Annotated in this window: 89 protein-coding genes; 54 read left to right on the plus strand and 35 right to left on the minus strand. The window is 70.4% G+C overall.

Annotation, left to right across the window (positions count from 1 at the left end):
• Positions 1-6: 6 nt before the first annotated feature.
• The 3 genes from ACZ4SA_RS00145 to ACZ4SA_RS00155 form a co-directional block, all read right to left on the minus strand.
• Positions 7-1,968: a SpoIIE family protein phosphatase gene (locus ACZ4SA_RS00145; RefSeq protein ID WP_468267678.1), complete on the minus strand. Its 1,962-nt coding sequence runs from the start codon at positions 1,966-1,968 to the stop codon at positions 7-9.
• 334 nt (positions 1,969-2,302) lie between these two features.
• Entirely contained in the window at positions 2,303-2,980 is a 678-nt protein-coding gene (gene fomD, locus ACZ4SA_RS00150) for a cytidylyl-2-hydroxypropylphosphonate hydrolase (protein ID WP_468267681.1), read from the minus strand.
• Between the two features lie 74 nt (positions 2,981-3,054).
• A complete protein-coding gene (locus ACZ4SA_RS00155) occupies positions 3,055-4,449 on the minus strand; it encodes a class II fumarate hydratase (RefSeq protein WP_468267684.1) in 1,395 nt (464 codons plus the stop codon).
• A gap of 105 nt (positions 4,450-4,554) precedes the next feature.
• Here ACZ4SA_RS00155 and ACZ4SA_RS00160 point away from each other — a divergent pair, with 105 nt between their 5' ends.
• From ACZ4SA_RS00160 to ACZ4SA_RS00175, 4 genes are all read left to right on the plus strand, one after another.
• Positions 4,555-6,153: a ricin-type beta-trefoil lectin domain protein gene (locus ACZ4SA_RS00160; RefSeq protein ID WP_468267687.1), complete on the plus strand. Its 1,599-nt coding sequence runs from the start codon at positions 4,555-4,557 to the stop codon at positions 6,151-6,153.
• A 178-nt stretch (positions 6,154-6,331) separates the two neighbouring features.
• Positions 6,332-6,811 (plus strand): hypothetical protein, encoded by a 480-nt coding sequence (locus tag ACZ4SA_RS00165; RefSeq protein ID WP_468267690.1) that lies wholly within the window; start codon positions 6,332-6,334, stop codon positions 6,809-6,811.
• Between the two features lie 20 nt (positions 6,812-6,831).
• Positions 6,832-7,143, plus strand: a complete 312-nt coding sequence (locus tag ACZ4SA_RS00170; RefSeq protein ID WP_468267693.1) for a transcriptional regulator — start codon at positions 6,832-6,834, stop codon at positions 7,141-7,143.
• Between the two features lie 206 nt (positions 7,144-7,349).
• Positions 7,350-8,018: a DedA family protein gene (locus tag ACZ4SA_RS00175; protein WP_468267696.1), complete on the plus strand. Its 669-nt coding sequence runs from the start codon at positions 7,350-7,352 to the stop codon at positions 8,016-8,018.
• Positions 8,019-8,111: 93 nt separating this feature from the next.
• Here ACZ4SA_RS00175 and ACZ4SA_RS00180 read toward each other — a convergent pair whose 3' ends face one another.
• Entirely contained in the window at positions 8,112-8,369 is a 258-nt protein-coding gene (locus tag ACZ4SA_RS00180) for an insulinase family protein (protein ID WP_468267699.1), read from the minus strand.
• Here ACZ4SA_RS00180 and ACZ4SA_RS00185 point away from each other — a divergent pair.
• Positions 8,343-9,485 (plus strand): hypothetical protein, encoded by a 1,143-nt coding sequence (locus ACZ4SA_RS00185; protein WP_468267702.1) that lies wholly within the window; start codon positions 8,343-8,345, stop codon positions 9,483-9,485. The two genes, ACZ4SA_RS00180 and ACZ4SA_RS00185, sit on opposite strands and share 27 nt — an antisense overlap.
• Positions 9,457-10,023: a hypothetical protein gene (locus ACZ4SA_RS00190; protein ID WP_468267705.1), complete on the plus strand. Its 567-nt coding sequence runs from the start codon at positions 9,457-9,459 to the stop codon at positions 10,021-10,023. Before ACZ4SA_RS00185 ends, ACZ4SA_RS00190 begins: the two co-directional genes overlap by 29 nt.
• 408 nt (positions 10,024-10,431) lie before the next feature.
• On the opposite strand, the gene ACZ4SA_RS00195 is transcribed toward ACZ4SA_RS00190, so the two are convergent.
• Positions 10,432-12,099: a fumarate hydratase gene (locus ACZ4SA_RS00195; RefSeq protein WP_468267708.1), complete on the minus strand. Its 1,668-nt coding sequence runs from the start codon at positions 12,097-12,099 to the stop codon at positions 10,432-10,434.
• Between the two features lie 216 nt (positions 12,100-12,315).
• Between ACZ4SA_RS00195 and ACZ4SA_RS00200 the strand changes: the two genes are divergently transcribed.
• Both ACZ4SA_RS00200 and ACZ4SA_RS00205 read left to right on the plus strand, forming a co-directional pair.
• Positions 12,316-12,978 (plus strand): DUF1707 SHOCT-like domain-containing protein, encoded by a 663-nt coding sequence (locus ACZ4SA_RS00200; RefSeq protein ID WP_468267711.1) that lies wholly within the window; start codon positions 12,316-12,318, stop codon positions 12,976-12,978.
• Between the two features lie 152 nt (positions 12,979-13,130).
• Positions 13,131-13,484 (plus strand): WhiB family transcriptional regulator, encoded by a 354-nt coding sequence (locus tag ACZ4SA_RS00205; protein WP_468267714.1) that lies wholly within the window; start codon positions 13,131-13,133, stop codon positions 13,482-13,484.
• 78 nt (positions 13,485-13,562) lie between these two features.
• On the opposite strand, the gene glpX is transcribed toward ACZ4SA_RS00205, so the two are convergent.
• Positions 13,563-14,594 (minus strand): class II fructose-bisphosphatase, encoded by a 1,032-nt coding sequence (gene glpX / locus ACZ4SA_RS00210; RefSeq protein WP_468267717.1) that lies wholly within the window; start codon positions 14,592-14,594, stop codon positions 13,563-13,565.
• Positions 14,595-14,728: 134 nt separating this feature from the next.
• Between glpX and ACZ4SA_RS00215 the strand changes: the two genes are divergently transcribed.
• Positions 14,729-15,289 carry a DUF4245 domain-containing protein gene (locus ACZ4SA_RS00215; RefSeq protein WP_468268425.1) on the plus strand — a complete coding sequence of 187 codons (561 nt, stop codon included), beginning with the start codon at positions 14,729-14,731 and terminating at the stop codon, positions 15,287-15,289.
• Between the two features lie 132 nt (positions 15,290-15,421).
• Here the strand turns inward: ACZ4SA_RS00215 and ACZ4SA_RS00220 are convergent, their stop codons facing one another.
• The 4 genes from ACZ4SA_RS00220 to ACZ4SA_RS00235 form a co-directional block, all read right to left on the minus strand.
• Entirely contained in the window at positions 15,422-16,012 is a 591-nt protein-coding gene (locus tag ACZ4SA_RS00220; RefSeq protein ID WP_468267720.1) for a malonic semialdehyde reductase, read from the minus strand.
• 208 nt (positions 16,013-16,220) lie between these two features.
• Complete coding sequence (locus ACZ4SA_RS00225; protein ID WP_468267723.1) at positions 16,221-16,478, minus strand: exodeoxyribonuclease VII small subunit; 258 nt, start codon at positions 16,476-16,478, stop codon at positions 16,221-16,223.
• Positions 16,479-16,532: 54 nt separating this feature from the next.
• A complete protein-coding gene (xseA, locus tag ACZ4SA_RS00230; RefSeq protein ID WP_468267726.1) occupies positions 16,533-17,741 on the minus strand; it encodes an exodeoxyribonuclease VII large subunit in 1,209 nt (402 codons plus the stop codon).
• Between the two features lie 182 nt (positions 17,742-17,923).
• Complete coding sequence (locus ACZ4SA_RS00235; RefSeq protein WP_468267729.1) at positions 17,924-18,091, minus strand: hypothetical protein; 168 nt, start codon at positions 18,089-18,091, stop codon at positions 17,924-17,926.
• An 86-nt stretch (positions 18,092-18,177) separates the two neighbouring features.
• On the opposite strand from ACZ4SA_RS00235, the gene ACZ4SA_RS00240 reads away from it, so the two are divergent.
• The gene (locus tag ACZ4SA_RS00240) at positions 18,178-19,182 is read left to right on the plus strand and encodes a 4-hydroxy-3-methylbut-2-enyl diphosphate reductase (protein WP_468267732.1); all 1,005 of its coding nucleotides are present in this window, start codon (positions 18,178-18,180) and stop codon (positions 19,180-19,182) included.
• 114 nt (positions 19,183-19,296) lie between these two features.
• Positions 19,297-20,037, plus strand: coding sequence for a polyphosphate--glucose phosphotransferase (ppgK, locus tag ACZ4SA_RS00245; protein ID WP_468267735.1), 741 nt, complete (start codon positions 19,297-19,299; stop codon positions 20,035-20,037).
• Positions 20,038-20,070: 33 nt separating this feature from the next.
• Here ppgK and ACZ4SA_RS00250 read toward each other — a convergent pair whose 3' ends face one another.
• On the minus strand, positions 20,071-20,640 hold the full coding sequence (locus ACZ4SA_RS00250) for a DUF6542 domain-containing protein (RefSeq protein ID WP_468267738.1): 570 nt from the start codon (positions 20,638-20,640) through the stop codon (positions 20,071-20,073).
• A gap of 224 nt (positions 20,641-20,864) precedes the next feature.
• On the opposite strand from ACZ4SA_RS00250, the gene ychF reads away from it, so the two are divergent.
• Complete coding sequence (gene ychF / locus ACZ4SA_RS00255) at positions 20,865-21,953, plus strand: redox-regulated ATPase YchF (protein WP_468267741.1); 1,089 nt, start codon at positions 20,865-20,867, stop codon at positions 21,951-21,953.
• Positions 21,954-22,065: 112 nt separating this feature from the next.
• On the opposite strand, the gene ACZ4SA_RS00260 is transcribed toward ychF, so the two are convergent.
• On the minus strand, positions 22,066-22,647 hold the full coding sequence (locus ACZ4SA_RS00260) for a Uma2 family endonuclease (protein WP_468267744.1): 582 nt from the start codon (positions 22,645-22,647) through the stop codon (positions 22,066-22,068).
• A gap of 64 nt (positions 22,648-22,711) precedes the next feature.
• Here ACZ4SA_RS00260 and ACZ4SA_RS00265 point away from each other — a divergent pair, with 64 nt between their 5' ends.
• Positions 22,712-22,999, plus strand: a complete 288-nt coding sequence (locus ACZ4SA_RS00265; protein WP_468267747.1) for a hypothetical protein — start codon at positions 22,712-22,714, stop codon at positions 22,997-22,999.
• Between the two features lie 82 nt (positions 23,000-23,081).
• Here the strand turns inward: ACZ4SA_RS00265 and ACZ4SA_RS00270 are convergent, their stop codons facing one another.
• The gene (locus tag ACZ4SA_RS00270) at positions 23,082-24,182 is read right to left on the minus strand and encodes a pyridoxal-phosphate dependent enzyme (RefSeq protein ID WP_468267750.1); all 1,101 of its coding nucleotides are present in this window, start codon (positions 24,180-24,182) and stop codon (positions 23,082-23,084) included.
• Between the two features lie 192 nt (positions 24,183-24,374).
• Between ACZ4SA_RS00270 and ACZ4SA_RS00275 the strand changes: the two genes are divergently transcribed.
• Complete coding sequence (locus ACZ4SA_RS00275) at positions 24,375-25,952, plus strand: S8 family peptidase (RefSeq protein WP_468267753.1); 1,578 nt, start codon at positions 24,375-24,377, stop codon at positions 25,950-25,952.
• 26 nt (positions 25,953-25,978) lie between these two features.
• Here the strand turns inward: ACZ4SA_RS00275 and ACZ4SA_RS00280 are convergent, their stop codons facing one another.
• The gene (locus ACZ4SA_RS00280) at positions 25,979-26,326 is read right to left on the minus strand and encodes a hypothetical protein (protein WP_468268486.1); all 348 of its coding nucleotides are present in this window, start codon (positions 26,324-26,326) and stop codon (positions 25,979-25,981) included.
• Between the two features lie 239 nt (positions 26,327-26,565).
• Here ACZ4SA_RS00280 and ACZ4SA_RS00285 point away from each other — a divergent pair, with 239 nt between their 5' ends.
• The 5 genes from ACZ4SA_RS00285 (at position 26,566) to ACZ4SA_RS00305 (ending at position 31,577) form a co-directional block, all read left to right on the plus strand.
• Positions 26,566-27,318: a GntR family transcriptional regulator gene (locus ACZ4SA_RS00285; protein ID WP_468267755.1), complete on the plus strand. Its 753-nt coding sequence runs from the start codon at positions 26,566-26,568 to the stop codon at positions 27,316-27,318.
• Between the two features lie 307 nt (positions 27,319-27,625).
• Complete coding sequence (locus ACZ4SA_RS00290) at positions 27,626-27,805, plus strand: SPOR domain-containing protein (protein ID WP_468267758.1); 180 nt, start codon at positions 27,626-27,628, stop codon at positions 27,803-27,805.
• Between the two features lie 81 nt (positions 27,806-27,886).
• Positions 27,887-28,306, plus strand: a complete 420-nt coding sequence (locus tag ACZ4SA_RS00295; protein ID WP_468267761.1) for a (deoxy)nucleoside triphosphate pyrophosphohydrolase — start codon at positions 27,887-27,889, stop codon at positions 28,304-28,306.
• A 124-nt stretch (positions 28,307-28,430) separates the two neighbouring features.
• Entirely contained in the window at positions 28,431-28,847 is a 417-nt protein-coding gene (locus ACZ4SA_RS00300; RefSeq protein WP_468267764.1) for an ATP-binding protein, read from the plus strand.
• Between the two features lie 144 nt (positions 28,848-28,991).
• Positions 28,992-31,577: a SpoIIE family protein phosphatase gene (locus ACZ4SA_RS00305; protein WP_468267767.1), complete on the plus strand. Its 2,586-nt coding sequence runs from the start codon at positions 28,992-28,994 to the stop codon at positions 31,575-31,577.
• A gap of 57 nt (positions 31,578-31,634) precedes the next feature.
• Here the strand turns inward: ACZ4SA_RS00305 and ACZ4SA_RS00310 are convergent, their stop codons facing one another.
• The gene (locus tag ACZ4SA_RS00310) at positions 31,635-32,345 is read right to left on the minus strand and encodes a PspA/IM30 family protein (protein ID WP_468267770.1); all 711 of its coding nucleotides are present in this window, start codon (positions 32,343-32,345) and stop codon (positions 31,635-31,637) included.
• Between the two features lie 41 nt (positions 32,346-32,386).
• Positions 32,387-34,462 carry a TPM domain-containing protein gene (locus ACZ4SA_RS00315; RefSeq protein ID WP_468268428.1) on the minus strand — a complete coding sequence of 692 codons (2,076 nt, stop codon included), beginning with the start codon at positions 34,460-34,462 and terminating at the stop codon, positions 32,387-32,389.
• 86 nt (positions 34,463-34,548) lie between these two features.
• Between ACZ4SA_RS00315 and ACZ4SA_RS00320 the strand changes: the two genes are divergently transcribed.
• Entirely contained in the window at positions 34,549-35,643 is a 1,095-nt protein-coding gene (locus ACZ4SA_RS00320) for a glycoside hydrolase family 18 protein (RefSeq protein WP_468267773.1), read from the plus strand.
• Between the two features lie 140 nt (positions 35,644-35,783).
• Here ACZ4SA_RS00320 and ACZ4SA_RS00325 read toward each other — a convergent pair whose 3' ends face one another.
• From ACZ4SA_RS00325 to ACZ4SA_RS00340, 4 genes are all read right to left on the minus strand, one after another.
• A complete protein-coding gene (locus ACZ4SA_RS00325) occupies positions 35,784-36,554 on the minus strand; it encodes a succinate dehydrogenase/fumarate reductase iron-sulfur subunit (RefSeq protein WP_468267776.1) in 771 nt (256 codons plus the stop codon).
• Positions 36,551-38,476 carry a fumarate reductase/succinate dehydrogenase flavoprotein subunit gene (locus tag ACZ4SA_RS00330; protein ID WP_468267779.1) on the minus strand — a complete coding sequence of 642 codons (1,926 nt, stop codon included), beginning with the start codon at positions 38,474-38,476 and terminating at the stop codon, positions 36,551-36,553. Before ACZ4SA_RS00330 ends, ACZ4SA_RS00325 begins: the two co-directional genes overlap by 4 nt.
• Before the next feature lie 13 nt (positions 38,477-38,489).
• Positions 38,490-39,311, minus strand: coding sequence for a hypothetical protein (locus ACZ4SA_RS00335; protein WP_468267782.1), 822 nt, complete (start codon positions 39,309-39,311; stop codon positions 38,490-38,492).
• 85 nt (positions 39,312-39,396) lie between these two features.
• Positions 39,397-39,636: a hypothetical protein gene (locus ACZ4SA_RS00340; protein ID WP_468267785.1), complete on the minus strand. Its 240-nt coding sequence runs from the start codon at positions 39,634-39,636 to the stop codon at positions 39,397-39,399.
• 318 nt (positions 39,637-39,954) lie between these two features.
• Here ACZ4SA_RS00340 and ACZ4SA_RS00345 point away from each other — a divergent pair, with 318 nt between their 5' ends.
• The 12 genes from ACZ4SA_RS00345 (at position 39,955) to ACZ4SA_RS00400 (ending at position 57,931) form a co-directional block, all read left to right on the plus strand.
• Positions 39,955-42,369, plus strand: a complete 2,415-nt coding sequence (locus ACZ4SA_RS00345; RefSeq protein WP_468267788.1) for an ABC transporter family substrate-binding protein — start codon at positions 39,955-39,957, stop codon at positions 42,367-42,369.
• A 530-nt stretch (positions 42,370-42,899) separates the two neighbouring features.
• Positions 42,900-44,807 carry a translational GTPase TypA gene (typA, locus tag ACZ4SA_RS00350; protein WP_468267791.1) on the plus strand — a complete coding sequence of 636 codons (1,908 nt, stop codon included), beginning with the start codon at positions 42,900-42,902 and terminating at the stop codon, positions 44,805-44,807.
• 968 nt (positions 44,808-45,775) lie between these two features.
• Positions 45,776-46,813 carry an ABC transporter permease gene (locus ACZ4SA_RS00355; RefSeq protein WP_468267794.1) on the plus strand — a complete coding sequence of 346 codons (1,038 nt, stop codon included), beginning with the start codon at positions 45,776-45,778 and terminating at the stop codon, positions 46,811-46,813.
• 98 nt (positions 46,814-46,911) lie between these two features.
• The gene (locus tag ACZ4SA_RS00360) at positions 46,912-48,711 is read left to right on the plus strand and encodes an ABC transporter substrate-binding protein (RefSeq protein ID WP_468267797.1); all 1,800 of its coding nucleotides are present in this window, start codon (positions 46,912-46,914) and stop codon (positions 48,709-48,711) included.
• Between the two features lie 103 nt (positions 48,712-48,814).
• A complete protein-coding gene (locus ACZ4SA_RS00365; protein ID WP_468267800.1) occupies positions 48,815-49,792 on the plus strand; it encodes an ABC transporter permease in 978 nt (325 codons plus the stop codon).
• Between the two features lie 10 nt (positions 49,793-49,802).
• Entirely contained in the window at positions 49,803-50,864 is a 1,062-nt protein-coding gene (locus ACZ4SA_RS00370; RefSeq protein WP_468267803.1) for an ABC transporter ATP-binding protein, read from the plus strand.
• 14 nt (positions 50,865-50,878) lie between these two features.
• Positions 50,879-51,994 (plus strand): ABC transporter ATP-binding protein, encoded by a 1,116-nt coding sequence (locus ACZ4SA_RS00375; RefSeq protein ID WP_468267806.1) that lies wholly within the window; start codon positions 50,879-50,881, stop codon positions 51,992-51,994.
• 195 nt (positions 51,995-52,189) lie between these two features.
• Positions 52,190-53,818, plus strand: coding sequence for a peptide ABC transporter substrate-binding protein (locus tag ACZ4SA_RS00380; RefSeq protein WP_468267809.1), 1,629 nt, complete (start codon positions 52,190-52,192; stop codon positions 53,816-53,818).
• Between the two features lie 72 nt (positions 53,819-53,890).
• Positions 53,891-54,814, plus strand: coding sequence for an ABC transporter permease (locus tag ACZ4SA_RS00385; RefSeq protein WP_468267812.1), 924 nt, complete (start codon positions 53,891-53,893; stop codon positions 54,812-54,814).
• The gene (locus tag ACZ4SA_RS00390) at positions 54,807-55,808 is read left to right on the plus strand and encodes an ABC transporter permease (RefSeq protein ID WP_468267815.1); all 1,002 of its coding nucleotides are present in this window, start codon (positions 54,807-54,809) and stop codon (positions 55,806-55,808) included. The genes ACZ4SA_RS00385 and ACZ4SA_RS00390 overlap by 8 nt, the downstream gene beginning before the upstream one ends.
• Positions 55,809-55,854: 46 nt before the next feature.
• Positions 55,855-56,856, plus strand: a complete 1,002-nt coding sequence (locus tag ACZ4SA_RS00395; RefSeq protein WP_468268431.1) for an ABC transporter ATP-binding protein — start codon at positions 55,855-55,857, stop codon at positions 56,854-56,856.
• A complete protein-coding gene (locus ACZ4SA_RS00400) occupies positions 56,849-57,931 on the plus strand; it encodes an ABC transporter ATP-binding protein (RefSeq protein WP_468267818.1) in 1,083 nt (360 codons plus the stop codon). The genes ACZ4SA_RS00395 and ACZ4SA_RS00400 overlap by 8 nt, the downstream gene beginning before the upstream one ends.
• A 539-nt stretch (positions 57,932-58,470) precedes the next feature.
• Here the strand turns inward: ACZ4SA_RS00400 and ACZ4SA_RS00405 are convergent.
• Positions 58,471-60,633, minus strand: a complete 2,163-nt coding sequence (locus tag ACZ4SA_RS00405; protein ID WP_468267820.1) for a S9 family peptidase — start codon at positions 60,631-60,633, stop codon at positions 58,471-58,473.
• 167 nt (positions 60,634-60,800) lie between these two features.
• Between ACZ4SA_RS00405 and ACZ4SA_RS00410 the strand changes: the two genes are divergently transcribed.
• From ACZ4SA_RS00410 to ACZ4SA_RS00425, 4 genes are all read left to right on the plus strand, one after another.
• Complete coding sequence (locus tag ACZ4SA_RS00410) at positions 60,801-60,995, plus strand: hypothetical protein (RefSeq protein ID WP_005312422.1); 195 nt, start codon at positions 60,801-60,803, stop codon at positions 60,993-60,995.
• An 88-nt stretch (positions 60,996-61,083) separates the two neighbouring features.
• The gene (gene mshB, locus ACZ4SA_RS00415) at positions 61,084-61,971 is read left to right on the plus strand and encodes an N-acetyl-1-D-myo-inositol-2-amino-2-deoxy-alpha-D-glucopyranoside deacetylase (protein ID WP_468267825.1); all 888 of its coding nucleotides are present in this window, start codon (positions 61,084-61,086) and stop codon (positions 61,969-61,971) included.
• Positions 61,972-62,114: 143 nt separating this feature from the next.
• On the plus strand, positions 62,115-62,519 hold the full coding sequence (locus ACZ4SA_RS00420) for a DUF6113 family protein (protein ID WP_468268434.1): 405 nt from the start codon (positions 62,115-62,117) through the stop codon (positions 62,517-62,519).
• Between the two features lie 234 nt (positions 62,520-62,753).
• Positions 62,754-64,892, plus strand: coding sequence for a hypothetical protein (locus tag ACZ4SA_RS00425; RefSeq protein WP_468267828.1), 2,139 nt, complete (start codon positions 62,754-62,756; stop codon positions 64,890-64,892).
• A 247-nt stretch (positions 64,893-65,139) separates the two neighbouring features.
• On the opposite strand, the gene ACZ4SA_RS00430 is transcribed toward ACZ4SA_RS00425, so the two are convergent.
• Together ACZ4SA_RS00430 and ACZ4SA_RS00435 are read right to left on the minus strand one after the other, a co-directional pair.
• Complete coding sequence (locus ACZ4SA_RS00430; RefSeq protein WP_468267831.1) at positions 65,140-65,964, minus strand: transglutaminase family protein; 825 nt, start codon at positions 65,962-65,964, stop codon at positions 65,140-65,142.
• Between the two features lie 12 nt (positions 65,965-65,976).
• Complete coding sequence (locus tag ACZ4SA_RS00435; RefSeq protein ID WP_468267834.1) at positions 65,977-66,972, minus strand: GNAT family N-acetyltransferase; 996 nt, start codon at positions 66,970-66,972, stop codon at positions 65,977-65,979.
• A 113-nt stretch (positions 66,973-67,085) separates the two neighbouring features.
• Here ACZ4SA_RS00435 and fdxA point away from each other — a divergent pair, with 113 nt between their 5' ends.
• Both fdxA and dapC read left to right on the plus strand, forming a co-directional pair.
• Entirely contained in the window at positions 67,086-67,406 is a 321-nt protein-coding gene (gene fdxA, locus ACZ4SA_RS00440; RefSeq protein ID WP_003985062.1) for a ferredoxin, read from the plus strand.
• A gap of 102 nt (positions 67,407-67,508) precedes the next feature.
• Complete coding sequence (gene dapC, locus ACZ4SA_RS00445; RefSeq protein ID WP_468267837.1) at positions 67,509-68,603, plus strand: succinyldiaminopimelate transaminase; 1,095 nt, start codon at positions 67,509-67,511, stop codon at positions 68,601-68,603.
• Between the two features lie 183 nt (positions 68,604-68,786).
• On the opposite strand, the gene ACZ4SA_RS00450 is transcribed toward dapC, so the two are convergent.
• Positions 68,787-69,257: an ATP-binding protein gene (locus ACZ4SA_RS00450; protein ID WP_468267840.1), complete on the minus strand. Its 471-nt coding sequence runs from the start codon at positions 69,255-69,257 to the stop codon at positions 68,787-68,789.
• Positions 69,258-69,552: 295 nt separating this feature from the next.
• Entirely contained in the window at positions 69,553-70,515 is a 963-nt protein-coding gene (locus tag ACZ4SA_RS00455) for a VldE C-terminal domain-containing protein (RefSeq protein ID WP_468268437.1), read from the minus strand.
• A gap of 58 nt (positions 70,516-70,573) precedes the next feature.
• Here ACZ4SA_RS00455 and dapE point away from each other — a divergent pair, with 58 nt between their 5' ends.
• Together dapE and ACZ4SA_RS00465 are read left to right on the plus strand one after the other, a co-directional pair.
• The gene (dapE, locus tag ACZ4SA_RS00460; RefSeq protein ID WP_468267843.1) at positions 70,574-71,653 is read left to right on the plus strand and encodes a succinyl-diaminopimelate desuccinylase; all 1,080 of its coding nucleotides are present in this window, start codon (positions 70,574-70,576) and stop codon (positions 71,651-71,653) included.
• 90 nt (positions 71,654-71,743) lie between these two features.
• Positions 71,744-72,493, plus strand: coding sequence for an LOG family protein (locus ACZ4SA_RS00465; RefSeq protein WP_468267846.1), 750 nt, complete (start codon positions 71,744-71,746; stop codon positions 72,491-72,493).
• 119 nt (positions 72,494-72,612) lie between these two features.
• Here the strand turns inward: ACZ4SA_RS00465 and folP are convergent, their stop codons facing one another.
• Positions 72,613-73,473 carry a dihydropteroate synthase gene (gene folP / locus ACZ4SA_RS00470; RefSeq protein ID WP_468267849.1) on the minus strand — a complete coding sequence of 287 codons (861 nt, stop codon included), beginning with the start codon at positions 73,471-73,473 and terminating at the stop codon, positions 72,613-72,615.
• A 132-nt stretch (positions 73,474-73,605) separates the two neighbouring features.
• On the opposite strand from folP, the gene ACZ4SA_RS00475 reads away from it, so the two are divergent.
• Both ACZ4SA_RS00475 and ACZ4SA_RS00480 read left to right on the plus strand, forming a co-directional pair.
• Positions 73,606-73,959 carry a DivIVA domain-containing protein gene (locus ACZ4SA_RS00475; protein WP_468267852.1) on the plus strand — a complete coding sequence of 118 codons (354 nt, stop codon included), beginning with the start codon at positions 73,606-73,608 and terminating at the stop codon, positions 73,957-73,959.
• 5 nt (positions 73,960-73,964) lie between these two features.
• Positions 73,965-74,552, plus strand: coding sequence for a DNA-3-methyladenine glycosylase I (locus ACZ4SA_RS00480; protein WP_468268440.1), 588 nt, complete (start codon positions 73,965-73,967; stop codon positions 74,550-74,552).
• A 169-nt stretch (positions 74,553-74,721) separates the two neighbouring features.
• On the opposite strand, the gene chcB is transcribed toward ACZ4SA_RS00480, so the two are convergent.
• Positions 74,722-75,522, minus strand: coding sequence for a 2-cyclohexenylcarbonyl CoA isomerase (gene chcB / locus ACZ4SA_RS00485; RefSeq protein ID WP_468267855.1), 801 nt, complete (start codon positions 75,520-75,522; stop codon positions 74,722-74,724).
• 312 nt (positions 75,523-75,834) lie between these two features.
• Here chcB and ACZ4SA_RS00490 point away from each other — a divergent pair, with 312 nt between their 5' ends.
• Positions 75,835-76,002 carry a DUF3117 domain-containing protein gene (locus ACZ4SA_RS00490; protein WP_003966491.1) on the plus strand — a complete coding sequence of 56 codons (168 nt, stop codon included), beginning with the start codon at positions 75,835-75,837 and terminating at the stop codon, positions 76,000-76,002.
• Between the two features lie 526 nt (positions 76,003-76,528).
• On the opposite strand, the gene ACZ4SA_RS00495 is transcribed toward ACZ4SA_RS00490, so the two are convergent.
• On the minus strand, positions 76,529-77,206 hold the full coding sequence (locus ACZ4SA_RS00495; protein ID WP_468268443.1) for an O-methyltransferase: 678 nt from the start codon (positions 77,204-77,206) through the stop codon (positions 76,529-76,531).
• Positions 77,207-77,338: 132 nt separating this feature from the next.
• Here ACZ4SA_RS00495 and sigE point away from each other — a divergent pair, with 132 nt between their 5' ends.
• The 5 genes from sigE to ACZ4SA_RS00520 all read left to right on the plus strand — a co-directional run bounded on the left by sigE (position 77,339) and on the right by ACZ4SA_RS00520 (position 82,430).
• On the plus strand, positions 77,339-78,109 hold the full coding sequence (sigE, locus tag ACZ4SA_RS00500) for an RNA polymerase sigma factor SigE (protein WP_468268446.1): 771 nt from the start codon (positions 77,339-77,341) through the stop codon (positions 78,107-78,109).
• Positions 78,106-79,068: an anti-sigma factor family protein gene (locus ACZ4SA_RS00505; RefSeq protein ID WP_468267858.1), complete on the plus strand. Its 963-nt coding sequence runs from the start codon at positions 78,106-78,108 to the stop codon at positions 79,066-79,068. Before sigE ends, ACZ4SA_RS00505 begins: the two co-directional genes overlap by 4 nt.
• 114 nt (positions 79,069-79,182) lie before the next feature.
• A complete protein-coding gene (locus ACZ4SA_RS00510) occupies positions 79,183-81,027 on the plus strand; it encodes a S1C family serine protease (RefSeq protein ID WP_468267861.1) in 1,845 nt (614 codons plus the stop codon).
• A gap of 138 nt (positions 81,028-81,165) precedes the next feature.
• On the plus strand, positions 81,166-81,627 hold the full coding sequence (locus ACZ4SA_RS00515; RefSeq protein ID WP_468267864.1) for a sec-independent translocase: 462 nt from the start codon (positions 81,166-81,168) through the stop codon (positions 81,625-81,627).
• 122 nt (positions 81,628-81,749) lie between these two features.
• Complete coding sequence (locus ACZ4SA_RS00520) at positions 81,750-82,430, plus strand: hypothetical protein (protein ID WP_468267867.1); 681 nt, start codon at positions 81,750-81,752, stop codon at positions 82,428-82,430.
• 145 nt (positions 82,431-82,575) lie between these two features.
• Here the strand turns inward: ACZ4SA_RS00520 and ACZ4SA_RS00525 are convergent, their stop codons facing one another.
• Genes ACZ4SA_RS00525 through ACZ4SA_RS00535 form a run of 3 tightly spaced genes read right to left on the minus strand, consistent with a single transcriptional unit; the run spans position 82,576 to position 85,600 of the window.
• Positions 82,576-83,709: an Mrp/NBP35 family ATP-binding protein gene (locus tag ACZ4SA_RS00525; RefSeq protein ID WP_468267870.1), complete on the minus strand. Its 1,134-nt coding sequence runs from the start codon at positions 83,707-83,709 to the stop codon at positions 82,576-82,578.
• A 42-nt stretch (positions 83,710-83,751) separates the two neighbouring features.
• On the minus strand, positions 83,752-84,345 hold the full coding sequence (locus ACZ4SA_RS00530; RefSeq protein WP_468267873.1) for a DUF1003 domain-containing protein: 594 nt from the start codon (positions 84,343-84,345) through the stop codon (positions 83,752-83,754).
• On the minus strand, positions 84,338-85,600 hold the full coding sequence (locus tag ACZ4SA_RS00535; protein ID WP_468267876.1) for a magnesium transporter MgtE N-terminal domain-containing protein: 1,263 nt from the start codon (positions 85,598-85,600) through the stop codon (positions 84,338-84,340). Before ACZ4SA_RS00535 ends, ACZ4SA_RS00530 begins: the two co-directional genes overlap by 8 nt.
• Positions 85,601-85,770: 170 nt before the next feature.
• Here ACZ4SA_RS00535 and ACZ4SA_RS00540 point away from each other — a divergent pair, with 170 nt between their 5' ends.
• Positions 85,771-86,550, plus strand: a complete 780-nt coding sequence (locus tag ACZ4SA_RS00540; RefSeq protein ID WP_468267879.1) for a hypothetical protein — start codon at positions 85,771-85,773, stop codon at positions 86,548-86,550.
• Between the two features lie 120 nt (positions 86,551-86,670).
• Here the strand turns inward: ACZ4SA_RS00540 and ACZ4SA_RS00545 are convergent, their stop codons facing one another.
• Both ACZ4SA_RS00545 and ACZ4SA_RS00550 read right to left on the minus strand, forming a co-directional pair.
• Complete coding sequence (locus ACZ4SA_RS00545) at positions 86,671-87,183, minus strand: hypothetical protein (RefSeq protein WP_468267882.1); 513 nt, start codon at positions 87,181-87,183, stop codon at positions 86,671-86,673.
• A gap of 35 nt (positions 87,184-87,218) precedes the next feature.
• Positions 87,219-88,334, minus strand: coding sequence for a magnesium and cobalt transport protein CorA (locus tag ACZ4SA_RS00550; RefSeq protein ID WP_468267885.1), 1,116 nt, complete (start codon positions 88,332-88,334; stop codon positions 87,219-87,221).
• A gap of 447 nt (positions 88,335-88,781) precedes the next feature.
• Here ACZ4SA_RS00550 and ACZ4SA_RS00555 point away from each other — a divergent pair, with 447 nt between their 5' ends.
• The 4 genes from ACZ4SA_RS00555 to ACZ4SA_RS00570 all read left to right on the plus strand — a co-directional run bounded on the left by ACZ4SA_RS00555 (position 88,782) and on the right by ACZ4SA_RS00570 (position 92,048).
• Complete coding sequence (locus ACZ4SA_RS00555; protein WP_468267887.1) at positions 88,782-89,378, plus strand: suppressor of fused domain protein; 597 nt, start codon at positions 88,782-88,784, stop codon at positions 89,376-89,378.
• 341 nt (positions 89,379-89,719) lie between these two features.
• Entirely contained in the window at positions 89,720-90,358 is a 639-nt protein-coding gene (locus tag ACZ4SA_RS00560; protein ID WP_468267890.1) for a DUF6758 family protein, read from the plus strand.
• A 175-nt stretch (positions 90,359-90,533) separates the two neighbouring features.
• Positions 90,534-91,397 (plus strand): PHP domain-containing protein, encoded by an 864-nt coding sequence (locus ACZ4SA_RS00565; RefSeq protein ID WP_468267893.1) that lies wholly within the window; start codon positions 90,534-90,536, stop codon positions 91,395-91,397.
• 45 nt (positions 91,398-91,442) lie between these two features.
• Complete coding sequence (locus ACZ4SA_RS00570) at positions 91,443-92,048, plus strand: MarC family protein (RefSeq protein ID WP_468267896.1); 606 nt, start codon at positions 91,443-91,445, stop codon at positions 92,046-92,048.
• Positions 92,049-92,151: 103 nt separating this feature from the next.
• On the opposite strand, the gene ACZ4SA_RS00575 is transcribed toward ACZ4SA_RS00570, so the two are convergent.
• Complete coding sequence (locus tag ACZ4SA_RS00575; protein WP_468267899.1) at positions 92,152-92,307, minus strand: hypothetical protein; 156 nt, start codon at positions 92,305-92,307, stop codon at positions 92,152-92,154.
• 174 nt (positions 92,308-92,481) lie between these two features.
• On the opposite strand from ACZ4SA_RS00575, the gene ACZ4SA_RS00580 reads away from it, so the two are divergent.
• Positions 92,482-93,381, plus strand: a complete 900-nt coding sequence (locus ACZ4SA_RS00580; protein ID WP_468267902.1) for an NYN domain-containing protein — start codon at positions 92,482-92,484, stop codon at positions 93,379-93,381.
• Here the strand turns inward: ACZ4SA_RS00580 and ACZ4SA_RS00585 are convergent.
• A complete protein-coding gene (locus ACZ4SA_RS00585) occupies positions 93,372-94,223 on the minus strand; it encodes an alpha/beta fold hydrolase (protein ID WP_468267905.1) in 852 nt (283 codons plus the stop codon). The two genes, ACZ4SA_RS00580 and ACZ4SA_RS00585, sit on opposite strands and share 10 nt — an antisense overlap.
• Positions 94,224-94,390 lie beyond the last annotated feature (167 nt).

The following is a 94,390-nucleotide window of genomic DNA, read 5'->3' on the forward strand; positions in this document are numbered from 1 at the left end:
CCGCCCTCACCCCCCCCCCCCCCCCCCCCCCCCCCTCCCCCCCCCCCCCCCCCCCCTCCCCCCCCCCCCCCCCCAGGGCGTGGGCAGCTCGAACCAGACCACCTTGCCCGTCGACAGCCGCGTCGCGCCCCAGCGTCGGGCCAGCCGGTTCACCAGGAACAGCCCCCGGCCACCCTCGTCGGTGTCCCGGGCCCGCCGCTGCCTGGGCAGCTGCGGGGAGTCGTCGCCGACCTCGCAGCGCAGCACGTCGGTGCGGAGCAGGCGCAGCGTCACCGGCCGCTCCGCGTACCGCACGGCGTTGGTGACCACCTCGCTGACCAGCAGCTCCACCGAGTCGGAGAGGTCCTCCAGGCCCCAGCGGGCCAGCGCGCGCCGCGCGAGGCGCCGGGCGCGGCCGGGGGCGGCGTCCTCCGGCTCCAGGAACCAGTAGGCGACGTCGCTCGGGGCGATGCCGTCGAAGCGGGCCGCGAGGAGCGCGATGTCGTCGTCGCGGTCGCCGGGGCCCAGCATGTCCAGCACGTCGTCGCAGAGCGCCTCCAGCGGCGGCGAGTGGTCGGGGCCGGTCAGCTGGGCGGTCGCGGCGAGGCGCTCCCGCAGCTGCTCGATGCCCGTCCACACGTCGCGCAGGCGCGACTCGACCAGCCCGTCGGTGTAGAGCAGCAGGGTCGCGCCGGCCGGGGCGTCGAGCTCCACGGCCTCGAAGTCGACGCCGCCGACGCCGATGGGCGCGCCGGGCGGCACGCGCAGCACCTCGGCCCGCCCGCCCAGGTGCAGCAGGATGGGCGGCGGATGTCCCGCATTGGCGATGGTGATGCGGTGCGAGACCGGGTCGTACACCGCGTACAGGCAGGTCGCCATGCGGTCGGTGCCGAGGCGCTGGGCCTGCTCGTCCAGATGGTGCAGGACCTCCTGGGGCGGCAGGTCGAGGCCGGCCAGGGTCTGCGCGGTGGTGCGCAGCTGGCCCATGATCGCGGCGGACGTCATCGAGTGGCCCATGACGTCGCCCACGACCAGCGCCACCCGGCTGCCGGGCAGCGGGATCGCGTCGTACCAGTCGCCGCCGACGCGGGCCGTCTCCGCCGCCGGCAGGTAGCGGGAGGCGAGCCGGACACCGGTCGGCTGGGGCAGGGAGTCGGGCAGCATCGTGCGCTGCAGCTCGTCGGCGATGTACGCCTCGCGGCCGTAGAGCACGGCCTTGTCGATGCCGAGGGCCGTGTGGGTCGCCAGCTGGGCCGCGACCAGCAGGTCGTTCGGCTCGAAGGCGGGCCGGTCGGGGCGGCGCAGGAAGACGGCGGCACCGATCACCCGGCGGCGACCGCGCAGCGGGGCGAGTATCGCGCGATGGCCGCTCGGCACGGAACGTCCGTCGCCGAGCAGTTCGGGCAGTGCGGCGCGGGCCGCGGCGGAGTCGCCGAAGACCGGCCGGACCCCGCGCAGCACCTCGGACAGCGCACCTCCGGAGCGGACCTCGCACAGCTCGGCGGCCGGGGTGGGCTCGCTTCCCGCGTCCAGCAGGGGCATGGCGTTGACCAGCCCCTGGTCCGCGTCGTCTGCGCTTAAACGCAGCCTGTCGGTCCGGCGCAGCCGCAGCACGAACGGCGAGACGGGCCGCTCGTCGCCCACCGGCAGCGGGTCGCGCAGATAGACCAGAATCGCGTCGGAGAAGGTGGGGACGGTGGCCCGGCACAGCCCGAGAACGATCTCGTCCAGGTCGATGCCGCGTGCGATACGGCGCGTGGCGGCCCCCACGAAGCGCAGCCGATCGCCCTCGCGTCTCGCGGTCCCCGCGATGTCCTGGGTCTGCAGCTGCGCGGCGTGGACCTGTGGCTGCGTCTGGGGCTGCGGCTTCGGCGGCGGCCCGGCGGGCGCGGGCGAGGCCCCGGCCGCCTGCGCCCGCGGCCGGGTGCGTTCGTGCGACCGGGCAGCCAGGGGCTGCCGGCCTTCGTGGGAGGTGGGATGCTCCGTCACGCGTGGGATTCCGTCCATCCGGGCCGGTGGTGCGATGCAATCGCCTCGTGGGGCGGTATACCCGCTCTGGGGGTGACGTCGACAGGGTGGCGGGCTTCCGGCACAGCTCAACCCCCTGTTGTGACTGACTCGTGATGTCTCTCGCGAGACGCTCGACGACTGGACACTGTGACTGACGGACGACTCGCTGTCGTGCCCTGCGCTCCTGCTCCCTCGTGCGGCGCAGCCTTGCGGACGACGATCCTACGTTTCACCCCAGGGGGCGCATCAAGAGTCTCACGAGGTCGTATACGCCGGAGCGTGTTCCCGGCGGGATTCGGCCAGACCGTCCGGATCAGGCCGCACGCCGCGCCGGAAACCGGTCCCAGTCGGCCGGAAGGGCAGGCACCTGCCACGTCGGGTCGGGGCGCCAGAGCTCCCAGCGGTCACAGAACGGCGCACCCCAGGAGCGGATCGTCTCGACCGCGGCCCGCCCCGCCTCCCGCACTCTCCGGGCCGTTTCCGCGTCCATCAGGCCGACGCGCTGCGCCTGGTCGAACTCGTCCTCGTCCCGCCACAGCCAACTGCGGTCCGGGTAGACGGAGATGTCGAGATAGTGATCCTCCGAGTCGACACCGCCGGCCCAGCGGGTGAGCGGTTCCTCGAGGTTGACGTACCAGCTGCGGAACTGCCAGGCGGGCTCCCAGAAGAGCCAGACCGACCATGGCACGCCCGGCTGCGCCAGCTTGAGCACGCCGTTGCCGCTCCAGCGGGTACGGGCGGTGGTGCGCGGCGCGGTGTAGCGGGTGGCCAGCGGCTCCTCGTGCAGCGGCGTGCCGTCGGCGAGCAACGGCTTCACGCACTCGGTGCCGGGCGCCATCCACACGGCGAGCAGTTCGTCGGTGTCCTGCACGACGGTCACCGGCCGGCAGATGTGGAAGGCGCCGCCGTCCGGAGCCGCGGCATGGCCGCGATAGCGCCAGAGGATGTGATCCCCCGGCGCCCAGCGCCGAAAACCCGTCGATCCTGTCATGCGGAGATCCTAAGCGCGTGCCCCGACCCCGGCTGCGGCGCAGCTCACGTCCGACTGCGCACGCCGCGCGCCGGCTACGGGTGGGTCATACGCAGCACGTCCAGGCCCTCGTCCAGCTGCTCCAGCGTCAACTCGCCCCGCTCCACATACCCCGACTCGAGCACCACCTCGCGGATCGTCTTCCGTTCGGCGAGTGACTTCTTGGCGACCTTGGCCGACTCCTCGTATCCGATGTACTTGTTGAGCGGGGTGACGACCGACGGGGACGACTCGGCGTACTCGCGGGCTCGTTCGACATCGGCGGTGATGCCGTCGACGGTGCGGTCCGCCAGCAGGCGCGAGGCATTGGCCAGCAGCCTGACCGATTCCAGCAGGTTCTTCGCCATCACCGGCAGCATGACGTTCAGCTCGAAGTTCCCGGCGGCGCCGGCCGCCGCGACGGTGGCGTCGTTGCCGGTCACCTGTGCGGCCACCATCAGAACCGCCTCGGGGATCACCGGGTTCACCTTGCCCGGCATGATGGAGGAGCCGGGCTGGAGGTCCGGGAGGGCGATCTCGGCGAGCCCGGTGCGCGGCCCCGACGCCATCCAGCGCAGGTCGTTGCAGATCTTGGTGAGCGAGACGCCGATCGTGCGGAGCTGGCCCGAGGTCTCCACCAGGCCGTCGCGCGCGCCCTGCGCCTCGAAGTGGTCGCGGGCCTCGGTCAGCGGCAGGCCCGTCGCACGCGCCACCTCGGCGATGACGGCGGCGGAGAAGCCGGGCGGGGTGTTGATGCCGGTTCCCACGGCCGTGCCGCCCAAGGGCAGTTCGGCGAGGCGCGGCAGCGAGGCCTTGAGCCGCTCGATCCCGTGACGCACCTGCGCCGCGTAGCCACCGAACTCCTGGCCGAGGGTGACGGGCGTGGCGTCCATCAGATGCGTACGACCGGACTTGACGACAGCGGCGAACTCGGTCGCCTTGCGTTCCAGCGAGGAGGCCAGGTGATCCAGTGCCGGGATCAGGTCGTGGAGGACGGCAGCGGTCGCCGCGATGTGGATGGACGAGGGGAACACGTCGTTGGACGACTGGGACGCGTTCACATGGTCGTTGGGGTGGACGTCGCGGCCGAGCCGTTCGGTCGCGAGCGTGGCCAGGACCTCGTTGGCGTTCATGTTGGACGAGGTGCCGGAGCCTGTCTGGAAGACGTCCACGGGGAAGTGCTCGTCCCAGCGGCCCTCCGCCACCTCCGCGGCCGCGTCCGTGATCGCCCGCGCGATGTCCGCGTCGAGGACGCCCAGTTGGGCGTTGACCTGCGCCGCCGCCGCCTTGATACGGGCGAGGGCCTCGATGTGCGAGCGCTCCAGACGCCAACCCGACACGGGGAAGTTCTCCACCGCCCGCTGGGTCTGCGCCCGCCACTTCGCATGGGCGGGAACCAGCATCTCTCCCATGGAATCGCGCTCGGTCCGGTACTCGCTCGCATCGCTCATCTGTCGTACCTCCTGAAAAAGTTGAGCACGTGTCTTGTTCTGTCTATTCCCAACTGCACTACCCGCCAGTAAATACCCCGAGTAACCACAACTCGGGGAGGCACAATGAAAGGCACCGGACCCAGACTTCGACTCCGCCGCACCTTCGCGGCCGCAGCCGCGTTGGCCACCGCCCTCGGCGGGCTCGCCGTCGCCACTCCCGCCGCCGCGGAGCCCGCCGGCTCCGCGGCCGCACCCAAGGCCGCCGCACCCAAGGCCGCCGCACCCAAGGCCGCCGCACCCAAGGCCGCCGCGCCCGGGGCCGCCGTACCCCTGCCGCCCGAACTCGAGGCGATCCGGGCGGCCGAGGCCACCGCGCTCTACGGCGACCCCGCCCGGCGCCCGCTCGACGACCGCAAGACCGGCCTGATCTCGCTCGGTGACAGCGAGATCTCCGGTGAGGGCGTCGGCACGTACGAGCCCGGCACCAACGGGCCCGACAACTGGTGTCACCGTTCGCCCGACGCCGCCATCCACCGCACCGGCATCGCGGCGGACATCACCTACAACGTCTCCTGTTCCGGCGCCTCCACACCCAACATCCGCATCGGCGGCAGCAAGCAGCACGCCGACGAACTGGTCCAGAGCGACAACCTCGCCATCAAGGCACGCAACACCCGTATCAAGATGGTGCTGCTCGTCGCCGGCGCCAACGACGACCTCCGGTTCGGTCCCGTCATGACCGACTGCGTCACCCGCTACATCCTGTTCCAGGGCCCCTGCGCCCCCAAGTACGCCCCCGGCTGGCAGGCCCGCGTCGACGGCCTCGTCCCCAAGGTCGAGCAGACCGTGCGCGACCTGCGCACCGTGATGCGCGACGCCGGATACCAGGACAGCGACTACAAGCTGGTCGTGATGGGCTACCCGAGCCCGATCGGCCCCGACTTCCGCGACAACCCGCACTTCCCCGGCAAGCTGTTCTGTGGCGGGATGGGCTACGACTCCGACACCGTCTGGGGCCGCAACACCGCCGTCCCTTCCTTCGAACGCGGAATGCGCAGGGCCGCACGCGAGACAGGGGCCGTGTACCTGGACAACTCCCGCCTCTTCCACGGTCATGAGGTCTGCTACCAGGACACCTGGGCCCGCGGACTGTACATCGACCTCGGCAATCCCTTCCCGCCGGACTCCAACTCGGTGCGCCAGTCCTTCCACCCCAACATCCGCGGCCACGCGGCCTTCGCCTCATGCCTGACCCAGATGTACAACTCCTCGCTGCGCGAGGCGAGCTGCGCGGACGTCAACTCAACGGGTAAGCCGGCGCTCTTCCCGCACGCCTGGGACGACGTGTACAAGGCGCTGCGGAACGAGGCGACCGGCAACTGCCTGGACGTCCATGGCGCCGCGACCGCGAACGGCACCGGCGTGGTCGGCTGGGACTGCCACGGCGGCCGCAACCAGAACTGGTGGCACGACTCCGCGCGGGGGACCCTCCACACGGAACTGTCCCAGGACCGCTGCCTGGACGTGCCCGCCGGCGACTACCGGGCGGGCACGGCCCTGACCGTCTGGGACTGCCACGGCGGGGCGAACCAGCAGTTCGTCCGCGACGGAGCCACGATCCGGCCGAAGTCCGCGACCGGGCTCTGCATGACGCAGGACGCGGCGAACCAGCCGGTCCGGCTGCGGACCTGCGACGGCTCGGCGAAGCAGCGCTTCGCCTGACCGGACCGCACGCACCGCGCACCGCGCGCGGGGCTACGCCTCGGGCGCGGGCCGGGGCCGGCGAGGCGGCCCAGGTCCGGGGTGTCGCCGGCTGAGGCTGGGCGGCCCTGGGGCCCGTCGCCGGAGCGGGACGGAAACCACTTGCCGCATTGGACAGTAGTTCTCTATGCTTTCCAACATGGAAAGCAATTCGCCCTCATCGTCTCCTTCCGAGCTGCCCGACGCCGAGTCGGCTCGTCGTGCGCTGGGCGAAGTGGCCGCCTCCAGGGCGCGCGTCGCCGACAGCGTGTCAAGCCCCTGGTGGTTCCACGGCGGCCTCGGGCTCGCCTTCGCGCTCGTCCTCGCGTCCATCAGCCTGCGGTGGGCCAACTGGACCATGGGCCCGTTCGTCCTCGTGGTGCTGGGGCTCGGCTGGGCGCTCAGGCGGAGCAGCGGCGTCTCGTTCGACCGCTACACGAGTACTCCCGGCGCGGCCAGGATCTTCGGGGCGTACCTACTGGCCTGCCTCGTGCTCGCTGTGTCCGGGATGACGCTGGAGTGGGGCTTCGACGTCCGCTGGGCTGTCGCAGGCGCGGGCCTCGTCATAGGTGTGCTCACCGTGGTGATGGGGTACCGCGTCGACGCGACCGTGCGCCGCGAACTGCGGGCGGGCCAGTGAGTGAACCTTGCTTCGACGCCGTGATCCATGCGCCGAACCGGCTCCAGATCTGCTCCATGCTGGCAGCCGTCGACACCATGGAATTCTCCCGGCTGCGCAAGAGCCTCGGGGTGAGCGATTCCGTCCTCAGCAAGCACCTCAAGGTGCTCGAAGGGGCCGGGTACGTGGAAGTCGCCAAGGCGCGGGGCGCGTCGTACCCCCGCACCTGGGTCGCGCTCACCCGCGACGGTCGGCGTGCCCTGGCCGGGCATGTCGCGGAGCTCCGCCGCATTGTCGGCCTCGCGGGCTCCCGGGCCCTGTCCGGCGACGGGAAGACCCCGCCACTCGACTGACGATTCCGACCGCGGGCGCTGCCGTGCGCCCGCGCCTGTCCTGATCCTGTCCTGTCCGTGTCATTCTGCGAGGTTTCGCTTGACCACCGAAACTCGGCATGCCCCACGCGCGCTCGACAAACCATGGCTGCCATGGGGAGGAGCGCCGTCGACCAGAGACCTCGTCTGCTGGTACGGGATGTGGCTGGTGTTCGCCTATTCTCGCCATGTGGCCCTTGCGGCCCTGGCTCATCGGTTCCCGCCCAGTGCTGCTGGAGATGCTGACGGGCACCCAGACGGCCCTGACCGTTGCAGGCGCCGCCGCGCGGGTCGGGGACGCCCCGCTGCTGCTCGCCTTCGCGGCGGGCCTCTTCGGGATGATCAAGTTCGCGTGGGTGTTCTGGTGGGCGGGCCGTCTCTGGGGCGGCACCATCGTGGGACTGCTCACCGGCCCGCCCGGGCCTGCGGCCTCCGCTGAGGAGGACGCAGGCTCCTCCGCCGGAACACCGACCGGACCGGCTTCCGGCGCACCAGCCCGGGTGCAGGAGCCGGATGGCGAGTCGGCCGGGCGCGGCCCGCTGATCAGCGGCAAGGCCGCGAGCCGGAGGGTCATCGCCGCCGCCGTCGTCCTTGCACCGCTGCCGCTCATCCCCGGACCGCTGGCCTTCGCGTCGGCGGGCTGGGCGGGCATGGGGCTGTGGGCGTTCCTCGGCCTCAACGCCGTCGGCGCCGCAGTGTGGACGGGCGTGTTCACCTTGCTCGGCTACGCCATCGGACAGCCCGCGGTCCATCTGGCGGAGACCATCACCGACCACGCGGTCTGGATCTCCCTCGCCGTCATCGCCGGGATGTTCCTGCTCCGTGCGGTGCAGAACCGCCGTGCGGCGCGGGGGTGATGAGGTGATCACGACGCTGATCGTCCATGACGAACCGCTGCTGCGCACAGGCCTGCGCCTGATCGTCGAGGCGGCGGAGGGCCTCACGGCCCGTCAGGCGGGGGGCGGGGATGCGCTGACGGAGGCGCGGCGCTGTCGCCCGGACGTGGTGCTGGCCGGGATGTCCCCGACGTGCCGGTCGATCAGGGCGAGCAGTTCCCCGGGCTCGTGGTCGCCGACGACGCTGAGTACGGCGTTGCCCGGCGCGTAGTGCGCGCGGAAGAAATCGGCGCACTCGCCGACAGCACCTCGCTCGCCAGCGCACAGGAATCCGCGGTCCGACGCATGATCACCAGGCACTGGCGGGAGCACGCGGATCCCTACACCCGGGCTCGGGCCCGGGGCAGGCTGGAACTCCTCTTCGGGAGGGCGGAACTGCTCGACGAACTACCCGGCGCGCTCGCCGCGATCCCCGCCGCCACGGTCGCCGCCGCCGCCGGACGGCTGAGCTCCGGCCCCAAGGGCGTATTGGTGCTCAGTCCCGGGCCCCGGCGCAGCCGGCCGCCCGCCGCGCATGGGGCCGCCGCCTCTGCCGGCTCCGCCGAGGCCCCCGCCGGTGCCGGCGGCCCCTCCCCGGAGACCGGCCCCTCCGCGGTCGCCGCTGCCTCTGAGCGGCACCTCGAAGGCACCGACTGCCCGCACCGCGGGCCGGACGAGGACGCCGGGCCCGCAGTGCGAGGCGTCGGGGGCGCACCGGCGATCCGCCCGGTCCCCCCGTTCGGCCCGGGGTCCGCACCCCGCCACGGACCGCGTGCGGAGACGTCCCTCGGGTGCGGCACCAGGGTCCTCGCGGTGGCCGACCGCCGCGTGCCGCTGGTCGAACTGCGAATGAGGCTCCCGCTGGGTGACTCGGGCTGGTGGTGGCCGGATCGTGCGGAGACGCTCAGTCGCCTCCTGGCCGCACGCTCAGGCGCCGCTGACCGGGCGGAACGGGACGGCGGAGCCTTTCACCTCGCCGCCGACGGGCAGTGGCTAGACGTCACCGGATACTCCCGCCCCGAACGGCTCGGATCCTGGCTGGAGTTGCTGGCGGGGCTCGCCGCGCCCATGGAGGAGGTCGGGCTGCCTGTCCCCGTCCGTTATCGCGATCCCCGGCCCGTCATGGATGCCGCGCTGCGCCGGGCCTGGGGCGCCACCACCCCGGTCGCCGCCCCTGAGCCGCCCGTCCCGGCCGCACTCCACCGGCGCGTCATCGCGCCCGGCGGATGGCTCGTCGCCGTCGGCGACATGGACCCGCAGGCGTTCACCTCGGCAGCCGACGCCGCCCTGTCCGCATGGCGTGCGTCCCCCCCCGGCGGTACCGCACCCCCCCGTGCCGGGTGCCGTGCCCCCGGCGGTGCCCCGGCCGGGTCCGGGGCTCGTGACCCTGGGGCAGCGGGGAGGGGGCCTGCTCCACCTCTTGCTGGCCGCGCCGGAACCGCACGGTGACACGGGCACGGCGGCGAGGTACCTCGCCACCGCCGTGGTGGGAGCGCACCATGCCTCGCGGCTGACCGTGCACGGCTTGTCCGTGCCGGGGCCCGCCCGGGAGATCCACGCCGGCCGGGACATCTGCCGTGACCTGCCCCGTGCGTACGTCAGGGCCACGGTCCCGGAACACGAGGCGGAGCCCGCGGTGGCGGGGATCCACCGGGAGTTGGACATGCTGATCCAACGGCCCGTCACCGGGGCGGAACTCGCACCGGTGGCGGAGTTCCGCGCAGCGCAACTGCTCGGTGTCTTCGACTCGCCCGCGGTGAAGGCGGACATGATCCGGGAAACGCTGTCTGCGGGGCGCAGCCCCTCGTGGCTGGAGGACCTGCCCGATCGTGTCCGGCGCACGCGGCCCGAGGAGGTGACCGCCGCGGCCACCGAGATGTTCGATCCCGGGCGGATGACGCTCGTCGCTCTCGGCGGGGACGGGCCGGTCGCCGAGGCGGCCGCGACGTGGCAGCGGCTGACCGCGGCAGCAGACTCGATGCTGTAGCCGTCAGCGGGTGAGCCTCGCGGCCGGCCCTGGCGCCGGCTCCGGCATTCGGCCGCCGTGCGGCACATGAAGGAGCCGCCGGGCTCAACCCCGACGAGCTGGTCAAAGCCGACCTCGGACAAGGCATGCCCGAGCAGCACCGAGCCCGGAGCCAGGCCGAACTTGCCGCGGAGACCAGCCACTTCTTCCGCGGACGCCAGGGTCAGCCACACATCGGCCGCGGCTGTTTCGGCGGACTGCATGTCTGCTAGTCCTCGGCGAGAACCCCATGAGGGTCTGATCAATCTGGCGTCGACCGGTGCCGGCGTACACCATGGCGCCTTGCTATTGACTCAACGGCTGCGTCCTCTCCCACAGCTGCGGGAGAGGGCAGAGCCGTCCGTCAGGCACAGGGCGTGCGCCGGCCTCCTACGAACGCACCGGGATCGACGTGAACGTCGGCGCCGGGGACGGGTCCTGGAAGAAGTCGTTGCCCTTGTCGTCGACCACGATGAACGCCGGGAAGTCCTCGACCTCGATCTTCCAGACCGCCTCCATGCCGAGCTCCTCGTACTCGACGACCTCGACCTTCTTGATGCAGTCCTGCGCGAGGCGGGCCGCCGGGCCGCCGATCGAGCCGAGGTAGAAGCCGCCGTGCGTGCCGCACGCGTCGGTCACCTGCTTCGAGCGGTTGCCCTTCGCCAGCATGACCTTGGAGCCGCCGGCCGCCTGGAACTGCTCGACGTAGGAGTCCATCCGGCCGGCCGTCGTCGGGCCGAAGGAGCCGGACGCAAAGCCCTCCGGCGTCTTGGCCGGGCCCGCGTAGTAGACGGGGTGATCCTTCAGGTACTGCGGCATCTCCTCGCCCGCGTCCAGCCGCTCCTTGATCTTGGCGTGCGCGATGTCACGCGCCACGACCAGCGGGCCGGTCAGCGAAAGGCGGGTCTTCACCGGGTACTTGGACAGCTCGGCCAGCATCTCGTCCATCGGCCGGTTGAGGTCGATGCGTACGACGTCGCCGTCCTCGTCGGCCAGCTGCTCCTCCGTCGTGTCCGGCAGGAAGCGCGCCGGGTCGGTCTCGAGCTGCTCGAGGAAGACGCCCTCGGCGGTGATCTTCGCGACGGCCTGGCGGTCGGCCGAGCAGGAGACGGCGACGGCGACGGGCAGCGAGGCGCCGTGCCGCGGCAGCCGCACCACGCGGACGTCGTGGCAGAAGTACTTGCCGCCGAACTGGGCGCCGATGCCGATCTTCTGGGTCAGCTCGAAGACCTTCTTCTCCAGCTCCTCGTCGCGGAAGCCGTGGCCGAGCTCCGAGCCCTCGGAGGGCAGCTCGTCCAGGTAGTGCGCGGAGGCGTACTTCGCGGTCTTCAGGGCGAACTCGGCGCTCGTGCCGCCGACGACGATCGCCAGGTGGTACGGCGGGCAGGCGGCCGTACCGAGCGAGCGGATCTTCTCCTCCAGGAACTTCATCATGCTCGCCTCGTTGAGGACGGCCTTCGTCTCCTGGTAGAGGAAGGACTTGTTGGCGCTGCCGCCGCCCTTGGCCATGAAGAGGAACTTGTACGCGCCGCCGTCGGTCGCGTACAGCTCGATCTGCGCCGGGAGGTTGGAGCCGGTGTTCTTCTCCTCCCACATGGTGAGCGGGGCCATCTGCGAGTAGCGGAGGTTCAGCTCCGTGTACGCGTCGTAGATGCCGCGCGACAGCGCCTCCTCGTCACCACCCTCGGTGAGGACGTTCTGTCCGCGCTTGCCCATGACGATCGCGGTGCCGGTGTCCTGGCACATCGGGAGCACACCGGCGGCCGCGATGTTCGCGTTCTTCAGCAGGTCCAGAGCGACGAACTTGTCGTTCGACGACGCCTCCGGGTCGTCGATGATCCGCCGCAGCTGCGCGAGGTGGGCCGGGCGCAGGAAGTGCTGGATGTCGTGGATCGCCTCGGCGGCCAGCTTGCGCAGCGCCTCCGGCTCGACCTTGAGGAACGTCCGGCCGTCGGCCTCGAAGGTGGAGACTCCCTCGGCCGTCACCAGGCGGTAGGGCGTGGTGTCCTCTCCCAAGGGGAGCAGATCGGAGTACGCAAATTCCGGCATTACGGCCATTCCTCACTCGGCAGACAGCGACGCGGCCTCCATCGGCAACGCGCCCCCAAGCGTAGAGCGCCCCGAGAGTCCCGGTCCTGTGAGGTAAGGCTCACTTCGAACGCTCGTTTGGTGGGACTGCTTCGAAGGGTTGCTTCAACCTGGGCCGGCCGGGGGGTCGGCCGGAACGGCGTGGGCCACTAGTCGCGATCTATCGCGTTTCGCTAGGCTGGTGACGTGGACCTCGAGAAGCAGCCCCAGAAGCCGGCCGCCCCCCTGGATCCGGCCGGCGCCATCCGCGCCTCCGACGCCGACCGCGACCGGATCGCGGACATCCTCAGGGACGCCCTGGCCGAGGGCCGGCTGGACGCCGAGGAGCACTCGGAGCGCATCGACGCCGTCTACCGGGCCAAGACGGTGGGCGAGCTCGAGCCGATCGTGAGCGACCTGCCCGCCGCCGCCCGACGGTCCGGCACCGCGTCCCTGCGCGCCTACGACGACGACGCGCCCGCCGGCCCCGCGGAGAACCTGATCGCCGTCTTCTCCAGCTCGACCCGCAAGGGCCGTTGGCGCGTCGGCCGCAGGACCAACGCCTTCTCGCTGTTCGGCAACATCGAGATCGATCTCACCGAGGCGCTCTACGGACAGCGGCTCTCCGTGATCAACGCGACCTCCATTTTCGGCAACGTCGAAGTGCGTGTGCCGGAGAACATCTCGCTGCGCGGCAGCGGGACCGGCTTCTTCGGGAACTTCGAAGTCGTGACACTGGAGGCCGCCGATCCCGAGGCGCCCGTGGTCGTCGTCAACGGCTATTCGGTCTTCGGCAATGTCGAGGCCAAGCCGAAGCGCGGCCGGCGCATCTCCGACCTGCACGACCGCTTGCGCAAACACCTGGGGTGACGGCCCTGCCCGGGGGCGCTTTTTCGCCGCGAGCGCCGATACGCAATTCCGTGCGTCGGAACTCAGTGCCACTCAGTGCATAGGCGTGCGCACAGCGGGTAGGGACTGGTGCATCGTCTCTCGCTCGCGCATCCCGTCGTCAGGAGTAGACCGTGCTGCAACTGCCGCATCAGTCCTTGCAGGTGGCCGCCGTTCCGCACCAGCGCATTCCTGCCCGCGAGGACCAGGCCGGCCCCTGGCACGCGGAGGCCGTGTGCCGCCGTGATGAGGCGGGCCTGTTCTTCGCCCCGTCCAAGGAGCCGACGGCCGAGCGGCTGTCGCGCGAGGAGGCGGCCAAGCAGGTCTGCGCCCGCTGCCCGGTGATGGTGGAGTGCCGCGAGCACGCGCTGCTCCAGCCCGAGCCGTACGGAGTGTGGGGCGGCCTCACCGCCGCGGAGCGCCGCGTGGTTCTGGCCCGCCGCAGGCGTCGCGAGGTCGAGCTCAAGAAGTCCGCGTCGGCGGCCTGACGCGATCGCACGCACGGAAACGGGGCGCCCTGCACATGGGCGCCCCTTCCGTATGCCTGCTCCGCGGCCCGGTGATGCCTACTTCGCGCGGTCGAAGTCGATCTGGCTGTAGGCCCGGAGCTTCGACAGCCGGTGCGTGGAGTCGATCTGCCGGATCGTGCCCGACTTGGAGCGCATCACCAGGGACTGGGTGGTCGCCGTCTCCGCGCGGTAGCGGACGCCGCGCAGCAGCTCGCCGTCCGTGATTCCGGTGGCGACGAAGAAGACGTTCTCGCCGGAGACCAGGTCGTTCGTGCTCAGCACGCGGTCCAGGTCGTGGCCCGCGTCGAGGGCGCGCTGACGCTCCTCGTCGTCCTTCGGCCAGAGCTTGCCCTGGATGACGCCGCCCAGGCACTTGATCGCGCAGGCCGAGATGATGCCCTCCGGCGTGCCGCCGACGCCCAGCAGCAGATCGACGCCGGTGCCCTCCTTGACCGCCATGATCGAGCCGGCGACGTCGCCGTCGGAGATGAACTTGATGCGCGCGCCGGTCTCGCGGATCTCCTTGACGATCCCCTCGTGCCGGGGGCGGTCGAGGATGACGACCGTGACGTCCTCGGGCGAGGAGTGCTTGGCCTTGGCGACGCGCCGGATGTTGACGGAGACGGGGGCGTTGATGTCGACGTAGTCGGCGGCCTCCGGTCCGGTGACCAGCTTGTCCATGTAGAAGACGGCGGACGGGTCGAACATGGTGCCGCGGTCGGCGGCGGCCAGGACGGCGATGGCGTTGGGCATGCCCTTGGCCGTCAGCGTGGTCCCGTCGATCGGGTCGACGGCGATGTCGCACTCGGCGCCGGTTCCGTCACCGATCCGCTCGCCGTTGAACAGCATCGGGGCCTCGTCCTTCTCGCCCTCACCGATGACGACGACGCCGTTCATCGAGACGGTGGAGACGAGCGTGCGCATGGCCTTGACCGCGGCGCCGTCGGCGCCGTTCTTCTCGCCACGACCGACCCAGCGGCCGGCGGCCATGGCGGCGGCCTCGGTGACGCGGACGAGTTCGAGGGCGAGGTTGCGGTCGGGGGCCTCGGGGGAGACCTCGAGCGGGGACGGCAGATGATGCTCGGTCATCGGAGCGCACCTTTCTGTACGACGACGGCCGTAATAGGAGGGTGGGGCGACTCTATCGGTACGTCGACAAATTGAGCAGAGGGGGCCACGTTTGAGCATGACCGGCGGATGCGAACATGGTGGACGTGGCAGGTATGCGAGGCAAGCAGACGATCAGGAACATGTTCCAGTCCCTGGCGGTGATCGGCGTGGTCGTGGCGGGCATCTACACGCTCGTCCCGCACGACGAGAACGCCGACCCGATCAAACCCGTCGACTACCGCGTGGAGCTGGTGACGGCACAGCGGGTCGCACCGTACCCGGTGGCCGTGCCGGAGGGGCTCGGTGAGGAGTGGCGGGCGACGTCGGTCACGTTCCGGCGCGAGGAGGCCCACGCGTGGCACCTCGGCTTCCTCGACCCGAGTGACCAGTACGTGGCGGTGGAGCAGTCCACGGTGAAGCCCGCGGACAAGTACGTTCGCAAGGTCACTCACCAGGCGGCCAGGACGGAGCAGACCCGTCAGGTGGCCGGTGAGGCCTGGCAGGTGTGGAAGGGCCCCAAGTACAACGCGCTGGTGCGGACGGCCGACGGCGCGACGACGGTGGTCACCGGCACGGCGACGCAGGACCGGCTGGCGGAGATGGCCGAGTCGCTGACGTCGCCGGACGGTGCGCCGTCGTCCAAGCCGTCGGCGAAGCCTTCCGCCGGGTCCTGACCTCTTCGGCTCCTTCTTCCGCCTCGCGGCGACTCCTGGCGCGGCGTACCTGCCGCCGGGGGAGCGCCGGTACGGCGAAGGCCGCCGCGCCCTGTCGAGGGTGCGGCGGCCTTTCGCGTGGGCGCGCGGCGCTCAGACGGTGGTGACGACCTCGTCGTAGGACAGGCGCGGGGAGCGCGGGAACCACGCGTCGTCGCCGGGCTTGCCGATGTTGACGACCATCAGCGGGGCGTGGTCGTCGTCCAGGAACTCCTTCTGGATGCCGGCGGCGTCGTAGCCCGTCATCGGGCCGGCGGCCAGACCGGCGGCGCGGACGCCGACGATGAAGTACGCGGCCTGCAGCGCGGCGTTCAGGCCGGCGGCCTGCTCGCGGACCGGGCGCTCGCTGAAGAACATGTCCTTGGCCTGGGGGAAGTGCGGCAGAAGGGCCGGGAGTTCCTCGTGGAACTCGTTGTCGGCGGCCAGGATCGCGACCAGCGGCGCGGCGGCGGTCTTGGCCTGGTTGCCCTCGGCCATGTGACCGACGAGGCGTTCGCGGGCCTCGGCGGAGCGGACGAGCACGACGCGCAGCGGGGACTGGTTGAAGGCGGTCGGGCCGTACTTGACCAGGTCGTAGATCGCCTGAACCTGCTCCTCGGTCACCGGCTCGTCGGCGAACGTGTTGGCGGTGCGGGCCTCGCGGAAGAGGAGGTCCTGGGCGGCGGGGTCGAGAACGAGGGACATCAGACGAGCCTTCCGAAGTGCGGCGGGGGTCGGTGCTATGAGCAACGACTTCACCGTACGACGATTTAGGTTAACATTCAACTAAAACCAGACGTCGGTGATCCGGTTCACAGGCCGCGCACGGCTTCGATCGTCGCCCGGGCCGCCTACGCGTCGCCCGGGCCGCCTACGCGTCGCCCGGGGCCGCCTGCACGTCGCCCGGGGCCGCCTACGCGTCGCCCGGGGCCGCCTGCACGTCGCCCGCGGCCCCGTCCTGCGCCTCCGGCTTCGCCAGTGCGGCGTCCAGGCGTGCGCGTGCTCCCTCGAGCCAGTGGCGGCACACCTTCGCCAGCTCCTCGCCGCGCTCCCACAGCGCCAGCGACTCCTCGAGCGTCGTGCCGCCGGCCTCCAGTCGTCGTACGACCTCGATCAGCTCGTCCCGGGCCTGCTCGTAACCGAGCGCGGCCTCTTCCGTCTTGGCAGCCATGCATTCCACCCTATGTATGGGAAACGACAACAGAACCGGCGGTCGCCGTGGGCGTCACTCGGCGACCCGCACCGCGAACTCGCCCTCCGCGACCCGCGCCCGCAGCCCCTCGCCGGCATCGACCTCGTCCGGGGAGCGCACCACCGCCCCGTCGGCGCGCTGCAGCACCGCGTACCCGCGCTCCAGCGTCGCCGCCGGAGAGAGCGAGACCACCCGCGCCCGGGTGTGCGCCAGCTCCGAGTCCGCCCGGTCCAGCAGATGCCCCAGCACCCGCCGACTCCGGGCGACCAGCGCCGCCACCTCCGCCTCGCGCTCGTCGACCATCCGCTGCGGCCGCTCCATGCACGGACGGGCGAGCGCATGGGCGAGGCCGCGCTCCTCCCGGTCCAGCAGCCCCTGGACGGTACGCAGCGCCCGGTCCCGCAACTGCCGCACCCGGTCCAGCTCCTCGCCCACGTCGGGCACGACCTTCTTCGCGGCGTCCGTCGGCGTAGAGGCCCGCAGATCGGCGACCAGGTCCAGCAGCGGGGAGTCCGGCTCGTGCCCGATCGCCGACACCACCGGTGTCGCGCACGCCGAGACCGCCCGCACCAACTGCTCGTCGGAGAACGGCAGCAGGTCCTCCACGCTGCCGCCGCCGCGCGCCACGATGATCACGTCGACCTCGTCCAGCTCGTCCAGCTCCTTGACGGCCTGGACGACCTGCGCGACGGCGTGCACGCCCTGCACCGCCACGTTCCGCACCTCGAAGCGGACGTGCGGCCAGCGCCTGCGCGCGTTCTCCAGCACGTCGCGCTCGGCCGCGGACGCCCGCCCGCACACCAGGCCCACCCGGTGCGGCAGGAACGGCAGCGGCTTCTTGCGCTCCGGCGCGAACAGCCCCTCCGCGCCGAGCGCCCGCTTCAACTGCTCCAGTCTGGCGAGCAGTTCACCGATGCCCACCGGCCTTATCTCCACCGCCCGCAGCGACAGCTGCCCCCGGGGTGCGTACCACTCCGGCTTGGCATGGACCACCACCCGGGCGCCCTCCGCCACCGCGTCGGCGACCGCGTCGAAGACCTGCCGGAAGCAGGTGACGCTCACGGAGATGTCGTACGACGGATCGCGCAGCGTCATGAAGACGACGCCGGCGCCCGGCCGGCGCGACAACTGGGTGATCTGTCCCTCCACCCAGACCACCCCGAGCCGATCGATCCAGCCACCGATGAGCCGTGACACCTCGCCGACCGGCAGAGGGGATTCCGCGGACGTGTTGAGAGCCATACGGGCGAGCGTAACGGCCACATCCGACATCCCGGGGTCCCGGCGCGAAGCGCCGCCGCGCCCGGGCGGGGCTCGTCCGTCCTCGGCACGCAGCCTCCGCTTCGGCGGCGGCGGTGCACGTCGGAGGCGGCGCCCTCGTGAACGCCCTCGGCCAGGCGCTGCCTCGGAGCCCCGGCCCAGACCTACCGCCCGCCGCCCGCGAGCCCTTCGCGCCGCCCCCGCTGCGCCGACAGCACGGTCAGCCCCACCCCCAGCCACCCCGCACCCACCACCTGCGCCGAACCCGCCGCTTCCACGATCACCGCGAGGAGCACGCCCACGCCCAGCACCGGCACCACCCCTCGCCTCATCAGGTCCTCCCTCGCTCTCCCACGCTCGCGCAGCGCCCAGTCCGTCGGCGGTGGCTGATCAAGGGCCTCGTCGACGCGGCCTTACGATGGGGGGCATGACTGCTACGCCTCCTGCCCGACGCGTCCTCCTCGCCGCTCCCCGCGGCTACTGCGCAGGTGTGGACCGTGCCGTGATCGCCGTGGAGAAGGCCCTGGAGCAGTACGGGTCGCCCATCTACGTCCGCCACGAGATCGTCCACAACAAATACGTCGTGCAGACCCTCGAACGGAAGGGCGCGATCTTCGTCGACGAGACGGCGGAGGTCCCCGAGGGATCGATCGTCATGTTCTCCGCGCACGGCGTGGCGCCGACCGTGCACCAGGAGGCCGCCGAGCGGAGGCTCGCGACGATCGACGCGACCTGCCCGCTGGTCACCAAGGTCCACAAAGAGGCCGTGCGGTTCGCGAACGAGGACTACGACATCCTCCTGATCGGTCACGAGGGCCACGAAGAGGTCATCGGCACGTCGGGCGAGGCACCCGAACACATCACGCTCGTCGACGGCCCGGACGACGTGGCGAACGTCGAGGTCCGCAACCCCGACAAGGTCGTCTGGCTCTCCCAGACCACCCTCTCCGTCGACGAGACGATGGAGACCGTCGACGCCCTCAAGACCAAGTTCCCCGGCCTTGTCTCGCCCCCGAGCGACGACATCTGCTACGCCACGCAGAACCGCCAGATCGCCGTCAAGCAGATGGGTGCGGAGGCGGACCTGGTCATCGTCGTCGGCTCCAAGAACTCCTCGAACTCCGTCCGTCTCGTCGAGGTCGCCCTCGGCGCCGGCGCCCGCGACGCGCACCTGGTCGACTTCGCGGAGGAGATCGACGATGCCTGGCTCGACGGCGTCTCCACGGTCGGCGTCACGTCGGGCGCGTCCGTGCCGGAGGTCCTGGTCGAGGGCGTGCTGGAGTGGCTGTCGCAGCGAGGCTTCGAGGATGTCGAGATCGTGAAGGCGGCCGAGGAGTCGATCACCTTCTCGCTGCCGAAGGAGCTGCGCAGGGACCTGCGCGCGGAGGCAGCCGCGCTGTCCGCCGAGCCGTCGGGGGAGTAGCCGTCGCGCTGTCGCGGAGCGTCGGGGGAGCAGCCGCCTCGCTGTCCGCGGAGCCGTCCGTGCAGTAACGGTCAGTTCCTCCCTTTCACGCCGAGCACCTCTAACGTGGTGTCCATGAACGTCTTCGGAGTGGACATCGGCGGATCCGGGATCAAAGGCGCTCCCGTGGATCTGGAGCGCGGCGATCTCGCACAGGAGCGCCACAAGGTCCTGACACCGCACCCCTCGACACCGGAGGCCGTGGCCGACGGCGTCGCGGAGGTGGTCGGCCACTTCGGCTGGACCGGCCCGGTCGGCATCACCTTCCCCGGAGTGGTCACCAGCGGCATCACCCGCACCGCGGCCAACGTGGACAAGGGCTGGATCGACAAGGACGCCGCCTCGCTGCTCGGCGACCGCCTCGGCGGCCTGCCCATCACGATCCTGAACGACGCCGACGCGGCGGGTGTGGCGGAGATGACGTTCGGGGCGGGACGCGGCCGCAAGGGCACCGTCATCATGCTGACGTTCGGTACGGGCATCGGCAGCGCGGTCTTCATCGACGGCCGCCTGGTCCCCAACACCGAGCTGGGCCACCTCGAACTGCACGGCCACGACGCGGAGACGCGGGCGTCGACGAAGGCCAAGGAGGACGAGGACCTCAGCTGGACGCACTGGGCGCGGCGGGTGCAGAAGTATCTGGCGCACGTGGAGATGCTGTTCTCGCCCGAGCTGTTCATCGTCGGCGGCGGCGTGAGCCGCAAGTCGGAGAAGTTCCTGCCGCTGATCGAGGACGTGCGGGCGGAGATCGTCCCGGCGGAGCTGCAGAACAACGCGGGCATCGTGGGCGCGGCGATGGCGGCGGCGAGCCGCTAGGCCCGCCTCGTGCGCCCCCTGTCCGGGAGGCGCTCAGCCGCGGCGGGTGGTCCCGGCGGGGCCCTGCGGCCCGCGGCCGCGGCGCTGTCGCCGGGCCATCGTCCGCACCTTCCGTACACAGCTGATGAGCCCGGCCACCAGCGTCCCGCCGTACAGCCAGCCCGCGTGCACGGCCAGAGCCGTCACCACGGCCATCGTCTGGCCGCCGATGCCGCCGGTGCCGCCGGAGATCGGCACGATCCCGACGGCGAAGGCGATCGGCACGATGATCGGTGCGATGACCACGTCGGCCTCGCGCACCCAGAGCGCCGTGAGCGCGCTGACCGGCAGGAACAGCAGCCCGTAGACGAGCGCGGAGCCGTCGAGCAGCAGCTGGTCCAGACTGCCCAGCCCCAGCATCGTCGCCGCGGCGAAGAGCCCGGCGCCGAGCCCCGTCAGTCGTGGGTTCGGCAGCCGGCGCAGGGCGAGCACCAGCGGCGGAACGGGCCGCGGCGCTCGGGCCGGCACCGGATAGACGGTGGCGTCGGCAAGCGTGCTCGGCGCGGATACGGGGGTCTGCGGCCGCCGCCGGGGCTCGGGCCGGCCTGTCCTGTGCTGCTCCACCCGCACAACGTAGGTCGCGGGGAGGGAGGAAACCAGCACTAGACACGCCCTTTGGCCGACCTTGGGGCTGCGTTCGACCCCGGGCGGCCGTAGCGGGGCTCCGTAGGGCGTCGCTGGTCCGCTCGGCCCGCCCGTAAACTGGTGGATCGGCCCCCACCCTCACCGGGCTGTACGGCCCGCCAGTCCTTCACTCTCCACACTCTCCACGTCAGGAAGTCGCCAACGTGTCGCTCACGATCGGAATCGTCGGTCTGCCGAATGTCGGCAAGTCGACCCTGTTCAACGCCCTGACCAAGAACGACGTGCTGGCGGCCAACTACCCGTTCGCCACCATCGAGCCGAACGTGGGCGTCGTCGGGGTGCCCGACTCCCGCCTCGCCGTTCTCGCGGGCATCTTCGGCTCCCAGCGGATCCTCCCGGCCACGGTCGACTTCGTCGACATCGCCGGCATCGTGCGCGGCGCGAGCGAGGGCGAGGGCCTGGGGAACAAGTTCCTGGCGAACATCCGCGAGTCGGACGCGATCTGCCAGGTCATCCGCGCCTTCAAGGACGAGAACGTCGTGCACGTCGACGGCAAGGTCTCGCCGAAGGACGACATCGAGACGATCAACACCGAGCTGATCCTCGCGGACCTGCAGTCGGTGGAGAAGGCCGTCCCGCGCCTGACGAAGGAGTCCCGCCTCCAGAAGGACAAGGTCGCGGTCCTCGCGGCGGTCGAGTCGGCCCAGAAGATCCTCGAGTCCGGCCAGACCCTGTTCTCGGCGGGCATCACCAAGGGCACCGAGCAGGGCGACCTGCTCCACGAGCTCCACCTGCTGACCACCAAGCCCTTCCTCTACGTCTTCAACGTCGACGAGGACGAGCTGGTCGACGAGGACTTCAAGAACGAGCAGCGGGACCTGGTCGCCCCGGCGGAGGCGATCTTCCTCAACGCGAAGATCGAGTCCGAGCTGATCGAGCTGGAGGACGACGAGGCACTCGAACTCCTCCAGTCCATGGGTCAGGAAGAGCCCGGCCTCGCCACCCTGGGCCGCGTCGGCTTCGACACCCTTGGTCTCCAGACCTACCTCACGGCAGGCCCGAAGGAGACCCGCGCCTGGACCATCAAGCAGGGCGCGACGGCCCCCGAGGCGGCCGGTGTGATCCACACCGACTTCCAGAAGGGCTTCATCAAGGCCGAGGTCATCTCCTTCGCCGACCTGGTCGAAACCGGCTCGGTGGCGGAGGCCCGCGCGAAGGGCAAGGCGCGCATGGAGGGCAAGGACTACGTGATGCAGGACGGAGACGTGGTGGAGTTCCGGTTCAATGTGTAGCCGTCTCGTTACTGTGCGTTAGGCAGTTTCGTCAAGTGTGCAGGTCGGAAGGGGGGCGGACTTAGACACGTCCGACCCCTTCCGTATCCCGTGCTGACTTGGTGCTGACTTTTCAGCAGCTTCGGGGCGGCGTGAGTTTGTCGAGGTCCAGGCTGATCTCGAAGGGCACCGGGCGCTGGAGGCTTCCCCGGAAGATGCCGGCGGGTGCGTAGGCGCCGGTGGGTTCGTCGAGCTCGTAGACGTGGACGACGGGTGCCCCCTCCTCGTCCTCGATGCACCAGTAGTGCGGGATCCCGGCCTCGGCGTACTTGCGAAGTTTTACGGTGCGGTCGCGGTGGGCGGACTCGGGAGATACGGCCTCCACGACGAGCTTCACGTCCTCTGGGGCGTACCATGTGCGGTCGGGGTCATAGGGCAGATCTGTCAGCAAGAGGTCCGGCTCGGGGCGGTTGCGGGCATCGAGGCGGATCGTCATCTCCCGCTCGACCTCGAAGCCAGTCGGCGCCTGCGCCATGAGCGTGGTGGTCAGGGCGGTGACGAGGCGGCCATGCCAGGACCGCTGTGGCGACATCATGAAGACCAGGGCTCCGTCGATGAGCTCGGTGTGGCGTGGTGCCTCGGGGAGGCGGTCCAGGTCCTCCGCGAACCAGCCTTCCGCGCGCGGCGGGCGCATCCAGTCGGGCAGTGCGGTCATGAGTCAACCCTAGCGATTGCGGTCGTCACGAGGGGGTGTTGCGCTGCTGATTCATAATCGGCGCATGAAGGTCGTCGGGATGCTCGAGGCCGCCTCGTTCCTGGTGCCCCAGGGGGTTGCCACGGGAAATGACATCACCGCTTCGGATGTCTTGGAGTATCTCGCACACGACGAGTGGGAAATGGCACTCGACCTGTGTAGACCACGGGTCGTCCAGCGGGCGTTCCGCACCCTGCGCGAAGCGGTTGCGGACAGCGGAGCCTTCGTATCCGGAACGCACAGCACCGCGGCCACGGGCACCTGGGCCCGCCGAGCGTGCGGATATCCACCCGGCCCGGCGGGACCAGCGTGACGCCCTCAAGTGACGCTGCAGGAACGGGATTCGGTCCCTTGGAGCGCGCTCGATGTCGAAGGGAGCCGCGAGCCGCCGCGACTCACGGCGCCAGGCCGGTTTTCAGCCCCGCCCCGCACAGCGGCACCACGGCCGTGCGGTCGGCCCAGGCGCCTGCCGCCGCCCAGCACGCGACTCCCGTCGACTCGACGAAGAGTCCCCGCGCGGCCAGGTCCCGCTGCGCGGCGCGGATCTCGTCCTCGGTCACGGTCAGGAACGTTCCGCCCCACTCCCGTACCGCCCGCAGGATCTGCCGCGCCCGCGGGGGGTTCGGGACGGCGATGCCCTCGGCGAGGGTCGGGGCGCCGGGGGACGCGGCGAGCAGTTCGTCCGCGCCCCCGCGGAACGCCGCCGCGAGCGGTGACACCGCCTCCGCCTGGACGGCGATCAGCTGGGGGCGCGCGTCGATCAGTCCGTGCGTGTGGAGTTCGGTCAGTGCCTGCGCGGCGCCCAGCAGCAGGGTGCCGTTCCCGACGGGGACGACGATCGCATCCGGGAGCCGGCCGCCGAGCTCCTCCCACAGCTCGTAGACGTACGTCTTCGTCCCGTGCAGGAAGTACGGGTTGTAGACGTGGCTCGCGTAGAAGACGCCGGGCAGATCCGCCGCCGCGCGGGCGGCGTCGGCGGTGGCCTCGCGGTCACCGGGGACGAGCTCCAGCCGCGCGCCGTGCGCCCGGATCTGCTCGACCTTCTTGGCCGAGGTGGCTTCCGGGACGTACACGGTGCATTCCAGTCCGGCCCGCGCGCAGTACGCGGCGACGGCCGTGCCCGCGTTCCCGCTGCTGTCCGCGATCACTCGGGCGATCACACCCTGCGCCTCGAGCCGGCGGGCGAGTTCGGCCAGCATGACCGCGCCGCGGTCCTTGAAGGACAGGGTCGGCGTCAGGAAGTCGAGCTTCGCGGACACGGTCCCGGTGAGCGTGACGAGCGGTGTGCGTCCCTCGCCGAGCGAGGTCGCGGGCCCGGAGAGCGGCAGCGCCTCCTCGTACCGCCACAGTGAATTCACCCTGCTCGGCAGGGCGTTGAGCGGTACGGGCGAGGCGGTGAAGTCGAGGTCCCAGGGTCCGCGGCAGTCCGGGCAGCACCAGGTGGCAGAATCGACCGGCGAGATGGTTCCGCAGCCGGGGCAGTGGTAAGTCGTCATGATTCGCCAGCATGGCAGTCGTGTGGCGTGCCCGTTACGTGTGGGTCGGGCCTCTTGTGGGATTCCTATGGATCGGTCAATCTTTTCGCTCGACGGGCGTATGCGTATGACGCGGACTTGGAGTCGCGGAATTGGCATGCCCCTGTCGCTAACCCCCACAGCAACGCACCACCTATGAGGAGGACCCCTCACATGTCTGTGATGCGTGACTCGCGGCGAAGACTCGCCGCGGCCAGCGCCATAGCCGTCGCCGCGCTTGCGCTCGGCACCGCCTACGCCCTTCCGGCCACCGCGGTCGAGCCCGCACCCCAAGGCCTCATCCAGAACGCGGGCGCGCCCGGAGCCATCAAGGGCAGCTACATCGTCACGCTCGACGAGTCCGCCGCCGACGCGGGTTCCAGGGCGGGCAAGCGGCTCGCGGCCAAGTACGGTGCGCAGGTCAAGAAGACGTACAACGCCGCGCTGAACGGTTACTCCGTCGAGCTCTCCGAGGCGCAGGCCAAGAAGTTCGCCGCGGACCCGGCCGTCGACTCCGTCGTGCAGAACCGCGTCTTCAAGATCTCTGGCTCGCAGCCGAACCCGCCCTCCTGGGGCCTGGACCGGATCGACCAGAAGGCGCTGCCGCTGAACCAGAACTACATCTACCCCGACAGCGCTGGTGACGGTGTCACCGCGTACATCATCGACACCGGTGTGCGCATCTCCCACAGCGACTTCGGCGGCCGGGCGTTCAACGGCTACGACGCCATCGACAACGACAACACGGCGCAGGACGGCCACGGCCACGGCACGCACGTCGCCGGAACGGTCGCGGGGTCCGCGCACGGCGTGGCCAAGAAGGCCAAGATCGTCGGCGTCCGTGTGCTCAACAACCAGGGCTCCGGCACCACCGCGCAGGTCGTCGCCGGCATCGACTGGGTGACGCAGAACGCCGTGAAGCCGGCTGTCGCCAACATGAGCCTCGGCGGCGGCATCGACACCGCCCTCGACACCGCGGTGCGCAACTCCATCGCCTCCGGCATCACCTACGCGGTCGCCGCGGGCAACGACGGCTCCAACGCCTCCAACTACTCGCCCGCCCGCGTCTCCGAGGCCATCACCGTCGGCTCCACCACCAGCTCCGACGCGCGGTCGAGCTTCTCCAACTACGGCAGCGTGCTGGACATCTTCGCCCCGGGCTCGTCGATCAAGTCCGCCTGGAACACCAGCGACACGGCGACGAACACCATCTCCGGCACCTCGATGGCCACCCCGCACGTCGCCGGTGCGGCCGCGATCTACCTGGGACAGAACAAGACCGCGACCCCCGCCCAGGTGTCCTCCGCCCTGACGACCGCCGCCACCAGCGGTGTCGTGGGCAACCCGGGCTCCGGCTCCCCGAACCGCCTGCTCTACGTCGGTGACGGCGGCAGCACCGAGCCGCCCGGTGACACGTTCGAGAACACCGCGGACTACGCCATCAACGACCGCGCCACCGTCGAGTCGCCGATCACCGTCAGCGGTGTCACGGGCAACGCACCGACGGACCTGCGCGTGCCGGTCGACATCAAGCACACCTACATCGGTGACCTGCGGATCGACCTGGTCGCACCCGACGGCTCCGTGTACAACCTCAAGCCGTACGGCTCCGGCGGCAGCCTGGACAACGTGATCACCACCTACTCGGTGAACGCGTCCTCCGAGACCGCCAACGGCACGTGGAAGCTGCGGGTCAGCGACAACGCGTGGTGGGACACCGGCAAGATCGATTCGTGGGCGCTGCAGTTCTGAACGCTGCAGGCATGACAGTGCAGTTGTCAGCCACGAGCCGGTAACCGGCTGAGCATCACAGGGGGGCGGCCGCTCACGCGGCCGCCCCCTTCTGCATGGTTTCCGAGCCTCCCGGGCCGGACCGCGACCCCTGCCGGTCGGCGGCGGTCCAGCCCCCTGTCCACGGCGGCCATCAGCTCGCCGTCCGCGGTGTCCCCGTCGAGCGACCAGAACATCGCACCGCCCAGGCCCCTGTGGCTGTGACGATCGGTCTGGGCGGGGAGGGCGGACGGGGCGGGACCGGTGGGTGCGGCGGCCGCGACGGGGGCGAGGGCGGCGACGAGCGAGAGCGAGCAGACGGCAACGGCCGTCCGGACAAAGGTTCTCCGACGCATCGGACTCATTCCTGTGCGCGGACCGGAAAACGGATTCCGTGAACGGTGTCGTGTGCACAGGAACGTATTGGTATGGACCATTGACGTCAAGGGGTGGGGCCAGGCGGCCGTTCCTACCGGCGGTAAACCTCCCCCCACCGGCGAATCATCACTTCGAGTGAAACCTTGGCCCCTGCTTGCGGTCGGCGACCGTCGGTTGCGACGCTGTCGCGGTCTGTCAACCTGTTGGGGAGTGGCCAGTGACATTCGGTGAGCAGCCCGCCTACTTGCGCGTTGCGAGCGATCTCCGCGAGAAGATCGTGAACGGCTCGCTGCCGCCGCACACCCGACTCCCCTCCCAGGCCCGCATCCGCGAGGAGTACGGCGTCTCGGACACGGTCGCCCTCGAGGCCCGCAAGGTCCTGATGGCGGAGGGTCTGGTGGAGGGCCGCTCCGGGTCCGGGACGTATGTGCGCGAGAGGCCGGTGCCGCGCAGGGTCGCCCGCTCCGGCTTCCGGGCGCCGTCCGGGGCCAGTCCGTTCCGGCAGGAGCAGGCGGAGGAAGGCGCCCGGGGGAGCTGGGAGTCCAGCAGTGAGCAGGAGGCGGTCGCTCCCGAGGTGGCGGCCCGCCTCGGCATCAAGCCCGGCGACCGGGTGATGCGCACCCGCTATGTGTTCCGTGACGCGGGCGAGGCGATGATGCTCTCCACTTCCTGGGAGCCCCTCGAAGTCACCGGCCGCACACCGGTCATGCTCCCCGAGGAGGGCCCGCTCGGCGGCTGTGGAGTCGTCGAGCGGATGGCCGCCATCGACGTCGTCGTGGACAACGTGGTGGAGGAGGTCGGCGCCCGGCCCGGTCTTGCGGAGGAGCTGCTGGCGCTGGGCGGCGTGCCGGGCCATGTGGTGATGGTCGTCGAGCGGACGTACTACGCCTCGGGCCGGGCCGTCGAGACCGCGGACGTCGTCGTGCCGGCGGACCGCTACCGCGTCGCGTACCACCTGCCCGTGAAGTGACCGGCAGGCGGACAGGTCGTCCGCCTTCTTCCCGCCGCCGCGCCGATCGCGCCGGCGCGCGCCCGCCGATCGCGCCGGACCCTGCCCGCCCGGGGCGCCGGGCGCGCCTGCCCGAGATGCGCCGAGCGCGCGCCTGGCGCATCTCGGGCAGGAATGGGGTGTATCCGGCCGGATATGCGCCGCTCTTCTACCTCTTTGTAAAAACCCGTATCCGCTCCGTAAATGCCAGGCGTAGGCTTCGGCATATGCGTACTGCGGTTTCCTGGCGATCGTTACGGACGGCCAAGCTGGACGAGGGAGGGGTGCGATGACCGACAGCGGCACGATGCTTCCATGGCTCGTCATACGGCAGGACGACAACGGCAACTGCTACCGCGTCGGCAGGTATGCCACGAAGGATGAGGCGCAGAAGATCGCGGACACCCTCGACGGCCGCGGTCACAAGCAGCTCTACTGGGTCGAACGGATCGGCCGGACCGGCCACTGAGCCGTCGGCCGGACCGGCTGCTGAGCCGTCGGCCGGAGTGCTTTTCCCGAGTGCTCCGCCGCGCGCAGTACGCTCCGCCGCATGACTGATCGCGTGGTGGTCGTGGCCGGAGCCGTGTACGACAAGGGGCGGCTCCTCGCCGCGCGGCGCAGTGCGCCCGAGGATCTCGCCGGCCGCTGGGAGCTCCCGGGCGGCAAGCTGGAGCCGGGGGAGAGCCCCGAGCAGGCGCTGGTGCGCGAGCTGCGCGAGGAGCTGGGGATCGAGGCGGAGCCGGTGGAGCGCATCCCCGGCGAGTGGCCGCTGAAGCCCGGTTACGTACTGCGGGTGTGGACGGTCCGGCTGGTCTCCGGTGAGGCCAGGCCGCTCCAGGATCACGACGCGCTGCGCTGGCTGGCGCCCGGCGAGTTGGATGACGTCGACTGGCTCGAGCAGGACCGGCCCGCGGTGGCCGAGTGGGCGCGCCGCCACAGTGGGAGCTCGCGGGAGGGCGTGCGCCGGTGAGTTGCGCGCCGTTCGAGCCGCGGTGCATCCATTGAGGTCCGGGTGCGGTAACACGACCCGAAAGTAGGGTATGTCCCCACTAACCGCCCGAAACGGGACACGGGTCCGCTGGTGGTCTGGGGAAGTGATCGGCGTGATCGGCACCAAAGGCGAATGCGCCGAGTGGACCTTTCCGGCCGAGCCCGATGTGGTGCGCACGGCCCGCCATGCCGTCCGCGACACCTTGAGAGAGTGGGGAGTGGACGCGTCGGTCGGGGATGTGACAGTGCTGCTGGTCAGTGAGCTCGTGACCAATTCCCAGCGGTACACCCCCGGTCCCATCGGCGTTCGGCTGTTCCGCCAGGACGGCACCGGCACCGCCCCCGCTCTGCTGGTCGAGGTCTCCGATCCGCTTCCGGATCCGCCTGTCGAACGGTCCGCCCGCGCCGAGGACGAAAGCGGACGCGGACTGCAACTGGTGGCCTGTTCCGCTCGGCGCTGGGGCACGCGGCGGGGCAGGACGGGCAAGACCGTGTGGTTCGAGCTGGCTCTCCCTGGTTAGAAGTGGGGAGGGACGACGATCACGCAGGCGGCTCGAAATGAACGAGACCTCTCTGTGATCGTGAACGCCGTGCCGGTGGGGGCCGTAGTGCTGAATACTGCGGTCATGGCCGGTCCGGTGCGGTGAGCTGGAGGGGACGGTCGCGTGAGCGAAATACCTGAGACGGCGAGCGATGTCGTGTGGCAGAGCAGCCCGCCTGGCTCGATCTATGACTACATCAAGGTGGCCTCCTTCTCGATCGGCCGTGACGGCCTGGTCGACCAGTGGAGCCACCGAGCCGTGGAGCTGTTCGGCATCACTGCCGACGAGGTCAGGGGCAAGGACCCGGTCGAGGCCTTCATGCCGGCGGAGCTCCGCCCGAGAGGCCACCGCAAGGTCGCGGAGATCCTCGACGGCAAGGAGTGGACGGGACTCGTCCCGTTCCGGATGCCGGGCGGGAGCCGTGTGCACGGCCTCGCCGAGGTCTATGTGATGCCCAGCCAGACGCCCCGGGGCGAACAGGCCGCGCTCTGCATCGTCGTCGACGTGCGCGCACTGCGAAGGATCGAGACGGATCTCGCCGCCTCGCAGGCCATTTTCGGTCAATCTCCTTTCGGTTTCCTGTTCTTCGGTACCGATCTCACCGTGCAGCGCGCCAACCAGCGCTTCGCCACCGTCTTCGGAGGCGCCGCCGACGACCACAGAGGGCGCACCGTCCACGACTACCTCTCCCGCCCCGAAGCCGAGCGGATGAACGCTGCCCTGCGGAGGGTGCTGGAGACCGGCGAATCCGTCACCGACCTGCAGATCGTCGGCGCCCCGCCCGGTAGTACGGACCGCAGGCACTGGTCGGTCAACCTCTACCGCGTGCACGGCGGTTCCGGCCGGCCCGTCGGCGTCGCCGGCCTCGGCACCGACGTCACACGCCGTCATATCGCCGCCCGCGAAGCCGCGAACGCCCGCCGCAATCTCGCACTCCTCAACGAGGCGAGCGCGCGCATCGGCAACTCCCTCGACCTGGAGACCACTGCCCGCGAACTCCTCGACGTCGCCGTCCCCGGATTCTGCGACCTCGCCTCCGTCGACCTCTACCAGGGACTGCTCACCGGCGACGAGGCCCCGCCCGGCCAGTGGGGGTCCGCCCGCTCGGAGGGCTTCGGGGGAGGCAGCGCCGAACTGCGCCGGGTCGCCTTCGCCAGCGCCGTCTCCGACGGCCCGCTGATGACCACCCCGGGCTGCGCGCCCGAAGGGGCCGCTCCCACCGCCGTCGGCGAGGTCCACCGCTACCCGTTCAACTCGCCCTGCGCCGGGGCCCTGCGCACCGCGAGGGTGCGCTCGATCCCCGGCGAGGACGGAAGCCTCGTCCAGTCGACCCTGGCCGTGCCGATGGTCGCGCACGACACGGTCGTCGGACTGGTGCAGTTCTCCAGGACCAAGGGCAGCGAGCCCTTCGGGGAGCGGGACCGGGCCCTCGCCGTCGAGCTCGCCGCCCGCGCCGCCGTCTGCATCGACAACGCCCGCCTGTACCGCAGGGAGCACGAGCGCGCACTCATCCTGCAGCGCAGTCTGCTGCCGCCCGGCGACCCGGAGGCCGCCGGCCTCGACATCGCCTGCCGCTACCTGCCGGGCACCACCGCCACCGAGGTGGGCGGCGACTGGTTCGACGTCATAGAACTGCCCGGGCACCGCACCGCGCTGGTGGTCGGCGATGTGATGGGCCGCGGACTGCGGGCCGCCGTCGCCATGGGCGAACTGCGCACCGCCGTACGGACCTTGGCGCTGCTCGACCTCGAACCGGCGGAAGTGCTCTCCGCGCTCGACGAGATCGCCCGCGGACTCGGCAGCCCCGCCAAGGGCGGCCGCTCCGGAGGCGGCGGCGCCCAGGTCCCTTCGCGCGTCGCCCACAAGTCCCGCGAGGCAGACCTCTCCGAGGTCTATCTCGCCACCTGCGTCTACGCCGTCTACGACCCCGTCACCCGCCGCTGCACCTTCGCCAACGCCGGTCATCTTCCCCCCGTTCTCGTCGAACCCGGCGAGGAAGCACTTCTGCTGGACGTGCCTCCCGGGATGCCGCTCGGAGTGGGCGGCGAGCCCTTCGAGGAAGTGGAGGTCGAACTCGCCGAGGGCGCGCTTCTCGCGCTCTACACCGACGGGCTGGTCGAGTCCCGCGAGCATCCGCTCGACGAGGGGCTGCGCGCCTTCCGCACCGCGCTCACCGACCCTGTGCACCCCCTCGAGGACGTCTGCGACCACGTGCTCGGCACCCTCGAGACCAGGCACGGCGAGGACGACATCGCGCTGCTGATGGCCCGCATACAGGGCCTGCCCGCGGAGGCCGTCGGCGACTGGCGGCTGCCGCGCGAGCCCCGTTCCGTGGGCCGGGCCCGCGAGCTGGCCCGCGCCCAGCTGATCAGCTGGGACCTCGAGCCCCTCATCGACACCGTCGAGCTCCTGGTCAGCGAGCTCGTCACCAACGCGCTGCGTTACGGCGAGGGCGAGATCCGGCTGCGGCTGCTGCAGGACCGGACCCTCGTCTGCGAGGTATGGGACGCGGGCCTCGTCCAGCCCAGGCGCCGCCGCGCCCGCGACACCGACGAGGGCGGCCGCGGCCTGCAACTGGTCGGGTTGCTGAGCGCGGCGTGGGGCTCGCGGAGGACGCCGCGCGGCAAAACGGTCTGGTTCGAGCTGGCGCTGCCGGACGGGGAGGGGTCGGCGGAGCCGACGGTGGAGCAGCTGCTGAGCATGTTCTGACGTCGGCGGGTGCGGCCGCTCCGGGGAGGCGAGAACGCTCACGCAGCGGAGCCGTCGCTATGCCGCCTTGAGCGCCGTCAGCCTCGCCTCGATCTCCGCGTCGTCGCTCGTGGCGTCCAACTGCTCGAACTGCGCGTCCAGCGACGACGCCGCGAGCTCCTGCTTTCCCATTGCCCGCGCCTCCTCGCGCCGCACCTTGTCCTCGAAGCGGTGCAGTTCGCTCGTCGGGTCGAGGACGTCGACGCGCTTCACGGCGTCCATCATCCGGTTCTGCGCCTCGGCGGACTTCGCGCGCGCCACCAGCTCGTCCCGCTTCGCCTGCAACTCGCCGAGCTTTGCCTTCATCTGCTCCAGGCCCGACTTGAGCTTGTCGACGACGACCGTCTGGGAGGCGATCGTCGGCTCCGCGGTCTTCGCCTCCTGCTCGGACTGCAGCTGTCTGCCCAGCGCCACCTTCGCCAGGTTGTCGAACCTGTCGGCCTCCGCGGTCCGCCCCGAGCCGCGCAGCTCGTCCGCCTTCCTGCTGGCCGCCAGCGCCTTGACGCCCCACTCCCGGGCCGCCTCCACATCCTCCTGATGGTCCTGTTCCATGAGGCGCAGACTGCCGATGGTGCTCGCCACCGCCTGCTCCGCCTCGGCGATGTTGTTCGTGTAGTCGCGGATCAGCTGGTCGAGCATCATCTGCGGGTCCTCGGCCTGGTCCAGCAGGGCGTTGATGTTCGCCTTCGCCAGCTGGGCGACCCGGCCGAGAACGGTCTGCTTGGTCATGCCATTGCTCCTTGAACGCAGTACGGACAACAGGACGTGTGTCAGAAACGGCCGCCGCCCATCCGGCCACGTGTGCCCCCGCCGCCGAAGCTGCCGGGTCCGCCTCCGAAACCATCGCGCCGGCCCCCGCCCCTTCCCCCGCCGCCGAACATTCCGCCGAGGATGATCCCGCCGAGCACCGCGCCCCCGAGACCACCACCTCCCGCGCCTCCTGCTCCTGTTGCACCGCCCGGCCCGAAAGGGTTGCCGAATCCGCGCACATCGTTCTCCGCCAGGCTCTGCGCCTGCTGGGCCAGCCAGTCCGCGCGCTGCGCCTCTGTCAGCGCGGCCTGCGGATCGGCCCCGGCTCCGTCCCCCGCGGCCAGCATCTCCGCACGCTCCAGCCGCCGCCGCGCCTCCGCCAGCCGCGTCCGGGCCTCGCTGCCGACGGCGCCGCGGTGCGTGGTGACGAAGTCGGCGGCGGCGCCGACGCCGGAGCGGGCAGCGAGCATCGCCCGTTCCAGCAGAGCCCGGGTACGCCGCGCGCCCTGCTCGCTCTCCCGTACCCCGCCCAGTGCCTCGTCCAGGCCGGCGTCGGCCCGTTCCACCCGGCGCAGGGCGTCGATGGGGTCGTACGGTCCTGCCTCCATCGTGCCGCGCACCTCCGCGACCACGGTCTCCGCCCGCGCGATCCGGCCTTGGAGCGTGGCGGTCGACGTGCCTTCCTCCGTGCCCTCGAGCAGTCCGCGCGCCTCTGCAAGGTCCGTCTCCGTCTCGGTCAGCGCGCCCGGCAGCTTCCCCGCCGCCTCCGCCAGCTCCTGCGCCCGCCGGTCGACGGCCTCGACGAGTCGGGCAGCCTGAGCGACGGCCCCCTCCGAGGCCCGTACCTGAACGGCCGCCGCGCCGTTGTCGTCGGCCGCGATCGCCTGCCGGGCGCGGTCGAGGCCGGCCGTCGCGAAGTCCAGCCGGTCCTTGGCCTGCTCCACGTCGTTTGCGACGGGCGCCGCGGCAGAAGGGGCGTACCGCTCGCGCATCACGCCGAGGGTCGCCTCCGCGCTGACGATCCGGCCGTTCACGTCGCCGAAGGCGGCCTCGGCCGCGGCGAGTGCCTGCGGCGCGTTCCGCTCCAGGTCACGCAGCCGGTCGAAGTCCTCGGACTCGGCGTCGAGCCGGCGATTGGCCTCGGTGCAGCGGGCCACGATCTCGTCCAGCATTCTGCGGCGGGTGGCGTCGTCCTCGGGATACGCGTCGTCCAGTTGCTGACACAGGCGGAATGCTGCGGTCAGCTCGTTCTGGGCCTGCACCACCGCCTCGGTGAACGGTTTCGCCGCGTCGTCACCGAACTGCGCCGCCGCGAAACCCAGTTCCTCCTGGCTGGTGCGCACCGCGTCGTCCGTGTCCACCAGGGCCTGCCGGGCCTTCGCGTCGAGCTCGGGGAGCGAGGTCTGCTCCGGCGCCCCCCAGCCCTCCTGGCCGCCCCGCGGTGTGGTGCGGGTGGCCGTGCGCCGCTTGCGTCTGGTGTACGTGTAGACGGCGATCGCGCCGGCGCCGCCGAGCACCGCGATCGGCAGGACGAGATCGCCCGCGCCCGTCCCGGCGCCACCGCCCGCGCCGGGCTCGGCCTCTCCGGGGGTGATGTCCACCGTGGGTACGGGCTCTCCGGCCAGCACGGCGCCGTAGCCGTCCGCCGCCCCGATGGCCGCGCCCGCCCAGTCGTTCTCCCGCAGCGCAGGCTCCACCGCCACGGCGGCGACCTCCGCGAGCTGCGCGTCGGTCAGGCGTGAGGCGTCGTCGGCCCAGTAGGCGTACTGCCGGTCCTGGGTGGCGACGGCGAGCAGGGCGTCGCTCTGCCCGAGCCCGTTCCTGTCCGCGGTCGCCGCCGCCCACTGCTGCGCGGAGCGGCCGGAGAAGTCGGTCACGTACACGACGAAGAGCTGCAGCCGCTGCCCCTGGTAGAGCCGGTCCAGGGCCCGGGTCACCTGTGCCTCGCGGTCGTCCAGAGCCCCGGCGCGGTCGGTGATCTGGCCCTGGCGTGAGAGGTCCACCGGTTCGTCGGCAACGGCTCCCGCGGCGGCGGGCACGATCAGCCACCATGCCGCCGCCAGTGCGGCGAGGAGGGCGCGGGTGGCTGCTCGCATCACATTTCGGAGGCTAAGTCGCGCTCTGTCCCGCCGCGACCGGACGCCGGCGGAACCGCAGGAGCCCCTGCGCGGTCTTGCGTCCCATGGGGATCAAAAACGGAGCAGGAACAGGCACGCGGCCGCGTGCCCTGGGGCGTGCGGTCGTACGGGGATGGCGGAGCCGGCGGCTGAAGTGGCCGAAGAGGATCGCCCTCGCGCTGGCGCTGGTCCTGCTGGTCCCGCCGCTCGCCGGGGCGGTGGCGTTGCGCTTCAACTACGCGGGCGGCACCGAGGACGGCACCCGCACGCGCGGCAAGGACGCGATATGGCTCGGGCACGCCTGGGTGGACGGCCGCAAGAAGGACGCCGACGTCGTGGCCTTCGCCGAGCGGATCCGGGGCACGGGCATCAAGGACCTGTACGTGCACGCGGGACCGCTCGAGCACGACGGAACGCTGCCCGCCGACCGCTACCCCCGTGCACGGTGGCTGATCGACGCGGTGCACCGCGAGATGCCGGGCATCCGCATCCAGGCCTGGCTGGGCGACGTGCTCGCCACCGAGGGGCCGAACGGGCTCCACCTGGACGACGAGAGGTCACGGGCCTCGGTGGTGGCCTCCGCCCGGCAGATCCTCGACGCCGGTTTCGAGGGCGTCCACTTCGACCTCGAACCGCTGCTCTCCGGCGACCGCGACTATCTGTCGCTGCTCGACGATCTGCGCGAGCTGACCTCGAGCCGCAAGGCGCAGCTGTCCGTCGCGGCGCATCAGATAGACCCCCTGCCGGCCGCGCACCGCGTGAACGGCGCGCTCACCGGCCGCCAGAAGTGGTGGTCGCAGCAGTTCTTCGGCGAGGTGGCACGGCGCGTCGACCAGATCGCCGTCATGTCCTACGACACCTGGATGCCGCTGGAGAGTCTCTACGGCGGCTATGTCGCACAGCAGACCACGCTGGCGCTCGAGGTCACACCGGAGAGCACCGATCTGCTGATGGGGCTGCCGTTCTTCCACGAGGACGACTGGGGCCATCACGAGAACGCCGAGACGGTCGCGGCAGCGGTCCGCGGCACCCGCCTCGGCCTCGGGCGCACCGATCGCGAGCGCGAGCGGTTCGGGGTCGCGCTGTACGTGGACTTCGCGGCGCTCGACGAGGACTGGGCGGCGTACCGGGAGGGCTGGGGCCGGCTCCCGCAGAGCTGACGACCCGCAGGACCGCAGGGCGGGCTGGGCGACGCCGAGCTGCCGCCGAGCGCCCTCGGCGCGCTCCGGCGGCAGCTCCAGGCCGTACGTCAACGCCCCCGAGACGGCCCGCCCTTCGTGAAACGAGCGGGACGGAACGATCAGCCCTCCCGGCGCCTGATCTTGTTGCCCAGCCACACCAGTGGGTCGTACTTGCGGTCGGCGGCTCGCTCCTTCAGCGGGATCAGAGCGTTGTCCGTGATCTTGATGCCTTCGGGGCACACCTCCGTGCAGCACTTGGTGATGTTGCAATAGCCGAGTCCGTGCTCGTCCTGAGCGGTCGTCCTGCGGTCCACGCCCGCCTCGGAGGCCGAGTCCAGGGGGTGCATGTCCAGTTCGGCCACCCGCATCAGGAAGCGCGGTCCGGCGAACGCGGTCTTGTTCTCCTCGTGGTCACGCACCACATGGCAGGTGTCCTGGCACAGGAAGCACTCGATGCACTTACGGAACTCCTGCGACCGCTCCACGTCGATCTGCTGCATCCGGTAGTCACCGGCCGCGACTCCCGCGGGCGGCGCGAAGGACGGGATCTCCCTGGCCTTCGCATAGTTGAAGGAGACGTCGGTGACCAGATCCCGGACCACGGGGAACGCGCGGAGCGGGGTGACCGTGATCGTCTCGTCCGGCGAGAAGACCGACATGCGCGTCATGCACAGCAGACGCGGACGGCCGTTGATCTCCGCGCTGCACGAACCGCATTTGCCGGCCTTGCAGTTCCAGCGGACCGCGAGATCGGACGCCTGGGTGGCCTGCAGGCGGTGGACGATGTCGAGGACGACCTCTCCGTCGTTCACCTCGACGGTGAAGTCCTCGAGGCCGCCACCGTCCTGGTCGCCCCGCCACACCCTGAAGTGGGCCTGGTACGCACTCACTCGGTCAGCTCCTCTTCGGCGAGGTACTTGACCAGCTCTTCCTTCTCGAAGAGGCCGAGCAGGTCGGGACGGATGGGTTCGGTCGTCGTCCGCTCGAGTTCGATCCGGCCGTCCGCCGGATCGCTGGTCGCGGGGTCGCCCGGCTCCTTGAGCCGGCACACCAGGTTGGCCCGGCGCCATTCGCGTTCCATGCCGGGGCAGTCCTCACGGGTGTGGCCGCCCCGGCTCTCCGTGCGCTCGAGCGCCGCCCGTGCGATGCACTCGCTGACGAGCAGCATGTTCCGCAGGTCCAGTGAGAGGTGCCAGCCGGGGTTGAACTGCCGATGGCCCTCGACCCCGGCCCGGCTCGCCCGCGCGCGCAGCTCGGCCAGCTTCTCCAGGGCCTGCTCCATCTCGCCCGCGCGCCGGATGATGCCGACCAGGTCGTTCATCGTCTGCTGCAGTTCCTGGTGGAGCGTGTAGGGGTTCTCCGGCGCCGCCCCGTCCGTCGGGCCCTCCGCGCTGAACGGGCGCAGCGCCTCCGCCGCGGCCGCGTCGATCTGGACCTCGTCGACGGCGGGGCGCGCGGGGAGCCGCTGGGCGTACTCGGCCGCGTGGAGTCCGGCCCGGCGGCCGAAGACGAGCAGGTCGGACAGGGAGTTCCCGCCGAGGCGATTGGAGCCGTGCATTCCGCCCGCGACCTCGCCGGCCGCGAACAGCCCGGGGACGCCGAGTGCGGCGGCGGTGTCCGACTCGACGGCGATGCCGCCCATCACGTAGTGGCAGGTGGGCCCGACCTCCATGGCCTCCGCCGTGATGTCCACGTCGGCCAGCTCCTTGAACTGGTGGTACATCGACGGCAGCCGGCGCCGGATGACGTCGGCCGGCATCCGCGTCGAGACGTCGAGGAACACCCCGCCGTGCGGGGAGCCGCGGCCCGCCTTGACCTCGGCGTTGATGGCCCGCGCCACCTCGTCACGGGGCAGCAGCTCGGGGGGACGGCGGTTGTTGTCCGGGTCGTCGTACCATCGGTCGCCCTCGTCCTCCGACTGCGCGTACTTCTCCTTGAACACGTCGGGGACGTAGTCGAACATGAACCGCTTGCCCTCGGAGTTGCGCAGCACTCCGCCGTCTCCGCGCACCGACTCGGTGACGAGGATGCCCTTCACGGACGGCGGCCAGACCATCCCGGTCGGATGGAACTGCACGAACTCCATGTTCAGCAGCGGTGCGCCGGCGAGCAGCGCCAGCGCGTGCCCGTCGCCGGTGTACTCCCACGAGTTGGAGGTCACCTTGAAGGACTTGCCGATCCCGCCGGTCGCCAGGACGACGGACGGGGCCTCGAGGACGAAGAAGCGGCCGGACTCCCGCTCGTAGCAGAAGACGCCGGAGACGCTGCCGTCCTCCTTGAGCACCCGGGTGACCGTGCACTCCTGGAAGACCTTCAAACCGGCCTCGTAGTCGCCGAGTTCGCGTTTGTCCTCCTGCTGCAGCGCGACGATCTTCTGCTGGAGGGTGCGGATCAGTTCAAGGCCGGTGCGGTCGCCGACGTGCGCGAGGCGCGGGTACTCGTGGCCGCCGAAATTGCGCTGGGAGATCCGGCCGTCCGCGGTGCGGTCGAAGAGGGCGCCCCAGGTCTCCAGTTCCCACACCCGGTCCGGTGCCTCGCGGGCGTGCAGCTCGGCCATCCGCCACTGGTTGAGGAACTTCCCGCCGCGCATCGTGTCGCGGAAGTGCACCTGCCAGTTGTCGCCCTGGTTCACATTGCCCATGGAGGCGGCGATGCCGCCCTCCGCCATGACGGTGTGCGCCTTGCCGAACAGGGACTTGCAGATCACCGCCGTACGCGCGCCCCGCTCGCGCGCCTCAATGGCGGCGCGCAGGCCCGCGCCGCCCGCGCCCACGACGACGACGTCCCACTGCTGCCGTTCGAGCTCAGTCATCAGGACCTTCCATCTAGAACAGCCTCGGATCGTCGAAGGCGCCGGACGCGACGAGATAGACGTAGAAGTCGGCGAGCGCGACGCTGAACAGCGACGCCCATGCGAGCTGCATGTGGCGGGCGTTCAGCGTGCCGACCCAGCCCCACAGCCGGTAGCGGACAGGGTGCTTGGAGAAGTGCCGCAGTCTGCCGCCGACGATGTGCCGGCAGGAGTGGCAGGAGAGGGTGTACGCCCAGATCAGCACGATGTTGATCAGGAAGACGATCGTGCCGAGGCCCATGTGGCCCCACGCGTAGTCCTCGTCGCGGAAGGCGAGAACGGTGTCGTAGGTGAGGATCCCGGCCACCGGTAGGGCGGCGTAGAAGAAGTACCGGTGGATGTTCTGCATGATCAGCGGGAAGCGGGTCTCGCCGGTGTACTTCTTGTGCGGCTCGGCGACCGCGCAGGCCGGGGGCGAGGCCCAGAAGCCCCGGTAGTAGGCCTTGCGGTAGTAGTAGCAGGTCAGCCGGAAGCCGAGGGGGAAGATCAGGATCAGCAGGGCGGGGGAGAGGCTCCACCAGCTGCCGAAGATCTCCCAGTTGGGGCCGGACCGCATCGGTACGCAGTTCTCGGCCAGACAGGGCGAGTAGAACGGCGAGACATACGGCGCCGCGTAGTAGTCGGCGTTCGCGAACGCGCGCCACGTCGAGTAGACGATGAAGGCGAGCAGCCCGGCGGCGGTCAGGGCCGGGGCGAGCCACCAGCGGTCCGTCCGCAGATGGCGGGGGCCGATGGCGGCGCGTGAGGCCCCGTGCACGCCTGTATTGACTTGTGGTGGTTCGGTATCTGTGGCCAACGAAGACTCCGGGTGGAGTGGGATCGGGGGGTGGGCTCCGTTGAGCCGGCCGACTTACGGCCGGCTCCCGCCGTACGCGCCCCGGTCAGGGCGCGTGCCGGTCGCGGACGCCCAGTCCCTCGTCGTCCGAGTCCGTCCACAGGGCGTTGTCGTAGGGGGCGTCCGGGATGGTGACCAGCTCGGGGCGGACCGGGGTCGCCTGCACGTCGGCAGGGGCCGGCCCGGAGCCGCGGAGCTGGTCGACGGTCTGTTCCAGCTGCCCGACGCGCCGGACCAGCTCGTCGAGACGGCTCTGGATCGCCGCCAGGTCTTCTTGCTCTGACATGACTTGCCCTCACTTCCGCAGGGTGCGGTGGCATCGCTCATGCGCCTGCGAGTGTCGCGCGTCACATCCCCCCTTGTGAAGGGATGTGCAGGGATTCCCGGTGCATGCGCCGTCGCGCGCCCCTCATGGTCGTTGTCTCACTCCCCCCATTTTCGCCCTTTATGTCACGGTGCGGGTCGTTCTCGGTTCGCCCGCACGGGTGGCCTTTGCGGGCTGCGCGCCGTGTCTCCGTCGTGGACCGTGCTCCGTCCACTTCAGTGAGGGGAATCGGTGTGATCATCGCTAAATTCGACAAAACAGGACGAAGAGGTACAAGCCATGTCCCAGGTCGAAGCCCCCCGTGGGCGGACATGCTCCCGAAGGCTCCGTCCCGTGGCACTGCTTGCGAGCGGAGTGCTCGTACTGCCCGTCCTCGCCGGATGCAGCTCGGGCGAGGAGGAGAGCCGCGGCAAGCCCCCCGCCCAGGACATCGCGCCGGCGGACCGCGACCTCGTCGCCGACGGAGGCACCCTGCGCTGGGCCGTCGACGCGATGCCCGCCACGCTCAACCTCTTCCAGGCCGACGCGGACGCCACCACCAGCAGGATCACCGGTGCCGTGCTGCCCGCACTGTTCACCCTCGACGAGAGCGGCAGGCCGCAGCGCAATCCGGACTATCTCGAATCGGCCGAGATCGTCGAGCGCGAGCCCAAGCAGGTCGTGCTCTACAAGCTCAACCAGCAGGCCGTCTGGAGCGACGGCCGGGAGATCGGCGCCGCGGACTTCCTCACCCAGTGGCGAGCACTGAGCGGAAAGGATTCTGCGTACTGGACGGCCCGTAACGCCGGGTACGACCGGATCGAGAAGATCGAGCGGGGTGCGAACGACCTCGAGGTCAAGGTCACCTTCACCAAGCCCTACGCGGACTGGCAGTCCCTGTTCACGCCGCTCTACCCCAAGCAGGTGACGGCGACCCCGGCGTCCTTCAACGACGGCGCCCGCACCAAGCTCAAGGCGACGGCCGGCCCCTTCCGTATCTCGAAGATCGACCTCAAGGCGGAGACCACCACCCTGGTCCCCAATCCCCGCTGGTGGGGAGACCGTCCCAAGCTCGACAGCCTGGTGCTGACCGCGGTGCCGCGCGAGGAGCGCGTCGAAGCACTCGCCGCGGGACGGGTGGACCTGGCGGACGTCAGCGCCTCGGCGGCGGAACGTATCTCCTACGCCGTGAAGGACGCGGGACGCGGCGGCCGCCCGCTCGCCTACGGCCCCGGCGCGGCCACCGCTCCCTCCGCCGCCCTCAAGTCCTGGGCGATCGCCCACGGCTCGGACGAGGAGCTGGCCGAGGTCGCACAGGAAGCGCGCAAGCGGGCGGCCGCGGCAGAAAAGAAGTACGCGGCCGAGCAGTCCGCGCTGGCCAAGTACGAGATCCGCAAGTCGCTGGAGCCCGCGTACACCCAGCTCGCGCTCAACGGCGAGTCCGGTCCGCTCGCCGACGACCGGGTGCGCCGCGCGGTCGCCCGCGCACTGGACCGCAAGGCGCTGGCGGAGACCGTGCTGACGCCGCTCGGCCTGCCCGCCGAGCCACCCGGCAGCCACCTGGCGCTGGCCGGCCAGCCTGCGTACACCGACAACAGCGACGCACTCGGGGAACAGAACACGCAGGAGGCGCAGGCGCTCCTCGCGGACGCCGGCTGGACGCCCGGCGGACTGCGCGAGGAGCCGGACCCGGCGAAGGCGGGGGGCGAGGCCGGCAAGTCCGACAAGCCCAAGGACAAGGAGAAGAAGGAGGACAAGGGGCGGGCCACCGCCGAGCCGTCGGCCAAGGCATCGGGCGCGACGTCCGACAAGGCGGGGGACAAGGCTTCCGAGAAGGCGTCCGAAAAGGCGGCCGGCAAGGCGTCCGACACGGCATCGGGCGCGACGTCCGACAAGGCGGTCGACAAGAGCGCCGCGAAGAACAGCGACGCAGCCGCGGACGACGGCCTCTACACCGTCGGCGACGGCAAGCCTGGTGACCGCGGCACGCACATCCTCGCCCCCGGCCCCGGCGCCGCTCTCCAGCGCCAGGTCCTCGAGCGCCAGGCCGCTTCGCTCGACGAGGGTACGGCCGACAAGGCGGCCCCGGGCAGCGGCGGCATGGCCGGCGCCTACGCCCCGCGCGGCACCGCGGCTCCCGGGGAAGCCGCCGCGGGCGGCCCTCTCGGCAAGGACGGGAAGGCGCTCACCCTCCGCTTCGTCCTTCCCTCCAGCCCCGGCTCCGAGGTGCTGCGCACCGTCGGCGACAAGATCGCGCAGATGCTGGACCGGATCGGCGTCCAGACCGAGATCGTCAAGGTCGAGGACGAGAGCTACTTCAAGGACCACGTCGCTTCCGGCGACTACGACCTGGCCCTGTACTCCTGGCCCTCCAGCGCCTACCCGGCGACGGACGCGCGGCCGATCTACGCCAAGCCGAAGCCTGCCTCCGACGGCTCGCTGCTCGTCGAGCAGAACTACACCCGGGTCGGCACCGACTACGTCGACCAGCTCTTCGCCCAAGCCGTCGGCGAGCTCGACCCGGAGGCCGCCCGTGACCTGATGCGCAGGGCCGACGCCCGGATCTGGGCCGCTGCCGGTTCCATCCCGCTGTTCCAGCGTCCCGAGCTGGTCGCGGTCCGCAAGCAGGTGGTCAACGCGGGCGCCTTCGGGTACGGCGACCCGCGATACCAGGACATTGGTTTCAAGAAGGCCGAGGCCGCCGGAAAGAAGTAGCCGCATCCGGAGAAACCGCAGGTCACAACCTCAGAACTGGCTCAATTTCCTTGCCCGCCGGCATCGCCGGCGGGCAAGCTCGTGCCGACCTCGACCCAGGCTCGCACCACGTATGCCCGCTCGCCCGTCGGACCCCGGCAGCCCCCTCTGCCGGCCGCCGTCCCGCACCGCCCGCACCACACCAGCACCGGCCCTGGAACCCGGCCGCGAGTCGGCCCCCGAACCCGACCACGGAATCGGCCCAGCACCCGCCCACGCAATCGCTCGAAACCGAGCCAGGACCCACTCCCCGCACGGCACCCGATCCCGGCCGGCCCCAGTCCCCGCACGGCACCCGATTCCCGCGCCGAGGCCCCGCCCCGCAGCCCCTCCAGGCGTGATCCCCGCCTCCTTCTCCCGGACCCGACAGTTCCGGGGGGTCCTTGTCCCGGCGGCCCCGTACCATGGGACAAGCCGTGGCGTGTCCGCCCGGCGGGCGTACAAGGAACGAACGACGCCGCATCCCACGATCGAGAGAAGCGCCAGCCAGCATGCCCACGCGCCACGACATCCGTAACGTTGCCATCGTCGCCCACGTCGACCACGGCAAGACCACCTTGGTCGACGCCATGCTGAAGCAGGCCGGCGCCTTCGCCGCGCACGCGGCCGAGCACCTCGACGACCGCATGATGGACTCGAACGACCTGGAGCGTGAGAAGGGCATCACGATCCTGGCCAAGAACACCGCCGTGAAGTACCACCCCAAGGACGGCGGGGCCCCGATCACCATCAACATCATCGACACCCCCGGCCACGCCGACTTCGGCGGCGAGGTGGAGCGCGGTCTGTCGATGGTGGACGCGGTCGTCCTCCTCGTCGACGCCTCCGAGGGTCCGCTCCCGCAGACCCGATTCGTGCTGCGCAAGGCGCTCGCCGCGAAGATGCCGGTCATCCTCTGCATCAACAAGACGGACCGCCCCGACTCCCGGATCGCCGAGGTCGTCGACGAGACGTACGACCTGTTCCTGGACCTGGACGCGACCGAGGAGCAGATCGAGTTCCCGATCGTTTACGCCTGCGCCCGTGACGGCGTCGCCTCGCTGACCAAGCCGGAGGACGGCACCGTCCCCTCCGACAGCACCAGCCTGGAGCCGTTCTTCAGCACGCTCCTCGAGCACGTCCCGGCCCCGGAGTACGACGACGCCGCCCCGCTGCAGGCGCACGTCACCAACCTCGACGCCGACAACTTCCTCGGCCGCATCGCGCTGCTCCGTGTCGAGCAGGGCGAGCTGCGCAAGGGCCAGACCGTGGCCTGGATCAAGCGGGACGGCACGATCTCGAGCGTCCGGATCTCCGAGCTGATGATGACCGAGGCGCTCACCCGCAAGCCCGCGGAGGTGGCCGGCCCCGGTGACATCTGCGCCGTCGCCGGCATCCCGGACATCATGATCGGCGAGACGCTCGCCGACCCGGAGAACCCGATCGCGCTGCCGCTGATCACGGTCGACGAGCCCGCGATCTCGATGACCGTCGGCACCAACACCTCGCCGCTGGTCGGACGTGGCGGCACCGGCAAGGGCGCCGACGCGAAGGCCGCCGTCAAGGACCGCAAGGTCACGGCCCGTCAGGTGAAGGACCGTCTGGACCGCGAGCTGATCGGTAACGTCTCGCTGCGCGTGCTCGACACCGAGCGCCCCGACGCCTGGGAGGTGCAGGGCCGCGGTGAGCTGGCGCTGGCCATCCTGGTCGAGCAGATGCGCCGTGAGGGCTTCGAGCTGACCATCGGCAAGCCGCAGGTCGTCACCAAGGAGGTCGACGGCAAGCTCCACGAGCCGGTCGAGCGCATGACGATCGACGTGCCCGAGGAGCACATGGGTGCCGTCACCCAGCTCATGGGTGTCCGCAAGGGCCGCATGGACAACATGTCGAACCACGGCTCCGGCTGGGTCCGCATGGAGTTCGTCGTTCCCTCGCGCGGTCTGATCGGCTTCCGTACGGAGTTCCTGACCAACACCCGCGGTACGGGAATCGCGCACTCCATCCACGAGGGCCACGAGCCGTGGTTCGGCCCGCTGCAGACCCGGAACAACGGCTCGCTGGTCGCCGACCGCTCCGGTGCCGTCACCGCGTTCGCGATGACGAACCTTCAGGAGCGCGGCGTGCTGTTCACCGAGCCCGGCACCGAGGTGTACGAGGGCATGATCGTCGGCGAGAACTCCCGCTCCGACGACATGGACGTGAACATCACCAAGGAGAAGAAGCTCACCAACATGCGGTCGTCCTCGGCCGATTCGTTCGAGGCGATCGTGCCGCCGCGCAAGCTCTCGCTGGAGCAGTCGCTGGAGTTCTGCCGTGACGACGAGTGCGTCGAGGTGACCCCGGAGGCGGTGCGCATCCGCAAGGTCGTCCTGGACCAGAAGGAGCGCGGCCGCGCGGCTTCGCGTGCCAAGCACGGCTGACGGGACCGCCGGAGCTCCGGCGCAGCGCTGAGCACCCGGCCCGGCCCCTCGCAGACACTGCGGGGGGCCGGGCCTTTTGGCGCGCCGGGGCGTACGGACGCGACGGGAGGGGACGGAGTGGACCAGGGCGTCCCGGCCGCTCTCGCGCCGACAGGAATGACTCACGGGGTCGTGGAGAAGAAATCCGGGGGACGCCGGCCCGTGAAGCCGCCCTGTACCCACTCCGGCGCCCGGTCGGCGGCCATCAGCCGAGGGTGTCGTCCGTCAACCTGTTTCCTCGGCCCGGCGTCCGTATATCGGCCATCGCACTCCGGAACAAGTGTTAAGGGTCCGTTTCGCGGGTGTCTGTCTGTGATCATTTTATCCGGGTTTCGGGCATCGGAGTGCCTTCGATGTTGTCAAAACGAGACCCTTTAAGTGTGGTTTACAAGGCTCTCCTACTTAATAGTTGGCTCCAATGAGCTCGGGTCAATGGGTCAAGCGCTGTGGGGAGCGCCGAGGCTCACGAGCACACGGAGTGCTGCTCTTCGCCTGCAGGGGTGTCGGTGGAGGGCGCTGTACTCGACATGCAGTGAACACGTGGACTCATGAGGAGGAACCCATGCGCGGTGTCACGAGCGCCAGTTGGTTCGAGTCGCCGTCGCGGATCTCGCGGACGACTTGGACAACCAGTTTCGTATCGCACGGCACATCCGGTCCGGTCGTCACCGGCGACCAGCGACTCTGAGGCCCGCTCAGCCCCTCAACTCGCGCTCCTAGGGGTGGAATCCATCCCCTGTTGACGCTCCTTCCAGCCGCACGGCCCTCGGATGATCCCATCGGACGTGCGGTGTCTCGGTTGTACCCGCACGGGGTGACGGCCGGTGCCGGAGATCGTCATGCGGCGACGGCGACGGTGCGCCCTTCACGGGCCGGCCGTCCCGGTGCGCAGGACCGCGGGTATTCCGACACCTGTGAATGGACACACCATGACCAGTCCAATCGAGACCGAGGACGTCGAGGCCTCTGTCGCCTTGGACGACCAGACCTCGAAGAAGACCGCAGAGGCAGGATCCAAGGACCCGGTGGGCCGTTCCCCCGGCCAGCTCATGTGGCTGCGTTTCCGACGTGACCGCACGGGTATGATCTCCGCCGCCGTGGTGCTCTTCTTCTTCGTGATCTCCGCGCTCGCGCCGGTGATCTCGGCCGTGTACGGCAAGGACCCGTACACGCTGTACGCGCAGGAGCCGGAGTACCCCTTCCTCCTGGACGACTTCGCCATGCCCACCGGTCCGATGGGCGGCATCTCCGGCGAGTTCTGGTTCGGCGTCGAGCCGAACCTGGGGCGCGACGTGTTCACCATGCTGCTGTACGGCATGCGCACCTCGCTGTACATGGCGCTCGTCCTGACGTTCCTCAGCGTCCTCACCGGCGTCATCATCGGCATGGTCGGCGGCTACTTCGGCGGCAAGACGGACTACTGGCTGGGCCGGGTGACCGACTTCTTCCTGGCCTTCCCGAGCCAGCTGTTCTTCATCGCCTTCATGCCGGTGGTGACCGCTCTGTTCGTCTCCCCGACGGACGAGACCCCGACCTACCTCCGTGCCGTGGCGATCGTCCTCGTGATGTGGTTCCTCGGCTGGATGGGTATGGCGCGACTCGTGCGCAGCTCCGTACTCACGCTGCGCGACCGCGAGTTCGTGGAAGCGGCCAAGGTGGCGGGAGCCTCCCGCTGGCGGATCGTCCGCAAGGAGATCCTGCCCAACATCGTCACCCCGATCCTGGTGCAGGGCACCTACATGCTGCCCAGCGCCATTCTGAGCATCGCGTTCCTCTCCTTCGTCGGTGTCGGCTTCGTTGAGCCGACTCCGGACTGGGGACGCATGTTCGCGATCGGCTCCGAGATCTACGAGCAGGACCCGGCGTTCATGTTCTTCCCGGGCATCGCCATGGTCGTCTTCGTCCTGTCGTTCAACCTGCTCGGTGACTCGGTACGCGACGCGTTCGACCCCAAGACCGGACGGTGACGTCCATGGGCGAGGGCAGCTGCCGCCCTCGCGCCGGGCAACCGGACGGCCAGGCAGCTCTTCTGGATAACAACCGACAGGTAGGTGCAAGTAGCATCATGAAGGCCATTCGATCGCGTACCGCGCGGGCCATAGTCGTCGCCATGGCGGCCGGCTCCCTGGCGCTCACCGGCTGCTCCGGCAGCGACAGCGGCAAGAAGGGCAAGGACGAGTCCAAGTCCCAGAAGGACGCCGCGGAGCAGTCCCAGCCGGTTGCCTACGGTGACGCTGCTGCCTCCACCGGTCCGTCCGCCCCCGTGGCGGGCGCCAAGTCCGGCGGCTTCATCAACGTGTACATGCAGTCCGACCTGAGCCACATGGACCCGGGTCAGATCTACGTCAGCGACGCCGGCCAGTTCGCGAACCTGATCCACCGCGGTCTGACGAACTTCCAGGAGGACGACAAGGGCAACCTGACCGTCGTCGGTGACATCGCCACCGACTCGGGCAAGTCGTCCAACGGCGGCAAGACCTGGACGTACACGCTGAAGGACGGCATCAAGGACCAGGACGGCAACGTCATCACGTCCAAGGATGTCCGCCACACCATCGAGCGCATGTACTCGAAGGTGATTTTCGACGGCCCAACCTACATCCAGGACTGGCTGTCCGGCGGTGACTACCGCAAGGACCTGCCGGACGGCCCGTACAAGGGTGACCACCTGCCGGACAGCGTGCTCGCGACGCCGGACGAGAAGACGGTCGTCTTCAACTTTGACAAGCCGCAGCCCGACCTGCCGCAGGCCCTCGCCATGGCCGGCTACGCCATCGTGCCCGAGAAGGCGGACACGAAGGAGAAGTACGACAAGGCTCCGAAGGCGCTCGGCCCGTACAAGATCGCCGAGTACAAGCCCGGCAAGTCCATGAAGCTCGTCAAGAACGAGAACTGGGACCCGAAGACCGACTCGGTCCGGCACCAGTACGTCGACGGCTACAACTTCTCGTCGACGATCGACCAGCCGAGCCAGACCAAGCGCCTCATCGCCGACCAGGGTGACGCCAAGAACGCCATCCAGTTCACGGACTCGGTCGACCCGGCCCAGATCCAGGACGTCGTCACCAACCCGTCGGTCAACAAGCGCACGGTCAAGGGCTACCAGCCCTACGTGTGGCAGATGACCTTCAACCTGGACCGGATCAAGGACAAGCGGGTCCGTGACGCGATCACGTACGCGATCCCGAACCAGTCCATGATCCAGGCGGACGGCGGCAAGTACGGCGGCGAGCTCGCCGGCGGTCTGCTGGCGCCGACCCTGCCGGGCTTCGACTCGACGTACGACCCATTCGGCAAGCTGAAGAAGCCGAACGGTGACCCGGCCAAGGCCAAGGAGCTGCTGAAGGAGGCGGGTGTCAAGGAGGGCACGAAGCTCACCTACGCCTACTCCAACACGCCGCGTGGCCAGAAGCAGATGGTCATCATCAAGGACGCGCTGAAGAAGATCGGCTTCGACATCCAGGCGAAGGAGATCGACCGGGCGACGTTCTACGAGCAGATCGGCAAGGTCGGCAACAAGTTCGACCTCTACATGACCGGTTGGGGCCAGGACTGGCCGTCGCCGTCGACCGTCATCACGCCGGTCTACGACGGTGACCTCATCGCCGACGGTGCGCCGAACTACTCGCACATCAAGGACAAGCAGGTCACCGAGGGCATCAACGAGGCCCTGACGCTGGAGCCGGAGGCCGCTGCCAAGAAGTGGGAGTCGATCCACCACCGCATCGTGGAGGAGATCAACCCCGCTGCCCCGGTCTACTACTCGAAGCAGATCCAGCTGTCGGGTTCGAACATCGGTGGTGTGCGGTACAGCGTCGAGTCGAGCTACATCGACATCAACGACCTGTTCCTGAAGCAGCCGTAACACCAGCGCACGACTGATTCGTGGGGGTACGCGCCCGGCGGAGCGTACCCCCACGAACACGCCCCTCACACACCGCCGCTTCCGAAGAGAGCAGCCTCCCGCGATGCTTCGTTTCCTCATCCGCAGGTTGACCGGCGCCGCCGTCATCATGTTCCTGATCGGCGCCTTCACATTCTTTCTGTTCTACACAATCCCTCAGGACTTCGCCGAGCTCGCCTGCGGCAAGAACTGCACGCCGGAGAACATCGCGGTCATCCGCGAGAACCTCGGTCTCGACAAGCCCATCACCTCGCAGTTCTGGGAGTTCATGGGCGGGATCGTGACCGGCCGTGACTTCGCCGTCGGGCACTGCTCGGCACCGTGTCTGGGAGTCTCCTTCGACTCCGGCGAGTTCGTCTGGGACTCGATCATGGACCGCTTCCCGCTCACGCTGTCGCTGACCGTGGGTGGCCTGGTCATCTTCCTGCTCCTGGGCCTCGGCTCGGGTCTGCTCGCTGCGTGGAAGCGCGGCACCGCGGTCGACAAGGCCGTGAGCGGCGCCTCGATGGTGCTCAGCTCGTTCCAGATCTACTTCCTGGGACCGATCGTCCTCGGCATCTTCGTCTACAGCACGGGTTGGCTGGAGAACCCCAAGTACGTGCCGTTCACCGAGGATCCGGCCGGCTGGTTCATGGGCATGATCATCCCCTGGGCCGTGATGGCGACCATCTTCACCGCCCAGTACACGCGTATGTCCCGCTCGACCATGATCGAGCAGCTCCAGGAGGAGCACGTCCGTACCGCCAAGGCGAAGGGCATGCGTCAGCGCTATGTCTTCTTCCGCTACGCCTGGCGTGGTTCGCTCACGCCGATCGTGACCATCATCGGTATGGACCTCAGCGCCCTCCTCGCCGGCGCGGTCGTCACGGAGTTCACGTTCGACCTCGCGGGCATCGGCCGCCTCGCCGTCGATTCCTCCCTGACCAAGGACCTGCCGCTGACCATGGGTGTGATGCTGTTCGGAGCCTTCTTCATCCTGCTCCTGAACATCCTCGTGGACCTCACCTACGCCCTCATCGACCCGCGCGTGCGCCTCGCCTAGGAGAACGACCGTGACCACACTGACCAAGACCGAAGACACACCGGCCCCGACCGGGCCGGAGGCCTTCCTCTCGGTGCGCGATCTGCGGGTGCGGTTCTCCACCGAGGACGGCATCGTCAACGCAGTGGACGGGCTCTCCTTCGACATCGAGCGTGGCAAGACGCTGGGTATCGTCGGTGAGTCGGGCTCCGGCAAGTCCGTCACCAACCTGACGGTCCTCGGCCTGCACAACCGCAAGACCACGGACATCGGCGGCGAGATCGTCCTGGACGGCCGGGAGCTCACCGGCGCCCCCGAGAGGGAACTCGAGAAGATCCGCGGCAACAAGGCCGCGATGATCTTCCAGGACCCGCTGACGGCGCTGTCGCCGTACTACACGGTGGGCCGCCAGATCGCCGAGCCGTTCATGAAGCACACGGGGGCGTCCAAGAAGGACGCCAAGGTCCGTGCGATCGACATGCTGGAGAAGGTCGGAATCCCGCAGCCGCAGATGCGGTTCAACGACTACCCGCACCAGTTCTCCGGCGGTATGCGCCAGCGTGCCATGATCGCCATGGCGCTGGTCTGCGACCCCGATCTTCTGATCGCCGACGAGCCGACCACCGCGCTGGACGTCACCGTGCAGGCCCAGATCCTGGACCTACTCAAGGACCTCCAGCAGGAGTTCGGCTCCGCGATCATCTTCATCACCCACGACCTGGGCGTCATCGCCAACATGGCCGACGACCTGCTCGTGATGTACGCCGGCCGGGCCGTGGAGCGCGGCAGTGTCCGAGAGGTCCTCTCGGCCCCCACCCACCCCTACACCTGGGGCCTGCTCAGCTCGATGCCGCGCCTCGGCGGTCCCGTCGACGAGCCGCTGGTGCCGATCCCCGGCTCGCCGCCCAGCCTGCTGAACCCGCCGTCGGGCTGCCCGTTCCATCCGCGATGCGCCTTCACCGACCAGGTCACCGCCTCGCGGTGCTCGGGTGAGCGTCCGCCGCTCGCCGAGGGGCGCGCCGCGGCGTGCCACCTGACGTCGTCCCAGAAGCAGAGCATCTTCATCGATGAGATCAAGCCCAGGCTGGGCTAGGAGACGTGGAAACCATGAGCGAGAACGTCACCCTGCCCGAGCAGCAGGGCCCCACGGTGAGCACCGGCTCTCGCGAGCCGCTGCTCACCGTAGAAGGCATGAAGATGCACTTCCCGATCTACGGGGGCTTCCCCTTCAAGCGCAAGGTCGGGGCGGTCAAGGCGGTCGACGGGATCGACCTCCAGGTCTACCCGGGCGAAAGCCTCGGTCTGGTCGGTGAGTCCGGCTGTGGCAAGTCCACCACCGGCCGCATGATCACGCGTCTGCTGGAACCGTCCGGCGGTAAGATCATGTACCAGGGCAAGGACATCACCCACGCCGGCCGCAAGGAAATGGCACCGATCCGGTCCGAGATCCAGATGATCTTCCAGGACCCGTACTCGTCGCTGAACCCCCGCCAGACCGTCGGTACCATCATCAAGAGCCCGATGGAGATCAACGGCATCAATCCACCCGGCGGGCGGGAGAAGCGGGTGCGGGAGCTGCTGGAGCTCGTCGGCCTGAACCCGGAGCACTACAACCGGTTCCCGCACGAGTTCTCCGGCGGCCAGCGCCAGCGTATCGGAGTGGCCCGTGCCCTCGCGCTCGAGCCGAAGCTGATCGTCGCGGACGAGCCGGTCTCGGCGCTGGACGTGTCGATCCAGGCGCAGGTCGTCAACCTGCTGCAGAAGGTGCAGGAAGAGCTCGGTATCGCCTTCCTGTTCATCGCGCACGACCTGGCTGTCGTGCGGCACTTCTCGCAGCGCGTCGCGGTGATGTACCTGGGCAAGATCGTGGAGGTCGCCGACCGCGACTCCCTCTACAACCGGCCCCGTCACCCGTACACACACGCCCTTCTCTCGGCTGTGCCGGATGCGGACGTGGACTCGGCGAACAAGGAGCGCATCCGGCTGTACGGCGACGTTCCGTCGCCGATCCTGCCGCCGTCCGGCTGCCGCTTCCGCACCCGCTGCTGGAAGGCGCAGGACAAGTGCGCGACGGAGGAGCCGCCGCTGGTGCAGATCTCGGGGAACCGTGAGGGCCACCTGACGGCGTGCCACTTCCCCGAGGACCCCACCGTCGAGCGTGCCAAGAGCGTGGTCATGGACCCGGCGCTCACCGCGCTGGAGAAGGACGCGTCCGACGACTGATACGGCACGCGGCCCGAGCCGCCCTGTCACGTCCGCCCTGCCGGTTCCACCCGGCAGGGCGGACGTGTGTGGGCGTCCCGTCGATCCCGTCGCGGGCGCTGCGCCTATCCGCCACTCGGGTGTCCTGAAAATGCGTTAGATCCTTTATGGAGCGATATTGGGCCCAAGGGAGACTTGGGATCTAGGAGGCACTCCATGCGTGGAGCCACACGCGCGAAGTGGGCCGCTTGCACGCTCGTCGTCGTCCTCGCCGCGACGGCGTGCGGCGGGGGAAGCGACAGCGGCGGCAGTGGCGCCGACGGCATCGTGAGCTCCTCCTGGGGCGACCCTCAGAACCCGCTGGAACCCGCCAACACCAACGAGGTGCAGGGCGGCAAGGTGCTCGACCTGATCTTCCGCGGACTCAAGCGGTACGACCCCAAGACCGGTGAAGCCCAGGACATGGTCGCCCAGAAGATCGAGACCACGGACTCGGTCAGCTTCACGGTCACCCTCAAGCCCGGCTGGAAGTTCAGCAACGGCGAGGCCGTCACCGCCCAGTCCTTCGTGGACGCGTGGAACTACGGCGCCCACCTCAGGAACAACCAGCGCAACGCGTACTTCTTCGGCTACATCGAGGGGTACGACAAGGTCCACCCCGAGAAGGGCGAGGCCACCGCTGAGAAACTGTCCGGGCTCGAGGTCGTCGACGACACCACGTTCACCGTCAAGCTCTCGCAGAAGTTCTCCACCTGGCCCGACACCCTCGGCTATGCGGCGTTCGCCCCGCTGCCCCGTGCCTTCTTCGACGACCACGACGCCTGGCTCGCCCAGCCCGTGGGCAACGGCCCGTACACCGTCGACTCGTACGCCAAGGGCTCGCAGATGTCGCTGCGCCGCTGGGACGGCTACACCGGACCCGACAAGGCGCAGAACGGCGGCATCGACCTCAAGGTGTACACGGACAACAACACGGCCTACACCGACCTGATCGCCGGCAACCTCGACCTCGTCGACGACGTGCCCGCCGCCCAGCTCAGAAACGTGCAGGCCGACCTCGGCGACCGGTACATCAACAGCCCCGCCGGCATCATCCAGACCCTCGCCTTCCCCTACTACGACGACGCCTGGAACACCCCCGACGGGGCGAAGCTCCGCACCGGCCTGTCCATGGCGATCAACCGTGAGCAGATCACCGACACCATCTTCCAGCAGACCCGCACACCGGCGAAGGACTGGACCTCGCCGGTGCTCGGAGAGGAGGGCGGCTACGACCCGACGCTCTGCGGCACGGCGTGCGAGTACGACCCCGCCCAGGCGAAAAGGCTCATCGCCGAGGCCGGCGGTCTGCCGGGCGGACGGATCACGCTCTCGTACAACGCGGACACCGGCTCCCACAAGGACTGGGTCGACGCCGTCTGCAACTCCATCAAGAACGCCCTCGGCAACGACCAGGCCTGCGTCGGCAGCCCGATCGGCACCTTCGCCGACTTCCGCAGCCAGATCACCCAGTCCAAGATGTCCGGGCCCTTCAGGGCCGGCTGGCAGATGGACTACCCGCTGATCCAGAACTTCCTCCAGCCGCTCTACTACACCAACGCCTCCTCCAACGACGGCAAGTGGAGCAACGAGAAGTTCGACGACCTGGTCGACCAGGCCAACGCGCAGACAGACCCCGCGCAGGCCGTCGAGACCTTCAAGGAGGCGGAGAAGGTCGTACGGGACGAGATGGCCGCCATCCCGCTCTGGTACCAGAACGGCAGCGCAGGCTACTCCGAGCGAGTCTCGAACGTCGAGCTCAACCCGTTCAGCGTCCCCGTCTACAACGAGATCAAGGTCGACTGACGGCGGAAGGCGCCCGGCCCGGCGTGCCGTCAGCGCGGGCCGTGACCCTTTCCACGAGCCCCGGAGCCCTTCATGGGAAGATATGTGATCCGGCGTCTGCTGCAGATGATCCCCGTCTTCTTCGGCGCCACCCTGCTGATCTTCCTCATGGTCAACGTGATGGGCGACCCCATCGCGGGACTGTGCGGGGAGCGGCGGTGCGACCCGGCGACAGCCACCCAGCTGCGTAAGGAGTTCGGCCTCGACAAGCCCCTCTGGCAGCAGTACGCGACCTACATGGGCAACGTGTTCACCGGGGACTTCGGCACCGCCTTCAACGGGCAGGAGGTGACCGAGCTCATGGGTGAGGCCTTCCCGGTCACCATCAGGCTCACCCTGGTCGCGGTCGTCTTCGAGATCGTGATCGGCATCGTCCTCGGCGTCGTCACAGGGCTGCGCCGCGGCCGTCCCGTCGACAGCGGGGCACTCCTGCTCACGCTCGTCGTCATCTCGGTGCCGACGTTCGTCACCGGCCTGCTGCTCCAACTGCTCCTCGGCTACAAGTGGGGCATCATCGACCCGTCCGTCTCCACCGACGCCAGACTGGACGAACTGATCGTCCCCGGGCTGGTGCTCGCCTCCGTCTCCCTCGCCTACGTCACCCGCCTGACCCGTACCTCCATCGCGGAGAACAGCCGCGCCGACTACGTCCGCACCGCCAGGGCCAAGGGCCTGCCGAGGGGACGGGTCATCCGCAAGCATCTGCTGCGCAACTCCCTGATCCCGGTGGTCACGTTCATCGGCACGGACGTCGGCGCCCTGATGGGCGGTGCGATCGTCACCGAGCGGATCTTCAACATCCACGGGGTCGGTTACCAGCTGTACCAAGGCATCCTGCGGCAGAACACACAGACCGTCGTCGGCTTCGTCAGCGTCCTCGTCATCGTCTTCCTGGTGGCGAACCTGCTGGTGGACCTCCTGTACGCCGTTCTGGACCCGAGGATCCGCTATGCCTGAGCCGCAGCAGAACCCGCACTTCGACGACCCCGGGCACCAGGCCGTCGCCGGTGCCGCCGGGTCGGGCGGCGCGACCAACCTCGCGATGAGCGAGGGCGAGACGCTGGAGAAGGTCCCCGGCCGGCCCGGGGACACCGGCCCGGCCGGCAAGCCGCGCAGCCTCTGGTCGGACGCGTGGCGGGACCTGCGGCGCAACCCCGTCTTCATCGTCTCCGCACTGGTCATCCTCTTCCTGATCGTCATCTCGCTGTGGCCCTCGCTGATCGCCTCCGGCAACCCGCTCAGCTGCGATCTCGCCAAGGCCCAGGAGGGCTCCCAGCCCGGTCACCCCTTCGGTTTCAACGGGCAGGGCTGCGACGTCTACACCCGCACCGTCTACGGCGCACGGGCCTCCGTCACCGTCGGCGTCTGCGCCACCCTCGGTGTGGCGCTGCTCGGCTCGGTCCTCGGCGGGCTCGCCGGCTTCTTCGGCGGCGCCTCGGACGCCGTGCTGTCCCGGCTCACCGACGTCTTCTTCGGCATCCCCGTCGTCCTCGGCGGCCTGGTCCTCCTGTCCGTCATCACCAGCAGCACCGTCTGGCCGGTCGTCGGGTTCATGGTGCTGCTCGGCTGGCCGCAGGTCTCCCGTATCGCCCGCGGCTCCGTCATCACCGCCAAGCAGAACGACTACGTGCAGGCGGCGAGGGCGCTCGGTGCCTCCAGCTCACGGATGCTGCTGCGGCACATCGCCCCCAACGCCGTCGCCCCGGTGATCGTGGTGGCGACCATCGCGCTCGGCACCTACATCTCGCTGGAGGCGACGCTCTCCTTCCTGGGCGTCGGCCTCAAACCGCCGACCGTCTCCTGGGGCATCGACATCTCGTCGGCCTCCCCGTACATCCGCAACGCCCCGCACATGCTGCTGTGGCCCGCCGGCGCGCTGGCGGTCACGGTGCTCGCGTTCATCATGCTCGGCGACGCGGTGCGCGACGCCCTCGACCCCAAGCTGCGCTGACCGAAGCTGAGGAGCCGCCATGCCCGCCACGTCCTACGAGGCCGTGATGTCAGCGGAACCGGACACCCCCGGGAGCCTGCTCGACGTACGCGGCCTGCACGTCGAGTTCCGTACCCGCGAGGGTGTCGCCAAGGCGGTCAACGGCGTCGACTGCACCGTCGACGCGGGCGAGACGCTTGCCGTGCTCGGCGAGTCCGGGTCCGGCAAGTCGGTCACCGCCCAGGCCGCGATGGGCATCCTCGACATGCCCCCCGGCCGGATCACCGGCGGCGAGATCCTCTTCAAGGGCCAGGACCTGCTGACGATGCGGGAGGAGGAACGGCGGAAGATCAGAGGCGCCGGAATGGCCATGATCTTCCAGGACGCCCTCTCCTCCCTCAACCCCGTCCTGAGCGTCGGCGACCAGCTCGGCGAGATGTTCGTCGTCCACCGGGGACTGTCGCGCAAGGAGGCGAAGACCAAGGCCGTCGAGCTGATGGACCGGGTCCGCATCCCCGCCGCGAAGGAACGGGTCGGTCAGTACCCCCACCAGTTCTCCGGCGGTATGCGCCAGCGCATCATGATCGCGATGGCGCTCTCGCTGGAGCCCGACCTGATCATCGCCGACGAGCCGACCACCGCCCTCGACGTTACCGTCCAGGCCCAGGTCATGGACCTGCTGGCCGAGCTCCAGCGCGAACTCGACATGGGGCTGATCCTGATCACGCACGACCTCGGCGTCGTCGCCGACGTCGCCGACAAGATCGCCGTCATGTACGCGGGCCGGATCGTCGAGACGGCGCCCGTCCACGACATCTACCGGGCGCCCGCACACCCCTACACCAAGGGCCTGCTGGAATCGATCCCGCGCCTCGACCAGAAGGGCCGGGAGCTGTACGCCATCAAGGGGCTGCCGCCGAACCTGATGCACATCCCGTCCGGCTGCGCCTTCAACCCGCGCTGCCCGATGGCCCGGGACGTCTGCCGGACCGACGTGCCACCGCTGTACGAGGTGAACGAGGAGCGCAGGAGCGCGTGCCACTTCTGGGAGGCGACACTCCATGGCTGAGGCGATCCTCGAGGTACGCGACCTGGTCAAGCACTACCCGCTCACCCGCGGTGTCCTCTTCAAGAAGCAGGTCGGCGCGGTCAAGGCCGTCGACGGCGTCGACGTCGACCTGTTCGCCGGCGAAACGCTCGGCATCGTGGGGGAGTCGGGCTGCGGAAAGTCCACGCTCGCCAGGATGCTGGTCCACCTCGAGCGGCCGACGGCCGGGGCGATCCGGTACAAGGGCGAGGACATCACCAAGCTGTCGGGACGTGCGCTGAAGGCCGTGCGCCGCAACATCCAGATGGTGTTCCAGGACCCGTACACCTCGCTCAACCCCCGGATGACGGTCGGCGACATCATCGGCGAGCCGTACGAGATCCACCCCGAGGTGGCGCCCAAGGGCTCGCGCAGACAGAAGGTGCAGGAGCTCCTCGATGTCGTCGGTCTCAATCCCGAGTACATCAACCGGTATCCGCACCAGTTCTCGGGAGGCCAGCGCCAGCGGATCGGCATCGCCCGGGGGCTCGCTCTCCAGCCGGAGATCATCGTTGCCGACGAGCCGGTGTCCGCGCTGGACGTCTCGGTGCAGGCACAGGTGATCAACCTGCTGGACCAGCTCCAGAACGAATTCGCCCTCAGCTACGTGTTCATCGCCCATGACCTCGCGATCGTCCGGCACATCTCGGACCGGGTCGGTGTGATGTACCTGGGGCGGATCGTGGAGATCGGCAAGGACGCCGAGATCTACGACCATCCGACACATCCCTATACCCAGGCGCTGCTGTCGGCGGTGCCGGTGCCCGACCCCGAGGCGCGAGCACCGGGTGGGGGTCCCCCCGGCGAAGCCAGGGGGAGGATCATCCTCACGGGGGACGTTCCCTCGCCCACCGACATCCCCTCCGGCTGCCGCTTCCGCACCCGCTGCTGGAAGGCTCAGGAACGGTGCGCACTGGAGGTTCCCCTGCTTGCCGTACCCGCCCACCTACGGACGGTCGAGGGGCCCGTGTACCACCCGTCGGCGTGCCACTTCGCGGAGGAGCGGCATGTGGTGCCGAGCGGATCGCCGCCCGGTGAGGGGGACAGAGTTCTGTGAGTGGTCGTCAGCCTCTTTAACGCACACGCAACTTGGATGTCGCGGATCCGATATACGGACGCCTCACTCTGGGGAGCGTACGGCCGTGCGGGTGCCGTGGGCCGGCCGGGACCGCGTCATGCGGTGCCGGCCGGTCTCCCGCGCGCCGGGCGGTTTCCCGTAGACCCGTGATCGTTGTCCGGAACTGTCCGCGGGGCTGGTGCTGCTCGCCGTACCGACCAGGCGCGGCGAGAGCGGATCGCTGGATGGCGGCTACCCCGGTGCTCCGCAGCCGCCGCCGGGGTACGGCTGTCCGCAGCCTTCGTCCGGTTACGGCGGTCCCGCTTACGGCTGTCCGGGCCGTCTGCTGCCGGGGCCGGCTTTCCGGGTACCGGGTCCGGGTCTCCGCAGTCCCGCCGCGACGGCCCCGGCTCCCCGCAGTCCGGACCCGGTTACGGCTATCCGCCGCCTGGTGCATCGGGCGGCGGCTTCGGGCCGCCACCGCCTTCGTCACCACCGCCCAACTGGTAGCCGGCTGCCGGGCCCTGCCGGGCGGCGCCTCAGCCGAGCCGGAGCGAGCGCTGGAGGAAGTCGACCTGGAGCAGCAGCAGGTTCTCCGCGATCTGCTCCTGCGGCGTCATGTGCGTCACTCCGGTCAGCGGGAGCACCTCATGCGGACGTCCCGCCGCAAGCAGCGCCGACGAAAGCCGCAGGGTGTGTGCCATCACCACATTGTCGTCCGCAAGGCCATGGACGATCATCAACGGCCGGACGGGATCTTCCGCAGTGGTCAGACCGGCATCGGTGACCAGTGAGTTCGCCGCGTACACCTCGGGCTGCTCGGCAGGGTCGCCCAGATAGCGTTCGGTGTAGTGGGTGTCGTAGAGCCGCCAGTCGGTCACCGGGGCGCCCGCCACCGCCGCGTGGAAGACGTCCGGCCGTCGCAGCACCGCCGATGCCGCCAGGTAACCGCCGTACGACCAGCCGCGGATCGCGACCCGCTCCAGGTCCAGTGGGAAGGAGCCGGCCAGCGCCTGCAGCGCCTCGATCTGGTCGTCCAGCGTCAGTGCGAAGTCGCCGCCGATCGCCTTCTCCCAGCCCGGGGAGGGGCCGGGGGTGCCCCGGCCGTCGGCGACGACCACGGCGAAGCCCTGCTCGGCGAACCACTGCGAGGTCAGATACGGATTGTGTGCGGCGAACACACGTTGGCCATGGGGTCCCCCGTAAGGGTCCATCAGCACCGGCAGTGGACCGTCCGACTCCTGGTGACCGGACGGCAGCAGCACCGCGCACGGAATCCGCCGGGCACCCGCCTGTGTGAGCACGGGCCGGGCGCGCAGCACCGGCTGCTCCGCGTAGGAGGCGACGACGGCGATCTGCTTGCCGTCCCGCAGGACCTGCACGGATGTGCCGCTCACATCGGGCCGGGACGACGCCATGACCGTCACGCTGCCGGCGCGCACCGCAGAGTGCACTCCGGCGCCCTGCGAGACGCGCTCGATGCCCAGCTCGTTGACCCGGTACACGTGGATCTCGCCGGTCTCCGGCTCCGCGGCCTCCTCACCGGCCGCCGCGGACACGAGCACGTCGCTCTCGCCGATGTCCAGGACGGCGCGCAGCTGCAACTGCGCCCCGGTCAGCACCCGGTCGCCGACCGCGAGCACGCGAGCCCCGCCCTCGTCCGCGATCCGCACCAGCCGCCCGCCCCCGAAACCGCGCGCGTACGACGACTCGGGAGCCCAGGCCGGGACGCCGGGGAACAGTTCCAGCCACGCCGCGTCCTCGTCGACGTGCACGGTCCGCGTCGCGCCGGTCGCCGGGTCGACGGCCAGATGTCTCTGGGTGCGCTGATCGCGCGACTGCACGAGCAGCAGCGGGGGGCCGGCGGCCGACCAGTGCACACGGGCGAGGTAGGGATAGCTCCTCCGGTCCCAGCTCACCTCCGTTCGCTGCCCGTCCAGGGTGACGAAGAACAGCCCGACGCCGGCGTTGGGCGTCCCCGCGGCCGGATACGCGACCCTCGACGGTTCCTGGTCCGGATGCGCCGGATCGGAGATCCACCAGCGGCGCACCTCCCGCTCGTCGACCCGGGCCACCAGCAGCCCGTCCGAATCAGGCGCCCACCAGAAGCCGCGCGAGCGGCCCATCTCCTCGGCCGCGACGAACTCCGCGAGCCCGTAGGTGACCTGCGCGTCATCCGGCTCTGCGAGCGCCCGGTCCCCCTGCCCCTCCGCGCCCGTCACACGCAGCGCCCCGCCGGCCACATAGGCGATAAGCCGGCCGTCGGGGGACGGCCGGGGGTCCAGGACCGGTCTTGGCGTGGTGAGTTCACGGGCGGTCCCGGCACGGAGTTCGGCCGTGAACAGCCGGCCGGAGAGCGAGAAAGCCGCCAACTCGACGTCCCGGTCCACCGCGTAGCCGACGACCCCGGCCGAACCTTCCCTGCTGCGTTCGCGCCGGGCGCGCTCCTCGGCGGACAGTTTCTCCGCCGAGCCGCCCAGCAACTCCCGGGGATCCGCGGCCGGCCGCTCCTGCGGCTGCCCGCCGGCCCCGTCCAGGTCGAGCACCCACAGCAGCCCCGACCGGTCGGTTCCGGAGGCGGAGCGCAGGAACACCACCCGCGACCCGTCCGGCGACACCGTGAAGGCGCGGGGGGCGCCCAACGTGAAGCGCTGGGTCCGCGCGGACTGACGCGGAAAGGAGGGCGGTTGCGTCGACGTCATGCGACCGAACCTTAGGGGGTGTGCGCCCCCATGTGCTGCTGTGCACCGATCGATGCGTAGGCACGGATAGTTATGATCCGTAGCGCAAGGTGGGTATGAACCTCCTGGCACATGTCCTGGCACATGCAATTGGACCGTCCCGACCGAATATGTGGAGGTGAACCGCCGTGGCACTCTCGATTTCGGCGGTGGTGCTGCTGGCGATCGTCGTCTTCCTGCTGATCCGGAAAGCCGGTCTCAAGGGCGGACATGCGGCGGTCTGCGTGCTGCTGGGGTTCTATCTCGCCAGTTCGTCGGTGGCGCCGACCATCACGGAGCTGACGACCAACGTTGCCGGGATGCTCGGGGGCATCAAGTTCTAGGGGGTCCCAGGAGCGCCGGACCAGTCGGTGGCGCGGCGGGTCGAGCCTCACCCGTTCTGTCGAGCCTCACCCGTTCTAGGGTGTCCGTATGAAGGATCTTCCCGCCCGTCGACTGCTTCTGGTGCATGCCCATCCGGACGACGAGTCGATCAACAACGGCGCCACGATGGCCCTGTACGCGGCCGCGGGCACTCAGGTCACGCTGGTGACCTGCACCCTCGGTGAGGAGGGCGAGGTCATTCCCGCCGAGCTCGCCCACCTCGCCCCTGACCGGGAGGACCGGCTGGGGCAGCACCGCATCGGCGAACTGGCTGCCGCGATGAAGGAGCTGGGGGTCGCGGACCACCGCTTCCTCGGCGGGCCGGGCCGGTACCGGGACTCCGGGATGATGGGGCTCGAGCAGAACCACCGGGCAGGCGCGTTCTGGAGCGCGGACGTGGACCAGGCGGCGGGGTATCTCGTGGAGATCATCCGCTCGGTGCGTCCGCAGGTTCTGGTGACGTACGACCCCGACGGCGGGTACGGGCACCCAGACCACATCCAGACGCACCGTGTCGCCATGCGGGCGGCCGAGCTGGCGGCGGAGCCCGCCTTCCGACGCGATCTCGGCGAGCCGCATGCCATCGCCAAGATCTACTGGAACCGCGTCCCCCGGTCCGCGGCGGAGGAGGGCTTCGCCCGGCTGCGCGCCATCGGTGCGGACTTTCCCGGCATTGCGGAGATCGGCGACATCCCCGGTGTCGTGGACGACTCCGACATCACCGCGGAGATCGACGGCACGGCGTACACGGACCGGAAGGCGGCGGCGATGCGGGCACATGCCACCCAAATCGCCGTGGACGGCCCTTTCTTCGCGCTCTCGAACGATCTGGGGCAGCCGTTGTTCACCACCGAGTACTACCAGTTGGTTGTCGGCGAGTCCGGGGCGGAGCCCGGTGAGCGGGAGAACGACCTTTTCGCGGGGGTTTCGGTATGAGCGGCAACCGGGGCGAACGGGGCAACCGGGGTAATCGTGCGGACAGTAGCCGGGGCGGCCGGGGCGGCCGGGGCGGCCGGGGCGGCCGGGGCGGTCAGGACGGCCAGGGCAGCCGAGGCGGTCAGGACGGCCGGGGCAAGGCCGTGCCCGAATCGTGGCTCACCCGTCGCCCCGAAGCCCCGAGGCCCGGCCGGATCGCCGCCTACCTGGCGCTCATCGTGCTCGGGGCGGTCGTCGGCACGGCGGGCTCGCTCGTCCAAGCGGCCTGGTTCCCGGGCGGGTTGCTGCTGGCGCTGCTCGCCTCCGCGGGACTGTTCCTCGGTTCGCTGCGGGCGACGGGCACCCAGCTCGGCGCGGTCTCCTCGGCCGCCGGCTGGCTGGCGGCGATCGTCGTCCTCAGCACCGGACGCCCCGAGGGGGACGGCGTGTTCGCCGCCGGGATCGGACCGCTCGTCTACATGCTCGGCGGCATGGCGATCGCTGTGATCTGTGCCACCATGTCGCGGTTGTCGCAACCCGGCGGCGGGCCGGGCCGACTTGGCGGATAGACGCTGACAGGACCCCAGCAAGCAGCCGGTGGGACAGGCCCCCTATGGTGGGTCGCCCCACGGGGTGGGAAGCCGCCGAACTGACCATGCCCGTACGGTCGGCGGAAAGCCGCTTCCCGCAGTCCCCGGGCGTCCGTCCGCCGCGGCCAGTATGGTGGTGCGCGCCGCCGAGCCGCCCGCAGCAGTAGCTATCCAGTAAGAAACGGGCGGCGAAGCCAACCGGGAGAACCTGCTTTGAGTCGTGAAACTGACAGTTCGTCCTCCGGCCCCCAGGGGCGCGGTGGAGCCGCGTACCCCTCCGGGACACCGCCGTACGGATCGCGCCAGTATCCGTCGCTGCACCCGCAGGGCGCTCCGGACGAGGCCGCGCAGCCGGCAGCCGAGCAGCAGCCGGAAGAGCCCAGGACCGAGACGACGCTGACGACGCGTATCCGGATCAACATCCCGGGCTCGCGGCCGATCCCGCCGGTCGTGATGCGTACACCGATGAGCGACGTGGACGCCGGCGCGCGTTCGGGCTCGAGGTCTGATGCCGGCGGGTCCGGTGGTTCGGGTTCCGCCGCCGCGACCGAGCGCGAGAGCGGGCGTACGGGCAGCACGCCGCGGCCCGGAGCTTCGCAGGAGACGACGGAGCCGTCGTCGCCCTCGTCGCCCGCGGCCGAGGAGAAGCCCGCCACCAGCGACTGGTTCGCGCCGCGCAAGCCGGCGGCGGGGGCCACCGGCTCGGCCGGACCTGGCGGATCCGCGTCGGCTCCGGGTGCCGGCTCCGGTAACCCGCAGAGCGCGGGCGGCCCGAACGGTCCGGCCCCTTCGGCCCCGCGTTCGGGCCTCGCGGCCCTCGCCGAGCAGGCGGGATCCCCCGACGTGTCCACCGGCCCGGCCGGTTCCCGGCCCGGCGCCCCCGGCGGCCCCGGCCAGGGCAACGGCTTCGCCCCTGGACGCAGCACGCCGCCGCTGGGCGTCCGCCCGCCGGGTGGTGCCCCGGACCGTTCCGGCGCTCCTGCAGGACCGACGTCCGGCCCGGCCACCGGCAGCATGCCGCTCGGCCCCCGCACCGGCCGCCCGGCGCCGGAGGTCGGCGGCCCGGGCGCGGGCGCGCCCCGGATGTCCGACGACACGGCCGTGCTCACCCCGCAGAAGCCCGCGCAGCGGGACGGCGGTGGCAATGTCTCCGGTGACACGCTCACGAGCGGCATCCCGGTGGTTCCGGCGGAGCACCGGTCACCGTTCTCGTCACTCGGCGGACCGCAGACCGGCCCCGGTACCGGTCCCAACCCGCTCCTGACCCAGCCGGGCCCGCAGGTCGACGGCGGTGACTTCTCGGTACCGGAGTTCCCGGCCGGTCCCGGTGGCGCCGGTGGTCCCGTCGCCCCCGGGAGCGTGGACGCCCCTCGGCCCGCGCCCCGGCCCGCGCCCGCCCCCGCGAAGAAGGGCCGCTCCAAACTGGTGCTCGCCGGCGTCGGCGTGGTCGGACTGCTCGGCATCGCGTACGGCGCCGGGCTGCTGCTCAACCACTCCGACGTGCCCAAGAGCACCACGGTCCTCGGCGTCGACATCGGCGGCGGCACGAAGGACGAGGCGGTCAACAAACTCGAAGCCACGCTCGGCGACCGGGCCAAGGCTCCGCTGCAGCTCTCCGTCGCAGGCAAGGAGGCGGAGCTCCCCCCGGACAAGGCCGGTCTCTTGCTGGACAGCCAGGCCACCGTCCGTGCCGCCGCGGGCAGTGACTACAACCCGGTCTCCGTCATCGGCTCGCTCTTCGGCGGCGAGCGCGTCGCCGAACCGGTGATCCTCGTCGACGAGGAGAAGTTGAGCGTCGCGCTCGCCGACCTCGCGGGCACCGCGGGCTCGTCCGGCGACGGCACGATCCGCTTCGAGCCCAACAAGGCCATCGCGGTACCGGGCAAGGCGGGCCAGTCCCTGGACGTCGCCCGCTCGATGATCTCGGTCAAGGACGCCTACCGCGCCCAGGTCGAGACAGGCAGGCCGAACGTGGTGGAGCTGCCGGTCGCGACCCGTGAGCCCACCATCACCCAGGCCGAGCTCGACCGGGCGATGAGGGAGTTCGCGGAGCCGGCGATGTCCGGCCTGATCACGATCAAGGCGGGCGGCAAGTCGATCCAGTTCGGCCCGGCGAAGTCGCTGCCGAAGATCCTGTCGATGAAGGCGATCGACGGCAGGCTGGTCGAGGTCTACGACAAGCAGGCCATCGACACCCTGCTCGAGGGCGTCTTCGACGGAATCATGATCACCAAGGGCGACGGCAAGCAGCACGAAGTCTCCGCGGACGACGTGGCCCAGGCGATGGGCCCGGCCCTGCGCGGCAAGACCCCGGCGGAACGCACGGCGGTCATCGAGCTGAACCCGAGCTGATTCGCAGCTGCCGCAGTGGCCCCTTGCCCGGTCCGGGTGAGGGGCCACTGCGGCAGCTGCGTAACCGACTGGTTACTCGCTTTCGGCTCACTGTGATCGAGTGTCGGTGCCTCGCCGTACGGCATTCCGAGCCGTACGGCTCCGACGCCCTCTCGCCGCAAGCGATCCAGCCACTGGTTCCGGCGCTCCGGCGGCCCCGAGTTGGTCGCCGCGGTACAGCGCCTGGCCAGGGGCCCTGTGGCCAGACTCAGTTGAGTCTGGCCCGCGCCGCGCGGGCCTGGCCCCTGATCGTCTCCGCCGTCGTCGGCTCGACCGGCGCCACCACCTCCGCGTACGTCTCCATCTCGGCCGCGCCTGCCAGGAAGTCCCCTCGCTGCACGAGCACCTGGGCTCGTTCGTAGCGGAGGCGGGCCGGGCGGGAGGGGAGGAGGAGCAGGAGGTCGAGGGCCCAGAGTGCGACCGCGGAGTGTTCCGGGCGGAGGGCTGCCCAGGCGCGGATGTTGTTGAGGATGCGGGAGACCACCGCCAGCGGGTCGGCGGGGGTGAGCATCGACGGGGTCAGAGGGCTTCCCGTGGCGCCGGTGACGAGTAGCTCGGCGTCCTCGGCCGTCAGCAGGCGGCCGGCGGCGAAGGGATCGGCGAGCACCTGTTCCCCGGGGTCGCCGAAGCCGACCACAAAGTGGCCCGGGAGGGCGACTCCGTAGACGTGGGCGCCCGCCCGGCGGGCGACCTCGATCCAGACCACGGAGAGCAGGATCGGCAGGCCGCGCCGGCGGTTGAGCACGTGGTGCAGGAGCGAGGACTCCAGGTTCTGGTAGTCACCTGCCGTGCCGTGGAAGCCTTCGCGGCCGCCCAGCAGGTCGGCGAGGGCCGCCGCCCACGCTTGCGTACCGCTCAGGCCGTACGGGAGCAGTCCGGCGAGGCGGTCCAGTTCGATCTGGGCCGCGTCCATGCCCGCCTCGTCCAGTGACGGGTCCGCCTCCGCCCCGATGAGCAGACACAGCGTCGTGAGGTCGGGCCGCTCCGCGCGGGCCTCCTCGGCGAAACGGGACCGCCGGTCGTTCTCGTGCATACGCGGCCTGCCCTACAGCGCCCGGTAGTGGTGGTAGTGATGGTGGATGCCGAAGCCCATCGCTTCGTACAGGGCGCGCCCGCCGTCGTTGTCGGACTCCACCTGCAGCCAGGCCGCCGAGGCGCCCTCGTCGAGTGCCTGGCGCCCCAGGGCGGCCATGACGGCCGTGGCGAGCCCCTGGCGCCGGAGCGCCGGGTCCACCTCCACGGCCATGAAGCCGGCCCAGCGTCCGTCGACCACACAGCGGCCGATGGCCGCCGGGACCTCACCGGCTCTGGGCACGGTCGCGAACCACACCGAGGGGCCACTGCCCAGGACCTGGAGCACATGTGGTCCGGGCACACCGAACCGCTGGTAGCGCCGTAGCCACGGTTCGTCGACGGTCCGGGAGAGCCGGACACGGGAGATGTCGGCGTCCAGGTCGCCGACCGCCGCCAGCCCTCCGACCTGCACCTGGGCCGTGACCTCGCGCCTCCAGCCCCGCGCCTCGAGCTCCGCGCACAGTGCCTCCTGTGTGCCTGCCGCACCGGTCGCCGTCTGGATGTACGCCGGCAGACCGCGAGCCGCGTACCAGTCCGCCACCCGGGCCAGCGCGGCGTCGGCGGGCAGTCCGGGGTCGCCGAGCGGCAGCACGGAATTGGCACGCCGGGTGAACCCGCCCGCGGCCCGCAGCTCCCAGTCGCCGAGCCGCTCGCGCTCCACCGGCTGCCAGGCACGCGCCGTGACCCTGGCGAGCTCGGTGAAGTCCGCCGCGGGGCCCCTGCGCCGGGCCGGCGCCGCCGGTACGATCTTGCCCGCGATCAGGGACGATTCCGGGATGCGGACACTCTCACCTGTCCGGCGTGTGATCAGCAGCACACCGGCGTTCCATGATGTGAGAACACCAACGGTGTCGGTGAACTTCGCGACCGGCGCTTCAGCGTCGCTCAAGCATCGGACGGAGACGCGTTTGCCCACGTCATCAGGTGTAATACGGACCTCGAGTCGTCCGCCCGCAGTGAATTCCACGCTGTGGGAGCCCCTCCTGTTCGGTTCGTCGCCAAGAACGGAGATACTAGGGGTGGGCATCGACGACGCCGCGCTCCCGCGCAAGCCAGCCCTTACCGAGGAGGAACGACAGCGTGACATACGTCATCGCGCAGCCTTGTGTCGACGTCAAGGACAAGGCATGCATCGAGGAGTGCCCGGTCGACTGCATCTACGAGGGCTCCCGATCCTTGTACATCCACCCGGACGAATGCGTCGACTGTGGTGCTTGTGAGCCGGTCTGCCCGGTCGAGGCCATCTTCTACGAGGACGACACCCCGGAGGAGTGGAAGGACTACTACAAGGCGAACGTCGAGTTCTTCGACGAGCTCGGTTCGCCCGGTGGTGCCTCCAAGCTCGGCCTGATCGAGCGCGACCACCCCTTCATCGCCGCACTGCCGCCGCAGAACGGCTGATCAGAACCGCATGTCCCCGGTCCCGTACGGTTCGTCGTCCGTACGGGACCGCGGCGTTTGGCGCGCCGGCGTCGACGCCCGTACCTGAAAGTGAGCGCCGCCGTGCCCGCAGTCTCCTCACGACTCCCCGTCTTTCCCTGGGACAGGCTCGAGCCCTACAAGGCCACGGCCGCCGCCCACCCCGACGGCATCGTGGACCTCTCGGTGGGCACCCCGGTCGATCCCGTTCCCGAGCTGATCCAGAAGGCCCTCGTCGAGGCCGCCGACTCACCGGGCTACCCGACCGTCTGGGGCACCCCCGCGCTGCGCGACGCGCTCGCCTCCTGGGTCGAGCGCCGGCTCGGGGCGGCAGGTGTGGCGCACACGAACGTCCTGCCGGTCGTCGGCTCCAAGGAACTGGTCGCCTGGCTGCCGACGCAGCTCGGTCTGGGCGCGGGCGACAAGGTCGCCCACCCCCGGCTCGCCTACCCGACGTACGAGGTGGGGACGCGGCTGTGCGGCGCGACGCCGGTGGTCTACGACGACCCCACGGAGCTCGACCCCGCAGGGCTGCGGCTGCTCTGGCTCAACTCGCCCTCGAACCCGACCGGCCGCGTGCTGGACAAGGACGAGCTGACGCGGATCGTCGCCTGGGCGCGGGAGCACGACGTGCTGGTCTTCAGCGACGAGTGCTACCTGGAGCTCGGCTGGGAGGCGGAGCCGGTCTCCGTCCTGCACCCGGACGTCTGTGGCGGCACGTACGACGGCGTGGTGGCCGTCCACTCGCTCTCCAAGCGGTCCAATCTGGCCGGCTACCGCGCCGCGTTCATCGCGGGCGACGCGGACGTGCTGGGCGAGCTGCTGCGGATCCGTAAGCACGGCGGGATGATGACCCCCGCGCCCGTCCAGGCCGCCACGGCCGCCGCGCTCGGCGACGACGCGCACGTCACCGAGCAGCGCGCCCGGTACGCGGCCCGGCGCACGGCCCTGCGCTCGGCCCTTGAGGGGCACGGCTTCCGGATCGAGCACAGCGAGGCCAGCCTCTACCTGTGGGTCACCCGCGACGAACAGTGCTGGGACACGGTCGCGTACTTGGCGCAGCTCGGCATCCTGGTCGCGCCCGGCGACTTCTACGGTGTGGCCGGCGAGCGTTTCGTACGGGTGGCGTTCACGGCGACCGACGAGCGGGTCGAGGCGGCGGTCAAGCGCCTCGGCTGAGCCGCTCAGGGCACGGAGCCCGGCAAGCCGGACGCACGACCGGCGGCACCAGGGCGCCCCTGCGCCACGGCGAGGGTGCGACAGCACCACGGCGAGATTGCGGCACCGCGAGACACTGCGTCGCCACGGGACACGGAAGGGCCCCGGGACTCCCGGGGCCCTTCGGCTCGCGCCGCCGTGCCGTCAGCCGCCGAGCGGAAGGCCGCCGAGGGAGCTGGTGGGCAGGCCGCCGCCGGTCAGCGAGTCGGTCGGCAGGCCGCCCTTGGCCGCACCGCCGACCAGGCCGCCCGCCTGCGCGGCAGCGTCGCCGCCGGCATTCTTGGCGACGGGAGCCGCCGACTTGGCTGCCTTGCCGACCGTCTTGGTCGCGACGGGGGCGGCCGACTTGGCTGCCTTGCCGACCGTCTTGGTCGCGACGGGGGCGGCCTTCTTTGCCGTCTTTCCACCGACCTGGCCGGCCACCTTGGTGGTCTCCTTCGAGACGCCGTCGACCGTGCCGCTGACGTTGTCCGCATCGAGGGCCGAGAGGCCGCCGACCGGCGTCTGCGGGAGTTCCACGGCGCCTGCGGAGCCGGCCGCACCGACCACGGGAGCTGCTCCCGCCGCGATGAGCAGCGCGGCACGGGCGATCCGACGGGTCAGGGGGAGGGACATGATGCTCCTTGAGACGAGAGGACGTTCGGAATGGTGCGTGTCCGGCGTTCGGACGTCCTGACAACCGCGGGAAGGCGGGGAGAAGTTGCGGTGAGGTGAGGTAAAGAGTTGGTAATGCGTCGCATTATCAGCCTCGGATAAAAACGGGCAAACGCTGCATTGCGCAGCCCCGTGCCGAACCGTCACTTCCCGCTGCTCGCAAGGGATTCGGTGTCCTGCGGGAGAGGGGCGCGCCCGGCTGGGAAGAGGCGTCGCCCGAGCCGACCGGACTGCCTCGTTCGAGGGGAGGTTCGGACTACTGAGCGATGCGGATGCGGACGTTCTCGGTGCCGCGTTCGGCGGTACCGGACGTACGCCAGCCCTCGTCCGACTTGTCGGCGCTCCACACCCGGCCCCCGTACGAGACCTCGTCGATGCGCAGTTCGTCCGCCCGCGCGACCGCCCAGTGCGCCAGCTCCCAGCCGCGCCTGGCGCCGGCGTCACCGCCCCCACCGCCCTGGCCACCGGGGTTGCCGGCCTCCTCGTCGCCCCCGCCTGCGGTCGCTCGGACCGGGACGGACACCTCGCGGGCGTCCACGTCGCCCCCACGGCCGCGGCCGCTTCCGTTCTTGGGCAGTGTCCCGGGCCCGAACGACCGCGCCAGCTCCGCCCGCACCTGCGCCGGATCGCCGCCCTGGCCGCCGTTCTTGGTCCCGCAGGTCAGGGTTGCGGAGGCCCGGCCCGTGAGGGCCGCCGCCAGCAGCGTGGCGTCCGGCTCGTGCTTCGCGTACGCCTGGGGGAAGCCGCTGCGCTGGACACGCTGCGCGGCGACGGTCAGCGGCAGCCGCGAGTAACCGGGCACTTCGGCGAGATGGTCGTAGAACTTCCCGGAGGCGTAGACCGGGTCGAGGATCTGCTCGGGTGTGCCCCACCCCTGGGACGGGCGCTGCTGGAACAGGCCGAGGGAGTCCCGGTCACCGTGCTTGATGTTGCGCAGCGCCGACTCCTGGAGCGCCGTCGCCAGCGCGATCGTGACCGCCCGCTCGGGCATGCCGCGCGTCGTGCCGACCGCGGAGATCGTCGCGGCGTTCCCCGCCTGCTCGGCCGTGAGCTCGTAAGACGGGCCGTCGCCCTCTGCCGTACGTACGGTGCAGCGGGGTGCCCCGCTCCCGGTGACGTACTGCACGACGACGTAACCGACGAGGGCCAGCAGCACGAGGAACGCGGCCGCGAAGCGCAAGGAGCGGCCGCGCCGGACGGGAGAGGCGGTCTCGGACACCCGCCCACCGTACTGGAGCCCGCGCAGGAGCCGGATGGGAGGCTCTAAGGTCTCAGACATGCCTGAGACCGCTCTTGACCTCACCCTCGACGCCCCCGCCCTGACCGCCGCCCTGGTCGACTTCCGCTCGGTCAGCGGTGATGAGAAGCCCCTCGCCGACGCCATCGAGGAGGCGCTGCGCGCGCTGCCGCACCTCGTCGTCGACCGGCACGGCAACAACGTCGTCGCGCGGACGCACCTCGGCCGGACCGAGCGGGTCGTCCTGGCGGGGCACATCGACACCGTTCCGATCGCCGACAACGTGCCGTCACGGCTCGACGAGAACGGCATCCTGTGGGGCTGCGGCACCAGCGACATGAAGTCGGGGGTCGCCGTCCAACTGCGTATCGCGGCGACCGTCCCCGAGCCCAACCGCGACCTCACCTTCGTCTTCTACGACAACGAGGAAGTGGCCGCACACCTCAACGGTCTGGGACATGTGGCCGAGGCCCACCCCGACTGGCTGGAAGGCGACTTCGCGGTTCTGCTGGAGCCCTCCGACGCCCAGGTCGAGGGGGGCTGCCAGGGCACGCTGCGGGTGCATCTCCGTACGGAGGGGGAGCGGGCACACTCCGCGCGCAGTTGGATGGGGTCCAACGCCATTCACGCCGCGGGCCCGATCCTGGCCCGTCTCGCCGCGTACGAGCCGCGCCGGCCCGTCATCGACGGGCTGGAGTACCGCGAGGGCCTCAACGCTGTCGGTGTTGAGGGCGGTGTGGCCACGAATGTCATCCCCGACGCATGCACTGTGGTGGTCAACTACCGCTACGCCCCCGATCGCAGCATGGCCGAGGCCGAGGCGCACGTTCGTGAGGTGTTCGCGGACTGCGGTGTGAGCGAGATCGTGGTGGACGATCACACAGGCGGGGCGCTGCCCGGCCTCTCGCACCCAGCTGCCGCCGCCTTCATGGAGGCTGTCGGCGGAACCGCCCACCCCAAGTTCGGCTGGACGGACGTCTCGCGCTTCAGCGCACTCGGCGTGCCCGCGGTCAACTACGGGCCGGGTGACGCGCTCTTCGCCCACAAGCGGGACGAGCACGTCGCCGCCTGGAAGATCACGCACTGCGAGGAGCGTCTGCGGAACTGGCTGACTTCCTGACACCGGCAGATCGCCCCGATTTCGCCCTTGGTAACGTTCGCCGACCTACCCTGACCCAAAGCAAGTGATGTTCGGCGGAGGGAGCAGGTCATGAGCAACCCCGAGGGATTGCGGGCGCTGGAGGAGCAGCGGCTGGGACCGGTACTGCGCCGCAGGGAACAGATGCAGCCGACCACGACCGACCAGCGGCTGCTCGACACCGAGGGCGACTCCCAGTGGGTGCACACCGACCCCTGGCGGGTCATGCGCATCCAGTCGGAGTTCGTCGAGGGATTCGGCGCCCTCGCCGAACTGCCGAGTGCGATCAGCGTCTTCGGCTCTGCCCGCACCCCGGCCGGCACACCCGAGTACGAGATCGGCGTACGGCTCGGCCGGGCCCTCGTCGACGCCGGGTTCGCGGTGATCACGGGCGGCGGCCCCGGGGCGATGGAAGCGGCCAACAGGGGCGCGCGCGAGGCCAAGGGCATCTCCGTCGGGCTCGGCATCGAGCTGCCCTTCGAGCAGGGCATCAACCCGCATGTCGACATCGGGGTCAACTTCCGCTACTTCTTCGTCCGCAAGACGATGTTCGTGAAGTACGCGCAGGGCTTCGTCGTCCTGCCCGGCGGACTGGGCACGCTGGACGAGCTGTTCGAGGCGCTCACACTCGTCCAGACCCGCAAGGTGACGCGCTTCCCGATCGTGCTCTTCGGGACCGAGTACTGGACCGGTCTGGTCGACTGGCTGCGCGACACCGTGGTCGCCCAGGGCAAGGCGTCGGAGCGCGACCTGCTGCTGTTCCACGTCACCGACGACGTGGAGGAGGCGGTGGCCATGGTCACCAAGGAGACGGGCAGATAGCCTGCGGCCCCCCGGGCCCCGGACGCGTCCGGGGCCCGTTACCGGCACCGGATTTCCGTATCAGGGGCCCTCGGCCGCGCTGTTCGGGCTGTGCGTCCGGTGGCGTGTCGGGCCTCGCGTCAGGCAAGGCCCCGGCGGGCGACCGCCGGCGGACGGTGGCCCGCGATCGCGGCCACCATGTCCAGCACCTGCTTCGTCTCCGCCACCTCGTGCACGCGGTAGACCTGCGCGCCCAGCCAGGCGGACACGGCGGTCGTCGCGAGTGTGCCCACCACCCGCTCCTTGACCGGCTTGTCGAGCGTCTCGCCGACGAAGTCCTTGTTGGACAGGGAGACCAGCACCGGCCAGCCCGTCCCGGTCATCTCACCGAGCCGACGGGTGGCCTCCAGGCTGTGCCGGGTGTTCTTGCCGAAGTCATGACCGGGATCGATCATGATCCCGTCCCGGCGTACGCCCAACTCGACGGCCCGCTCCGCGAGCGCGAGCGTCACCCGCAGAATGTCTGCCATCACGTCGCCGTACACGACCCGGTGCGGTCGTGTACGGGGCTCGGCGCCGCCCGCGTGCGTGCACACGAGACCTGCCCCGTACCGTGCGGCGACCTCAGCCAGTTTCGGGTCGACACCGCCCCACGCGTCGTTCAGCACGTCGGCGCCGGCCTCGCAGACCGCTGCGCCCACGTCGTGGCGCCAGGTGTCGACGCTGATCACCACGTCCGGGTGGCGCCGCCGCACCTCGGCGACAAAACCGACCGTGCGACGTGCCTCCTCCTCGGCGGTCACCTCCTCGCCGGGGCCGGCCTTCACCCCGCCGATGTCGATGATGGCGGCACCCTCGGCAACGGCCTGCTCGACCCGGGAGAGCGCGGGCTCGTCGCGGAACGTCGCACCCTGGTCGTAGAAGGAGTCGGGCGTCCGGTTCACGATCGCCATGATCACCGGCTCGTGCGCGTCGAACTCGCGCCGTCCCAGCCGCAGCATCCGCTGTTTCCTCCTCAGCTCGTTCGCCTGCGACCCTAACTGTCACTGTCCCGTGGCACGATCAGCACCGGAGAGTTTTCCGCTCGGGTAAGTTCCCCGGGGACGTACGGGAAGTTCGGGGAGAGGTCGCTCGTGTTCTGGTTCTTGCTGATCGCGATGGTCGTGGTTGTCGCGGCGGTCGCCATCGCCGTGGTCGGCGGCAGCGACAGCGCGGCCCTGCCCGAGGCGGCGCCGGAGCAGCTGGTGGACCCGCTGCCGGCGGACCGGCCCGTCGGCCGCGCCGACATCGACGCGCTCCGGCTCCCCGTGGGCATGCGCGGCTACCGCATGGACGACGTGGACGACGTACTGGGCCGCCTCGGCGCGGAGCTCTCCGAGCGGGACGCGCGCATCGCCGAGCTGGAGTCGGCGCTGGCCGGGGCGCAGGCCACGGCGGTGGGCAAGCCCGACATGTTCACCAAGCCCGGAGAGGACCCGGACAGGTGACCACCGTGACCGGTGCCGCCGTACCGGGCCCGGACGGCCGGCTGCGCTGCCCGTGGGGTCTGTCCACCGTCGACTACGTGGCGTACCACGACGAGGAGTGGGGCCGGCCGGTCCACGGCGACGACGCCCTGTTCGAACGGCTCTGCCTGGAGGCCTTCCAGTCCGGCCTGTCCTGGATCACGATCCTGCGCCGCAGGGAAGGATTCCGCAGCGCTTTCGACGGCTTCAGGATCGCCTCGGTCGCCGCGTTCACCGACGCCGACGAGGAGCGACTCCTCGCCGATGCCGGCATCATCCGCAACCGTGCCAAGATCCGGGCGACCCTGGCCAACGCGCGCGTGCTCGCCGACTGGTCCTCCGGCGAACTGGACCGTCTGGTCTGGTCGTACGCCCCCGATGCCGCGTGGCGCCCCGCGCCCCGCACGGTCGCCGACGTGCCGGCCGTCACCGACGAGTCCACGGCCCTGGCCAAAGAGCTCAAGAAGCGCGGTCTCCGCTTCGTGGGCCCGACGACGGCGTATGCCCTGATGCAGGCCTGCGGCCTCGTCGACGACCACCTCGCCGACTGCGTCGCGCGCGGCGGCACTCGCTAGTGCTGTGGCCGGAAGGGTTTGCCGGAAAGCTCGCGGCGTCCGGTGCGGTGCATCGCAAGGCGGAGGATCTCCCGCGTACTGGATGTACTTGGGTGATGCGACAACGCAGCGAGGTGCCGTGCCGGGCGTCGCGAGCCGGTGAATCTTTCCGGTCACAGCACTAAGCGTCTCAGCGGCCGATGTACCTGGGTGCCTCCTTGGCCAGGAACGCCTTCACCGCGATCGCGTGGTCCTCGGAGGCGCCCGCCTTCGCCTGCAACTCCTCCTCCTTGTCGAGCGCCTCGCTCAGCGAGCGGTCCGCGCCGTACGCCAGCGACTCCTTCAGAGCGGCGAAGGCGACCGTGGGCCCGTCGGCCAGGGCGCGGGCCACCGCGGCAGCCTGCGCGGCCAGCTCGTCCGCCGGGACGAGCCTGTTCGCGATGCCCCACTCGTACGCCTCCTGTGCGGAGAACGAACGCGGGAAGAGCAGCAGGTCGGCGGCGCGGCTCCGGCCGATCAGCCGCGGGAGCGTCCACGACACCCCGGAGTCGGCGGTGAGCGCTACACCTGCGAAGGACGTCGTGAACTTGGCTGTGTCGGCGACGACCCGGTAGTCGGCGGCCAGCGCGAACCCGAGACCGGCCCCCGCGGCCACGCCGTTGACCCCCGCCACGACGGGCTTCGGCATCTCGGTCAGGGCCCGGACGATCGGGTTGTAGTGCTCCCGGACGGTGCTCATGACGCCGCCGTCGCCCGACTCGCGGGCCGACGCGAGCAGCGACACATGCTCCTTGAGGTCCTGACCCACGCAGAACGCCTTGCCCGTCGCGGTGAGCAGCACCGCACGCACGGCGCTGTCGGCGGCAGCCGCCCGCGCGGCGTCGCGCAGGGCGACCTTCGCTTCCACGTTCATCGCGTTCATGGCCTCGGGCCGGTTGATCGTGATCGTCGCGAGTCCGTCGTTCACGTCGTACAGCACGGAGTCGGCCATGGCAGGTCCCCTTTTGTCGTTCTGACGGCAGTGTCGAAGCCAGCATGGCGGAGATCGCCGGAGGTGGACATGTGACCTGCGTCTAACAATCTTCGTCGGGTGGCGGGCGGGCGGTGGCGAAGTATCGCAGGCGGATCGCCGAATTGAGTGGTTTTGCGAGAGCGCGTTGCGTAAGCGATGCCGACTGATGTTGGTCTTTGGGTCCCGCCATGCGGGATAATGGCCTGGAAGCAATGTGTTCGATGCCGGTGACACAGCACCTCTCACGGGGCCGCCGGCTGCGATGAGCTGGTTTCAGGAAGGGGAACGAGCATGGCGGCCATGAAGCCGCGGACGGGCGACGGCCCGCTCGAGGTGACCAAGGAGGGGCGGGGCATCGTCATGCGCGTTCCGCTCGAAGGCGGCGGTCGTCTTGTCGTCGAACTGACTCCGGACGAAGCCGATGCACTCGGTGACGCCCTGAAGAAGGTCGTCGGCTGACGCGTCCTGATTCTCGACTGCCCCGGCACGCGAAAGCGTGCCGGGGCAGTGCGTTTCCCTGCCGGGGGCGCGCTGCCCCTGCAGAACCTGCGGTGCGTGGCCCTGCGGCCTGGTGGCCGGGGGTGCTGGTGTCTGCTCCGTCGTCGGGCTCCGGCGCGGGCACCGTGCGTCGGGGGCCGGCGGGGCTGAGCTTGCGCCCTCGTCGCGGCATGCCCGTGACTGCGCATGTTCGGGTTTCCGTCGGGGTTCGAGCCGGGGCTCGTCCTGGCGGCCGGGGGCCCGGCCGTGCCGGTGCCTGGTCCTCGGGCTCGGGCCCCGATTGCTGCGCCTCCTACGCCGGCAGGCGGGAGTACGCCCTCGCCGCACCAGGCACCTGCCGCGCAGCCCGCCGGGCGGCCTGCTGAGGGGCACCTCCCGCCGCGGACAGGCCGGAGGGGCGGGTCCGGGCGGAGCCCGGTTCGGGAAGGGGCGGGGTGGAGGAACGGCCCCGAGCGGCGGCCGCGCTCCAGCCCCGTCCCGGGCCGGGTCAGGCGCGGCGGACCGCGCAGAGAAGGCCGTCGCCGACCGGCAGGAGCGTCGGCAGCAGTTCCTGGCTCTCCCGGACCGCCCTCAGCAGCTCCCGCACCCGCAGTACCTCCGCCGGCTGCGCCGCCGAGTCGACCGTACGGCCCTCCGCGAAGACGCCCTCGAAGCAGACGAGCCCTCCCGGCCGCAGCAGGCGCAACGATTCCGCGAGATAGTCCAGCGACTCGGTCCGGTCGCCGTCGCAGAACACGAGGTCGTAGCCGCCGTCCGCCAGCCGCGGAAGGACGTCGAGCGCCCGGCCCGGGATGAAGCGGGCCCGGTTCGCGGCGAAGCCCGCCGCGCGGAAGGCCTCCTTCGCGAACTGCTGGCGCTCCGGCTCCGGATCGACGGTCGTCAGCACACCGTCCGGACGCATGCCCTGCAGCAGGTAGACCCCGGAGACTCCCGTACCGGTCCCGATCTCGGCGACCGCCTTCGCGTCGGCGGTGGCCGCCAGCAGTCGCAGCGCGGCGCCGGTGCCTGGAGACACCGAGGGCAGCCCTGACTCCCGGGCCCGGTCCCGGGCCCAGCGCAGAGCGTCGTCCTCGGCGACAAAGGCGTCGGCGAACGCCCAGCTCGTCTGCCGGTTGGCGGTAATGACCCTCTCCTGTCCCCGTAGTTGGCGCGACGCTGACTGTATCCGCTGCACCCGGGAACCCGCAGATGGGACCGGTCGTTGTTCAGGGCAGGTGGAAAGCACCTGGGTCGCGGCCGGAAGCCGGACCCAAATCCACGTAAAGATTCTTATCCGGAGCTAACGGGCGAGGTGGCTATGGTAGGGGCTCCGCTGGACACCACCAGAGCCGACAGGGGAGGTGCGGCTGCACCTGCGGATCGGGGAGGAGTGCTCCGGCGTCTTCTCAGGTCGGTGGGTGAGCCGAAATCCGTGACCAACACTGCTGACCGTTCTGTGCCCTCCGACTCCGTCACCACCGCGACCTTCGCATCGGATGCGGAATCGCAGGCGTGGACTCCTCCCACCTGGGAGGAGATCGTCAGCACGCACAGCTCACGGGTCTATCGCCTGGCGTACCGCCTGACGGGGAACCAGCACGATGCCGAGGACCTCACCCAGGAGGTCTTCGTCCGTGTGTTCCGATCACTGTCGACGTACACCCCCGGCACTTTCGAGGGGTGGCTGCACCGGATCACCACGAATCTCTTCCTGGACATGGTCCGCCGCAAGCAGCGCATTCGTTTCGACGCGCTCGGCGACGATGCGGCCGAGCGGCTGCCCAGCCGCGAGCCTTCGCCACAGCAGGTTTTCAACGACAGCCACTTCGACGCGGACGTCCAGCAGGCGCTGGACACTCTCGCGCCCGAGTTCCGCGCTGCCGTCGTGCTCTGTGACATCGAGGGCCTGTCGTACGAGGAGATCGCCGCGACCCTCGGCGTGAAGCTCGGCACCGTCCGCAGCCGGATCCACCGCGGCCGTTCCCATCTGCGGAAGGCTCTTCAACACCGCTCTCCGGAGGCCCGGGCGGAGCAGCAGCGCTCGCTCGCGGGTGCCGTCGGTCTGGCGGGGGAGGGTGGACCGGCGTGAACGGCACCAGTCCGACCCCCGCGGAGCAGCACCTGGGAGACCGGCTCGCCGCGCTTGTCGACGGTGAGCTCGAGCACGACGCCAGGGACAGGGTTCTGGCCCACCTGGCCACCTGTCCTCGCTGCAAGGCCGAGGCCGACGCCCAGCGCCGCCTCAAGAGCGTTTTCGCGCAGGCCGCACCGCCGCCTCTCTCCGAAGGGCTGCTCGCGCGGCTCCAAGGCCTGCCTGCGGGCCCTGGAGCCGGGGATGACGACGAGCCGGGCCCCTTCGGCGGAGGTCGTCTTGCGGGCGGGGTGTTCGGAGGGCCGAACCCGTCGGCGGGAAGACCCGCCGACCCCCGCGCGGAGATGTTCGGGTACGTCCCCGGCGGCGCTCACGCCGCCGTCCTGCCGGGTGCCGGGAGCGGCTTCCGGATCCACGAGGTGGGCCGTGCGGAGGCTGAGCGCTCGCCTTGGCGCGGCAGGCGGTTCGCCTTCGCGGCGGCCAGCGCCGTGTCGTTCGCCGCGATCGCCCTGGGCGGTGCGGTTCCCCTCGACATGGCACCGGACCCGGGTGCGCGCGGTCAGGGCGGCGGGAACAAGGTGACCCCGCTGCGCACCGCGACCCCGACCACCGCCACGACCGGCGTGAACACCGGGACCGGTGGTGGTGCCGCATCCGTCCGTGGCACGGACAGCGATCGTCGGCGCGGTGGCGGTGGCGGTGGTGGCCAGACCAGGCCGTCTTCCGGGCCGGTCGTCGCCGCTGTCCCCGTTGAGCCTGCCGGCCGCCCGCTGAACCGCCCGCTGGGGGTGTCGCCGTTGGCGCACGCTTCCTCGATGACGCCGGCGATACGGCCGACGGGGTCGGTGTTCCAGCTCGCGTCTGCGCCGGGGACCGGACCGACGGTCGATTCCGCCGTCGCCCCGTCTCCGGCGGCTCCGACGCGGCCCTCCCAGCCGCTGTCGCCCTTGCGCTGACGAGGCCCTGTCCGGGACCTGACCAGGATCCTGCGTACGGATTCGCAAACCTGGTTGAATCTCAGCGGGCGCCCCGTGGGGGTGCCGCAGTGGTCGGCAGTTTGCGGGGAGAGCATGGACGACGGGAAGCCCACCGGATCCAAGGCGAAGTGGTGGAGCCGCCCCAGCACGGGACGCGGGGCGACCTCCGGGCAGGAGGCCGCCCCCGAGGTGTCCGCGTCGCCCGAGGCGTCCCCGCCGCAAGAGATGTCCGTGTCGGCCGAGGCACCCGCACGGGCAGGTGCGCCGGGGCCACCCGCGTCCGCCGAGGCGCCCGCGCCCGAGGACGCGCCCCCGGCGGCCGACGGACCTGCCGGGGCACCGGCAGCGCATGCCGGGGAGCCGTCCGCCGCGACGGCCGAGTCGGCGGACGCACCGGCGGCCGGGGCGCTCGCCGCGCCCCCGAGGCCGAAGCCGCTGCACGACCCCGACCCCTACAGCACTCCGCCGTACGGCGGGCCCGGCCCCTGGGCACCCGCGCCCCCGGTGCAGCGACCTGTGCCGACTCCGGCCCATGGCACGCCGGTACCGCCGCACTCCCCGGCACCTGACGGCCAAGGCGGTTACGCCCAGCCGCAGCCGCAGCCGCAGCCGCAGCCGCAGCAACAGCAACAGCAACAGCACACGCCGTCCTCCCAGCCCGCGCCCCAGCGGCACCCGTTGCCGCAGCAGCCCCCGGCGCCCGCTCAGGCCGCCCACGCTCCCGCCCTCGAGCGGCCGCAGCCCCTGTCCTCCGTCTGGCTGCAGTACGACCCGTGGAGCGCGCCCGGGCAGCCGCTCACCCAGCACGGAGAGCCGGCCGCGCCCCGCCGGCGTCGCCGCGGCCCGCTGCTCGCCGGCGCACTGGTGATCGCCCTCCTTGCGGGCGGCGCCGGCGGAGCCATAGGCGCGTACGTGGAACGCAACGGCGGCATCACCCAGGTCGAGCTCCCGCAGGCCGGGCCTGAAAGCGCCGACCGCGCACCCGACAGCGTCGCCGGCATCGCCGCGAGCGCTCTGCCGAGCGTCGTCACCCTCCACGTCAGCGGCGCCGGCGAACAGGGCACCGGAACCGGATTCGTGCTCGACGAGCAGGGGCACATCCTGACCAACAATCACGTCGTCGACCCGGCCGGGACGGACGGGGACATCTCGATCACCTTCAGCGGCGGCGAAACGGCCAAGGCCACGCTGGTCGGCAAGGACAGCGGTTACGACCTCGCTGTCGTCAAGGTCACCGGCGTCTCCGGCCTCAAGCCGCTGCCGCTGGGCAATTCCGACAACGTCAGGGTCGGCGACCCCGTCGTGGCCATCGGCGCTCCCTTCGACCTCCAGAACACGGTCACCTCGGGCATCATCAGCGCCAAGGAGCGCCCGATCACGGCCGGCGGCGAGAAGGGTGACGGCAGTGACATCAGCTACGTCGACGCCCTGCAGACGGACGCGCCGATAAACCCGGGCAACTCGGGCGGCCCGCTCGTGGACGCCAAGGCCCGGGTCATCGGCATCAACAGCGCCATCCGCGCCGCGGACACCGGCGCCGGGCCGGACGGCGGCCAGGCCGGCTCCATCGGGCTCGGTTTCGCGATCCCCATCAACCAGGGCAAGCGAGTGGCCGAGGAACTGATCAACACGGGCAAGGCCACCCACCCGGTGATCGGCGTCAGTCTCGACATGAAGTTCACCGGCGACGGAGCGCGGGTCGGCGACAAGGGCCAGGACAACACCCCCGCGGTCACCCCGAACGGCCCGGCCGCGAAAGCGGGCGTCAAGCCGGGTGACGTGATCACGAAGGTGGACGGCACGCGGGTGCACAGCGGTGAGGAGCTGATCGTCAAGATCCGTGCCCACCGCCCTGGGGACCGCCTGGAGCTGACGCTGAGGCGCGGTGGGGACGAGCGGACGATGACCCTGGTCCTCGGTTCGGCGGACAGCTCATGACCATCTCGGCGGTGCACGGACGGTACCAGCCCGACAACTTCGCCAGGTACCGTGGATCGGACCCGGGCCGGGACCCCGTCCGACCTGCGGGCCGCAGTGGACACAGCGAACGACGCAGAGAACACGAGGAGCAGCAAGGTGTTCAATGACCTAGGCGCACTTGAGCTGGTGGCGCTCGTTGTTCTCGCCGTTCTCATCTTCGGTCCGGACAAGCTCCCGAAGGTCATCCAGGACGCCACCCGCTTCATTCGGAAGGTCCGCGCCTTCTCGGAGAGCGCGAAGGACGACATCCGCAACGAGCTGGGTCCCGAGTTCAAGGACTTCGAGTTCGAGGATCTGAACCCGAAGACGTACATCCGCAAGCAGCTCGCGGAGAACGACGACCTCAAGGAACTCAAGGAGCTGCGGAGCAGCTTCGACCTCAAGAAGGAGATCAACGAGGTCGCCGACGCCGTCAACGGATCGGAGCACTCCGGTGTGTCGGAGAGTTCTGTCCCCGCCGCGGTGAACGGTTCCCCCACAGGCGGCCCCGACCTGCTCAAGAAGGGCGAGAAGCCCGCTCGGGACGAGCGCCCGCCCTTCGACGCCGACGCCACCTGAGCACTGTCAATCCCTGCGTACGGGGACCGGGTGGCTATTCTCTCCATCTGTCCGGCAGTGAGGACGCCCGAGGGGGGGCGGGTCCGCTGCAGGTGCGAAAGACGGAGGAGGCGGCCGGTTACATGGCGACGACAAGCCGGGTGACGGAGCAGGACGCGGAGGGCGCTTCGCCGGCCCGGAGCGGTTACAGGTCCCGTACGGCGCAGGGGGGCACGGCGGAGGGTTTCAAGGACGCCGCCTTCCCCTGGTACGCACTGGACGAGGCCTTCACCGGCCCCCGCCGGCTGATGCAGGTCGGCGTGGCCGCGGACGGCACGGTCCAGCACGGCGCGATCGGCCACGGCGACGAGCCGACGATACGGTCCGAGACGGCGGGCACCGAGAAGGAACGCTTCACGGTCGTGGTCACCGTCGCGGCCAGTCCCCTCAGACGCAGCGGCGACGGCACGGGCCTGCTGGACGCCACCACCGTCTCCTCTGCCGCCTGGCTGGCCGGGTCGGGGCTGCTGGCCCACACCTGGCCGGAGAAGCTGGACCACTCGCTGCGCGACGACTGGCTGGACCAGCAGACGGAGACCGCGTTCGAGCTCGCCGACGATCTGACCGGCCCCGCGTGGTCGGCCCTCTCCCTGCCCGTGGACGGGGTGCCGACGCCCTTCCACTACCGGGAGTCGGAGTTCGGGTGGGTGCTGGCGGGGACGACACATTCGGAAGTGCACATCGGGGCGTACGGGCGCGGCATGAGCGCGTACGGTCTGGGTTTCTCGGTCGTGGCGAACCCTGCGGCCTACGCGGAAGGCTAGGACGCGCTCGGAGAACGGGCGCTGCACGGAAAAGGGCGCTGCGCGAAAGCGCTGCATGACGAAGGGGCGCTGCTCGAAAGCAGCGCCCCTTTCCGTGCCCGGTGGTGCGGTGATCGGACGGGTCCGGTGCCGCCGCCCCCGGCTGTCAGAACTTGTTGCGCGGCGTGATGCCCAGCGACATGCCCGAGAGACCGCGCTGGCGGCCACCGAGCTTGCCGGCGATCGAGCGCAGTGCCGCGCCCGCCGGAGAGTCCGGGTCGGTGAGGACGACCGGCTTGCCTTCGTCGCCGCCCTCGCGCAGCCGTACGTCGATCGGGATGGAGCCCAGCACCGGCACCGTCGCGCCGGTGGTCTTCGTCAGGCCCTCCGCGACCCGCTGACCGCCGCCGGTGCCGAAGACGTCGACCATCTCGTCGCAGTGCGGGCACGGCAGGCCGGCCATGTTCTCGACGACGCCCACGATCTTCTGGTGCGTCTGGACCGCGATCGACCCGGCGCGCTCCGCGACCTCGGCCGCCGCCTGCTGCGGGGTCGTGACGACGAGGATCTCCGCGTTCGGGACGAGCTGGGCGACGGAGATCGCGATGTCGCCCGTACCCGGCGGGAGGTCGAGCAGCAGGACGTCCAGGTCGCCCCAGTACACGTCCGCGAGGAACTGCTGCAGCGCGCGGTGGAGCATCGGACCGCGCCACACAACCGGCGCGTTGCCCGGGGTGAACATGCCGATGGAGATCACCTTCACGCCGTTCGCCGACGGCGGCATGATCATGTTCTCGACCTGGGTGGGACGGCCGTCCGCACCCAGCATGCGCGGCACGCTGTGGCCGTAGATGTCCGCGTCGACGACGCCGACCTTCAGACCGTCCGCCGCCATGGCCGCCGCGAGGTTCACGGTCACTGAGGACTTGCCCACGCCGCCCTTGCCGGAGGCCACCGCGTAGACCCGGGTCAGCGAGCCCGGCTTGGCGAACGGCACCTCGCGCTCCGCGGTGGTGCCCCGCAGCGACGCGGCGAGGTCCTTGCGCTGCTCGTCGCTCATCACGTCCAGGGTGACGTCGACGTGTGAGACCCCGTCGACGCGGGCGACCGCCTCGGTCACGTTCTTGGTGATCGTCTCGCGCATGGGACAGCCGGAGACGGTGAGGTACACCGTGACGGCGACCGTGCCGTCGTCCCCGATGTCGACCGACTTGACCATGCCCAGTTCAGTGATCGGTCGGTTGATCTCGGGGTCGTTCACCGTCGCCAGTGCCTCAAGCACCGCGTCTTCCGTAGCCATAAGCAGATGGTACGGCGCTGCGCACCGCCTTCGGAAAGCCCGTCAGCGGTCGTCTTCGTCACTCCCCCCGGGCCGCTCGTGGGTGAGCGGGACCCGCTGCTCCTCCAGCTCCCGGGCCAGGTCCTGCAGTTCCGAGCGGATCCAGTCCCGGGTGGCGACTTCGCCGAGGCCCATCCGCAGCGCCGCGATCTCGCGGGTCAGGTATTCGGTGTCCGCGATCGACCGCTCGTTCTGCTTGCGGTCCTGTTCCAGATTGACCCGGTCCCGGTCGTCCTGCCGGTTCTGCGCCAGCAGGATCAGCGGCGCCGCGTACGACGCCTGGAGCGACAGCGCGAAAGTCAGGAAGATGAACGGATACTCGTCGAAACGCAGGTCCGGGGGGGCGGTGACGTTCCACCCCACCCACGTGATGATCGTCAGCGTCATCCAGACGAGGAACCGGCCCGTCCCCAGGAACCGGGCGATCTGCTCCGAGAACCGTCCGAAGGCTTCGGGGTCGTAGTCGGGCAGCAGGCTGCGCCGTGGCGGGCGCGGGAGGTCGAGCCGTGCCCGTGTCCGCGGGACGGCGCTCGCCCCGGCCGGCATACGGTCACGCTCGATCCGTTCGGGCTGGCCCTGGTCCCTCCCGCTAGCCATGCGCGGAGTCCTCGAACTCCGTCTCGCGCCAGTCGTCCGGGAGCAGGTGGTCCAGTACGTCGTCGACGGTCACGACCCCGAGCAGCGAGCCGCTCTCGTCGACGACGGGCGCCGCCACCATGTTGTACGCCGCGAGATGCTGGGTGACGGCCCGCAGAGGCGCCCCCGGCGACAGCGGCGGCAGGTCGCTGTCCACGATCGAGCTGACCAGCGTGAACGGCGGGTCCCGCAGCAGCCGCTGGAAGTGCACCGTGCCGAGGTACTTCCCTGTCGGGGTCTCGTCCGGCGGCCGGCACACGTACACCTGGGCGGCGAGCGCGGGGGACAGGTCCTGCTGGCGCACGCGGGCCAGCGCGTCGGCCACCGTGGAGTCGGGGCGCAGCACGATCGGCTCGGTCGTCATCAGACCGCCCGCCGTGCGCTCCTCGTACGACAGCAGCCGTCGCACATCGGCGGCGTCGGCGGGCCGCATCAGCGCCAGCAGCCGCTCCTTGTCCTCCTCCGGGAGCTCGGACAGCAGGTCGGCCGCGTCGTCCGGGTCCATGGCCTCCAGGACGTCGGCCGCACGTTCCTCCTTGAGCTTGCCGAGGATCTCCACCTGGTCGTCGTCGGGGAGCTCCTCCAGCACGTCGGCGAGCCGGTCGTCGTCGAGGGCCGCGGCCACCTCGGCGCGCCGTTTCGGCGAGAGATGGTGCAGCACATTGGCCAGGTCGGCCGGCCGCAGTTGCTCGAAGGTGGCGAGGAGGCTCTCCGCGCCCTGCCCGTGCTCCTCGAGCGAGAAGCCGGTGACGGCGGACCAGTCCAGGGTCAGCGTCTCGCCCCTGCGGCGCAGCGCGCCGCCCTTGCCCTTGCGTACGAAGACCTTGTCGATCTCCCAGTCGCGGCGGGCGGGCAGCTGCTGGATGGCCACGTCGAGGACGGTGACCTCCTCGCCGCTCTCCACCATGCGGACGCGGCGGTCGAGGAGTTCGCCGAGCACCAGCCGCTCGGTCGGACGCTGTTCGAAACGGCGGACATTGAGCACGCCGGTGGTGATGACCTGTCCCGACTCGATGCCGGTGACCCGGGTCATCGGCAGGAAGATCCTGCGGCGACTGATCACCTCGACCACGAGGCCCAGGAGCCGCGGCGGGCGGCGCCCGACGCGCAGCATCGCCACCAGGTCGCGTACGCGTCCGACCTGGTCGCCGTTGGGGTCGAAGACGGGCACGCCCGCGAGGTGCGAGACGAAGACCCGAGGGGCGCCTGCGACCATGCTCGCCCCTCTCTTTTGCCGGAAAACGCAGACTTTCGACGGGTTCAGGCTAGCCGGTACCGATACGGGCCGCCCCCGGCTGACGTCCGTACGGCTGCCTGCGTACCCGTGCACCCCGCACGGGTACGCTGCGCACTGCCATCCCCCCACAGATGAGAGGCAGTGCGCTTGTGACTCCCCTCCCTCCGGCCGGCCGAGTGCGCCGGGTCGCGCTCTCCACGGTGCTGTGTGCCGGGCTGGCTGTGGCGCTCACGGCATGCGGCGAGGACCCGGACGCGGGGACCAACGGGATCGGGAAGCTCTCCGCGGAGGAGATCGAGACCAAGGCGCGCGCGGCGGCGGACGCCGCGGCCTCGGTACGCCTGGCGGGGACGCTCGTCAGCAAGGACGGCACGTACAGGCTGAACATGCGGCTCAAACAGGACGGCGCCACCGGTTCGCTGACCTCGAAGGAGAACGCCTTCGAGCTGCTGCGGATCGACGACGCGCTGTTCCTCAAGGCCGACGCCGGTTTCTGGAGCCACGCGGACAGCGGTGACGAGGAGCCCAGCAAGTCGGACATGGAGGCGGCGAAAAAACTCGCCGACAAGTACGTGAAGGTGCCCAAGGGCGACCCCTCGTACAAGCAGTTCCGCGGCTTCACCGACATGGACGTGCTGCTCGACGGGCTGCTCGGGATGCAGGGCGAGCTCAGCAAGGGCGACCGGACACAGGTCGGCGGCGTACGCACGATCAAGGTCAGCGCCGGTGAGGGCGGCCGGGGCGGAGTCCTCGACGTCTCGCTCGAGGGCAAGCCGTTTCCGCTGCAGTTCGCCCGGGCCGCCGGAGCCGGAGTGCTCACGCTCGGGGACTGGGACAAGGACTTCCCGCTGGCCGAGCCCGCGGACGGGGAGACGGTCGACTACGGCGGCCAGATCCCGAAGACGTCGGGGTCCGGCTCGGGCGGCTGACGGTTCGACCGGCCGGCCTCGCGGGCGGCCGACGGTTTTGCCGGCGGCCCGACAGGGTCGGCTGACGGTTCTGGGACGCGACCTGCTGCCGCGGCCCGAACGTGGTTCGGGCCGGCGACCTCAGCCGCGCCGCCCCCGTCGCTTCAGCAGCAGCCTCGGCAGGGCCGCCGGCATCGGGCGGCGCGTCGTCGCCGCCGTCGGCAGTGGTGCCGCCGCCAGGGAGCCGTCGGGCAGCTCGGTGACGGCGTCCTGCGGCTCGAGCCGCAGCACCCGGCACTCGCGCGCCCAGCGCTCCGTCATCTGCTCGGCGTCAGGGGCGTTCAGCCGCTTGCCCTTGAGCTCAGCGACGGCCGCATGCCATTCCTCGGAGCGCGGGGGCAGTTCCCGCACCGTCGCGGCCCAGGCGACCAGCCGGCCGCCCTTGTCCTTGCTGCGGACGGTGACCTCGGCCGGCCTGCCGTCGGCCAGCCCCGGCAGCGGCTGCTCGCCCGGCCCGTCGCCGACGATGTGCACGGCGCCGTCGTGCCACACATGCCACAGGGCGCGTGCCGGACCGTCGCCGCGCACCCAGATGAGGCCGGACTTCTTGGTGGCCTCCTCGACGAGCGCCTGGCCGAGCAGATGGGATGTCATACGCGCAGCCTATCGATCGGTGCTCCCGCGGCGCCCTACAGCCAGCCATTGCGCTTGAGGGTGCGGTGGATCGCGAAACACACGACCGCGATGCCGGTGAGCACCGCCGGATAGCCGTACTTCCACTGCAGTTCCGGCATGTGTTCGAAGTTCATGCCGTAGATCCCGCAGACGGCCGTCGGCACGGCGATGATCGCCGCCCAGGACGTGATCTTGCGCATGTCCTCGTTCTGGGCGACGGTCGCCTGGGCGAGGTTGGCCTGGAGGATCGAGTTCAGCAGCTCGTCGAAGCCGATGACCTCTTCCTGGACGCGGGCGAGGTGGTCGGCGACGTCACGGAAGTACTTCTGGATGTCCGGGTCGATCAGCCGCATCGGCCGCTCGCTCAGCAGCTGCATCGGCCGCAGCAGCGGGGAGACGGCCCGCTTGAATTCGAGCACCTCGCGCTTGAGCTGGTAGATCCGCCCGGCGTCGCTGCCGCGCGGGCTGCCCTTGTCGGGCGCAGAGAAGACGTCGATCTCGACCTCGTCGATGTCGTCCTGGACGGCGGAGGCCACCGCGATGTACCCGTCGACGACATGGTCGGCGATGGCGTGCAGCACCGCAGAGGGGCCCTTGGCGAGCAGCTCGGCGTCCTTCTGCAGGCCGTGTCGCAGTGCACGCAGCGATCCCTTGCCGCCGTGCCGCACGGTGATGACGAAGTCCCGGCCGGTGAAACACATCACTTCACCGGTCTCGACGACCTCGCTGGTCGCGGTCAGTTCGGCGTGCTCGACGTAGTGGATGGTCTTGAAGACCGTGAAGAGGGTGTCGTCGTACCGCTCCAGCTTGGGCCGCTGGTGGGCGTGGACCGCGTCCTCGACTGCCAGCGGGTGGAGCCCGAACTCGGCGGCGATACCGGCGAATTCCGCCTCCGTCGGCTCGTGCAGGCCGATCCAGGCGAAGCCGCCGTCCTTACGCACGCTCAGCATCGCCTCGTGGGGCGTCAGACAGGCGCGGCCCTCGAGGCGCCGGCCGTCGCGGTAGACGGCGCAGTCGACGACCGCGCTGGAGGCCGAGGGGTCACGGGTCGGGTCGTAGCTGTTGTATGGGGCGCTGCTCTTGCGCAGCGAGGGGCGGACCGCTGCGCGCAGGTCACGGATCATCGACATGGCTGGCTCCTTCACGGAGAGGCCGTCGGCGGTGCGTGGCACAGCCCGGAATGGGGACGTGAGGCATACGTCCGCAAAGCGGGCGGCACCGCGTGGTCGCGGTGACGGCGTTCGCTACAGACAGGCAAAAACGAAGTGCTCGCGCTCTTCCGTCGTGCGAAATGCCGTGGGGCCCGTGCGGGGAGGCCTCAGCTCACGATTCCCGGTTCGCCGTGTCAGGGACGGCGAAAGGAACGGTGCCGTGCGGAAGAGCTGCTGGTACTGCACGATCGACTTCGATCCACCGCAGCCTCACCTCCTCCGGCCGGTCCCCCGTGAGGGACGACGTGTCGTCGGGACTCGAAGGCAGCGCTTCTGCGTGCCGTCCCGACCAGCGGCCAAGACTATCAGCCGACTGCGGGTCAATCCCTGTGTTTGCCCGCTCCTTACGCGTTTTATGCTCGCGACATGGAAGACGTTCTTGCTCTTGTCGACGCCCGGCTGCGCAGCGCGCTTGGCGAACCGGACGCTCGCGCCGCCGTGACGTTTCTCGGCACGGACCGCATCGAGGTGCTGCGGTTCCGGGACCGTGAGGGCGGCAAGGAGATCGTCCGCTACGCCACTCTCGGGATGTCGGCGCACCCGATGACGGATCCCACCGCGACCGTCGCCGACCCGGTCAAGGGGCCTCGTGCGGAGCTGGTCCTGAGCGTGCGGGCCGGTCTCGCCGACACCGGCAAGGTGCTGCGCCCGCTTGCCGTACTCGGGGCGTCGCCGCAGGTCGAAGGCGTGATCGTGGCCCCCGGGGCCTCGCTCGACGTGGGTGAGCCGCTGTGGCCTTCTGCGCCGTTCAGCTCGGTGCTCGTCGCGGAGCCGGGCGGCCTGGTCGAGGATCTCGAACTGGACGACCCGATGGATCCGGTGCGCTTCCTGCCACTGCTGCCCATGACGCCGAACGAGGCCGCCTGGAAGCGGGTGCACGGCGCGGCAGAGCTTCAGGATCGGTGGCTGACGCACGGGACGGACCTGCGCGATCCGCTGCGCAGGTCCGTGACGCTCGACTGAACCGGCATACCGGCCAAGTCGGTTGGCGAAGACGGTCACGCGGTCCCCGGTGGCGTGACGGTACTTCAGTTCCTTCGCCTCGAGACCGAGCGAGGTGCGCCTCACCAAGGCGACGGCCGCCGCGACGGCGGCCACGAACGGGATACGGATGCCTTCCCTTCCTTGCATGGAACGGCTCCTTCGCCGTGCGGAGTTGTGGCTCAGCGCTGGTTTGCTCCACGCACATATGAGTTAGCCAAGCTAATGAATGCTAATTGCATCTATCTCGAGCGGTGGAAGGCGCGCGCCGGACGGGTGATCGTCCTTGACGCGAGGTCGGCCGGAGAGGACCGTTGGGCCTTATGAGGGGCGAACCCAGTTGCCCGAAGTGCGGTGGCCGGGTGAGGGCGCCCGGTCTCTTTGCCGACTCCTGGCAGTGCGACGTGCATGGTTCCGTGCACCCGCTGCAGCCGGTGATCCCGCCCAGTGTCGAGGCCCTCGGTGTCGTGGTGCACCGCGCGAAGGTCCCCGTGTGGATGCCTTGGCCACTGCCGGTCGGCTGGCTCTTCACCGGCGTCGCCTATGCGGGCGACGACCGCAGCGGCGGCCGTGCCACGGCGGTGGCCTGTTCGGGGCCCGGCCCGCTCGGTGGCATCGGGGAGCTGCTGCTCATCGCGGAGGAGCTGGGCGTCGGCCTTGGTTCCCGGTACGCCGGGATCGACGGGCCGGACCCGGGACCGCACATCGACGTCGCCAAACCCCCGCAGGCCAAGGTGCTCGCCGCCGGCCGGCCCACACCGCTGTGGCACGTCGCGGGCGCGCCCGACGACCGTGCGGTGTTCGCCGGCGAGGCGCGCGGACTGTGGCTGTGGGCCGTCGTCTGGCCGGAGCAGTCCGGGCTGCTCATGTACGACGAGCTGGTGCTCACGGACCTGCGGGACGCCGGTGCGGAGGTCGAACTGCTGCCGTGCGGTGCGCTGTCACCGCGGCTGCTGTCGTAGGCCGGGGGGCCGCGGAAGTCCGTCTGTCACGCGCCTCGGGGGCGGCGAAACTCTGCGGACGCTCCCCGGCGCACCCGGCCCGGGTCCTGCCGCCTCTTCGCGCGGCCGGGACGCATGTGCAGGGCGGTTATCCTGGGTGTCCCCTGTCCGCCCGTGAGCCCCCGGAGTCAGCGTCGTGCGCATCGATCTGCACACCCACTCCACGGCTTCCGACGGTACGGACACCCCGGCCGAGCTCGTGCGGAACGCCGCCGCTGCCGGTCTGGACGTCGTTGCCCTCACCGACCACGACACGACCCGCGGGCACGCGGAGGCGGCCGCCGCGCTCCCCGAGGGCGTGACTCTCGTCACCGGCGTTGAACTCTCCTGCCGTCTCGACGGCGTCGGACTCCACATGCTGGCGTATCTGTTCGACGCCGAGGAGCCCGATCTGCTCCGCGAGCGCGAGCTCGTACGCGACGACCGGGTGCCTCGCGCCCGGGCGATGGTCGGCAAGCTCCAGGAGCTCGGCGTGCCCGTCGAGTGGAAGCACGTCGCCCGCATCGCCGGGGACGGATCCGTCGGCCGGCCGCACATCGCGGAGGCCCTCGTCGAGCTGGGCGTCGTGCCCTCGGTGTCCGACGCCTTCACCCCCCTGTGGCTGGCCGACGGCGGCAGGGCGTACGTCGAGAAGCACGAGCTCGACCCCTTCACCGCGGTCCGCCTGGTCAAGGCGGCCGGCGGTGTCACCGTCTTCGCCCACCCGCTTGCCGTCAAGCGAGGCCGGGTGGTCCCCGAGTCGGCGATAGCGGAACTCGCCGCCTGCGGCCTCGACGGCATCGAGGTCGACCACATGGACCACGACGAGGCGACCCGCACCCGGCTGCGCGGCCTTGCCGGTGACCTCGGGCTGCTGCCCACGGGCTCCAGTGACTACCACGGCAGCCGCAAGACCTGCCGGCTGGGCGACTGCACCACCGACCCGGAGATCTACGGCGAGATCACCCGCCGCGCCACGGGCGCATTCCCCGTGATGGGCACGGGCGGGGTCCGCCTGTAATCGCGCCCTTCCCCCGTACCACCCTCTCCTCGCAAGGCCCTCACTGTGTTCGACGCTGCCGTTTTCGGCTCTCTGTTCCTGACCCTTTTTGTCATCATGGATCCCCCGGGGATCACACCGATCTTCCTCGCCCTCACCTCCGGGCGCGCCACCAAGGTGCAGCGCCGGATGGCGTGGCAGGCCGTGGCGGTCGCCTTCGGAGTGATCACCGTCTTCGGCATCCTCGGTCAGCAGATCCTCGACTATCTGCATGTCTCCGTACCGGCGCTGATGATCGCCGGTGGCCTGCTCCTGCTGCTGATCGCCCTCGACCTGCTCACCGGAAAGACCGACGAGCCCAAGCAGACCAAGGACGTCAACGTCGCGCTGGTGCCCCTGGGTATGCCGCTGCTGGCCGGTCCCGGTGCGATCGTCTCGGTGATCCTCGCGGTCCAGCACGCACAGGGCGTCGGGCAGCAGGTCTCGGTCTGGGCGGCGATCGTCGCCATGCATGTCGTGCTGTGGCTCACCATGCGCTACTCGCTGGTGATCATCCGCCTGATCAAGGACGGCGGTGTGGTGCTGGTGACGCGGCTCGCCGGCATGATGCTATCCGCGATCGCCGTGCAGCAGATCATCAACGGCGTCACGCAGGTGATCCAGGGCGCCTGAGCGACCAGGCCGCCAACGCATTACGCCCCCGTACGGCAGTCCGTACGGGGGCGTCTCGCGTCGGTCGTGCGTCACGTCGTGCGTCACACAGCTCAATGAGGCGTTATGAAGCAACGGAGGTGTCGGCGGGTCGGATATAGATGCGCTGGCCGATCGAAGCGGCCTGCTGCACGATCCGGTTGACGGAGGCGGCATCCACGACCGTACTGTCGACAGCGGTGCCGTCGACGTCGTCCAGTCGCATGATTTCGAAGCGCAAGGCTTCTCCCTTCGTCTGATCCTCCTGCAGGAGAACTGAATGACAGACGGTCTCCCCGTCCGTGTACATGGGTTACAACGAGATGCATCCTGCAAACATTCCCTACGCTAAGGAAATTTTTTGGATGCCTAACTACTGGCGGGTAGTGCTCCGGCCACGGAGAATGAGCCACGTATGAACGATGCAGAGATCAACGAGATCGCCACCCGCCTGGAGCGCACCAATGAGCTCCTGCAGCGGATGCTCGCCGAGGGCGCGAAGACCCCTTCGACCCATGCCATCTTCGTCGACGCCGGTTACGTCTATGCTGCGGCCGGATTGCTTGTGGCGGGCACCGAGGACCGGCGCTCCTTCGACCTGGACACCGAAGGGCTGATCGCGGCCTTCATCGACAAGGCGGGCAAGATCTTCACCGACAGCCGGCTGCTGCGGGTCTACTGGTACGACGGCGCCCGGCGCCGCATCCACACCGCGGAACAGCAGTCCATCGCGGAGCTGCCCGATGTCAAGGTGCGCCTCGGCAACCTCAACGCCAACAACCAGCAGAAGGGCGTCGACTCCCTGATCCGCACCGATCTGGAGTCACTCGCCAGGCACCGCGCCATCAGTGACGCGGCGCTCGTCGGGGGCGACGAGGACCTCGTCTCCGCCGTCGAGGCCGCCCAGGGCTACGGCGCGCGTGTCCACCTGTGGGGCATCGAGGCCGGAGAGGGCCGCAACCAGGCGGAGCCGCTGCTGTGGGAGGTCGACAGCCAGCGCACCTTCGACCTCGACTTCTGCCGCCCCTACATCACCCGCAGGCCCGTCACGACGTACGAGAACGAGGGTGAGCCGCCGCCCTCGCGTGACGAAGTACGGTTCGTAGGCGCCCAGATCGCGGCAACATGGCTGGGGGAGCGGGGGCGCGCCGAACTCGCGGAACTGCTCCCCGGCCATCCCTATCTGCCCGGTTCCGTGGACCAGGAGCTGCTGATCGAAGCGGAGCGGCGGCTCCAGCGATCACTGCGCGGCCACGCCGTCCTGCGCAGGGCGCTCCGGGACGGCTTCTGGCAGCACCTGCAGGCTCAGTACTGATCCCAGAACCGCGCGAGCGCGGAAGCGGTCTCCAGGGGCCGGTCCGTGTTCGGCGAATGCTCCGCGCCCCGGACGACCGTCCGGTGCGCGTCCAGCCGCTGGGCCATCTCGTCCAGCAACGGCACCGGCCAGGTGTCGTCGCGTTCGCCCGACAGCACATGCTTGGGCAGCGGCTCTACGGCGGCGAGTTCGGCGACCCTGTCCGGCTCCGTCGTCAACTGGCGGCCGGTGGCGATGAGCTGGGCGGGGTTGTGGCGCAACCAGCGGCGTCGCAGGTCCTCCCGGCCCTCGGTGGCCTCCGCCTCCGCGTCCTCCGGCGCGTCGAAGGCCAGGATCGCCTCCCACACCTGGTCCATCGGCATGACGGCGAGTGCGTCGCTCAGCAGCTTCACCCGCTGCTGCTGGGCCGGACTGATCTGCGCCGGCCCCGACGACATCAGCGTGAACGTCGAGAACGGGGAGGCGTCCAAGAGGATGGCGGCACGGGCGATCTGACCGCCGAGCGAGTGCCCCACGAGGTGCAAGGGGCCGCCGACGGCCGCGGCCTGGGCGAGCACGTCCCGGGCCAACTGGAGCTGTTCGTAGATGCTTTGGTCCGCCGGGCCATCGGTCTCGTACTGCCCGCGACCGTCCACCGCGACAGTCCGGTAACCGGACTCGGTCAGCGGCTCGAGCAGCGCGATGAAGTCCTCCTTGCTGCCCGTGTACCCGGGCAGCAACAACGCGGTGCCGCGCACGGCTCCGGACGGCCGCGCGTCGAGCACGGCGAACGTGCCGCGCGAAGTGGACAGCGCGCGGGGCTGGGCGCAGGAGGGCGGCACGAAGGTGGGCGGGCGACTCATGCGACGAGGCTAACGCGCGGCGTCCTCGAAAACCGCGGATGCCCGGCCCCAAAAAACGGGGCCGGGCATCCGGGGTGCCAGTGCGTCAGCTCTCCGGCTGCGCCGCGGCCTTGCGCGTACGTGTCCGGCGGGGCGTCGTCTCGGTCTCGACGGCGTCTGAGGTCTCG

The organism is Streptomyces sp. NPDC027962, from assembly GCF_055566095.1.

Coding starts and splice junctions, on each gene's coding strand:
- fomD (WP_468267681.1), bottom strand. CDS start 2,980: ATGACAGGATCGACGGGTTTTCGGCGCTGGGCGCCGGGGGATCACATC.
- ACZ4SA_RS00155 (WP_468267684.1), bottom strand. CDS start 4,449: ATGAGCGATGCGAGCGAGTACCGGACCGAGCGCGATTCCATGGGAGAG.
- ACZ4SA_RS00160 (WP_468267687.1), top strand. CDS start 4,555: ATGAAAGGCACCGGACCCAGACTTCGACTCCGCCGCACCTTCGCGGCC.
- ACZ4SA_RS00165 (WP_468267690.1), top strand. CDS start 6,332: ATGGAAAGCAATTCGCCCTCATCGTCTCCTTCCGAGCTGCCCGACGCC.
- ACZ4SA_RS00175 (WP_468267696.1), top strand. CDS start 7,350: ATGTGGCCCTTGCGGCCCTGGCTCATCGGTTCCCGCCCAGTGCTGCTG.
- ACZ4SA_RS00185 (WP_468267702.1), top strand. CDS start 8,343: ATGATCACCAGGCACTGGCGGGAGCACGCGGATCCCTACACCCGGGCT.
- ACZ4SA_RS00195 (WP_468267708.1), bottom strand. CDS start 12,099: ATGGCCGTAATGCCGGAATTTGCGTACTCCGATCTGCTCCCCTTGGGA.
- glpX (WP_468267717.1), bottom strand. CDS start 14,594: ATGACCGAGCATCATCTGCCGTCCCCGCTCGAGGTCTCCCCCGAGGCC.
- ACZ4SA_RS00215 (WP_468268425.1), top strand. CDS start 14,729: ATGCGAGGCAAGCAGACGATCAGGAACATGTTCCAGTCCCTGGCGGTG.
- ACZ4SA_RS00220 (WP_468267720.1), bottom strand. CDS start 16,012: ATGTCCCTCGTTCTCGACCCCGCCGCCCAGGACCTCCTCTTCCGCGAG.
- ACZ4SA_RS00225 (WP_468267723.1), bottom strand. CDS start 16,478: ATGGCTGCCAAGACGGAAGAGGCCGCGCTCGGTTACGAGCAGGCCCGG.
- xseA (WP_468267726.1), bottom strand. CDS start 17,741: ATGGCTCTCAACACGTCCGCGGAATCCCCTCTGCCGGTCGGCGAGGTG.
- ACZ4SA_RS00235 (WP_468267729.1), bottom strand. CDS start 18,091: ATGAGGCGAGGGGTGGTGCCGGTGCTGGGCGTGGGCGTGCTCCTCGCG.
- ACZ4SA_RS00240 (WP_468267732.1), top strand. CDS start 18,178: ATGGGGGGCATGACTGCTACGCCTCCTGCCCGACGCGTCCTCCTCGCC.
- ppgK (WP_468267735.1), top strand. CDS start 19,297: ATGAACGTCTTCGGAGTGGACATCGGCGGATCCGGGATCAAAGGCGCT.
- ACZ4SA_RS00260 (WP_468267744.1), bottom strand. CDS start 22,647: ATGACCGCACTGCCCGACTGGATGCGCCCGCCGCGCGCGGAAGGCTGG.
- ACZ4SA_RS00265 (WP_468267747.1), top strand. CDS start 22,712: ATGAAGGTCGTCGGGATGCTCGAGGCCGCCTCGTTCCTGGTGCCCCAG.
- ACZ4SA_RS00270 (WP_468267750.1), bottom strand. CDS start 24,182: ATGACGACTTACCACTGCCCCGGCTGCGGAACCATCTCGCCGGTCGAT.
- ACZ4SA_RS00275 (WP_468267753.1), top strand. CDS start 24,375: ATGTCTGTGATGCGTGACTCGCGGCGAAGACTCGCCGCGGCCAGCGCC.
- ACZ4SA_RS00280 (WP_468268486.1), bottom strand. CDS start 26,326: ATGCGTCGGAGAACCTTTGTCCGGACGGCCGTTGCCGTCTGCTCGCTC.
- ACZ4SA_RS00290 (WP_468267758.1), top strand. CDS start 27,626: ATGACCGACAGCGGCACGATGCTTCCATGGCTCGTCATACGGCAGGAC.
- ACZ4SA_RS00295 (WP_468267761.1), top strand. CDS start 27,887: ATGACTGATCGCGTGGTGGTCGTGGCCGGAGCCGTGTACGACAAGGGG.
- ACZ4SA_RS00310 (WP_468267770.1), bottom strand. CDS start 32,345: ATGACCAAGCAGACCGTTCTCGGCCGGGTCGCCCAGCTGGCGAAGGCG.
- ACZ4SA_RS00315 (WP_468268428.1), bottom strand. CDS start 34,462: ATGCGAGCAGCCACCCGCGCCCTCCTCGCCGCACTGGCGGCGGCATGG.
- ACZ4SA_RS00320 (WP_468267773.1), top strand. CDS start 34,549: ATGGGGATCAAAAACGGAGCAGGAACAGGCACGCGGCCGCGTGCCCTG.
- ACZ4SA_RS00330 (WP_468267779.1), bottom strand. CDS start 38,476: ATGACTGAGCTCGAACGGCAGCAGTGGGACGTCGTCGTCGTGGGCGCG.
- ACZ4SA_RS00340 (WP_468267785.1), bottom strand. CDS start 39,636: ATGTCAGAGCAAGAAGACCTGGCGGCGATCCAGAGCCGTCTCGACGAG.
- ACZ4SA_RS00345 (WP_468267788.1), top strand. CDS start 39,955: ATGTCCCAGGTCGAAGCCCCCCGTGGGCGGACATGCTCCCGAAGGCTC.
- typA (WP_468267791.1), top strand. CDS start 42,900: ATGCCCACGCGCCACGACATCCGTAACGTTGCCATCGTCGCCCACGTC.
- ACZ4SA_RS00355 (WP_468267794.1), top strand. CDS start 45,776: ATGACCAGTCCAATCGAGACCGAGGACGTCGAGGCCTCTGTCGCCTTG.
- ACZ4SA_RS00360 (WP_468267797.1), top strand. CDS start 46,912: ATGAAGGCCATTCGATCGCGTACCGCGCGGGCCATAGTCGTCGCCATG.
- ACZ4SA_RS00365 (WP_468267800.1), top strand. CDS start 48,815: ATGCTTCGTTTCCTCATCCGCAGGTTGACCGGCGCCGCCGTCATCATG.
- ACZ4SA_RS00375 (WP_468267806.1), top strand. CDS start 50,879: ATGAGCGAGAACGTCACCCTGCCCGAGCAGCAGGGCCCCACGGTGAGC.
- ACZ4SA_RS00380 (WP_468267809.1), top strand. CDS start 52,190: ATGCGTGGAGCCACACGCGCGAAGTGGGCCGCTTGCACGCTCGTCGTC.
- ACZ4SA_RS00385 (WP_468267812.1), top strand. CDS start 53,891: ATGGGAAGATATGTGATCCGGCGTCTGCTGCAGATGATCCCCGTCTTC.
- ACZ4SA_RS00390 (WP_468267815.1), top strand. CDS start 54,807: ATGCCTGAGCCGCAGCAGAACCCGCACTTCGACGACCCCGGGCACCAG.
- ACZ4SA_RS00395 (WP_468268431.1), top strand. CDS start 55,855: ATGTCAGCGGAACCGGACACCCCCGGGAGCCTGCTCGACGTACGCGGC.
- ACZ4SA_RS00400 (WP_468267818.1), top strand. CDS start 56,849: ATGGCTGAGGCGATCCTCGAGGTACGCGACCTGGTCAAGCACTACCCG.
- ACZ4SA_RS00405 (WP_468267820.1), bottom strand. CDS start 60,633: ATGACGTCGACGCAACCGCCCTCCTTTCCGCGTCAGTCCGCGCGGACC.
- mshB (WP_468267825.1), top strand. CDS start 61,084: ATGAAGGATCTTCCCGCCCGTCGACTGCTTCTGGTGCATGCCCATCCG.
- ACZ4SA_RS00430 (WP_468267831.1), bottom strand. CDS start 65,964: ATGCACGAGAACGACCGGCGGTCCCGTTTCGCCGAGGAGGCCCGCGCG.
- ACZ4SA_RS00450 (WP_468267840.1), bottom strand. CDS start 69,257: ATGTCCCTCCCCCTGACCCGTCGGATCGCCCGTGCCGCGCTGCTCATC.
- dapE (WP_468267843.1), top strand. CDS start 70,574: ATGCCTGAGACCGCTCTTGACCTCACCCTCGACGCCCCCGCCCTGACC.
- ACZ4SA_RS00465 (WP_468267846.1), top strand. CDS start 71,744: ATGAGCAACCCCGAGGGATTGCGGGCGCTGGAGGAGCAGCGGCTGGGA.
- folP (WP_468267849.1), bottom strand. CDS start 73,473: ATGCTGCGGCTGGGACGGCGCGAGTTCGACGCGCACGAGCCGGTGATC.
- chcB (WP_468267855.1), bottom strand. CDS start 75,522: ATGGCCGACTCCGTGCTGTACGACGTGAACGACGGACTCGCGACGATC.
- ACZ4SA_RS00490 (WP_003966491.1), top strand. CDS start 75,835: ATGGCGGCCATGAAGCCGCGGACGGGCGACGGCCCGCTCGAGGTGACC.
- sigE (WP_468268446.1), top strand. CDS start 77,339: ATGGTAGGGGCTCCGCTGGACACCACCAGAGCCGACAGGGGAGGTGCG.
- ACZ4SA_RS00510 (WP_468267861.1), top strand. CDS start 79,183: ATGGACGACGGGAAGCCCACCGGATCCAAGGCGAAGTGGTGGAGCCGC.
- ACZ4SA_RS00520 (WP_468267867.1), top strand. CDS start 81,750: ATGGCGACGACAAGCCGGGTGACGGAGCAGGACGCGGAGGGCGCTTCG.
- ACZ4SA_RS00525 (WP_468267870.1), bottom strand. CDS start 83,709: ATGGCTACGGAAGACGCGGTGCTTGAGGCACTGGCGACGGTGAACGAC.
- ACZ4SA_RS00530 (WP_468267873.1), bottom strand. CDS start 84,345: ATGGCTAGCGGGAGGGACCAGGGCCAGCCCGAACGGATCGAGCGTGAC.
- ACZ4SA_RS00535 (WP_468267876.1), bottom strand. CDS start 85,600: ATGGTCGCAGGCGCCCCTCGGGTCTTCGTCTCGCACCTCGCGGGCGTG.
- ACZ4SA_RS00545 (WP_468267882.1), bottom strand. CDS start 87,183: ATGACATCCCATCTGCTCGGCCAGGCGCTCGTCGAGGAGGCCACCAAG.
- ACZ4SA_RS00550 (WP_468267885.1), bottom strand. CDS start 88,334: ATGTCGATGATCCGTGACCTGCGCGCAGCGGTCCGCCCCTCGCTGCGC.
- ACZ4SA_RS00555 (WP_468267887.1), top strand. CDS start 88,782: ATGGAAGACGTTCTTGCTCTTGTCGACGCCCGGCTGCGCAGCGCGCTT.
- ACZ4SA_RS00560 (WP_468267890.1), top strand. CDS start 89,720: ATGAGGGGCGAACCCAGTTGCCCGAAGTGCGGTGGCCGGGTGAGGGCG.
- ACZ4SA_RS00580 (WP_468267902.1), top strand. CDS start 92,482: ATGAACGATGCAGAGATCAACGAGATCGCCACCCGCCTGGAGCGCACC.
- ACZ4SA_RS00585 (WP_468267905.1), bottom strand. CDS start 94,223: ATGAGTCGCCCGCCCACCTTCGTGCCGCCCTCCTGCGCCCAGCCCCGC.